General features: G+C 64.4%; 104 protein-coding genes, 2 tRNA genes and 2 pseudogenes (2 of these 108 running past the window's edge). 52 read left to right on the top strand and 56 right to left on the bottom strand.

From position 1 onward, the window contains the following. Both AA0Z93_RS05720 and AA0Z93_RS05725 read left to right on the top strand, forming a co-directional pair. A protein-coding gene (locus tag AA0Z93_RS05720; RefSeq protein ID WP_413046003.1) for a thioesterase family protein crosses the window boundary here: on the top strand, nt 1-243 show its 3' portion. 228 nt of this gene lie to the left of the window's left edge; only the last 243 of its 471 coding nucleotides appear in the window; the start codon falls outside the window, past its left edge; the stop codon is at nt 241-243. Between the two features lie 318 nt (nt 244-561). After that, entirely contained in the window at nt 562-822 is a 261-nt protein-coding gene (locus AA0Z93_RS05725; RefSeq protein WP_314493353.1) for a hypothetical protein, read from the top strand. A 55-nt stretch (nt 823-877) separates the two neighbouring features. Here the strand turns inward: AA0Z93_RS05725 and AA0Z93_RS05730 are convergent, their stop codons facing one another. Both AA0Z93_RS05730 and AA0Z93_RS05735 read right to left on the bottom strand, forming a co-directional pair. Next, a complete protein-coding gene (locus AA0Z93_RS05730; RefSeq protein ID WP_313739629.1) occupies nt 878-1984 on the bottom strand; it encodes a GlxA family transcriptional regulator in 1107 nt (368 codons plus the stop codon). 388 nt (nt 1985-2372) lie between these two features. Then, entirely contained in the window at nt 2373-3749 is a 1377-nt protein-coding gene (locus AA0Z93_RS05735) for an L-serine ammonia-lyase (RefSeq protein ID WP_413046002.1), read from the bottom strand. 450 nt (nt 3750-4199) lie between these two features. On the opposite strand from AA0Z93_RS05735, the gene AA0Z93_RS05740 reads away from it, so the two are divergent. The 3 genes from AA0Z93_RS05740 to choV all read left to right on the top strand — a co-directional run bounded on the left by AA0Z93_RS05740 (nt 4200) and on the right by choV (nt 7276). Then, the gene (locus tag AA0Z93_RS05740; protein ID WP_413046001.1) at nt 4200-5147 is read left to right on the top strand and encodes a choline ABC transporter substrate-binding protein; all 948 of its coding nucleotides are present in this window, start codon (nt 4200-4202) and stop codon (nt 5145-5147) included. Nucleotides 5148-5252: 105 nt separating this feature from the next. Next, entirely contained in the window at nt 5253-6101 is an 849-nt protein-coding gene (gene choW / locus AA0Z93_RS05745) for a choline ABC transporter permease subunit (protein WP_413048342.1), read from the top strand. After that, complete coding sequence (choV, locus tag AA0Z93_RS05750; protein ID WP_413046000.1) at nt 6098-7276, top strand: choline ABC transporter ATP-binding protein; 1179 nt, start codon at nt 6098-6100, stop codon at nt 7274-7276. The genes choW and choV overlap by 4 nt, the downstream gene beginning before the upstream one ends. 240 nt (nt 7277-7516) lie before the next feature. Here choV and hisF read toward each other — a convergent pair whose 3' ends face one another. The 6 genes from hisF to AA0Z93_RS05780 all read right to left on the bottom strand — a co-directional run bounded on the left by hisF (nt 7517) and on the right by AA0Z93_RS05780 (nt 12726). Next, on the bottom strand, nt 7517-8287 hold the full coding sequence (gene hisF / locus AA0Z93_RS05755) for an imidazole glycerol phosphate synthase subunit HisF (RefSeq protein WP_413045999.1): 771 nt from the start codon (nt 8285-8287) through the stop codon (nt 7517-7519). Between the two features lie 10 nt (nt 8288-8297). Continuing rightward, nucleotides 8298-9035 carry a 1-(5-phosphoribosyl)-5-[(5-phosphoribosylamino)methylideneamino]imidazole-4-carboxamide isomerase gene (hisA, locus tag AA0Z93_RS05760; protein ID WP_413045998.1) on the bottom strand — a complete coding sequence of 246 codons (738 nt, stop codon included), beginning with the start codon at nt 9033-9035 and terminating at the stop codon, nt 8298-8300. A 213-nt stretch (nt 9036-9248) separates the two neighbouring features. Continuing rightward, nucleotides 9249-9509 carry a DUF2164 domain-containing protein gene (locus tag AA0Z93_RS05765; RefSeq protein WP_413045997.1) on the bottom strand — a complete coding sequence of 87 codons (261 nt, stop codon included), beginning with the start codon at nt 9507-9509 and terminating at the stop codon, nt 9249-9251. Continuing rightward, nucleotides 9510-10148, bottom strand: a complete 639-nt coding sequence (gene hisH / locus AA0Z93_RS05770; protein WP_413045996.1) for an imidazole glycerol phosphate synthase subunit HisH — start codon at nt 10146-10148, stop codon at nt 9510-9512. Beyond that, complete coding sequence (hisB, locus tag AA0Z93_RS05775; RefSeq protein WP_296266449.1) at nt 10148-10741, bottom strand: imidazoleglycerol-phosphate dehydratase HisB; 594 nt, start codon at nt 10739-10741, stop codon at nt 10148-10150. The genes hisH and hisB overlap by 1 nt, the downstream gene beginning before the upstream one ends. Nucleotides 10742-11064: 323 nt before the next feature. After that, nucleotides 11065-12726, bottom strand: coding sequence for an OFA family MFS transporter (locus tag AA0Z93_RS05780; protein ID WP_413045995.1), 1662 nt, complete (start codon nt 12724-12726; stop codon nt 11065-11067). Nucleotides 12727-13089: 363 nt separating this feature from the next. Here AA0Z93_RS05780 and AA0Z93_RS05785 point away from each other — a divergent pair, with 363 nt between their 5' ends. The 6 genes from AA0Z93_RS05785 to AA0Z93_RS05810 all read left to right on the top strand — a co-directional run bounded on the left by AA0Z93_RS05785 (nt 13090) and on the right by AA0Z93_RS05810 (nt 18458). After that, nucleotides 13090-15327 (top strand): AsmA family protein, encoded by a 2238-nt coding sequence (locus AA0Z93_RS05785; protein ID WP_413045994.1) that lies wholly within the window; start codon nt 13090-13092, stop codon nt 15325-15327. After that, on the top strand, nt 15324-16391 hold the full coding sequence (mutY, locus tag AA0Z93_RS05790; protein WP_413045993.1) for an A/G-specific adenine glycosylase: 1068 nt from the start codon (nt 15324-15326) through the stop codon (nt 16389-16391). Before AA0Z93_RS05785 ends, mutY begins: the two co-directional genes overlap by 4 nt. Then, nucleotides 16388-16660, top strand: a complete 273-nt coding sequence (locus tag AA0Z93_RS05795; protein ID WP_413045992.1) for an oxidative damage protection protein — start codon at nt 16388-16390, stop codon at nt 16658-16660. The genes mutY and AA0Z93_RS05795 overlap by 4 nt, the downstream gene beginning before the upstream one ends. A gap of 89 nt (nt 16661-16749) precedes the next feature. After that, a tRNA-Phe gene (locus AA0Z93_RS05800) sits at nt 16750-16825 on the top strand. 158 nt (nt 16826-16983) lie between these two features. Further along, complete coding sequence (gene ppk2, locus AA0Z93_RS05805) at nt 16984-17952, top strand: polyphosphate kinase 2 (protein ID WP_413045991.1); 969 nt, start codon at nt 16984-16986, stop codon at nt 17950-17952. Nucleotides 17953-18014: 62 nt separating this feature from the next. Continuing rightward, nucleotides 18015-18458 carry a hypothetical protein gene (locus tag AA0Z93_RS05810; RefSeq protein WP_413045990.1) on the top strand — a complete coding sequence of 148 codons (444 nt, stop codon included), beginning with the start codon at nt 18015-18017 and terminating at the stop codon, nt 18456-18458. Nucleotides 18459-18543: 85 nt separating this feature from the next. Here AA0Z93_RS05810 and gabP read toward each other — a convergent pair whose 3' ends face one another. Further along, complete coding sequence (gabP, locus tag AA0Z93_RS05815) at nt 18544-19932, bottom strand: GABA permease (protein WP_313739617.1); 1389 nt, start codon at nt 19930-19932, stop codon at nt 18544-18546. A gap of 742 nt (nt 19933-20674) precedes the next feature. On the opposite strand from gabP, the gene AA0Z93_RS05820 reads away from it, so the two are divergent. The 7 genes from AA0Z93_RS05820 (at nt 20675) to AA0Z93_RS05850 (ending at nt 26013) form a co-directional block, all read left to right on the top strand. Beyond that, nucleotides 20675-21448: an ABC transporter ATP-binding protein gene (locus AA0Z93_RS05820; protein WP_296266462.1), complete on the top strand. Its 774-nt coding sequence runs from the start codon at nt 20675-20677 to the stop codon at nt 21446-21448. A gap of 11 nt (nt 21449-21459) precedes the next feature. Beyond that, nucleotides 21460-22215: an ABC transporter substrate-binding protein gene (locus AA0Z93_RS05825; RefSeq protein WP_413045989.1), complete on the top strand. Its 756-nt coding sequence runs from the start codon at nt 21460-21462 to the stop codon at nt 22213-22215. Nucleotides 22216-22269: 54 nt separating this feature from the next. Next, the gene (locus AA0Z93_RS05830) at nt 22270-22965 is read left to right on the top strand and encodes an ABC transporter permease (protein WP_413045988.1); all 696 of its coding nucleotides are present in this window, start codon (nt 22270-22272) and stop codon (nt 22963-22965) included. 91 nt (nt 22966-23056) lie between these two features. Further along, nucleotides 23057-23746: an ABC transporter permease gene (locus tag AA0Z93_RS05835; protein WP_296266467.1), complete on the top strand. Its 690-nt coding sequence runs from the start codon at nt 23057-23059 to the stop codon at nt 23744-23746. A 272-nt stretch (nt 23747-24018) separates the two neighbouring features. Then, entirely contained in the window at nt 24019-25233 is a 1215-nt protein-coding gene (locus AA0Z93_RS05840) for a methyltransferase (protein WP_413045987.1), read from the top strand. Nucleotides 25234-25593: 360 nt separating this feature from the next. After that, nucleotides 25594-25839 (top strand): hypothetical protein, encoded by a 246-nt coding sequence (locus tag AA0Z93_RS05845; protein ID WP_413045986.1) that lies wholly within the window; start codon nt 25594-25596, stop codon nt 25837-25839. Between the two features lie 98 nt (nt 25840-25937). After that, a tRNA-Thr gene (locus tag AA0Z93_RS05850) sits at nt 25938-26013 on the top strand. A 699-nt stretch (nt 26014-26712) separates the two neighbouring features. Here the strand turns inward: AA0Z93_RS05850 and AA0Z93_RS05855 are convergent. Both AA0Z93_RS05855 and AA0Z93_RS05860 read right to left on the bottom strand, forming a co-directional pair. After that, nucleotides 26713-27234, bottom strand: coding sequence for a hypothetical protein (locus tag AA0Z93_RS05855; RefSeq protein WP_413045985.1), 522 nt, complete (start codon nt 27232-27234; stop codon nt 26713-26715). Between the two features lie 232 nt (nt 27235-27466). Further along, nucleotides 27467-27805 (bottom strand): helix-turn-helix domain-containing protein, encoded by a 339-nt coding sequence (locus tag AA0Z93_RS05860; protein WP_413045984.1) that lies wholly within the window; start codon nt 27803-27805, stop codon nt 27467-27469. 305 nt (nt 27806-28110) lie between these two features. On the opposite strand from AA0Z93_RS05860, the gene AA0Z93_RS05865 reads away from it, so the two are divergent. Then, nucleotides 28111-28965: an IS5 family transposase gene (locus tag AA0Z93_RS05865; RefSeq protein WP_413045983.1), complete on the top strand. Its 855-nt coding sequence runs from the start codon at nt 28111-28113 to the stop codon at nt 28963-28965. A 179-nt stretch (nt 28966-29144) separates the two neighbouring features. Further along, nucleotides 29145-29465 (top strand): hypothetical protein, encoded by a 321-nt coding sequence (locus AA0Z93_RS05870; RefSeq protein WP_413045982.1) that lies wholly within the window; start codon nt 29145-29147, stop codon nt 29463-29465. Nucleotides 29466-29785: 320 nt separating this feature from the next. Here AA0Z93_RS05870 and AA0Z93_RS05875 read toward each other — a convergent pair whose 3' ends face one another. The 7 genes from AA0Z93_RS05875 to AA0Z93_RS05905 all read right to left on the bottom strand — a co-directional run bounded on the left by AA0Z93_RS05875 (nt 29786) and on the right by AA0Z93_RS05905 (nt 36895). Next, on the bottom strand, nt 29786-32206 hold the full coding sequence (locus AA0Z93_RS05875; RefSeq protein ID WP_413045981.1) for a TonB-dependent siderophore receptor: 2421 nt from the start codon (nt 32204-32206) through the stop codon (nt 29786-29788). Nucleotides 32207-32318: 112 nt separating this feature from the next. After that, nucleotides 32319-33275: a FecR family protein gene (locus AA0Z93_RS05880; RefSeq protein ID WP_413045980.1), complete on the bottom strand. Its 957-nt coding sequence runs from the start codon at nt 33273-33275 to the stop codon at nt 32319-32321. 88 nt (nt 33276-33363) lie between these two features. Then, nucleotides 33364-33861 carry an RNA polymerase sigma factor gene (locus AA0Z93_RS05885; RefSeq protein WP_413045979.1) on the bottom strand — a complete coding sequence of 166 codons (498 nt, stop codon included), beginning with the start codon at nt 33859-33861 and terminating at the stop codon, nt 33364-33366. Between the two features lie 113 nt (nt 33862-33974). Then, nucleotides 33975-34814: an alpha/beta hydrolase gene (locus AA0Z93_RS05890; RefSeq protein ID WP_413045978.1), complete on the bottom strand. Its 840-nt coding sequence runs from the start codon at nt 34812-34814 to the stop codon at nt 33975-33977. Nucleotides 34815-35042: 228 nt separating this feature from the next. Beyond that, entirely contained in the window at nt 35043-35378 is a 336-nt protein-coding gene (locus tag AA0Z93_RS05895; RefSeq protein ID WP_413045977.1) for a hypothetical protein, read from the bottom strand. A gap of 69 nt (nt 35379-35447) precedes the next feature. Further along, a complete protein-coding gene (locus AA0Z93_RS05900; RefSeq protein WP_413045976.1) occupies nt 35448-35852 on the bottom strand; it encodes a hypothetical protein in 405 nt (134 codons plus the stop codon). Between the two features lie 53 nt (nt 35853-35905). Further along, a complete protein-coding gene (locus AA0Z93_RS05905) occupies nt 35906-36895 on the bottom strand; it encodes a type IV pilus twitching motility protein PilT (protein ID WP_413045975.1) in 990 nt (329 codons plus the stop codon). A 64-nt stretch (nt 36896-36959) separates the two neighbouring features. Between AA0Z93_RS05905 and AA0Z93_RS05910 the strand changes: the two genes are divergently transcribed. From AA0Z93_RS05910 to AA0Z93_RS05955, 10 genes are all read left to right on the top strand, one after another. After that, a complete protein-coding gene (locus tag AA0Z93_RS05910; RefSeq protein WP_413045974.1) occupies nt 36960-37646 on the top strand; it encodes a YggS family pyridoxal phosphate-dependent enzyme in 687 nt (228 codons plus the stop codon). Between the two features lie 38 nt (nt 37647-37684). Then, entirely contained in the window at nt 37685-38503 is an 819-nt protein-coding gene (gene proC, locus AA0Z93_RS05915; RefSeq protein WP_413045973.1) for a pyrroline-5-carboxylate reductase, read from the top strand. A gap of 10 nt (nt 38504-38513) precedes the next feature. Beyond that, entirely contained in the window at nt 38514-39104 is a 591-nt protein-coding gene (locus tag AA0Z93_RS05920; protein ID WP_296266501.1) for a YggT family protein, read from the top strand. 78 nt (nt 39105-39182) lie between these two features. Further along, nucleotides 39183-40322: a homoserine O-succinyltransferase MetX gene (metX, locus tag AA0Z93_RS05925; protein WP_413045972.1), complete on the top strand. Its 1140-nt coding sequence runs from the start codon at nt 39183-39185 to the stop codon at nt 40320-40322. Nucleotides 40323-40329: 7 nt separating this feature from the next. Then, nucleotides 40330-40950 carry a methionine biosynthesis protein MetW gene (gene metW / locus AA0Z93_RS05930; RefSeq protein WP_296266505.1) on the top strand — a complete coding sequence of 207 codons (621 nt, stop codon included), beginning with the start codon at nt 40330-40332 and terminating at the stop codon, nt 40948-40950. A 56-nt stretch (nt 40951-41006) separates the two neighbouring features. Next, nucleotides 41007-41441, top strand: coding sequence for a DUF4426 domain-containing protein (locus AA0Z93_RS05935; protein WP_413045971.1), 435 nt, complete (start codon nt 41007-41009; stop codon nt 41439-41441). Then, nucleotides 41438-42034, top strand: a complete 597-nt coding sequence (gene rdgB / locus AA0Z93_RS05940) for an RdgB/HAM1 family non-canonical purine NTP pyrophosphatase (RefSeq protein WP_413045970.1) — start codon at nt 41438-41440, stop codon at nt 42032-42034. Before AA0Z93_RS05935 ends, rdgB begins: the two co-directional genes overlap by 4 nt. Next, nucleotides 42031-43224, top strand: coding sequence for a radical SAM family heme chaperone HemW (gene hemW, locus AA0Z93_RS05945; protein ID WP_413045969.1), 1194 nt, complete (start codon nt 42031-42033; stop codon nt 43222-43224). The genes rdgB and hemW overlap by 4 nt, the downstream gene beginning before the upstream one ends. A gap of 9 nt (nt 43225-43233) precedes the next feature. Then, nucleotides 43234-43560 (top strand): DUF3392 domain-containing protein, encoded by a 327-nt coding sequence (locus AA0Z93_RS05950; RefSeq protein ID WP_413045968.1) that lies wholly within the window; start codon nt 43234-43236, stop codon nt 43558-43560. 339 nt (nt 43561-43899) lie between these two features. Beyond that, the gene (locus AA0Z93_RS05955) at nt 43900-44829 is read left to right on the top strand and encodes an IS110 family transposase (protein WP_413045967.1); all 930 of its coding nucleotides are present in this window, start codon (nt 43900-43902) and stop codon (nt 44827-44829) included. Between the two features lie 276 nt (nt 44830-45105). Here the strand turns inward: AA0Z93_RS05955 and trmB are convergent, their stop codons facing one another. From trmB to AA0Z93_RS05975, 4 genes are all read right to left on the bottom strand, one after another. Further along, nucleotides 45106-45828, bottom strand: coding sequence for a tRNA (guanosine(46)-N7)-methyltransferase TrmB (gene trmB, locus AA0Z93_RS05960; RefSeq protein WP_413045966.1), 723 nt, complete (start codon nt 45826-45828; stop codon nt 45106-45108). A gap of 9 nt (nt 45829-45837) precedes the next feature. Beyond that, nucleotides 45838-46632, bottom strand: a complete 795-nt coding sequence (locus AA0Z93_RS05965; RefSeq protein ID WP_413045965.1) for a thiazole synthase — start codon at nt 46630-46632, stop codon at nt 45838-45840. Nucleotides 46633-46685: 53 nt separating this feature from the next. Beyond that, entirely contained in the window at nt 46686-46886 is a 201-nt protein-coding gene (gene thiS / locus AA0Z93_RS05970) for a sulfur carrier protein ThiS (RefSeq protein WP_413045964.1), read from the bottom strand. Nucleotides 46887-46988: 102 nt separating this feature from the next. Then, nucleotides 46989-47360, bottom strand: coding sequence for a DUF423 domain-containing protein (locus AA0Z93_RS05975; RefSeq protein ID WP_413045963.1), 372 nt, complete (start codon nt 47358-47360; stop codon nt 46989-46991). A 64-nt stretch (nt 47361-47424) separates the two neighbouring features. On the opposite strand from AA0Z93_RS05975, the gene mtgA reads away from it, so the two are divergent. Further along, nucleotides 47425-48135, top strand: a complete 711-nt coding sequence (gene mtgA / locus AA0Z93_RS05980) for a monofunctional biosynthetic peptidoglycan transglycosylase (protein WP_413045962.1) — start codon at nt 47425-47427, stop codon at nt 48133-48135. Between the two features lie 220 nt (nt 48136-48355). Here mtgA and rpoH read toward each other — a convergent pair whose 3' ends face one another. The 4 genes from rpoH to ftsY all read right to left on the bottom strand — a co-directional run bounded on the left by rpoH (nt 48356) and on the right by ftsY (nt 52563). Further along, nucleotides 48356-49210 (bottom strand): RNA polymerase sigma factor RpoH, encoded by an 855-nt coding sequence (gene rpoH / locus AA0Z93_RS05985; RefSeq protein WP_296266521.1) that lies wholly within the window; start codon nt 49208-49210, stop codon nt 48356-48358. Between the two features lie 124 nt (nt 49211-49334). Next, nucleotides 49335-50357 (bottom strand): permease-like cell division protein FtsX, encoded by a 1023-nt coding sequence (gene ftsX, locus AA0Z93_RS05990; RefSeq protein WP_413045961.1) that lies wholly within the window; start codon nt 50355-50357, stop codon nt 49335-49337. Next, on the bottom strand, nt 50354-51025 hold the full coding sequence (gene ftsE, locus AA0Z93_RS05995; RefSeq protein ID WP_296266523.1) for a cell division ATP-binding protein FtsE: 672 nt from the start codon (nt 51023-51025) through the stop codon (nt 50354-50356). The genes ftsX and ftsE overlap by 4 nt, the downstream gene beginning before the upstream one ends. Then, nucleotides 51022-52563 (bottom strand): signal recognition particle-docking protein FtsY, encoded by a 1542-nt coding sequence (gene ftsY, locus AA0Z93_RS06000; RefSeq protein WP_413045960.1) that lies wholly within the window; start codon nt 52561-52563, stop codon nt 51022-51024. The genes ftsE and ftsY overlap by 4 nt, the downstream gene beginning before the upstream one ends. Before the next feature lie 231 nt (nt 52564-52794). Between ftsY and AA0Z93_RS06005 the strand changes: the two genes are divergently transcribed. From AA0Z93_RS06005 to AA0Z93_RS06025, 5 genes are all read left to right on the top strand, one after another. Beyond that, entirely contained in the window at nt 52795-54150 is a 1356-nt protein-coding gene (locus AA0Z93_RS06005) for a M16 family metallopeptidase (RefSeq protein WP_413045959.1), read from the top strand. Further along, nucleotides 54143-55621, top strand: coding sequence for a M16 family metallopeptidase (locus tag AA0Z93_RS06010; RefSeq protein WP_413045958.1), 1479 nt, complete (start codon nt 54143-54145; stop codon nt 55619-55621). The genes AA0Z93_RS06005 and AA0Z93_RS06010 overlap by 8 nt, the downstream gene beginning before the upstream one ends. Beyond that, the gene (rsmD, locus tag AA0Z93_RS06015; RefSeq protein ID WP_413045957.1) at nt 55621-56220 is read left to right on the top strand and encodes a 16S rRNA (guanine(966)-N(2))-methyltransferase RsmD; all 600 of its coding nucleotides are present in this window, start codon (nt 55621-55623) and stop codon (nt 56218-56220) included. Before AA0Z93_RS06010 ends, rsmD begins: the two co-directional genes overlap by 1 nt. A 20-nt stretch (nt 56221-56240) precedes the next feature. Then, nucleotides 56241-56459, top strand: coding sequence for a hypothetical protein (locus AA0Z93_RS06020; RefSeq protein WP_413045956.1), 219 nt, complete (start codon nt 56241-56243; stop codon nt 56457-56459). A 94-nt stretch (nt 56460-56553) separates the two neighbouring features. Continuing rightward, nucleotides 56554-57561 carry a hydrolase gene (locus AA0Z93_RS06025; protein ID WP_413045955.1) on the top strand — a complete coding sequence of 336 codons (1008 nt, stop codon included), beginning with the start codon at nt 56554-56556 and terminating at the stop codon, nt 57559-57561. A gap of 9 nt (nt 57562-57570) precedes the next feature. Here the strand turns inward: AA0Z93_RS06025 and AA0Z93_RS06030 are convergent, their stop codons facing one another. After that, a complete protein-coding gene (locus tag AA0Z93_RS06030; RefSeq protein ID WP_413045954.1) occupies nt 57571-58425 on the bottom strand; it encodes a sulfurtransferase in 855 nt (284 codons plus the stop codon). A gap of 256 nt (nt 58426-58681) precedes the next feature. Here AA0Z93_RS06030 and coaD point away from each other — a divergent pair, with 256 nt between their 5' ends. Further along, nucleotides 58682-59161, top strand: coding sequence for a pantetheine-phosphate adenylyltransferase (gene coaD / locus AA0Z93_RS06035; protein ID WP_296266534.1), 480 nt, complete (start codon nt 58682-58684; stop codon nt 59159-59161). Between the two features lie 112 nt (nt 59162-59273). Continuing rightward, complete coding sequence (locus tag AA0Z93_RS06040) at nt 59274-59525, top strand: YfhL family 4Fe-4S dicluster ferredoxin (RefSeq protein ID WP_020295838.1); 252 nt, start codon at nt 59274-59276, stop codon at nt 59523-59525. A gap of 18 nt (nt 59526-59543) precedes the next feature. On the opposite strand, the gene mutM is transcribed toward AA0Z93_RS06040, so the two are convergent. Then, nucleotides 59544-60356 carry a bifunctional DNA-formamidopyrimidine glycosylase/DNA-(apurinic or apyrimidinic site) lyase gene (mutM, locus tag AA0Z93_RS06045; RefSeq protein WP_413045953.1) on the bottom strand — a complete coding sequence of 271 codons (813 nt, stop codon included), beginning with the start codon at nt 60354-60356 and terminating at the stop codon, nt 59544-59546. 3 nt (nt 60357-60359) lie between these two features. After that, complete coding sequence (locus AA0Z93_RS06050; protein ID WP_413048341.1) at nt 60360-61178, bottom strand: HDOD domain-containing protein; 819 nt, start codon at nt 61176-61178, stop codon at nt 60360-60362. 212 nt (nt 61179-61390) lie between these two features. Between AA0Z93_RS06050 and AA0Z93_RS06055 the strand changes: the two genes are divergently transcribed. After that, complete coding sequence (locus tag AA0Z93_RS06055; protein ID WP_413045952.1) at nt 61391-62587, top strand: class I SAM-dependent rRNA methyltransferase; 1197 nt, start codon at nt 61391-61393, stop codon at nt 62585-62587. 78 nt (nt 62588-62665) lie between these two features. Here AA0Z93_RS06055 and mgtE read toward each other — a convergent pair whose 3' ends face one another. Then, nucleotides 62666-63721, bottom strand: a complete 1056-nt coding sequence (mgtE, locus tag AA0Z93_RS06060; protein ID WP_413045951.1) for a magnesium transporter — start codon at nt 63719-63721, stop codon at nt 62666-62668. Between the two features lie 509 nt (nt 63722-64230). On the opposite strand from mgtE, the gene ilvD reads away from it, so the two are divergent. After that, nucleotides 64231-66072, top strand: a complete 1842-nt coding sequence (ilvD, locus tag AA0Z93_RS06065) for a dihydroxy-acid dehydratase (RefSeq protein WP_413045950.1) — start codon at nt 64231-64233, stop codon at nt 66070-66072. 56 nt (nt 66073-66128) lie between these two features. On the opposite strand, the gene AA0Z93_RS06070 is transcribed toward ilvD, so the two are convergent. After that, the gene (locus AA0Z93_RS06070; protein ID WP_413045949.1) at nt 66129-67217 is read right to left on the bottom strand and encodes a macro domain-containing protein; all 1089 of its coding nucleotides are present in this window, start codon (nt 67215-67217) and stop codon (nt 66129-66131) included. Further along, nucleotides 67217-67858: a DUF4433 domain-containing protein gene (locus AA0Z93_RS06075; protein WP_413045948.1), complete on the bottom strand. Its 642-nt coding sequence runs from the start codon at nt 67856-67858 to the stop codon at nt 67217-67219. Before AA0Z93_RS06075 ends, AA0Z93_RS06070 begins: the two co-directional genes overlap by 1 nt. Nucleotides 67859-68157: 299 nt before the next feature. Between AA0Z93_RS06075 and AA0Z93_RS06080 the strand changes: the two are divergent. After that, nucleotides 68158-68457, top strand: a pseudogene (locus tag AA0Z93_RS06080) (dihydroxy-acid dehydratase); the annotation flags it as partial. 77 nt (nt 68458-68534) lie between these two features. Here AA0Z93_RS06080 and AA0Z93_RS06085 read toward each other — a convergent pair. After that, nucleotides 68535-69590 carry a haloacid dehalogenase-like hydrolase gene (locus AA0Z93_RS06085; RefSeq protein ID WP_413045947.1) on the bottom strand — a complete coding sequence of 352 codons (1056 nt, stop codon included), beginning with the start codon at nt 69588-69590 and terminating at the stop codon, nt 68535-68537. Between the two features lie 226 nt (nt 69591-69816). Here AA0Z93_RS06085 and AA0Z93_RS06090 point away from each other — a divergent pair, with 226 nt between their 5' ends. Beyond that, nucleotides 69817-71208: an L-cystine transporter gene (locus tag AA0Z93_RS06090; protein ID WP_413045946.1), complete on the top strand. Its 1392-nt coding sequence runs from the start codon at nt 69817-69819 to the stop codon at nt 71206-71208. Nucleotides 71209-71226: 18 nt separating this feature from the next. Here the strand turns inward: AA0Z93_RS06090 and AA0Z93_RS06095 are convergent, their stop codons facing one another. Further along, entirely contained in the window at nt 71227-72123 is an 897-nt protein-coding gene (locus tag AA0Z93_RS06095) for a LysR substrate-binding domain-containing protein (protein ID WP_413045945.1), read from the bottom strand. A 127-nt stretch (nt 72124-72250) separates the two neighbouring features. Between AA0Z93_RS06095 and AA0Z93_RS06100 the strand changes: the two genes are divergently transcribed. Next, nucleotides 72251-73501 (top strand): MFS transporter, encoded by a 1251-nt coding sequence (locus AA0Z93_RS06100; protein WP_413045944.1) that lies wholly within the window; start codon nt 72251-72253, stop codon nt 73499-73501. Between the two features lie 3 nt (nt 73502-73504). Here the strand turns inward: AA0Z93_RS06100 and AA0Z93_RS06105 are convergent, their stop codons facing one another. The 11 genes from AA0Z93_RS06105 to pilM all read right to left on the bottom strand — a co-directional run bounded on the left by AA0Z93_RS06105 (nt 73505) and on the right by pilM (nt 89195). Beyond that, nucleotides 73505-74026 (bottom strand): cytochrome b, encoded by a 522-nt coding sequence (locus AA0Z93_RS06105; protein WP_413045943.1) that lies wholly within the window; start codon nt 74024-74026, stop codon nt 73505-73507. A 215-nt stretch (nt 74027-74241) separates the two neighbouring features. Next, a complete protein-coding gene (hemE, locus tag AA0Z93_RS06110; RefSeq protein WP_413045942.1) occupies nt 74242-75306 on the bottom strand; it encodes a uroporphyrinogen decarboxylase in 1065 nt (354 codons plus the stop codon). Between the two features lie 584 nt (nt 75307-75890). Then, nucleotides 75891-77309 (bottom strand): FAD-dependent oxidoreductase, encoded by a 1419-nt coding sequence (locus AA0Z93_RS06115; RefSeq protein WP_413045941.1) that lies wholly within the window; start codon nt 77307-77309, stop codon nt 75891-75893. Nucleotides 77310-77430: 121 nt separating this feature from the next. Continuing rightward, the gene (gene gltB, locus AA0Z93_RS06120; protein ID WP_413045940.1) at nt 77431-81876 is read right to left on the bottom strand and encodes a glutamate synthase large subunit; all 4446 of its coding nucleotides are present in this window, start codon (nt 81874-81876) and stop codon (nt 77431-77433) included. A 369-nt stretch (nt 81877-82245) separates the two neighbouring features. Further along, the gene (locus AA0Z93_RS06125; RefSeq protein ID WP_413045939.1) at nt 82246-83844 is read right to left on the bottom strand and encodes an AAA family ATPase; all 1599 of its coding nucleotides are present in this window, start codon (nt 83842-83844) and stop codon (nt 82246-82248) included. 15 nt (nt 83845-83859) lie between these two features. After that, entirely contained in the window at nt 83860-84957 is a 1098-nt protein-coding gene (aroB, locus tag AA0Z93_RS06130; RefSeq protein WP_413045938.1) for a 3-dehydroquinate synthase, read from the bottom strand. Between the two features lie 95 nt (nt 84958-85052). Further along, nucleotides 85053-85571 carry a shikimate kinase AroK gene (gene aroK / locus AA0Z93_RS06135; RefSeq protein WP_413045937.1) on the bottom strand — a complete coding sequence of 173 codons (519 nt, stop codon included), beginning with the start codon at nt 85569-85571 and terminating at the stop codon, nt 85053-85055. Nucleotides 85572-85575: 4 nt separating this feature from the next. After that, the gene (locus AA0Z93_RS06140) at nt 85576-86844 is read right to left on the bottom strand and encodes a type IV pilus secretin PilQ (protein WP_413045936.1); all 1269 of its coding nucleotides are present in this window, start codon (nt 86842-86844) and stop codon (nt 85576-85578) included. Beyond that, on the bottom strand, nt 86792-87772 hold the full coding sequence (locus AA0Z93_RS06145) for a pilus assembly protein PilP (protein WP_413045935.1): 981 nt from the start codon (nt 87770-87772) through the stop codon (nt 86792-86794). Before AA0Z93_RS06145 ends, AA0Z93_RS06140 begins: the two co-directional genes overlap by 53 nt. Nucleotides 87773-87774: 2 nt before the next feature. Then, complete coding sequence (locus AA0Z93_RS06150) at nt 87775-88308, bottom strand: PilN domain-containing protein (protein ID WP_413045934.1); 534 nt, start codon at nt 88306-88308, stop codon at nt 87775-87777. A gap of 2 nt (nt 88309-88310) precedes the next feature. Continuing rightward, nucleotides 88311-89195, bottom strand: coding sequence for a type IV pilus biogenesis protein PilM (gene pilM / locus AA0Z93_RS06155; protein WP_413045933.1), 885 nt, complete (start codon nt 89193-89195; stop codon nt 88311-88313). 182 nt (nt 89196-89377) lie between these two features. On the opposite strand from pilM, the gene AA0Z93_RS06160 reads away from it, so the two are divergent. Further along, nucleotides 89378-91840 carry a penicillin-binding protein 1A gene (locus AA0Z93_RS06160; RefSeq protein WP_413045932.1) on the top strand — a complete coding sequence of 821 codons (2463 nt, stop codon included), beginning with the start codon at nt 89378-89380 and terminating at the stop codon, nt 91838-91840. An 89-nt stretch (nt 91841-91929) separates the two neighbouring features. On the opposite strand, the gene AA0Z93_RS06165 is transcribed toward AA0Z93_RS06160, so the two are convergent. The 3 genes from AA0Z93_RS06165 to rpmE all read right to left on the bottom strand — a co-directional run bounded on the left by AA0Z93_RS06165 (nt 91930) and on the right by rpmE (nt 94416). Continuing rightward, entirely contained in the window at nt 91930-93198 is a 1269-nt protein-coding gene (locus tag AA0Z93_RS06165) for a malic enzyme-like NAD(P)-binding protein (RefSeq protein ID WP_413045931.1), read from the bottom strand. Nucleotides 93199-93376: 178 nt separating this feature from the next. Beyond that, nucleotides 93377-94198, bottom strand: a complete 822-nt coding sequence (locus tag AA0Z93_RS06170) for a thermonuclease family protein (protein ID WP_413048340.1) — start codon at nt 94196-94198, stop codon at nt 93377-93379. 2 nt (nt 94199-94200) lie between these two features. Then, nucleotides 94201-94416, bottom strand: coding sequence for a 50S ribosomal protein L31 (gene rpmE, locus AA0Z93_RS06175; protein WP_413045930.1), 216 nt, complete (start codon nt 94414-94416; stop codon nt 94201-94203). A 170-nt stretch (nt 94417-94586) separates the two neighbouring features. Here rpmE and AA0Z93_RS06180 point away from each other — a divergent pair, with 170 nt between their 5' ends. From AA0Z93_RS06180 to AA0Z93_RS06190, 3 genes are all read left to right on the top strand, one after another. Continuing rightward, nucleotides 94587-96806: a primosomal protein N' gene (locus AA0Z93_RS06180; RefSeq protein ID WP_413045929.1), complete on the top strand. Its 2220-nt coding sequence runs from the start codon at nt 94587-94589 to the stop codon at nt 96804-96806. A 117-nt stretch (nt 96807-96923) separates the two neighbouring features. Further along, nucleotides 96924-98660 carry an arginine--tRNA ligase gene (gene argS, locus AA0Z93_RS06185; RefSeq protein WP_413045928.1) on the top strand — a complete coding sequence of 579 codons (1737 nt, stop codon included), beginning with the start codon at nt 96924-96926 and terminating at the stop codon, nt 98658-98660. 1 nt (nt 98661) lies between these two features. Beyond that, complete coding sequence (locus AA0Z93_RS06190; RefSeq protein WP_413045927.1) at nt 98662-99357, top strand: SPOR domain-containing protein; 696 nt, start codon at nt 98662-98664, stop codon at nt 99355-99357. Between the two features lie 52 nt (nt 99358-99409). On the opposite strand, the gene AA0Z93_RS06195 is transcribed toward AA0Z93_RS06190, so the two are convergent. Beyond that, entirely contained in the window at nt 99410-99829 is a 420-nt protein-coding gene (locus AA0Z93_RS06195) for an NINE protein (protein WP_413045926.1), read from the bottom strand. Nucleotides 99830-99998: 169 nt separating this feature from the next. Between AA0Z93_RS06195 and AA0Z93_RS06200 the strand changes: the two genes are divergently transcribed. After that, nucleotides 99999-100643 (top strand): C40 family peptidase, encoded by a 645-nt coding sequence (locus AA0Z93_RS06200; RefSeq protein WP_413045925.1) that lies wholly within the window; start codon nt 99999-100001, stop codon nt 100641-100643. 51 nt (nt 100644-100694) lie between these two features. Here AA0Z93_RS06200 and AA0Z93_RS06205 read toward each other — a convergent pair whose 3' ends face one another. Further along, nucleotides 100695-102989 carry a TonB-dependent siderophore receptor gene (locus AA0Z93_RS06205; RefSeq protein ID WP_413045924.1) on the bottom strand — a complete coding sequence of 765 codons (2295 nt, stop codon included), beginning with the start codon at nt 102987-102989 and terminating at the stop codon, nt 100695-100697. Nucleotides 102990-103131: 142 nt separating this feature from the next. Here AA0Z93_RS06205 and AA0Z93_RS06210 point away from each other — a divergent pair, with 142 nt between their 5' ends. The 4 genes and pseudogenes from AA0Z93_RS06210 (at nt 103132) to AA0Z93_RS06225 (ending at nt 107330) form a co-directional block, all read left to right on the top strand. Next, nucleotides 103132-103851, top strand: coding sequence for a response regulator (locus AA0Z93_RS06210; protein ID WP_413045923.1), 720 nt, complete (start codon nt 103132-103134; stop codon nt 103849-103851). A gap of 58 nt (nt 103852-103909) precedes the next feature. Beyond that, the gene (locus tag AA0Z93_RS06215) at nt 103910-105223 is read left to right on the top strand and encodes an ATP-binding protein (RefSeq protein ID WP_413048339.1); all 1314 of its coding nucleotides are present in this window, start codon (nt 103910-103912) and stop codon (nt 105221-105223) included. Nucleotides 105224-105545: 322 nt separating this feature from the next. Then, nucleotides 105546-106214 (top strand): annotated as a pseudogene (locus AA0Z93_RS06220) (cache domain-containing protein); the annotation flags it as partial. Between the two features lie 417 nt (nt 106215-106631). After that, nucleotides 106632-107330 (top strand): methyl-accepting chemotaxis protein, encoded by a 699-nt coding sequence (locus AA0Z93_RS06225; protein WP_413398582.1) that lies wholly within the window; start codon nt 106632-106634, stop codon nt 107328-107330. 6 nt (nt 107331-107336) lie between these two features. Here the strand turns inward: AA0Z93_RS06225 and AA0Z93_RS06230 are convergent, their stop codons facing one another. From AA0Z93_RS06230 to AA0Z93_RS06255, 6 genes are all read right to left on the bottom strand, one after another. Further along, on the bottom strand, nt 107337-107756 hold the full coding sequence (locus AA0Z93_RS06230; protein ID WP_413045922.1) for a hypothetical protein: 420 nt from the start codon (nt 107754-107756) through the stop codon (nt 107337-107339). Beyond that, nucleotides 107753-108586 (bottom strand): NAD synthetase, encoded by an 834-nt coding sequence (locus AA0Z93_RS06235; RefSeq protein WP_413048337.1) that lies wholly within the window; start codon nt 108584-108586, stop codon nt 107753-107755. The genes AA0Z93_RS06230 and AA0Z93_RS06235 overlap by 4 nt, the downstream gene beginning before the upstream one ends. A gap of 192 nt (nt 108587-108778) precedes the next feature. After that, on the bottom strand, nt 108779-109669 hold the full coding sequence (gene tagQ, locus AA0Z93_RS06240) for a type VI secretion system-associated lipoprotein TagQ (protein WP_413045921.1): 891 nt from the start codon (nt 109667-109669) through the stop codon (nt 108779-108781). A gap of 82 nt (nt 109670-109751) precedes the next feature. Next, complete coding sequence (locus AA0Z93_RS06245; protein ID WP_413045920.1) at nt 109752-111554, bottom strand: formylglycine-generating enzyme family protein; 1803 nt, start codon at nt 111552-111554, stop codon at nt 109752-109754. Then, nucleotides 111547-112752: an FtsX-like permease family protein gene (locus tag AA0Z93_RS06250; protein ID WP_413045919.1), complete on the bottom strand. Its 1206-nt coding sequence runs from the start codon at nt 112750-112752 to the stop codon at nt 111547-111549. The genes AA0Z93_RS06245 and AA0Z93_RS06250 overlap by 8 nt, the downstream gene beginning before the upstream one ends. Then, nucleotides 112749-113216 carry the 3' portion of an ABC transporter ATP-binding protein gene (locus AA0Z93_RS06255; protein WP_413045918.1) on the bottom strand. It continues 249 nt past the right edge of the window, so only the last 468 of its 717 coding nucleotides appear in the window; the start codon falls outside the window, past its right edge; it ends in the stop codon at nt 112749-112751. Before AA0Z93_RS06255 ends, AA0Z93_RS06250 begins: the two co-directional genes overlap by 4 nt.

The following is a 113216-nucleotide window of genomic DNA, read 5'->3' on the forward strand; positions in this document are numbered from 1 at the left end:
GTGCAAACCCACATCGTCGAGTTCGACCACAAGCGCTTGCTGGTCCTCCACACGCTGCACCGCGAGGGTTTCGATGACGTGCTGGCCGCCAGTGAGCAGATGCTGCTGCACGTGAGCCTGGCCGGGCCGAAGTCGGCCCCGTTCGGGGAGCGTAGCCTTCAGGCTTTGCACGCGCTGACTGCCCCGCAGCCCGAACGAGCCGCCCTGCAATGGCGTGCCCGAGCGCTGAGCCTTTCGCGCTGAGGGTCGCCGCGAGCAGGCAAGGCGGCCGCGCAGGGCGGGCCGGTCGTACGCAGCATTGGCCATCCCAGTGCCGCAAAAAAAACCCCGGAAAGCCGTGAGCATCCGGGGCCAAGCGCGAGCATCCACTGTGTGTGAGGGCGGGTGACCAAACCTGCCGAGGACCGTGAATGGATTCAGTGTGGCCGATTTGCAGGGCGCATGATTTAGCCGGAAACGACCTGCTCTTAGCCAAAGCGGCCATGCTCCGGCGCGCCCCTTGCGAGCCTGTCGCAGGCGACACAGAATCGGTCGCAAACCTCATAACAAGGAACCACGACCATGATGCATGCGGACTTGATCGATCAGGACGACCTGGCAGGCTTCCTCCGGGCACGCGGCTTCGACGTGCCGGCCGGCGCCAGCGCCGAGCAGGCCTGCAACGCCGCCGTGCGTGGGCTGAACGCACCCAATGCCAGGTCGCTCAAGAGCATGGTCGAGGAGATGTACACCGGCAGTGCGACCATCCTGCCGGCCGTGCGCCAGGCCATCGACAAGCAACTGTTGCCTGCGCTGGCGCAGTTCAAGCCGCAACAGGCTTGAACGACGACGCTTGGCCCGGCGCCCGCAGCGAGCGCCGCGGCCGGGCCTTCAGAGTCTACAGACGAACGCTGGCGAAGGTCGATTCGTTGCGCGCCTGGCTCAGGGCCGCCATCGGGCCGCTGTGCGGCGACAGCACCATGGCCTGCGGGATCGGCATCATCGCCACCTGCTGGGTGGTGTTGGAGCCGACACGCTCGTCGCGCGGCGGAATGCCGAAGTACTCGCGGTAGCACTTGGAGAAATGCGGCGTGGAGACGAAACCGCACACCGATGCCACCTCGATGATCGACATCGGCGTCTGCTTGAGCAGTTGCCGCGCGCGGATCAGGCGCAGCTTGAGGTAGTAGCGCGACGGCGAGCAGTGCAGGTATTTCTGGAACAGGCGTTCGAGCTGACGGCGCGAGACGGCGACGTATACGGCCAGTTCGTCGAGGTCGATCGGCTCTTCCAGGTTGGCTTCCATCAGCGCGACGATTTCCTGCAACTTCGGCTGGTTGGTGCCGAGCATGTGCTTGAGCGGCACGCGCTGGTGGTCCTGTTCGTTACGAATGCGCTCGTAGACGAACATTTCCGAGATCGCCGCCGACAGTTCGCGGCCGTGGTCGCGACTGATCAGGTGCAGCATCATGTCCAGCGGTGCAGTGCCGCCGGAGCTGGTGAAGCGGTTGCGGTCGAGGGTGAACAGGCGTGTGCTCATGTTGACCCGCGGGAAGGCTTCCTGCATCGAGGCCAGACATTCCCAGTGCACGCTGCAATCGAAGCCGTCGAGCAGGCCGGCGCAGGCCAGCGCCCAACTGCCGGTGCACACCGCGCCCAGACGGCGCGATTGACGGGCCTGGGTCTGTAGCCAGGTCACGTGTTCGCGGGTCACGGTGCGCTGGATGCCCACCCCGCCGCAGACGATCACGGTGTCCATGGTCGGCGCGGCGTGCATGGCCGCGTCGGGGGTGATCTGCAATCCGTCGCTGGCCCACACCTGCCCGCCGTCGAGGGTCAGGGTGTGCCAGCGATACAGTTCGCGCCCGGACAGCTGGTTGGCCATGCGCAGCGGTTCGACCGCCGAGGCCAGGGAAATGAGGGTGAAGTTGTCCAACAGGAGGAACCCGATGGATTGGGGCGTTGTGCGGTTCTGGGATTGGGACCCGGAGGTGGACGATGTCATCGTGATTTCTCCTCACACAAATGCAGGGTGTGCCTCAGGCGAGCACTGGTTCTTGTAATGGCCCCGATTCGTTGGCGGAGCTTTTGCCAATTACAACGCAATTGGCATGCCTGAATTGGTCGAGCGTTCAACAAAGTCGAAAAACGACCTCTAAGTCAGTGGATTAGGCGCTTTCTGAAAGGCTTGTAAGAAATCGGAAAGCGCCGAGTTAGCGCGTTTGCTTATAGGCACTGAGCATTTCGGTATCACTCCTGGGAAACGTGTCCAGAAACGACATCTGGACTGTCACCGACACGTGCGCCGACGGCGGTAGCAAGTACCGGTCGGCGCGTGGCAAAGGTGTTCCAAAAAGGGGCAGTTCACAGAGGGGCGGACCCGATAACGGGCATCAGCACTCGATGGCGCTGACGGCCAGGCCGCCGCGGGAGGTTTCTTTGTACTTGTCGTGCATGTCGGCGCCAGTGTCGCGCATGGTGCGGATCACCTGGTCGAGAGAGATGAAGTGCTCGCCGTCGCCGCGCAGGGCCATCTGCACGGCGTTGATCGCCTTGACCGCTGCGATGGCGTTGCGCTCGATGCACGGCACCTGGACCAGGCCACCGACCGGGTCGCAGGTCAGGCCGAGGTTGTGTTCCAGGGCGATTTCCGCGGCGTTCTCCACCTGCGCCGGCGTGCCGCCGAGGATGTCGGCCAGTCCTGCGGCGGCCATGGCGCAGGCCGAGCCGACCTCGCCCTGGCAACCCACTTCGGCACCGGAGATCGAGGCGTTCTTCTTGCACAGGATGCCCACCGCCGCGGCGGCCAGTAGGTAGTCGACGACGTTGCTTTCGTCGACCACATCGGAAAAGCGCACGTAGTAGTGCAGCACCGCCGGAATGATGCCAGCCGCGCCATTGGTCGGCGCGGTGACCATGCGCCCGCCGGCGGCGTTCTCTTCGTTGACCGCCAGGGCGAACAGGTTGACCCACTCCATGGCGCTCATGGTCGAGCCGATCACGTTGGGCTTGCCGATTTCCTGCAGGTTGCGGTGCAGCTTGGCGGCACGGCGACGCACGTTTAGACCGCCAGGCAGCGTACCTTCGTATTTCAGACCGTTGCTCACGCATTCCTGCATGGCGTGCCAGAGTTTCAGCAGACCGGCGCGGATGTCGGCTTCGCTGCGCCAGGTCAGCTCGTTGGCCATCATCAATTGCGACACGCGCATGTCGTTTTGCTTGCACAGCGCCAGCAGCTCGGCGGCGCTGTTGAAGTCGTAGGGCAGCACGGTCTGGTCGGCGTCGAGCACACCGCTGGCGGCCTGGGCGGCGTCGACCACGAAGCCGCCGCCGACCGAGTAGTAGGTGTCCTGGTGCAGCTCGCCCTGGTCGTCGTAGGCGACCAGGGTCATGGCGTTGGGGTGGTATGGCAGGTTCTCGTCGAGCAGCAGCATGTCGCGCGCCCAGACGAAGCCGATCGGCAAGCGGCCGTCGAGCTGCAAGGTGTCGGTTTCGCGCAGCGCGGCGATGCGCGGGCCGATCTGCGTGGGGTCGATCTGGTCGGGCCACTCGCCCATCAGGCCCATCACCGTGGCGTTGTCGGTGCCGTGCCCCACACCTGTGGCCGACAGCGAACCGTACAGACGCACTTCGATGCGCCGTACCCGTTCCAACGCGTGCCGCTCGCGCAGCCCCTGCACGAACAGGGCGCCGGCGCGCATGGGGCCGACGGTGTGGGAGCTGGAAGGCCCGACACCGATCTTGAACAGGTCGAACACGCTGATGGCCATTGTCGGATCACCTCTTGATGGGCTTGTCTGTGCGCGTCATGCGCGGCGCGGCGCACCCGTCAGGCTCGGCGGGGGCCACTGGAGAGGCGTGCATCATCAAGCTTTTACCCGCCCGCTCGCCGTCTGCAACGGACGTAGTCTTGTCCGCCAGCGCCTTCACCAATGCCCCCTGCACACGCCTGCGATGGCCGCTTTCAGGGCGTCCGACGGCGCAAAACAACCACCGCAAGGGTGGAAAAATCCCTAAGCGACATTGCGCGTACTGGATGCGACCTATGCTGCACTGGTTGCGACCCTGGCAGTAGGCGAATGCCCAGCGCTGGTGGATTATCGAAACCGACTCGTATTGCACGGCCCCGCAACCTGCACCCGGCAGGCCCGGACGACCGGCGCCCATCAGAAGGCGCGGCGATCCACGCGAACCCGAAGAAAAACTACAGGAGTCCACCCATGAAAGCCTCACCCTCGCTGTTGCTGGCCGCTGTGCTATGCGCACCGCTGCTGGCCCAGGCCGCCGAACCCGAGCAGTGCCACACGGTGCGCTTCTCGGACGTCGGATGGACCGACATCACCGTGACCACCGCACTCACCAGTGCCGTGCTCGAAGCCCTCGGCTACCAGACCAAGACCACCCTGATCTCCGTGCCCATCACCTACAAGTCGCTCGCCAAGGGCAAGGACCTGGACGTCTTCCTCGGCAACTGGATGCCGACCATGGAGAACGACATCAAGCCCTACCGCGAAGCCGGCACCGTCGACACCGTGCGCGCCAACCTGGAAAACGCCAAGTACACCCTCGCCGTGCCCCAGGCACTGTACGACAAGGGCCTGAAGGATTTCGCCGACATCGCCAGGTTCAAGAAGGATCTGGGCGGCAAGATCTACGGGATCGAACCGGGCAACGACGGCAATCGCACCATCCAGAGCATGATCGACAAGAACGCCTTCGGCCTTAAGGGCGCCGGCTTCAAGGTCGTGCAATCGAGCGAGGCGGCCATGCTCGCGGCCGTCGACCGTGCCGGCAAACGCGGCGAGGATGTGGTGTTCCTCGGCTGGGAACCGCATCCGATGAACAACCGCTTCAAGATGCAGTACCTCACCGGCGGCGACGAATTCTTCGGCCCCGACTACGGCAAGGCGACCGTCTACACCAACACGCGCAAGGGTTACGTAGAGGAATGCAGCAACGTTGGCCAGTTGCTGAAGAACCTGGCGTTCACCCTGCCGATGGAAAGCACCCTGATGGGCAATGTCCTGGACGACAAGATGAAAGCCGACGCGGCCGCCAAGGCCTGGCTGAAGAACAATCCGGATGTGCTCGACACCTGGCTGGCCGGGGTGACGACCGTCGATGGCAAACCGGGGCTGGAGGCGGCCAAGGCCAAGCTCACGCAATAACGACCCACGCAATAGCAGGCGGCCGCCCTGGCCGCCAGGCACTACCGCGGGGTGGGACCGTGCCCGCCCCGGACTGATTTCAATCTTTGCAGGTGGAAGCTCGCTATCATGCTCATCGATCAGAAAATACCGCTAGGCCAGTACATGGCATCGTTCGTCGAGTGGCTGACGCAAATCGGCGCCAACTACTTCGACGCCATCGCCAAGGGCCTGGAGTTCATGATTTTCGGGGTCACCAATGCCCTGACCTGGTTCAACCCGCTGGTGCTCATCGCCCTGTTCGCAGCGCTGGCGCACCTGATCCAGCGCCGCATCGGCCTGACCCTCTTCGTCGCCCTGTCGTTTCTGCTGATCCTCAACCTTGGGTACTGGCAGGAAACCATGGAAACCCTCGCCCAAGTCACCTTCGCCACAGTGGTGTGCGTGGCCATCGGCGTGCCACTGGGCATCCTCGCCGCGCACAAGCCGATGTTCTACACCGCCATGCGTCCGGTGCTGGACCTGATGCAGACCGTCCCCACCTTCGTCTACCTGATTCCGACCCTGACCCTGTTCGGCCTCGGCGTGGTGCCGGGCCTGATCTCGACGGTGGTGTTCGCCATCGCCGCGCCCATTCGCCTGACCTACCTGGGCATCTGCGACGTGCCGCAAGAGCTGATGGACGCCGGCAAGGCTTTCGGCTGCTCGCGCCGCCAACTGCTGACCCGCATCGAACTGCCGCACGCCATGCCGAGCATCGCCGCCGGCGTCACGCAATGCATCATGCTGTCGCTGTCGATGGTGGTGATCGCCGCCCTGGTCGGCGCCGACGGTCTGGGCAAACCAGTGGTCAACGCCTTGAACACCGCCGATATTTCCCTGGGCTTCGAAGCGGGCCTGGCGATCGTCCTGCTGGCGATCATGCTCGACCGTATCTGCAAGCAACCCGAGCTGCCGGCAAGGAGTGAAGCATGAGCATCATCCGATTCGAAGACGTCGACGTCATCTTCACCAACAAGCCGCGCGAAGCCTTGAGCCTGCTCGACGAAGGCAAGACCCGCGAACAGATCCTCAAGCAGACCGGCTTGGTAGTCGGTGTGGAAAAGGCCAACCTGGACATCAACAAGGGCGAAATCTGCGTGCTGATGGGCCTGTCCGGCTCGGGCAAGTCGAGCCTCTTGCGCTGCATCAACGGCCTCAACACCGTGAGCCGCGGCAAGTTGTTCGTCGAGCACGAAGGCAACCACATCGACATCGCCCATTGCTCGGCGGCCGAATTGAAGATGATGCGTACCAAACGCATCGCCATGGTGTTCCAGAAGTTCGCCCTGATGCCCTGGCTGACAGTGCGCGAAAACATCAGCTTCGGCCTGGAAATGCAGGGTCGGCCCGAGAAGGAGCGGCGCAAGCTGGTGGACGAGAAGCTCGAACTGGTGGGCCTGGCGCAGTGGCGCAACAAGCGTCCCGATGAGCTGTCGGGCGGCATGCAACAGCGGGTGGGCCTGGCCCGGGCGCTGGCCATGGACGCCGACATCCTGTTGATGGACGAACCCTTCTCGGCGCTCGACCCGCTGATCCGCCAGGGGCTGCAAGACGAGCTGCTGGAACTGCAACGCAAGCTGAGCAAGACCATCGTGTTCGTCAGCCACGACCTGGACGAAGCGCTCAAGCTCGGTTCGCGCATCGCCATCATGAAAGACGGACGGATCATCCAGTACAGCAAACCCGAAGAGATCGTGCTGAACCCTGCCGACGAATACGTGCGCACCTTCGTCGCCCATACCAACCCGCTCAACGTGCTGTGCGGGCGCAGCCTGATGCGCACCCTCGACCAGTGCAAGCGCATCAACGGTTCGGTGTGCCTGGACCCAGGCGACGATGCCTGGCTGGACTTGGGCGAAAGCGGTTCGCTGCAGCGTGCACGCCAGGGCCAGAACGGTCTGGACATGCAGCACTGGGCGCCGGGGCAAGCGGTCGAAGCGCTGGGCCGCCGGCCGACCCTGGTGCACGCCGACATCGGCATGCGCGAGGCGCTGCAGATCCGTTACCACACCGGCAACAAGCTGGTGTTGCAAGAGAACGACCGGGTGGTGGGAATCCTGGGCGATACCGAGCTGTACCACGCCCTGCTCGGCAAGAACCACGGGTAAGGCTCGCTTGAGGGCCGCATTGCGGCCCATCGCGGCCCATCGCGGCTAAAAGCCGCTCCCACAGGGTGCGACGATGCTGCGCGCGGTCGTGTAGGAGCGGCTTTAGCCGCGATGGGCGGCAAAGCCGCCCTAATGGCCCCAGTGCCGACCCACTAGGGATTGCGCGGCGCCTGAACTAGGGCCGCGCTGCGGCCCATCGCGGCTGAACCGGTGCGCCGGCTGGCCGCTCCTACAGAGGGTTCAGCGTATGACGATACCGCGTGCAGCCATGTAGGCCTTGGCTTCCGGCACGGTGTATTCGCCGAAGTGGAATATGCTCGCCGCCAGCACTGCGCTGGCGTGGCCTTCGGTGATGCCGTCGGCCAGGTGCTGCAGGTTGCCGACGCCGCCCGAGGCGATCACCGGGATACCCAGCGCGTCGCTGATGGCGCGGGTCACGCCCAGGTCGAAGCCATTCTTCATACCGTCCTGGTCCATGCTGGTCAACAGGATCTCCCCCGCCCCCAACGCTTCCATCTTCTTCGCCCACTCCACGGCGTCCAGCCCAGTCGGCTTGCGCCCGCCATGGGTGAAGATTTCCCAGCGCGGCGTCTCGCCCGGCGCGGAGACCTTCTTCGCGTCGATGGCCACCACGATGCACTGCGAACCGAAGCGCTCGGCGGCCTCGCCGACGAACTCCGGATTGAACACCGCGGCGGTGTTGATCGAGACCTTGTCGGCGCCGGCGTTGAGCAGGTTGCGGATGTCCTGCACGCTGCGCACGCCGCCGCCTACGGTCAGCGGGATGAACACCTGGCTGGCCATGCGTTCGACGGTGTGCAGCGTGGTGTCACGGCCATCGACGCTGGCGGTGATGTCGAGGAAGGTGATTTCGTCGGCGCCCTGCTCGTTGTAGCGACGGGCGATTTCCACAGGGTCGCCGGCATCGCGGATGTTCTCGAACTTGACGCCCTTGACCACCCGGCCGTTGTCCACGTCCAGGCAAGGGATGATGCGCTTGGCCAGTGCCATGGTTCGCTCCTCAGCCTTGGTAGGTGTCGCAGAAGGCCTGGGCCTCGGCGACGTCCAGGGTGCCTTCGTAGATCGCCCGGCCGGTGATGGCGCCGACGATGCCAGGCGTTTTGGCCTCCAGCAAGGCTTTGATGTCGCCCAGGTTGTGGATGCCGCCCGAGGCGATCACCGGAATGCGCGTGGCTTCGGCCAAGGCTTTGGTGAAGGGCACGTTGCAGCCTTGCATCATGCCGTCCTTGGCGATGTCGGTGTAGACGATCGCCGACACGCCATCGGCCTCGAAGCGCTTGGCCAGGTCGATCACCTGCACGCTGCTGACCTCGGCCCAGCCGTCGGTGGCGACGAAGCCGTCCTTGGCGTCCAGGCCGACGATGACCTTGCCCGGGAAGGCCTTGCACGCTTCGGTGACGAACTCGGGCTGCTTGACCGCCTTGGTACCGATGATCACATAGCTGACGCCGGCCTTGACGTAGTGCTCGATGGTTTCCAGCGAGCGGATGCCGCCGCCGATCTGGATCGGCAGGTGCGGGTAGCGCTTGGCGATGGCGGTGACCACTTCACCGTTGACCGGCTGGCCTTCGAACGCGCCGTTGAGGTCGACCAGGTGCAGGCGCCGGCAACCGCCGTCGACCCACTTGGCGGCCATGCTCACCGGGTCGTCGGAAAATACCGTGGAATCTTCCATACGGCCTTGGCGCAGGCGCACGCAGGCACCGTCTTTCAAATCGATAGCAGGGATGATCAGCATTGCAGGTTCCTTTTTAGCGGCGAGCTGCCAGCGACAAGCTGCAAGCAGTGCGCGTCATAATCGGTTCAAGCGGGTTCGGCTCGTCGCTTGAAGCTCACTCTTTTTCCAAGGCCCGGGTTGCGGCCCCCCTTCTTGGCGGCAGGCTGCTAGCGACAAGCTGCAAGCAATGCGCGTAGTAACCGGTTCAGACGGGTTTGGCTTGCCGTGTGAAGTTCACCCTTTTTCCAGCGCCCACAGATCGCTTTCGATGCTTTCGAAGCGTTCCTTGAGGTGCAGTTGGATATCGGCGACAGCCCGGTTGTAGTAATGCGGTGCGATGTCCTTGGCGAACACCTCGAGCACCTCGGCCACCTCGAACGAACCCAGCTCCAACTCGAAGCGGTCTTCGAGAAAACGCTTGAGGGTATCGAGCGCCTCGCGTTCCTGTTCGGGCGCGAGGGTCAGGACGGGTGCCTTGGTACGCGAGGCCGCCATCTACCAGCGTCCGTCCCAGGCGACGAAGTTCTGCAGCAGTTGCAGGCCATGGGTGTGGCTCTTCTCGGGATGGAACTGCACGGCGAAGCGCGAGCCCTCGGCCAGGGCGGCGGCGAAGTCGACGCCATAGTGGCCGCGACCGACCACTTGCCCAGGCTTGCCAGCCTCGATGTAGTAGCTGTGCACGAAATAGAAGCGGGCACGCTCGGGAATGTCGTGCCACAGCGGGTGGGCATTGGCCTGGCTGACTTCGTTCCAGCCCATGTGCGGCACCTTCAGGTGCTCGCCCTGCTCTTCCAGGCCCTTGCCGAAGAAGCGCACCTGGCCGGGGAACAGGCCGATGCAGTCCACGCCCTGGTTTTCTTCGCTGCGGTCGAGCAAGGCCTGCATGCCGACGCAGATGCCGAGGAAAGGACGGTCCTGGCTGACTTCGCGCACCAGGCTGTCGAAGCCCAGACGGCGGATTTCGGCCATGCAGTCGCGGATCGCGCCGACACCCGGAAAGACCACGCGGTCGGCTTCACGGATCACGTTGGCGTCGCTGGTGACCAGCACCTTGCCGGCGCCGACATGCTCCAGGGCCTTGGCCACCGAGTGCAGGTTGCCCATGCCGTAGTCGATTACCGCTACCGTCTGCATTACAGGCACCCTTTGGTCGACGGCATCTGCCCGGCCATGCGCTCGTCCTGCTCCACGGCCATGCGCAGCGCGCGGCCAAAAGCCTTGAACACGGTTTCGATCTGGTGGTGGGTGTTGTGCCCGCGCAGGTTGTCGATGTGCAGGGTCACCTGGGCGTGGTTGACGAAGCCCTGGAAGAATTCCTGGAACAGGTCGACGTCGAAGCCGCCCACGCTGGCGCGGGTGTAGGGGATGTGCATCTGCAGGCCCGGACGGCCGGAGAAGTCGATGACCACGCGCGACAGCGCTTCGTCGAGCGGCACGTAGGCATGGCCGTAGCGGCGGATGCCTTTCTTGTCGCCGACGGCCTTGGCGAAGGCCTGGCCGAGGGTGATGCCGACGTCTTCGACGGTATGGTGGTCGTCGATGTGCAGGTCGCCCTTGCACGCGATGTCCAGGTCGATCAGCCCGTGTCGGGCGATCTGGTCGAGCATGTGCTCGAGGAAAGGCACGCCGATATCGAATCGGGCCGTACCCGTGCCATCCAGGTTGATCGAGGCCTTGACCTGGGTCTCCAGGGTGTTGCGCTCGACGGACGCCATACGTTCAACCATCACCAGCTCCGCAGAATCATTGGGCGAAAAGGCCAGCATTATAGGCGTAGATGACGTTGGCTTGATATGCGCGTGACAGGTGGCGTGTGGAAAAGGGCCATTGCAAATCGATCGTGGATCGGGGCCGCGTCGCGGCCCATCGCGGCTAAAGCCGCTCCCACAGGTAAATTTCCATGTAGGAGCGGCTTTAGCCGCGATGGGCGGCAAAGCCGCCCCGGTTCAGGCCCTGCGCACTCTGCAGATAAGCATTTGCCGCATAGGCCCTGCCGTTCCGGTCAGCCCGAGCAAGCCTGACCGGCCGTAGGCTGAACCGCCCCTATCCTTTAGTGGAACAGCACGGCGGTTTTCTGCAAGGTGATCCACACCCCCCAAGCCAGCGGAATCACCACCACGGCCCAGGCCAGCGCCACCAGCGGCGCGCTGCCCGGCGCGGCGCGCCATTCCAGCGACTGTGCGCCGTCGGCGCCCTTGTCGTGGCTCAGGGCGCGTTCGGCGGCCAGCTCTGCGTCGGTCATGAAGTACTTCTCGTTGACCGGACGGATCAGCGCGTTGCAGACGAAGCCCAGCACCAGCAGGCCGGCGAGGATGTACAGGGTCATGTCGTAGGCGGCCGCACGCTCGACGCCCGCCGCCAGCTGCGACTCGCGCAGGTAGGTGATCAGCACCGGCCCCAGCACCCCGGCGGCTGCCCAGGCGGTCAGCAGGCGACCGTGGATGGCGCCGACCATCTGCGTGCCGAACAGGTCGGCCAGGTACGCCGGTACCGTGGAGAAACCGCCGCCGTACATCGACAGGATGATGCAGAACGCCGCCACGAACAGCGCCACGTTGCCCAGGTGGCCCATGTTCGGCACCAGGCTGTAGAGCGCCACGCCCAAGGCGAAGAAGGCGAAGTAGGTGTTCTTGCGCCCGATGTAGTCGGAGAACGACGCCCAGAAGAAGCGCCCACCGATGTTGAACAGGCTCAGCAACCCGGTGAAGCCCGCAGCGATGGCGGCGATCTGCGCCAGTTGCGCGGCGTTCAGCTCGCTGAAGCTCAAGCCGTTGCCCAGCAGCTTGCCGGCGAACACTTCCTGCAACAGGGGCGAGGCCATGCCGAGGATGCCGATACCGGCCGACACGTTCAGGCACAGCACCAGCCAGACCAGGACGAACTGCGGCGTTTTCCAAGCCACGCTGACGTGCACGTGGCGGTCGGTGACCATGCCGTTACCGGCCTTCTTGGCCGGCGCCACCCAGCCTTCGGGTTTCCAGCCGGTCGGCGGCACGCGGTAGGTCAGCGCGCCGGCGGTCATGAACACGAAGTAGATCGCCGCCATGACCATGAAGCTCTGCCACACGCCCACCTCTTGCGCATTGCCGAAGTGGCCCATCAGCGCCGTGGCCAGGGGAGCACCGACCATCGCGCCGCCGCCGAAGCCCATGATCGCCATGCCGGTGGCCATGCCGCGCTTGTCCGGGAACCACTTGATCAGGGTCGAGACCGGAGAAATGTAGCCCAGGCCCAGACCGATACCGCCGATCACGCCCGAACCCAGCCACATCAGCCACAGCTGGTGGGTTTTCACGCCGATCGCCGAGATCAGCATGCCGCCGCACCAGCACAGCGCCGAGACCAGACCGGCTTTACGCGGCCCCGCGTGTTCCAGCCAGCCGCCGAGCACGGCCGCCGAGCAGCCGAGGAAGACGAAGAACAGGGTGTAGATCCAGCTCAGCATCGAGATCGGCCAATCGCACTCGTTGGTGAACAGCTTGGCGATGAAGCCCATGTCTGGCGAGCAGGCGATCGGCGCGGTGATCCCCAGCGACTGCGACAACGGCAGCCAGAACACCGAGAAGCCGTAGGCCATGCCGATGCACAGGTGGATGGCCAGCGCGGCCGGTGGAACCAGCCAGCGGTTGAAACCGGGCCGGGCGATGATCCGCTCCTTGGACAGGAAGCTCGGCGCGTGCGCCGGAGCTCCTGCAGTGGTGCTGCGAGACATAGGTCGTTCCTTTCGTAAGTGGGCTGCGTTCGCCAATTGAATGCCCGGCTCTGGGTGCTTGCATGCAAGGCGGCACCGGCCTTTGGGGGCAACGTCTGCGACATCTCGCCGCATTCGCTGCGAACGCGTGGCAAGGGTAGCAGTTAACCTGCTCCGTGAAATCACCTTGCCATCGTCCTTTACCTTTCCAGCAGACGAACGCGCATCCCTTCGTCAGGCCTGCATTGCGAAAAACCGCACGGCGGTCGTGTCGCCGCTGTCCATCGAACGGGCCGCAGCCGTACCCGATGCCCAGAGAGGCTGGCCACGGCGCTATACTCTGCCGCTTCACTTTTTCACACACTGAACTACAAGGACTTGCCCATGAAAGCGTTCGGCAAAATCCTGGGATTGGGCCTGCTCGGGTTGCTGCTGATCATCGTGGCGCTGGGTTTCGCCCTGACCCACCTTTTCGATCCCAACGACTATAAAGACGAAATCCGCCAACTGGCCCGGGACAAGGCGCACGTGGAGCTGACGCTCAACGGCGACATCGGCTGGAGCCTGTTCCCCTGGCTGGGCCTGGAACTGCACGACGCCAGCATCGCCACCCTGAACGCCCCCACCACGCCCTTCGCCGACTTGCAGATGCTCGGCCTGTCGGTGCGCGTGCTGCCACTGCTGACCAAAGAAGTGCAAATGAGCGACGTGCGCGTCGAGGGCCTGAACCTGACCCTGAGCCGCGACGCCGACGGCCACGGCAACTGGGAAGACATCGGCAAGCCGCTACCCACGGCAGGCAGCGACAGCGCCCCGGCGTCCACCCCGGCCTCGACCGAATCCGGCGAGCCGAGCAACGAACGCCAGGTCAAACTCGACATCGACAGCCTCACGGTGAACAACGCGCGCGTGCAGTACACCGATGCCAAGAGTGGGCAGACCGTGAGCGCCGAGAGCATCCAACTGAGTACCGGCGCAGTGCACCAGGGCGCGACCATTCCGCTCAAGGCCAGCGGGTTCTTCAGCATCGGCCAGCCCAACCTCAAGGTGCGCAGCGAGCTGACCGGCGATTTGCGTTTCGACCGCCAGGCCAAGCGCTACAACCTCGACGACCTGCGCCTGTCGGGCGAGACTTCGGGCGAGCCGCTGTCGGGCAAAACCCTTTCCTTCGTCGCCCAAGGCCAGATCATGGTCGATCTGGCGGCCAACGTCGCCGAATGGAGCGGCTTGAAAGTATCGGCCAACCAACTGCGTGCCCTCGGCGAATTGAGCGCCCGCGACTTGAACACTACGCCGCACGTCAACGGCGGCCTGTCCATCGCCCAGTTCGACCTGCGCACCTTCCTCGACGGCATCGGCCATCCGCTGCCCCCCAGCACCGACCCCAGCGCGTTCGGCAGGCTGGAGGTGGTCACCCGTGTGCAGGGCAGCCCGACCAGCCTGACGCTGAGCGACTTGAACGTGAAGCTGGACGACAGCACCTTCAGCGGCCAGGTGGCCGTGGAAGACTTCGCCCGCCAGGCCCTGCGCGTGACCCTCAAGGCCGACCGCTTCGACGCCGACCGCTATCTGCCGGCCAAGAGCGATGGGGCCAAGGGCGCCAAGGCCGCACGCGACGCCCAGGTGCAACAGCAGGAAGCCGGCGCCGTTGCCGGCGCTGGCACCACGCCGTTGCCCGACGCGCCGACCCAGGTGGCCTGGAGCACCGACAAGCTGCTGCCGGTCGATCGTCTGCGTGCCCTCGACCTGCAAGCCGACCTCGCCTTCGACGCCTTGACCCTGAACACGCTGCCGATCAAGCAGGCGCAGCTCAAGGCCAGCGGCCAGGGCGGGCTGCTGAGCGTGCAGAACCTGAGCGGCAACCTCTACAACGGCACGTTCCTGGCCCATGGCAATGTCGATGTGCGTCCGGCCGTACCGCAGATCGGCTTCGATACGCAGATCACCCGCGTGCCGGTCGAGCACTTCATCAAGGCCCAGCACCCGGACAAGACGCCGCCGCTCAGGGGCCTGCTGACCCTGTCGAGCGACCTCACCGCCAGCGGCAACAGCCAGAAGGCGCTGGTCGACACCCTCAACGGCAACACCCGCTTCAACATCGACAACGGTGTGCTGATCGACGCCAACATCGAGCAGCAGCTCTGCCAAGGCATCGCCACCCTCAACCGCAAGCAACTGAGCGGTGAGCCACGCGGCAAGGACACCCCGTTCAACACCCTGCGCGGCAGCCTGGTGATGCGCAACGGCGTGGCCAGCAACCCCGACCTGAAAGTCGCCGTGCCCGGCCTCACCCTGAACGGCCATGGCGACGTCGACCTGCGCGTGCTGGGCATGGACTACCGCGTCGGCGTGATCGTCGAAGGCGACCAGCGCGCCATGCCCGACCCGGCCTGCCAGGTGAACGAGCGTTACGTGGGCGTGGAACTGCCGCTGCGCTGCCGCGGCCCGCTGGAGCTCGGCGCCAAGGCCTGCCGCCTGGACCAGGAAGGCCTGGGCAAGGTGGCCGCGCAACTGGCCGGCAACCGCCTCAAGGACAAACTGGATGAAAAACTCGATGAAAAACTCGGAGACAAAGTGAGCCCTGAACTCAAAGACGCGCTCAAGGGGCTGTTCAAGCGATGACCCCTGCGCAGTTCTCCAGCGCCGTGCTGGACTGGTTCGACCGCCACGGTCGGCACCACCTGCCCTGGCAACAGGGCATCAACCCCTATCGGGTGTGGGTGTCGGAAATCATGTTGCAGCAGACCCAGGTCAGCACCGTACTCAACTACTTCGACCGCTTCATGCAGGCCCTGCCCACCGTGCAGGCGCTGGCCGAAGCGCCGGAAGACGAAGTGCTGCACCTGTGGACGGGGCTGGGCTACTACACCCGCGCGCGCAACTTGCAGAAGGCGGCGAAGATCGTCATGGCCGAGCATGGCGGCGAGTTTCCGCGCAGCGTCGAACAGCTGACCGAACTGCCGGGCATCGGCCGTTCCACGGCGGGCGCCATCGCCAGCATCAGCATGAACATTCGCGCGCCGATCCTCGACGGTAACGTCAAGCGCGTGCTGGCCCGCTATACCGCGCAGGGCGGCTACCCCGGCGAACCCAAAGTGGCCAACGCGTTGTGGGCCGCCGCCGAGCGCTTCACGCCGATGACCCGGGTCAACCACTACACCCAGGCGATGATGGACCTGGGCGCCACGCTGTGCACCCGCAGCCGCCCCAGCTGCCTGATCTGCCCGTTGCAACAGGGCTGCGAAGCGCACCTGCTGGGCCTGGAAACCCACTACCCCGAACCCAAACCGCGCAAGGCGCTGCCACAGCGCCGTACGCTGATGCCGCTGCTGGCCAACGCCGAGGGCGCCATCCTGCTCTACCGTCGCCCACCCACCGGGCTGTGGGGCGGGCTATGGAGCCTGCCGGAACTGGACGACCTGGCGCAGCTCGACGATCTCGCCTACCAGCACGGCCTGGACCTGCGCCAACGCCATGCCCTGCCCGGCCTGACCCACACCTTCAGCCATTTCCAGCTGGCCATCGAGCCCTGGCTGATCGAGACGGAGCAGGCCGTGGGCCACGTGGCCGAGGCCGACTGGCTCTGGTATAACCTCGCCACCCCGCCGCGCCTGGGCCTCGCCGCCCCGGTCAAGACTTTGCTCAAACGCGCAGCCGACCGACTGGCTGCAGGAGACGCCCCATGACTCGCACCGTGACGTGCCGCAAGCTCAAGCAGGACCTGCCCGGCCTGGATCGCCCACCTTTCCCGGGCGCCAAGGGTCAGGACATCTTCGAAAACATTTCTCGGCAGGCTTGGGAAGACTGGCAGAAGCATCAGACCATGCTGATCAACGAGAAGCGCCTGAACATGATGAACGGCGACGATCGCAAATTCCTTCAGACGGAAATGGACAAGTTCTTCGCCGGCGAAGAATACGCCCAGGCTGAAGGCTACGTACCGCCGAGCGAGTGAGCGAAAAACCGTAAGCGACGGAATTAATTTAAAAAATTTTCAAAAAGTCGTTGACGCCTCCTCTGAAAACCTTTTTAATTCGCCCCGTCGCCCAGATAGCTCAGTCGGTAGAGCAGAGGATTGAAAATCCTCGTGTCGGCGGTTCGACTCCGTCTCTGGGCACCACCTTCAGCTTCTGGTGGTTCCAACGTCACTCGAAGCGACACAAGAAACCCGCCCAGTGCGGGTTTTTTGTTGTCTCGATTTTCTTGATCGATGTCATATGGCCATCAATCGCACGTCCCTAGACTGTCAGGTTCACCCTGCCTGTACGAGGACCCCACATGAGCGATGAAGCCACCCCCAGCCAATCTCCCCTTGCTGCTAAACCACGCACGCGCCGCCCACGCCAGCGCACACCCGACGCCACCATCACCCAGGTCAGCCAGCAGCCCACCGCTCTGGAGGTCGCCACGGCACGCAAGGGCAGCAACGAAGACAGCAGCTCCGCACGCCTGCCCGCCAACTACCCCTACCGCACGCGCCTGCGCCGCGCCGAGTACGAAAAGGCCAAGCACGCCTTGCAGATCGAACTGCTCAAGGTGCAGAACTGGGTCAAGGAAACCGGGCAGCGGGTGGTGATCCTCTTCGAGGGCCGTGACGCGGCCGGCAAAGGCGGCACCATCAAGCGCTTCATGGAGCACCTCAACCCCCGTGGCGCACGGATCGTGGCGCTGGAAAAGCCTTCCGGCCAGGAAAAGGGCCAGTGGTACTTCCAGCGCTACATCCAGCACCTGCCCACGGCCGGGGAAATGGTGTTCTTCGACCGCTCCTGGTACAACCGCGCCGGCGTCGAACGGGTGATGGACTTCTGCACGCCGCCGCAGTACCTGGAGTTCATGCGCCAGGCGCCGGAGCTCGAACGCATGCTGTGCAACAGCGGCGTGCTGCTGTTCAAGTACTGGTTTTCGGTGAACCGCGAAGAACAGCTGCGCCGCTTCATCTCGCGCCGCGACGACCCACTCAAGCATTGGAAGCTCTCGCCCATCGACATCAAGTCGCTGGACAAGTGGGACGACTACACCGCCGCCAAGCAGGCCATGTTCTTCCACACCGACACCGCCGATGCGCCATGGACGGTGGTCAAGTCCGACGACAAGAAGCGCGCGCGCATCAACTGCATCCGCCACTTCCTGCATTCGCTGGACTATCCCGACAAAGACCTCAGCGTGGCCCATGCGCCCGATCCCCTGCTGGTCGGCCGCGCCTCGCGGGGCTTCGAAGAGGACGAAGCGCCGACGACGGCAGGTTGAATCCGCGCAGGCGCTGCGCTTCAATACGCGCCCTCACGCCCGCCCCCTTAAGGATTCGCCCGATGGCCACCTCCAGCAAACAACAGAAACGCGCCAAGCGCGCCGCCAGCAAGGCCAAGCAGAACCGCATGGTGCGCAGCGGCCAGGCGGTCAAGGCCAGCAGCGGCGACAGCGCCAGCGTCGAGCAGGTGTACACCAAGGCCATGGATTCGGGCAGCTACGACGCGCTGTTCGAGAAGATGAAGACCGCCCAGCAGGACGGCCTGGTGCCGATGATCTCGGTGTTCCTGGTCGACCCATTGCTGGCGCTGGTGCTCAAGGGCCACAAGGAAGAGCACGCCACCGACTACATCGTCATGGTCTTCACCGCCTACCGCGACTGGCTGGACGGCACCGATGCCGACACCACCATGGCCTGGCTGGAGAGCGACGAGTTCCAGGCCGCTTATGTGGAGGCCTCGGAAGGGGTGGCGCGCTTGCAGCAACAGCAGAAGCAGTTCGGTTAAGGCCGCCAGGGCCGCCCAACGAAAAAGGCCGCGCCCCTCACAGGACGCGGCCTTTGCATTTTCTACACCCTCACGTGCTGGCGCCTCAGCGCTCCATCGCCACCTTGCCCGCCACCCCACGCTTGCGGTGCAGCAGCAAACCCGTCGCCACTACGCCAATGCTCAGCAATGCCGTGGCGATGATCTCGGCGCGGTGGTCCTCACGCAGCGCCATCACCACCAGCACCGCAACGATGAACGCGATGGTCAGCCAGGTCAGGCCCGGGAACAGCCACATCTTGAACTCGATCCGCTCGCCACGCGCTTCGCGCTGGCTGCGCATGCGCAGTTGCGACACGGCGATCACCAGGTACACCAGCAAGGCGATGGCCCCGGAGCTGGCCAGCAGGAACTCGAACACCTGCGCCGGCGCGACGAAGTTGGCGAATACGGTCAGGAAGGCCGCGGCAGTGGACAACAGTACGGCCCAGTGCGGCGTACCGGCACGGGTGGTGCGTTGCGCGACGGCCGGAGCGTCACCGCGCTTGCTCAGCGAGAAGAGCATGCGCGAGGAGGTGTACAGCGCCGAGTTCAGGCAGCTGGTCACGGCGATCAGCACCACGATGTCGACGATCAGCTTGGCGTTCGGCACACCGATGCGGCTGAGCACGGTCTGGTAGGAACCGGTCTCGGCCAGCGCCGGGTCGTTCCACGGCACCAGGGCCACGACCAGGAAGATCGACACCAGGTAGAACAGGCAGATCCGCCAGATCACCGAGTTGGTGGCGCGGGTGATCTGCTTGGCAGGGTCTTTCGATTCGGCCGCCGCGATGGTGACGATCTCGGTGCCCATGAACGAGAACATGGTGGTCAGCATGGCCGCGAGCACTGCGCCCAGTCCGTTGGGCATGAAGCCTTGGGTGTCGAACAGGTGGCTGACGCCGCTGACCTGGCTGTCCGGCACCAGGCCGAACATCGCCACGCAGCCGACGACGATGAAAGCGATGATCGCCAGCACCTTGAGCAGGGCGAACCAGAACTCGAACTCGCCGTAGTTCTTCACGCTGAACAGGTTGGTGCCGGTCAGGGCCAAGGTGATCAGCAGCGAGAACATCCACAGCTCGACGGCCGGGAACCAGGCATGCAGGATCGCCGCCGCGGCGTTGGCTTCCAAGGGAATCACCAGCACCCAGAACCACCAGTACAGCCAGCCGATGGTGAAGCCGGCCCAGCGGCCGATGGAGCGGTCGGCGTAGGTCGAGAACGACCCGGTGTCGGGCGAAGCGATGGCCATCTCGCCGAGCATGCGCATGACCAGAATCACCAGCGTACCGGCCGCCGCGTAGGACAGCAGCACGGCAGGGCCGGCCGCTGCGATGGCATGGCCGGAGCCGACGAACAGACCGGCGCCGATCACGCCGGCGATCGACAGCATGGTCACATGCCGTTGTTTGAGCCCCTGAGCGAGGTCGTTGGAATTGTGCTTACCGCTCATAAAACTACCTTTGTAAGGAGTGGATCTGTACGAACCTGGATGCCCTGATCAGCGCCGGCTCCTGTAGGAGCGGCTTCAGCCGCGATGGCCGGCATCGCCGGCCCAATGGCGACCCTGCCGCCTGACAGGCGGATCCGCAGCGCCTCAGTTAGGGCTGCTGCGCAGCCCATCACGGCTGAACCGCTACGCCGGCCGCTCCTACACAGCCAGCAGCAGGTTCGGTTAACTCGGTATGGCAATAAGCGGGCCAAGGCCGTTGAACGCTTGACTGCAACATCCTGAAACCTCCAGCCAGCGCGCCCTACAGGACTCTGGCCACATCATGACCGAAGCGTCACCAAATCCCGCCATTTCGTCCGGATTACAGAAATACCCACTTACAACTGCACCAAAGGTGCCCCTTGGTAACACCGTTGCACCCAAACGCAGCAAAAGGGAGCAACCGAAAGTTGCAACCCGTATGGGCCCACGGTCACGAGCAGGTGCCACCCTGCCTCAAACCGCTTCCCAGGCCCGATCAAAACTGGCACCATCGCGCCTTTTTTCGTCGAGGCCGAGCCGTCGGCCGCACCGTGGCGGTCATCCTCGCGACAGTCCGCTGCAACGATGCGACACACTGCCGCGCCGACGCGCTTCGTCCCCTGCACCCTGGTTGGCTGTCACAGCGCCACATGCTAGCGTTGCGCAGGCCCGGAAGGCCGCCAAACAGCTGGGACTGCACCCGAACACATGAGGACCGCACATGGCTCAGGCCACGCCCGCGCTGGAAATCCGCAACCTGCACAAACGCTACGGCGACCAGGAGATTCTCAAGGGCATCTCCTTGACCGCCCGCGACGGCGACGTCATCTCGATTCTCGGCTCGTCCGGCTCCGGCAAATCGACGCTGCTGCGTTGCATCAACCTGCTGGAACACCCGCACCAGGGTGAAATCCTCCTGGCCGGCGAATCGCTCAAGCTCAAGGCCGCCAAGAACGGCGACCTGATCGCCGCCGACAATCGCCAGATCAACCGCCTGCGCAGCGAGATCGGCTTCGTCTTCCAGAACTTCAATCTGTGGCCGCACATGTCGGTGCTCGACAACATCACCGAGGCCCCGCGTCGCGTGCTCGGCCAGAGCAAGGCCGAGGCGGTGGAAGCGGCCGAAGCCCTGTTGAACAAGGTCGGCATCTACGACAAGCGCCACAGCTACCCCGCGCAGCTCTCCGGCGGCCAGCAGCAACGCGCCGCGATCGCCCGCACCCTGGCTATGAAGCCCAAGGTCATCCTGTTCGACGAGCCGACTTCGGCGCTCGACCCGGAGATGGTCCAGGAAGTGCTTAGTGTCATTCGCGCATTGGCCGACGAAGGCCGCACCATGCTGCTGGTGACCCACGAAATGAATTTTGCCCGCCAGGTGTCCAGTGAAGTCGTCTTCCTGCACCACGGCCTGGTAGAAGAGCAAGGATCGCCGCAGCAGGTCTTCGAAAACCCGACCTCGGCGCGTTGCAAGCAATTCATGTCCAGCCACCGCTAACGGAGCAACACATGCAGACCTACAAGAAATTCCTCCTGGCCGCTGCCGCCACGCTGGTCTTCTCCGCCAACGCCATGGCCGCAGAAAAACTGCGCATGGGTATCGAAGCGGCCTACCCGCCGTTCAACAACAAGGACGCCAGCGGCAACGTGGTGGGCTTCGACAAGGACATCGGCGACGCCCTGTGCGCCAAGATGAAAGTCGAGTGCTCGGTCGTCACCTCCGACTGGGACGGCATCATCCCGGCCCTGAACGCCAAGAAGTTCGACTTCCTGGTGTCGTCGCTGTCGATCACCGACGAGCGCAAGCAGGCCGTCGACTTCACCGACCCCTACTACTCCAACAAGCTGCAGTTCATCGCCCCCAAAGGCGCCGACTTCAAGACCGACAAGGCCTCGCTCAAGGGCAAGGTGATCGGCACCCAGCGCGCCACCCTGGCCGGCACCTGGCTGGAAGACCACTACGGCAGCGATGTCGAGGTGAAACTCTACGACACCCAGGAAAACGCCTACCTCGACCTGGTCGCCGGGCGCATCGACGGCATCCTGGCCGACAAGTACGTGCAGTACGAATGGCTCAAGGGCAAGGAAGGCCAAGGCTTCGAGTTCAAGGGCGAGCCGGTGGAAGAAAGCGACAAGATCGGCATCGCCGTGCGCAAGGGTGACGACCGCCTGCGCAATGACCTGAACGCCGCGCTGAAGGAAATCAAAGCCGACGGCACCTACAAGAAGATCAACGACAAGTACTTCCCGTTCAGCATCGAATGATCCTCCCCGACCTGCGCGCCTGAGGGCGCGCGGGTATCTGGAAAGCACCTGCCCATGAATATCGACTTGCACGGATTCGGCCCGGCCCTGCTGGCTGGCATGCTGATGACCGTAAAACTCGCGCTTTGCGCGCTGCTGCTGGGCCTGGTGCTCGGCCTGCTCGGCGCCCTGGCCAAGACTTCCCCCGCCAAGCCCCTGCAATGGCTGGGCGGCGCCTACTCGACCCTGGTCCGCGGCGTACCCGAACTGCTCTGGGTACTGCTGATCTACTTCGGCACCGTCAACCTGGTCAGCAGCCTGGGCGAGGCTTTGAACATGCCCGGCCTAGAGCTGAGCGCCTTCGCCGCCGGCGTGATCGCCCTGGGGCTGTGCTTCGGCGCCTATGCCACCGAAGTGTTCCGCGGCGCCATCCTGGCCATCCCCAAAGGCCACCGCGAAGCGGGCCTGGCGCTGGGCCTGTCGCGCGGACGCATCCTCTCGCGCATCATCCTGCCGCAGATGTGGCGCATCGCCCTGCCGGGCCTGGGCAACCTGTTCATGATCCTGATGAAGGACACCGCGCTGGTCTCGGTGATCGGCCTGGAAGAGATCATGCGCCACGCGCAGATCGGCGTGACGGTGACCAAGGAGCCGTTCACCTTCTACATGGTCGCCGCCTGCATGTACCTGGCGCTGACGGTGGTGGCCATGACCGGCATGCACTTCCTGGAAAAACGCGCCGCTCGCGGCTTCATGAGGGCCGGGCAATGAGTCGGGATGTGATTGGCAAGTATCTGCCGCAGTTGGTCTCTACCTGGGCCGTCATGCAACCCGCCGTTCACGGCTTCATGGAGGCCGGCCAATGAACTGGGACGTGATCATCAAGTACCTGCCGCGCCTGGCCGACGGCGCGCTGTTGACCCTCGAGCTGGTGGCCATCGCCGTGGTCGCCGGGTTGATCCTGGCGATCCCCATGGGCATCGCCCGCGCCTCGCACAAGCCCTGGCTGCGCGCCCTGCCCTACGGCTACATCTTCTTCTTCCGCGGCACGCCCTTGTTGGTGCAGCTGTTCCTGGTCTATTACGGCCTGGCGCAGTTCGACGCCGTGCGCCATAGCGCCTTGTGGCCTTACCTGCGCGATCCGTTCTGGTGCACCGTGCTGACCATGACCCTGCACACGGCGGCCTACATCGCCGAGATCCTGCGCGGAGCCTTGCAGGCCATCCCGCGTGGCGAAGTGGAAGCGGCACGGGCGCTGGGCATGTCCAAGGCCAAGGCCATGTACTACATCCTGCTGCCACGCGCGGCGCGGATCGGCCTGCCGGCGTACAGCAACGAAGTGATCCTGATGCTCAAGGCCAGTGCGCTGGCCAGCACGGTGACGCTGCTGGAACTGACCGGCATGGCGCGCACGATCATCGCGCGGACGTACCTGCCGGTAGAGATCTTCTTTGCGGCGGGGGTGTTCTACCTGGTGATCTCGTTCGTGCTGGTGCAGGGGTTCAAGGTGCTGGAGCGGTGGTTGCGGGTGGATGCGTGCCAGGGGCGGTGAGCTGATCCGCGCCTGATCCGTACCCTGCGTGAGTCCCGTCTCAAGCTTCCCGGCAAGCGACCCACAGCCCCTACAAGGTACGCCTCAATCGCTGGACACCCTCCACTTCTGGAGCCCGACACAAGCCTCCTGTAGGAGCGGCTTCAGCCGCGATGGGCCGCAAAGCGGCCCCAATCCCGCTGACACCTTCCACCCCCGCCCACTGCAACCGCACTACGGCCCATCGCAGTCAAACCAGCATCCTGCCGCCTAGCCCTTTCTCCAGACACCCCATGACCAACCCCCAAACGCTCCAAGGCCCCCAACTCCTCACCCGCTTCCAAGCCCTGGACCGCTTCCTGGTACGCCACCAATCCCTATGGCGCCCTCGCCCCTTCCACCACCTGCAACTCCCCTGGGAAGCCGACCACCCGGAACTGGCCGATTACCTACGCCACTGCACCCTGACACAGGCCGAAGCCGCCGAGGCTGATCCAAATGCCTCACAACCACCCACCCCATTTCCCCAATGGGCCAACGAAGCCCACGAGCTCTCGCAAACCTCCGACCTCCCCGACATCGGCCTACCGCCCGCCATTCCCCGCCTCGACGTCAACGTCCCCGGCCGCAAATGGCAGCAGATCGAAGCCTTCGGCCGCCGCCTCGACTACCGCACCACGCCCACCCACTGGATCGACTGGTGCGCCGGCAAAGGCCATCTCGGCCGCCGCCTCTTGCAACCCGGCCAACGCCTGACCTGCCTGGAATACGACCCCGCCCTGGTAGAAGCCGGCCATGCGCTGAGCCACCACCACCAGTTGCCGGCCAAGCATCGCCACCAGGACGTCATGGCGCCCGACTGCGCAGCACAACTCCCCGACCAAGCCAGCGTAGTCGCCCTGCACGCCTGCGGTGACCTGCACATACGCCTGCTACACCTGGCCAACGAACGCGGCTGCCCACAGATCGCCATCGCGCCGTGCTGCTACAACCGCATCGCCGGCCAGCGCTACCAGCCGATCTCCGCGCCCGCCCAGGCCAGCCCCCTGACGCTGAGCCTCGACGACCTCGCCTTGCCCCTGAGCGAAGCCGTCACCGCCAGCGCGCGCGTACGCCGGCAGCGGGATGCGTCCATGAGCCGGCGTTTGGCGTTCGACCTGTTGCAGCGCACGCAGCGTGGCGTCGACGAGTACCTGCCAACGCCTTCGTTGCCGGTCGAATGGCTGCACAAACCCTTTGCCGACTATTGCCAGGATTTGGCCGCGCTCAAGGGTGTGGCGCTCACGGGCAGGATCGATTGGTCGACCTTGGAAGCCAACGGCTGGCAGCGCCTGGCCCAAGTGCGCAATCTGGAACGGGTCCGCAACCTGTTCCGGCGGCCGCTGGAGCTGTGGTTGGTACTGGATCGGGCGTTGTTCCTGGAGCAGAACCACTATCGCGTGCGGGTAGGGAATTTCTGTGAATACGGTCTGACTCCACGAAACCTGATGGTGATTGCGGAGCGGTGAATGCAACCAAGCCTGTGGATAAGTCTGTGCAAAAGCTTGTGATGAAAAATGGCAGGACTGTTACGTGTGCCATTTCGCACAAAGGTCTTCGAGTCGATATTCTGTCTTTGGCTCAACGAAATCAGTGACTTGAGCAAAGCACCGCCCTTGCGACCAACGGCACTCCATGTGCGTAACTTTGGCACACCCCTTGTGAATAACAGGCCCAGCCGATACGCCGAAAAGGCCTAAAGGTTGCTTGAAACAATCTAAATTCAAAAGAAACAATTACGCCTTCAAACTGTCATGAAGCCCTGCAAAACCCGGGCAAAACACCGTAAAATTGGCGCCATTCCCGTTATCGTCCGAAGAATCGCCACCGTGACTACCCTCAAAGTCCTCGCCCTTCCCCTGTTCGCCCTTCTGCTCACCGCCTGTGCTGCCCCAGCGCCTCACAACCCCGGCACCTCGGCTGACTGGCCCGTGCCCACCATGCAGCTAGGCGACAAACGCGGCCTACCGCAAGACTTCGAACCCTGCCGCAAGCGCGGTTGCGACAACGACAAGCTCTTCTTCAACCCCGCCCAACCCGAGCCAAGCCCCACCACGCTGCACCGCGGCTGGTAGGAAAATTCTCCTTTTCTAACGCGGGGTTAGGTTAATTTCGCCGGAATGCGAGGAAGTGGTTTACACCCGCCCCGCGATGGCTATAATGACGCCCCATTGCCGGTATAGCTCAGCTGGTAGAGCAACTGACTTGTAATCAGTAGGTCCCGGGTTCGATTCCTGGTGCCGGCACCATATAAGGTTTCAGAGAAGGCCTTCAAAATCTCTGGAAACCCCGAAAAACCCGCCTTCTGGCGGGTTTTTTCGTTTTGGCGTTCTGCTGGATTCACAGGGCAGCCAGGATTAACAAGGGTGGTTTCAAGGATGAAGATCCGTTTCGATGTTGGAGACTACTCTTATGACCCGCACCATTGCCCCGCTTACCGACGCCGCCTGTCGCATGGCAAAGCCCAGGGAACGCTGGTACAAGCCCTTCGACGGCAACGGTCGGCATCAGTTGTCTGCTTGAAATGTGGGCTTCATGGAGCGGATACGAAGGAAACGTCGGTGGCGGCGGGCAACTCGACGATACCGAAGCGCATCAAGCGCGTGTATGACAGTTAAAGAGGCCACGCGGAAGACGGCTGATCGAGAATGGAAGAAGCTCCAAGAGATGAAATTCTGATCGAAAGAAACCCAGTATAGTGCCGGGTTTCCACTACAGAGCCTTACTCAGTTGATCGCAGAACTACCTCCATTATCATGATCACATCCTTCCGCCGCTGCTCGTCAAAACCGCGCAGCAGGTCGAGAAACAGATGTTGCAGCTGGGAAGGTTTGCACTACAGGCCGCATACTGATGAGAGGCGCCATGCCATCAGCGAGACACAATGCAGACGCCAGGTAACCAAACTCTAAGCTACGTATACTCTTAAAACCCCTGCCGAACTTAACTCAATCAGGCAATTGTCCCGGCCGTGCTCTAGCAGACAACACCTGATTTTGCTCGGGGTCGAAATCACATTCATAAATGTGCTTCTGGAATGCACCGAAGCCATTCTGAAACTCAATCTTGTCACCTATATACGTGATCGTTCCAGCATCCTTATCCAGCCATTTAAGTCGGCTCAACTTGCTTTCAAACGTGCCATCAGTCCACCGGGAACTGTATTTCCCTAATTTTGCTATCGGATCTTTGCAATAAACAGCAGCAGAAATAGAAAATTTTTCGCCCCAACATTTCAAATTTTTCTTACACGCTGCGTCATCCAGAACGGGAGCGACGGCATCTTTGGGCTCTTCGTCACTCCCACCAGAGCACATCTTGACGCCAAAAAAAATTATTCCGGCCAAGAAAATAAATCCAATCAGATAATGACCTGCCGTCACCCCAGGATTTGCAACGCCACAGTTCGGACAAACGTTCGCGCTTGAATCAACCTTGTGTTTACACGACTTGCAGGGTGTCAATGCCATTTACAACATCCTTTGACTTGTCCAATGTAACACCTCCCCACTATGGGTCGGCTTACTGAATCCTGTCGGATGGTTTGGCTGTGGTCTGTACGAAATTCTTGAGATGCTGGCCAGGAAAGGCCGATGGTGACCCCGCGAAAACAGGTGGGGGCGCCCAGCCAGTGCTGGGGCGCCCCCGACTGCTTTCAACGCAGCTTGGTCAAGTATCAAGGCTTTTCATACAGAGCCTAAGTTACTTATACCGAGTCCCAGCGAACGCTTGTGCTGTCCTGCTGAGAATTGCTCGATCGCTCTGATCCATGGAGCGCAGTAGTGTTACGAACTCGGCCTCTTCGATGGTGATGCTCTCGAAAGCTTGGGGTGACCGCAAACCCGTCACTACGTAAGCCACATCTACGCCATGAAGCGCAGCGGCTGCTAGGTAGTTAGCGTCCGGACTCCGACCACCTTTTTCGTAGTTGCACTGAGTATTCCTTGAAGCCCCTGCCAGAGCGGCAAAGTCAGTCTGGTTGAGACCCAAGCGCTCGCGCTCCTCTTTCAGGCGGTCGCCGATGCCTACAAATGTCTTCATAATGGTTGAATTCCTCTCAATCGCTGAAAATAATCACCGCGCTTTCACACGAATCGAGACTATGCCCAACCTTTGCCCCCTCTGAGCAAGCGTGTCAGGCGGCGCACGCTCTGATCTCGTATCAAGGCATTTCAAGCGAAGAGGAGGCCGTCCAGCACGGTCTCGGCTCATCCACGGTTTACCGTCCTCAATGGGCAAAAAAATTTGCCCTAGGCTCTGTACGAAATTCGTAGAAACCCAGTTATTGCCCCTCGCCCCCGAGGATTTTATACATTCCCCGGCCATCAACGGAAAGGAATCCTGTGATGGCAAAGCGGTACGAAATCTCGGATGAGGCCTGGGATGTGGTCTCCGATCTTTTCATCGAAACCCGTAGGCGTAGTCGGCCTCGAGTAAGTGACCGGCTGATGCTCGATGGCGTGCTTTGGGTACTTTGTTCCGGTGCTGCCTGGCGTGACATGCCGGAGCGTTTCGGCCCCTGGTCGACCGTGTATCAACGGTTTCGGGACTGGCGAAACAACGGGGCATTCGATCGGATGCTCAAGCGCTTGCACCTGAAGCTGAACGAGCAAGGTTTGATTGATCTGCAGACCTGGATGATCGACTCGACCGCAGTGCGTGCCACTCGGGTCTCCTCAGGTGCTCGAAAAAAGGAATCTGACGAGCCTGCCGATCACGCTCTAGGCCGCAGTCGAAGTGGCCTGACGACCAAGATCCACATGCTCTGCGACGCCAACGGGGTACCGTTGCACTTCCTCCTTTCTGGCGGTCAAGCCAGTGATATCAGCTATGCACAGCCGCTGCTCGATGGTGTCAGCATACCTTCCGCCCAGCGCGGGCGACCTCGTAAACGCTGCAAGTGGCTGCTCGCCGACAAAGGCTATGATGCAGAGGCACTGCGCCAATACTGCGACCGCTGCCGCATACAGACTGTCATTCCGATGCGCTCGATGAAGCGCAAGCCTAAGCCAGGCTTGTCCAGGTTGTTCGACCGGCCCAAGTATCGACAACGAAATGTCATCGAGCGCATGTTCGGCTGGCTGAAAGAAAATCGCCGGCTCGTAACGCGCTTCGACAAACTCGCAAAAAGTTATGCAGCGATGGTCTCGCTGACTTGCGCCATGCGGGGTCTACAGCGCCTCATTTCGTACAGTGCCTAAGAAAGTGCGATAGGTCAATTTGCGATTTCGTACGGAGATCGGTTTATTAGACCACATTGGTGAAATCAAGACCTGCCTGGTAGCAGGCCCCTATCGGCTCGCACACAAAAAACTTAGACTCACGACAGAAAAGAGGCAATTCGCCAAACGGCCGCAACCGCCAAATCAACGGAATCACGATGAGACTTTCAAAAAACATACTTGTGCTTCTGACACTTTCCGCCCTGGCCGGCTGCGGGGAGCAATTGGTTGAGTCTTGCCCTGATGCGGGAAGAGCATTCATAGAAGACTCGGTGCGCACATACTTTGCGAATACGTACCCACCGATTGACGGAGCGTCGCTCGATATCGCTTCAGACGAATATTACGAACCGGCGGCAAAGATATGGTCGGTATCTGCCAACACACCAGATAAAGATTACTTCGCCTTGGTTTCCTGCAATGGCTGCGTAGAGCTGTCAGGAAAAACGCTGCGGGCATTACAGGCGCCGAAGTCCTGATCGTTTTGGGGGGCGGGATTGGATACAGAGCTCTGGCAGCTTGATGTTCATTAGTTGGGCAATTGGGGCCGCTTTGCGGCCCATCGCGGCTGAAGCCGCTCCTACAGGGTGAAACTCATTTTGTTGGAGCGGCCGGTTCGGCGTTTCGATTAGCCGCGATGGGCTGCGAAGCAGCCCTAGGTGACATTGCTTCGGCTTGATTGACTGGCATTCCCCTGACAGCCCCGCCTTTTCAAATCTCCAGCGGCCGGGGCTGCTGCCTATGCAGCCGCGGTCTGCGGTCTCAGCTCGCGGCAACCGTCCTCAACCCAGCAACGACCTCAATACTTCCAACTCACCGTCGCCATCAAATTCCGCGGCGCCCCATAGTTGGTCGACCCCGCCGACTGATACAACGAAAGCAGATACTTCCGATCCGTCACATTGTTCACGTTCAACCCCAACGTCCAATGCTCGTCCACCTCATAACTCGCCATCACATCCACCAACGCATACGCCTCCTGGCTCACCCGGCTGTTGGTATCCAGTTCCGTCCCACTCTGCCACTGCACCCGCGTCCCCACCTTGGCCTTGGGTAGCATCGGCAACCGGTACGTCAGGCTGCCGCGCAGCGAATGGGTCGGGATGTACTTGCGCGCATGATCGCCATCGTCGTTCTCGATATCGACATAGGTATACCCGCCCGACAGGTCCAACCCCGTCAGTACTTCACCCGACGCCCCCAACTCCACGCCACGGCTCTTGAAGTTGGTGCCGCGGTACAGGTACTGCCCACCGACGATCTCGCCGGTCAGCTCCGCCACGTTGTCCTGCTCGGTCTTGAACGCCGCGGCCGTCAGTGTCAGGCGCTCGTCCAGCAGCAGGCCCTTCACCCCCACTTCCAGGCTCTTGCCATCCAGCGGCTCGACCACGCCGCCGCTCGTGCTGCGCACGTACTGCGGTTTGAAGATCTTGGTCCAGCTGGTGTACAGGCTCCACTGCGGGGTCAGGTCGTAGACCAGGCCAGTGTAGGGCGTGACCTTGCCATGCACGCGGGTGTCGTGGGGCGAGCCGTAGCCTGCCCCGTCGCCGTCGGCACTGAGCATGCGCGCGCCGGCGATCCAGTGCAGGTCGTCGGCCAGGCTGAAGCGGGCGCCGGCGAACAGGCTCTTTTGCCGGTCGGTGAAGAGCTGGGTGTTGATGTCGTCGGTGTAGGTGAAGGGCGGCTGCACAACGTTGCCGGCCAAGACGTCGGCGAGGCTGGCGGAGATGGAGCCGGCCTGGCTGAAGTAATGGCCGCGCTCGTCGTGGCGGGTGCGGCCGTAGTTGGCGCCGACGGTCAATTCGTGCTCACGCCCGAGCAACGCGAACGGCCCGGACAGCTTGGCTTCGCCGGTCACTTGGTGTTCCTTGCTGGTGGTGCGGTTGACGTAGGCGTAGACGCTGTCGGCGGTCGCCGGGATGGCGTACAGCATCTTGGTGTCGGAGTCCTGCTTCATGCCGGTCAGGGTCAGCGTGCCGTTCCAGCCGTTGTCGAACGCGTGGGTCAGCTCGGCGAAGGCCCGCTGGGTGTGCACGTCCCAGTAGGTCCAGGGCTGGCCGACGCTGGAACTGCGGCTGCTGTAGTGGATGCGATTGCCGGCGTAGTCGGCGATCGGCAAGGCGCCCCAGGTGCTGCCGTTGGAGTAGCTGTTCTGCTGGGTGAAGCCCACCGTCAGGGTATCGGCGTCGGTCAGGTCGAAGGCCAGCAGGCCGGCGGCGACGTTCACTTCGTGGCCGTACTGGTCGAGGTAGGAGTTGCCCTTGTCGTGGGAGGTGACGAAGCGGCCGCGCACGTTGCCGCTGTCGGTCAGCGGGCCGGACAGGTCCAGCGCCAGGCGGCGGTTGTCCCACGAGCCGATGCTCGAATCGACGCGGGCCTGGAAAGTATCGGTGGGCCGTTTGCGCACCAGATTGACGGTGGCCGAGGGGTCGCCGGTGCCGCTCATCAGGCCGTTGGCGCCGTGCAGCACGTCGACCTGTTCGAATTCGGTCAGGTCCTGGTCGCCGACCAGCACGCCGCCGGAGAACGGCAGGCTCATGCCATCGAACTCGAAGTTCTCGATCTTGAAGCCGCGCGAGGTGAAGGCCGTGCGGTCGGTCTCGAACTGCTCGACAGTGACCGAGGGCGCGTTGCGCAGCGCGTCCTTGACGCTGTTGAGCTGGAAGTCGTCGATCTGCTCGCGGGTCACCACGGTGATGGCCTGTGGGGTTTGCTTGTCGGTCAGGCCCAGGCGCGTGGTGCTGGAGGCGGCTTCGCCGCGGTAGCTGCGTGCGGGGACGATGCTGCCGCTCAGTTGCTGCTGGATTTGCGTGGGCGCCAACATGACTTCGTTGCTTGCGCCCGCAGTCTGCGCCGGCACCAGGTACAGGGTGACCGCGTCGGTGCGCGAGAAGTTGTAGCCGCTGCCGCGCAGCAACTGGCTCAGGGCTTCTTCGGCCGAGTACTGGCCCACCACCCGCAGGCTGCGCAGGGTGGCGTCGAGGTCGCCGTCGAGCATGACGTTCTGCCCCGACTGCTGGCTGAACTGCAACAGCGCCTGGCGCAGCGGTTGCGCCGGGATGTTCAGCGCAAGCTTCTGCGCGGAGGTGGCGGCGGCCGGTGGCGTGGCGCCCTGCGCCTGCAACGTACCTATGAGCAGGCTGCACGCCAGTGCGGTGCTCAGGGCGCTGCGCTGCCAGCGACCATCGGTTCTGGAGACGGGGGTGTGTTGCAGGGCCATTGCGGGTGTTCCTCGAAGAAGGCGCGGGATGCGAATACCAATCAGTCAGGCGAAGACGCACGAGTGCGCGCGATTTCTGGAGGCGTGGCGAATTATTTCTGCGCAGGCGCGATCAGGCGGGGTGGATCAGGGTGACGAGGTCGGTATAGCGCTGGGCGCGGATCGACAGCGCCGAGGTCATGGCGTCGAGCATGCGCTCGGGTTGGTCGAGGTTGAGGATCAGGCTCACGCGGCGCGCGGCGAGCCGTTCGTCCATGACGAAGATGCGGCCCGGGCGCCAGCGTTGCAGCTGCTCGACCACGCTGGCCAAGGGCTTGTCGAAGAACACCAGGCGTCCGCTGCGCCAGGCCAGCACCTGCTCCAGCTCGGCGTGCTGGATGGGGCCGGCGTGGTGGCGGGTGAAACGCAAAGACAGCCCTTCGTCCAGATCGGTGCGTTGATTGGCGGTGACTACGCTGGCCGTCTTGCGGCTGACCGCCAGCAGCGCCGACGCGCTGTCGCACGCCAGGCAGAACTCGCCGTCGGCCGCCAGCACGCGCCCAAACGGTGTGCTGACCGCGAACTCGCCGCCGGCGCTTGGCTGCACATTGAAATAAGCCTCGCCTTGCAGCAGTTCCACCGAACGCTTGCCGGACGAGAAGTCCAGGTTCAGTGCGGTGTTGCCGGCCAGCTCCACCGTCGAGCCGTCGGGCAGTGCGACGCTGCGCCGTTCGCCTATGCCGCTGCGCACGTCGGCGAACGGCGAGCCCATACCGCTGAACCACCAGGCCGAGGTGGAAGCGGTGACCGCCACAGCGCTGGCGGCGATGCCCAGGCCGACGAAGCGGCGACGTGACAGCGGCGCGGCGGCCTTGGGCACAGCCGGGTGCAACTGCGCGGTCGCTGCCCATAACTGTTCGAGTCGGGTGTAGGCGGCGCGATGCCTGGGATCGGCATCGAGCCAGGCGGCCAGCCGCGCGCGCTCGGCATGGGTAGGCTCGCCGGCCTGGATCAGGGCGAACCAACGGCTCGCCTGATGGCTGACGTCATCGGCGTGCGGCGGTGGGGCCTGGGGCGGTTCGGCGCTCATAGGGCTGGCGATGGGCTGCAGTGGTCTCGGGCGGCAGAGTGTAATGCAGCGCGGCCGTGTGCGCCTGTCGGTTGGGTAGATGCCGCGCTCATTCGGCCATGCCGTGCTTGAGCAGATCCAGCGCACGAACCATGCGGCTGTAGGCGGTTTGCGTGGGGATGCCCAAGCGTTGGCTGATTTCGGCGTAGGTCAGGCCTTCCACACGCACCAGCAGGAACACCTCGCGGCACGGGGGCGGCATGTTTTCGATCACCGCGTTCAGCGCGGCCAGTTGCTGTTGGGCGATGGCGGCCTGTTCGAGGGTCGGAGTGGCCGGTTCGAAGGTGGCTGCCGTGTGCTCGTCCATCGGCTTGCCCTTGCGGTGTGCCTGGCGCCGGGTGTGGTCGATGAACAGGTTGCGCGCGGCGGAGAACAGGTAGGCGCGGAAATTGGCAATTGGGGTGTGGGTCATCTGCTCGGACAGGCGGATGAAGGTGTCTTGGGTCAGGTCGGCGGCGGTTTCCTTGCAGCGCAGGCGGCGGTCCAGGTAATCCTGAATTTCGCTGCGATGGGCGAGGTACAACGCCTTGAGATCTGAGCCAGACATGAAAGCGACCTTGGGAGGCAGGGAAGCAGGCGCAGGAAAATAGCACAAAAGAGAATCATTTGCGCTTGTGTTCGAGGGGTGCAGCCGTTCTCTTCCGACAGGCGACGAATCGCTCAGTAGCGCCGGTTGCCCATCAACTCGCCGAGCACTTGATTGGGGATGCGAAACGGCACGGAAGCGTGATCTTCACCGGCTTCGATGCGAAAGCCCGTACGCAGGCCCGTGCCGGACAACGCCTGCAAACGCGTGGACAAGGCACGGGCATCCTCGACCATCTGCAGCGAATCGCGCTCGCCCATGACGAGGCTCAGGCTGGTGTTGGTCAGCATGAGTTGCCCGGCCAATGCGCGTTGGGTGAAGGCCCGCTCGGGCGCCAGCAGGTGCTGATCGCGCCACCACAGGCTGGGGCTCACCGCGACCACGTGCTGGAACAGCGTGGGGCGGGTGAACAGCGCGTAGATACCGAGCATGCCGCCGAACGAATGCCCGACCAGGCTGCGCTGGTCCGGGTCGACCTTGAAGCGTTCGGCCACTTTGGGCATGAGCCGCTGTTCGATGAAGTCGAGGAACAGGTCCTGGCCGCCCTGGGGTGGCGTGTTGCGCTCGGGTGGCGCGGGCGGCGTCAGGTCGAAGGCCCTGCGGGTGAAGTCCAGCGGCGTGTCGCTCGGGTAGCCGATGGCCACCAGGATGGCGCCGCGCAATTTCGGCTGTGCGCGTTTGGCGGCGTGGAAGGCGGGGAAGTAGGCGTTGCCGTCGAGCAGGTAGATCACCGGGTAGCCGCCGGTGTAGGGCACATCACCTTCGGGCAGGCTGACCATGATGCGGTAGTCGCGGCCAGCGGCGCTTTGCATCTGCCATTGCTCGGTGCCGTCGAGGGTGACGGGGGTGGCGTGGCAAAGCGTGGTGGCGGCGAGCAGGTAGGTGCCTAGCAGTGCGAAGAGTTGGCGGATCATGGGTTCAGGTTCTATTCAGATCAGGGGGACGCCCGAATGCCCATGGGCTGGACATGGATTGCTCGAGCACTGATAAGACGCATCGGAAGGCAAGTTTTCTGAAGGGCTCGCGTAGCGGCCACGCGGATGGCCACTGTCACCTTCTCAGCTACGCAAAGGCCTTTAGGGCTGCCGTGCAGCCCATTGCGAGCGAAGGGAGCGAGGCGTGGGCCGCGCGTGCTCACCCTATCACTCACCGAGAAATGTGTCGTTGTCCATGTAGAAATTCAGCGCACGCACATGGTCGCCGTGTTCAGCTGCCGGTTTCTGCGCCATCAGCACCATGACTACATCGGCGAACTGCTGCCCGGAATACAGATAATTCAAACCCGCCACCCGGACTGACTCGGGATACACCTCCTGATCATCGACCACGTCGGGGTAGTCGGCGATCAGATAGACGCCGTGCAGGTCGAGTTCGTCTTGGTCTTCTCCGTAAAGGCAGAAATCGTCGCCCAGATCCGGGTCTTGTTTGACGCTCTCGATGATTTCGCCAAGTGTGTGCCGGTGGTTCGTCTTTAGCATGTGTCCCGCTCCTGTCGCTCGCTGTATATCCTTTCCATGGCCGAACGCCAAGCGTCGACCCCTTCCCACTCAGACCCGCGCTCGATCGACGCTCGGCAGTACCGCACTGCCCTCGAAAATCACCTCAAGCGCTCGTCTGATAACGGCCAGGTGCGTCGCTACCGTCTCGGCGTCGCCGGCTATGTCCGCCTCGATCGCCGAAGCGCCGAAGTGGACCACAAACGCCTCCTTCACCTGCACTTGCAAGCGGTTTCCCACAAGCTTCACGGCGCTGATCGCATGAGCCGCTTCGTAGTCCGACTCGCTGGTTTGCAACCCAATGCCGTCGTCGACCGTGGCATGCTCGTCTTCGTCCAGCCGGGCGATGATCAGAAACCGTTCAGGCGCTGCCGGGTCGTCCCCCAGTGCCAGCACCTTCACCTCATCTTCTTCGTAGTGCTTCACGGTGGTTGCACGAAACGCTGTGGTGGCCATCGGTTTGCACCGCTCCTCTGAGATTGGAATGTCGAGCCTCGACAACGATCACCTCATATCTCGCCCCGCTCGCGCAACCGCGCCATCGCCCCCTCCATCGTCACCATCCCCACCCCCGCCCCCATCTGCATCGCCGACTGCACCTGCGCCAGCCGCCCTTCGCGAATCAGATTGCGCACCGCCGGCGTACCGATGAGTACCTCGCGTGCCGCCGCCCGTCCGCCGCCCTTGCGCTTGACCAACACCTGCGCGACCACCACGCGCAGCGAATCGACCAGCATGGCGCGCACCAGCGCCTTTTCCTCCGCCGCGAACACCTCCACCAAACGTTCGATACTGCTCACCGCCGAGCGTGTATGCACGGTGGCCAGTACCAGGTGCCCGGTTTCGGCGGCGCGCAGGGCCAGGCGGATGGAGTCGAGGTCTCGCAGCTCGCCGAGCATGATCACGTCCGGGTCCTGGCGCAGGGCGCTGCGCAGCGCCTGGCTGAAGCCGGCGCTGTGGCGGCCGACTTCGCGCTGGTTGATCAGGCTGCGCTGGCTGGTGTGAAGGATTTCGATGGGGTCTTCGAGGGTGAGGATGTGCAGCGGCCGTTCGCGATTGAGCTGGTCGATCAGTGCGGCGAGGGTGCTGGATTTGCCGCTACCGGTCGGGCCGCCGACAATCACCAGGCCGTCGTTCAGCGTGGACACGGCCTGATACACCGCATGCAGGTCGAGCTGTTCGAGGCTGGGGATGGTATTGGCGATCAGGCGCAGGCTGGCGGCAGGGCCGTGGGCCTGGCGGAACAGATTGAGGCGGGCGCGGTGGCCGTTCGGTAGGTCCAGCGCCAGATCGAGTTCGTCGCCCTCGCGCCATTGGCGTCGCTGCGCTTCGCCGAGCCAAGGGTCGATGCTTTGATACAAATCGTTGCTGCCCAGCGGGGGCAGGTCGAGGCGTTGCAGCTCGCCGTCGATACGCAGCAGCGGGGGTTGGCCCGCCGCCAGGTGCAGGTCGGAGGCGCCCGCGCGGGCGGCCTCGGCCAAGTGTGCAGTCACGTCCATGAGACTCCCCAATGGCAACAGAGCAGGTAGAATGCGCCGACCCTCGAGCCGCCGGCGTTGAACCATGTCCACCCTAGCAGACAACCTGAATGCCCTCGAAGCGCGCATCCGCGACGCCGCCCAAGCGGCCGGGCGCGCCCCTGCCAGCGTGAAACTGCTGGCGGTGAGCAAGACCAAACCGGCCAGCGCCATTCGCGAGCTGCACGCTGCCGGTGCTCGCGACATCGGCGAGAACTATTTGCAGGAGGCGCTCGGCAAACAGGCCGAATTGGCCGACCTGCCCTTGACCTGGCACTTCATCGGCCCCATCCAATCGAACAAGACCCGCGCCATCGCGGAACATTTCGATTGGGTACACGCCGTGGACCGCTTGAAGATCGCCCAGCGCCTGTCGGAACAACGCCCCGCCGGCCGCGAGCCGCTGAACATCTGCCTGCAGGTCAACATCAGTGGCGAAGCCAGCAAGTCCGGTTGCAGCCCGCACGAGCTGCCGGCGCTGGCCGAAGCGGTGAAGGCGCTGCCCGGTGTGCGCTTGCGCGGCCTGATGGCGATTCCCGAACCCACCGACGAGCGTGCCGCCCAGGAGCAGGCCTTCGCCCAGTTGCGCGAACTGCTCGAACGGCTCGACCCGGCGCTGGACACGCTGTCCATGGGCATGAGCCACGATCTGGAAGCGGCCATCGCCCAGGGAGCGACCTGGGTCCGCATCGGTACCGCCCTGTTCGGCGCCCGCGACTATGGGCCCGTCTGAATCCATGTTTCACTCACCCTTTCCCGCAAGGACCTGACATGAGCAAGACACGTATCGCCTTCATCGGCGCCGGCAACATGGCCGCCAGCCTCATCGGCGGTCTGCGCGCCCAAGGCCTGGACGCCGCGCAGATCCGCGCCAGCGATCCCGGCGCCGACACCCGTACCCGCCTCCAGGCCGAGCACGGTATCGAGGTCTTCGAAGACAATGCCCAGGCCGTGGCCGACGCCGACGTGATCGTGCTGGCGGTCAAACCACAGGTCATGAAGGCCGTGTGCCAGGCCCTGGCCCCGGCGCTGGGCAAGCACCAGCTGGTCGTCTCCATCGCCGCCGGCATCACCTGCGCCAGCCTGCAAGCCTGGCTGGGCGATGTGCCGGTGGTGCGTTGCATGCCCAACACGCCGTCGCTGCTGCGCAAGGGCGCCAGCGGCCTGTACGCCACGGCAGAGGTGTCGGCCGAGCAACGCGAACAGGCCGAAACCCTGCTGTCGGCCGTCGGCACAGTGCTGTGGGTGGAGCAGGAACGGCAGATCGATGCCGTGACGGCGGTGTCCGGCAGCGGCCCGGCGTATTTCTTCCTGATGATCGAAGCCATGACCGCCGCCGGCGAAAAGCTCGGGCTGAGCCGTGAAGCGGCCTCGCAGCTGACCCTGCAGACCGCCCTGGGCGCCGCGCATATGGCCGCGGCCAGCGAGCACGACGCCGCCGAGCTGCGCCGCCGCGTCACCTCCCCGGGCGGCACCACGGCGGCGGCAGTCGACGCCTTCCAGAACAATGGTTTCCAAGCGTTGGTCGACAAAGCCCTGGAGGCTGCGGCGCAGCGCTCTGCGGAACTGGCCGAACAACTGGGCAAATGAGGAGCTGTCGATGAATGCACTGTCCGGCGCCGCGATCTTCGTGGTGCAAACCCTGGTCAGCCTATACCTGGTGATCGTCCTGCTGCGTTTCGTGCTGCAACTGGTCAAGGCCAACTTCTACAACCCCCTGAGCCAGTTCGCGGTGCGCGCCACCCAGCCGCTGCTCAAGCCCATCCGCCGCATCATCCCCAGCATCGGCGGCCTCGACACTTCGTCGCTGCTGCTGGCGGTGGTGTTGCAGGCGCTGTTGATGGCCTTCGTGCTGATGGTCACCTACGGCACCTTCGGCAACGTCCTGCAGCTGTTCCTGTGGGCCCTGCTGGGTGTGGCTTCGCTGTTCCTGAAGATCTTCTGGGTGGCGATGATCGTCATGGTGATCGTCTCGTGGATCGCGCCGAACAGCCACAACCCGGCGGCCGAACTGGCCTACCAGATCGCCGAACCGGTGCTGGCGCCCTTCCGACGCATCGTGCCCAACCTCGGCGGCCTGGACATCTCGCCGATCTTCGCCTTCCTGGCGATCCAGGTGCTCCAGTCGTTCGTGCTGCCGCCGCTGGCCGCGCAGATCGGCATGCCGCAGGAACTGTTCCGCATGATCTGACCCTCGCAGCCCCCGGCGGCTTGCCGCTGGGGGTGGCGCTCTTTAGACTTACGCCTCATTCACGCGTGAGCAGGGTCGATGTCCATTGCCTTTCCCGAAGACTCCGTCGGTCTGGTAACCCCGCAGGTTGCCCGCTTCGACGAGCCGTTGCCGCTGGCCTGTGGCCGCTCCCTGGCTACGTACGAACTGATCTACGAAACCTACGGCACCCTCAACGCCCGCGCGAGCAATGCGGTGCTGATCTGCCATGCCCTGTCCGGCCATCACCACGCCGCGGGCTACCACAGCGCCGACGACCGCAAGCCGGGTTGGTGGGACAGCTGCATCGGCCCTGGCAAGCCGATCGACACCGACCGTTTCTTCGTGGTCAGCCTGAACAATCTCGGCGGCTGCAACGGCAGCACCGGCCCCAGCAGCCTCAACCCGCTCACCGGCAAGCCCTATGGCGCCGATTTTCCGGTGCTCACGGTGCAGGACTGGGTGCACAGCCAGGCGCGCCTGGCCGACCGCCTGGGCATCGCGCAATGGGCGGCGGTGGTCGGTGGCAGTCTGGGCGGCATGCAGGCGCTGCAATGGACCATCACCTACCCCGAGCGCATCCGCCACTGCGTCGACATCGCCTCGGCGCCCAAGCTCTCGGCGCAGAACATCGCCTTCAACGAAGTGGCGCGCCAGGCGATCCTCACCGACCCGGAATTCCATGGCGGCTCGTTCCAGGACCAGGGCGTGATCCCCAAACGTGGGCTGATGCTGGCGCGCATGGTCGGCCACATCACCTATCTGTCGGACGATTCGATGGGCGAGAAATTCGGCCGCGAACTCAAGAGCGACAAGCTCAACTACGACTTCCACAGCGTCGAGTTCCAGGTGGAAAGCTACCTGCGCTACCAGGGCGAGGAGTTCTCCGGCCGCTTCGACGCCAACACCTACCTGCTGATGACCAAGGCCCTGGACTACTTCGACCCGGCCGCCGACCACCGCGGCGACCTGGCCGCGACCCTGGCCGGGGTCGAGGCCGAGTTCTGCATCATGTCGTTCACCACCGACTGGCGCTTCTCCCCGGCCCGCTCGCGGGAAATGGTCGATGCGCTAATGGCCGCGCGCAAGAACGTCTGCTACCTGGAAATCGACTCGCCCTATGGCCACGATGCCTTCCTCATCCCCACACCGCGCTACATGCAGGGGTTTGCCAACTACATGAACCGCATCGTCATCTGAGGACCGCATGAGAGCCGACCTGGAAATCATCCACGACTGGATCCCCGCCGGCAGCCGCGTGCTCGACCTGGGCTGCGGCAACGGCGAACTGCTGGCCTCGCTGCGCGACCGCAAGCAGGTGCACGGCTACGGCCTGGAGATCGACGCCGACAACATCGCCGCGTGCGTGGCCAAGGGCGTCAACGTCATCGAGCAGGACCTGGACAAAGGCCTGGGCAACTTCGCCAGCAACAGTTTCGACGTGGTGGTCATGACCCAGGCCTTGCAGGCCGTGGAGTACCCCGACCGCATCCTCGAAGAGATGCTGCGTGTGGGCCGCCAGTGCATCATCACCTTCCCCAACTTCGGCCACTGGCGCTGCCGCTGGTACCTGGCCACCAAGGGCCGCATGCCGGTGTCGGACTTCATGCCCTACACCTGGTACAACACGCCCAACATCCACTTCTGCACCTTCGCCGACTTCGAGGCGCTGTGTTTGGAGCGCGACGCCAAGGTTATCGACCGTCTGGCGGTCGACCGGCTGCATCGCAACGGCTTGGGGGGTAGGATCTGGCCTAACCTGCTGGGGGAAATCGGTATCTACCGTGTCAGCGGCCCCGGCCTGGACGCCCATCGGGTCGCCGTCTGATCGAGGCGCGGTGGCGGTTTCCCCCTCACCGCGCTTCCCACTGGAGTGACTGACCCATGCGTCGTCTAGCCGTATTCCTGTTCAGCCTGTGCCTGGCCGTACCCCTGTTCGCCGCCGATGCCGCCCGTCCCGAACGCAAGCAGGCGTTCGGCGACGTGACGGTGTTCTACAACGCCTTTCCTTCGAGCATGCTGCAAGCGCAGGTGGCCGCCGACACGGGCCTGACCCGCAGCAAGCAACTCGGCGTGCTGACCGTGGCCGTGCTCAAGGCCGACAAACCCGGCATGGCGGTGGTCAGCGGCACGGTGAAAGACCTCACCGGGCGCAGCAGCCCGCTGTCGTTCCGCCAGACCAGCAGCCAGGGCGCGATCTCCTACGTGGCCCAGTTCAAGGTCGAGCAGGCGCAGCGCATGGTCTTCGACCTCGACATCGAGACCGGCGGCGTCAGCCACTCTCTCAGTTTCAACCAGGACATTTTCCCAGGCGAATGATGAATCTTCAGCAGCTCGTATTGGCCAGCCACAACGCCGGCAAACTCAAAGAACTCCAGGCCATGCTCGGCGAATCGGTGCGACTGCGCTCGATCGGTGAGTTCAGCCAGGTCGAACCCGAGGAAACCGGGCTGTCGTTCGTCGAGAACGCCATTCTCAAGGCGCGCAATGCGGCGCGTATCTCCGGCCTGCCAGCGCTGGCCGACGACTCGGGGCTGGCCGTGGACTTCCTCGGTGGCGCCCCTGGCATCTACTCGGCGCGTTACGCCGACGGCCAGGGCGATGCGGCGAACAACGCCAAACTGCTCGATGCTTTGAAAGACGTACCGGCCGAACAGCGCGGCGCGCAGTTCGTCTGTGTGCTGGCATTGGTGCGGCACGCCGACGACCCGCTGCCGATCCTCTGCGAAGGCTTGTGGCACGGGCGCATTCTCACCGCCGCCAGTGGCGAGCACGGCTTCGGCTACGACCCGCTGTTCTGGGTGCCCGAACGCAACTGCTCCAGCGCCGAGCTGGCGCCTTTGGAAAAGAACCAGTTGAGCCACCGCGCCCGCGCCATGGTTCTGCTGCGTCAGCGTCTGGGCCTGGCATGACCGAGCAGCCTTCCGCGCCCTTGCTCTACCCCGCAGCGACGCGCATCGCACTGCCCGAACTCCCGCCGCTGGCGCTGTACATCCACATTCCGTGGTGCGTGCGCAAATGCCCGTATTGCGATTTCAACTCGCACCAGGCCGGGCCCGACCTCCCGGAAGCGGCTTACGTCGACGCGCTGCTGGCCGACCTCGACCAGGAACTGCCCGCCGTACAAGGCCGGGCGATCGGCTCGATCTTCTTCGGCGGCGGTACGCCGAGCCTGTTCAGCGCAGCCGCCTTGGGGCGCCTGCTGCGCGGCGTGGAACGACGCATCCCCTTCGCCAGCGACATCGAGATCACCCTGGAAGCCAACCCCGGCACCTTCGAGCAGGACAAGTTCAAGGCCTACCGGCAACAGGGGATCAATCGTCTGTCCATCGGCGTGCAGAGCTTCCAGCCGGAAAAACTCGAGCGCCTGGGGCGCATCCACAATGGCGACGAAGCGGTGCGCGCGGCGGGCATGGCGCGGGCGGCGGGTTTCGACAACTTCAACCTCGACCTCATGCACGGCCTGCCCGAGCAATCGCTGGACGACGCCTTGGGCGACCTGCGTCAGGCCATCGACCTGGGACCGACGCACCTGTCGTGGTACCAGCTCACCGTCGAGCCCAATACGGTGTTCTGGAACCAGCCGCCCGAGCTACCCGAAGACGACATCCTCTGGGACATCCAGGAAGCCGGCCAGGCACTGCTCGCCAGCCAGGGCTTCGCCCAGTACGAGGTGTCGGCCTATGCCCAGCCCGGCAAACCGGCGCGGCACAACCTCAATTACTGGCGCTTCGGCGATTTCATCGGCATCGGCGCCGGTGCCCACGGCAAGCTGTCGCTGGCCGACGGGCGCATCGTACGCACCTGGAAGACCCGCCTGCCGAAGGACTACCTCAACCCCGACAAGCCCTACAAGGCTGGGGAAAAGGCCTTGCCCATCGATGAGCTACCGTTCGAGTTCCTCATCAATGCCCTGCGCCTGACCCAGGGCGTGGAGGCCGACCTGTTCACCCGCCGCACCGGACAACCCCTGGCGCAACTGGCCGACGCCCGCCGCAACGCCGAACAAAAGGGCCTTTTACGGGTCGAACCGGATCGACTGGCCGCCACGGCGCGCGGCCAACTGTTCCTCAACGACCTGCTGCAATACTTCCTGACCTGAGGATGATCCATGGACATGGTACTTGACCTGCTCGCGACCGTTTCCCGCTGGAGCCGCGGCCATCTCTCCGAGATTTCGCTGGCGTTCGTCGGTTGCCTGCTGGTGCTGTTCGGCACCGACATCAAGGCCTGGGCCGAACAGCGCCTGGGCAGCGTGGCGGGCGCCCTGCGGGTGCCGGCCATGGCCCTGCTGGTGATGATCGGCAGCGGTGCCGCGCTGATCTACGCGACGCCCTGGGTGATGAAGGGGTTGAGCCAGTTCAACAACTACGCGTTGGCGCCAGTGTTGTTGGTGGTGTTGGCGTTGGTGGGGATCGTGGCGGATCGGCGGGGTTGAGGGGCTTGGGTTGACACTCTGATATACCTGTAGGGCTGCGAAGCGCTCTTTGCACAACTACCGAGCAGTATTTTCAGCATGCGGCTGCGGACATGGGCAGGCTTGGCCGGCCATCGCGGCTGAAGCCGCTTGTGTCTTCAAAGCAGCTAAATTCGAAGGTGAGAGGAGTGAGCGGCAGCTGTAACGCCGGGGTGCCCTGGAGCACGTGTAGGAGCCAAGCTGTCGCCCACTCTTCTCACTCTGGCCTTAAGCTCGAACAGTTGACTGAGTCCGACCTCGAACAACAAGCGGGAGCTAAGCCAGAGTGATCTCTCACTTCTGAGCCTAGAGAATTTATTCATGTCTGCCTATGCCGGAATCGATGTTTCTAAAGCGACGTTGCAGATTGCCCTGCATCCCCAAGCCGATGATCTCTCTGTAGCCAACACGCCTGAAGGGCTGGCGAGTGCCATGGATTACTTCAAAGCGCACGACGTCCATCGCGTGCTTGTGGAAGCCACAGGCGGTTATGAGAAGTTGGCGGTGAGGTTGCTGGCGGGTGCTGGCTTCAAAGTTCAGCGCGTCAATCCTGTACGTGCCCGCTCGTATGCGCTTTCAATGAACAAGCGCGCCAAGACTGACAAAATCGATGCTCGTATCCTGGCACGGTTCGCTGCCAACCTTGACGAAGAGCCCTGCTGCCAGCCCGACGCAGACCGCGAGGAGTTGACCCAGCTGGTCAATCAGCGCGAAAGCCTGGTCCAGCAACGCGACGACAATCGACGCCGGATCAAACAGGCCGACTCGGCGTTCGTGCAGCAGACCTACAAGACGCTTGAGGTGCAGCTGCAGATGCTGATCAAGTCCTGCAATAAACAGATCGCTCAGCAGACGCAAAAGATAAATGCTCAACTGCTGGAGCAATTGAAAGTGATCAAAGGGATAGGTCCCGTCACGATTGCCAGCCTGTTCTGTTACTTGCCCGAATTAGGCGATCTGAACCGCAAACAGGTAGGTGCCTTGGTCGGAGTTGCGCCTTACAACAACGACAGTGGCACCAAGAGTGGTAAGCGCAGCATTTACGGCGGCAGGGCGAAATTACGACGGGCAGCGTACATGAGCGTACTGGTGATGGTGCGCCATAACCCGGACTTCAAAGCGCGCTATGAACGACTGTGTAACCGTGGCAAAGCAAAGAAGGTAGCGTTGGTGGCGTGCATGAGAGTCTTGTTGGTGAGGCTCAACGCAATGGTCAGGGATGGTACGCCGTGGCGAGATCAGCCTGTGTGACGGCGCCTGTTCAGGGCGTTTTCAAGATGAAAACGCCTGGAACATGACCGCTGATCGGTGGCAGGTGAAAGACAGTTGGCTCCTACAGTGTAAGCAGGCGCAACTGCAATTGCTGCAAGAGCAGTTTTAGCCGCAGCCGCACTGCGGGAGCAGTCTTAGCCGCGAACTGTGGAAGCGGCTTTAGCCGCAATTGAACTGTAGGAGCGGCCGGTTCGGCGCTCCGATCAGCCGCGATGGGGCGCGAAGCGGCCCCGGATCGGCCACCTCGCAATCACATCAGGCCAGCTTCTCGAACTTCAAATCCCACACCCCATGCCCCAACCGCTCGCCGCGGCGTTCGAACTTGGTGATCGGGCGTTCTTCCGGGCGCGGCACGTAGGCACCGTCGGTCGCCTGGTTGCGATAGCCGGGCGCGGCGCTCATCACTTCGAGCATGTACTCGGCGTAGGGCTGCCAGTCGGTGGCCATGTGGAACACACCACCGGGCTTCAACTTGCTGCGCACCAGTTCGGCGAATTCCAGCTGCACGATGCGGCGCTTGTGGTGGCGCGCTTTGTGCCATGGATCGGGGAAAAACAGCATCAGACGGTCGAGGCTGTCGTCGGCCACGCAGCGGTTGAGCACTTCGATGGCGTCGCAGTCGTAGACCCGCAGGTTTTTCAGGCCTTCGGTGAGCACGCCGTTGAGCAGCGCGCCCACGCCCGGACGGTGCACTTCGACGCCGATGAAGTCCTGCTCCGGCGCGGCGGCGGCCATCTCCAACAAGGAGTGGCCCATGCCGAAACCGATCTCCAGGGTGCGCGGCGCGCTGCGGCCGAACACCTGGTCGTAGTCCACCGGCGCATCGGCCAGCGGCAGGATGAACTGCGGGCCGCCGATGTCGAGGCCGCGTTGCTGGCCTTCGGTCATGCGCCCGGCGCGCATCACGAAACTCTTGATGCGGCGGTGCGGGCGTTGTTCGCCGTCGGCGGGGATCGGCGTTTCTTGCGATTCAGTCATCAGGGGCTCTTACTTGATCAGACCATCCAGCGGCGACGAGGCGCTGGCATAGAGTTTTTTCGGCATGCGCCCGGCGAGGTAGGCCAGACGCCCGGCGACGATGGCGTGCTTCATGGCTTCGGCCATCACCACCGGCTGTTGCGCGTGGGCGATGGCCGAGTTCATCAGCACCGCTTCGCAGCCCATTTCCATGGCGATGGTGGCGTCCGAGGCGGTGCCCACACCGGCGTCGACCAGTACGGGCACTTTGGATTCTTCGAGGATGATCTGCAGGTTGTAGGGGTTGCAGATACCCAGGCCGGTACCGATCAGACCGGCCAGCGGCATGACGGCGATGCAGCCGGCTTCGGCCAGCTGGCGGGCGATGATCGGGTCATCGCTGGTGTAGACCATCACGTCGAAACCGTCCTTGACCAGCACTTCGGCGGCTTTGAGGGTTTCGATCACGTTGGGGAACAGGGTCTTCTGGTCGGCCAGCACTTCGAGCTTGACCAGGTTGTGGCCGTCGAGCAGCTCGCGGGCCAGGCGGCAAGTGCGCACGGCCTCGACCGCGTCATAGCAACCGGCGGTGTTCGGCAGGATGGTGTAGCGATCCGGCGGCAGCACGTCGAGCAGATTCGGCTCGCCAGGGTTCTGACCGATGTTGGTGCGGCGCACGGCAACGGTGACGATCTCGGCGCCCGAGGCTTCGATGGCCTGGCGGGTTTCGTCCAGGTCGCGGTATTTGCCGGTGCCCACCAGCAGGCGCGAGGCGAAGGTACGGCCAGCCAGGGTGAAGGGCTTGTCAGTGCGAACGTTGCTCATCGGGACTCCTCGGGTAAAGGTTGCGGGACGTGCGAAGGCGGCGCAGGTTGCGGTTAGCCGCCGCCGATGGCGTGGACCACCTCGACCTGATCGCCTTCGACGAGCAGCGTGCCATCGTGCTGGCTGCGCGGCACGATGTCCTGGTTCAGCTCCACCGCGACGCGGCGCCCGGCCAGCTCGAGCCGGGCCAGCAAGGCCGCCACGCTTTCGCCACTGGGCAATTCGTAAGGTTCACCGTTCAGTTGAATGCGCATGCGCACGGCCACCGTTGTGCTTTGGGGGCCCGCATTCTAGCCCCTGACGGGGTTTTTACCCAAGCCTGATGGGTCGCATTCGGCCCAATGGCGAGCGCTCGGTCAGCCCAGGCGCCAGGCTGCCAGGCCCAGGCACAGCCAACCGGCCAGCAAGCATGCGCCGCCGATGGGGGTGACGATCCCCAGCTTGCCGATGCCGCTCAGGGTCAGCGCGTAGAGGCTGCCGGAGAACAGCACGATGCCCAGCGCGAACAACCCACCGGCCCAGCCTACAAGGCGGCCGGGCAGATGCACGGCGAGCGCGGCCAGGGCGAGCAAGGCCAGGGCATGCACCAACTGGTAGGTGACCCCGGTGTGGAAGATGGCCAGGTACTCGGCGCTCAAGCGATTCTTCAGACCATGGGCGGCGAAGGCGCCCAAGGCGACGCCGGTGAAGCCGAAGAAGGCGGCGAGCATGAGGAAGCTGCGAAGCATGGGACGACTCCTGCGAAGGGGCCTGTATAATGGCCGCTTCCCTCGGTCGGGCCAAGCCATCCTCATGTTGTCATCGTTCCTCCGCCGCTTCGCGCGGGTCCTGCTGTGGTGTGCCGTCGGCAGCGTATTGCTGGTACTGGTGTTTCGCTGGGTGCCGCCACCGGGCACGGCGCTGATGGTCGAGCGCAAGGTGCAGTCGTGGTTCGGTGGCGAGGCCATCGACCTGCAGCGCGACTGGCAGCCCTGGGATGCGATTTCGGACAACCTGAAAGTGGCGGTCATCGCCGGCGAAGACCAGAAGTTCGCCAGCCACTGGGGTTTCGACGTATCGGCCATCCAGGCCGCCATCAGCCACAACGAGCGCGGCGGCAGCGTGCGCGGCGCCAGTACCCTGACTCAGCAGGTGGCCAAGAACCTGTTCCTCTGGCCGGGCCGTAGCTGGCTGCGCAAGGGCCTGGAGGCTTGGTTCACCGGCTGGATGGAGCTGTTGTGGTCCAAGGAGCGCATCCTCGAGGTGTATCTCAACAGCGCCGAATGGGGGCCAGGCGTGTTCGGCGCCCAGGCGGCGGCGCGTTACCATTTCGGCGTCGATGCCAGCCGCTTGACCCGTCAACAGGCGGCACAGCTGGCGGCGGTGTTGCCCAGCCCGATCCGCTGGAGCGCCGGCCGCCCCAGCGCCTATGTGGCGGGCCGTGCCAGTTGGATCAATCGGCAGATGAGCCAATTGGGCGGTGACGAGTACCTCAAGCGTCTGGAGTCGGGCGAGCGCTTCTAGGCATTGCCCGAAGAGCGCCGATGCAAAGCCCAGGCTGATCGAAAACGGGCGAGGCAAATGCCCGCTGGCTTCGTGCACCGCATGGACGAGCATCAGGATCTTTCAGACCAGTGCCTGGTCATTGCTTTGGAGACCAAGCGCCCAGGCCCTGGAACCACCCATACACGAAAAAGCCGCGGCCCTTGCGGGCAGCGGCTTTTTTGCGAGCGTGGAGCGTAGATCAGGCGGCGATCAAAGCCTTGACCTTGTTCATCGCGTTCTTTTCCAACTGGCGGATACGCTCTGCCGAGACGCTGTACTTGTCGGCCAACTCGTGCAGCGTGGCCTTTTCCTCGGCCAGCCAACGCTGGTAGAGGATGTCGCGGCTACGGTCGTCCAGGCCGCTGAGCGCCTGGTGCAGGTTGCTCGACGCGTTGTCGCTCCAGTCGGCGTCTTCCATCTGACGGGCCGGGTCGTAGCGGTGGTCTTCCAGGTAATGCGCGGGCGACTGGAAGGCGCTGTCGTCGTCGGCCTCGGCGGCCGGATCGAAGGCCATGTCGTGACCGCTCAGACGGCTTTCCATCTCGCGCACTTCGCGCGGTTCCACGCCCAGGCTTTCGGCGACGCGGTGCACCTCGTCGTTGTTCAGCCACGCCAAGCGCTTCTTCTGGCTGCGCAGGTTGAAGAACAACTTGCGCTGCGCCTTGGTGGTCGCCACTTTGACGATGCGCCAGTTGCGCAGGATGAACTCGTGGATCTCGGCCTTGATCCAGTGCACGGCGAACGAGACCAGACGCACACCCATTTCCGGGTTGAAACGCTTGACCGCCTTCATCAGGCCGACGTTGCCTTCCTGGATGAGGTCGGCCTGGGCCAAGCCGTAACCGGCATAGCTGCGGGCGATATGGACAACGAAACGCAGGTGGGCCATCACCATCTGGCGGGCGGCCTCGACATCCTGTTGGTAATAGAGACGCTCGCCCAGATCACGCTCCTGCTCGACCGTCAGCAGCGGGATGCTGTTGACCGTGTGCACATAGGCTTCCAGGTTTGCACCCGGTACCAAGGCATACGCAGGTTGCAACGATGTGGTCATTCAAGAACCTCCAGCTTTCGAAATTGTGCCTCGTGAGCACTGCCAACATTGACCCTGAAACCCAGGGTCGAGTTCCAAGATGAACAAAATGCAACGTTGGCGATTGTTACTACGATGATGGCGACTAACGTGGCGCCAGCTCGTTCAAATGGCGAGCCACGGCGATCCACGCACCGATATACCCCAACAGTACAGCACCGATCAAGAGCGAGAGTCCATCCGACCCTGGCACACCTGCGAGGCCGAAATCGCTGCCATACAAGCCGGACAGCCCTACCACGGCCTCGTTGAGCCAATTCAGGCCGAACGCCAGGATGCCCCATGCCAGCAGGCCGGCACTCAGGCCGTACAGCGCGCCCATGTACAGGAAGGGCCGGCGCACGTAGCTGTCGGTACCGCCCACCAGCTTGATCACCTCGATCTCGGTGCGGCGGTTCTCGATATGTAGACGAATAGTGTTACCAATTACTAACAACAAAGCCGAAATCAGCATGACCGCCATGCCGAACACGAAGCGGTCGCCCAGCTTGAGGATGGCTGCCAGACGCTCCACCCAAAGCAGGTCGAGCTGCGCCACCTCGACCCGTGGCAGCTCCGCGAGGCGCTGGCGCAAGGCTTCTAGGGTCGGCTTGTCGACCTCCTCCGGGGTCACCACCACCACGCCGGGCAAGGGGTTTTCCGGCAGTTCGCGGATCGCCTCGCCCAGGCCCGACTGGTGTTTGAATTCTTCCAGCGCCTGGTCGCGGCTGACGTACTGTGCCTGGGCCACGCCCGGCATGTCGGCGATCTGCTCGCGCAGGGCCTCGCCATCCGCGCTGCTGGCATCCATTTTCAGGTACAGGGAAATCTGCGCCGCGCGCTGCCAGGAACCGCCGAGCACTTCGACGTTCTTGAGCAACAGCGACAGGCCCATGGGCATGCTCAACGCCACCGCCATCACCAGGCAGGTGAAGAAACTGCCGATCGGCTGCTTGGCCAGGCGGCGCAAGCTGTCGGCCAGGCTCGCACGGTGGCTTTCGCCCCAGGCGCGCATGAGGGTGCGCAGGTCCGGGCCGTCGTCGTCGTGCTGACCGGGTTTCTTCTTCGGCGGCTCGGCACCCTTGGGCGCGACGCGTTCGGACACTTTACGCGTGGATGTGCTGCTCATTGGCCGGCCTCCCCGTCGCCGATCAGTCGGCCGCGTTGCAGGGTCAGCATGCGGTGGCGCATGCGTGCGATCAGGGCCAGGTCGTGACTGGCGATCAGCACCGTAGTACCGAGGCGATTGATGTCTTCGAACACGCCCATGATCTCCGCCGCCAAACGCGGGTCGAGGTTACCGGTGGGTTCGTCGGCCAGCAGCAGCGCGGGCTGGTGCACGATGGCGCGGGCAATGCCGACACGTTGCTGCTGACCGGTGGACAGGTCGGCCGGAAACAGCTCGCCCTTGTCGGACAACGACACGCGTTCCAGCGCCGAGTCGACGCGCTTGGCGATCTCCGGCTTGGACAGGCCGAGGATCTGCAGCGGCAAGGCGATGTTGTTGAACACGGTACGGTCGAACAGCAGCTGGTGGTTCTGGAACACCACGCCGATCTGCCGACGCAGGAACGGAATCTGAGCGTTGCTGATCTGCCCCAGGTCCTGTCCGGCCAGCAGCAGCTTGCCGCTGGTGGGCCGCTCCATCGCCAGCAACAGGCGCAGCAAGGTGCTCTTGCCGGCGCCGGAGTGGCCGGTGACGAACAGGAATTCGCCCCGGCGCGCCCGGAAACTCAACTCGTGCAGGCCGATGTGGCCGTTGGGGTAGCGCTTGGCGACCTGTTCGAAGCGAATCATGGAACGTCCCGTTCGGCGAACAGCGCCTTGACGAAGGGTTCGGCCTCGAAGGTGCGCAGATCGTCGATGCCTTCGCCGACACCGATGAAGCGGATCGGCAGGTTGAATTGCTTGGCCAGCGCGAAGATCACCCCGCCTTTGGCGGTGCCATCGAGCTTGGTCAGGGCCAGGCCGGTCAGCTCCACGCTCTGGTGGAAGTACTTGGCTTGGCTGATGGCGTTCTGCCCGGTACCGGCGTCGAGCACCAGCAGCACCTCATGGGGCGCGTCGGCGTCGAGCTTGCCGATGACCCGACGGACCTTCTTCAGCTCTTCCATCAGGTTGTCTTTGGTGTGCAGCCGGCCGGCGGTGTCGGCGATCAACACGTCGGCGCCGCGGGCCTTGGCCGCCTGCACGGCGTCGAAGATCACCGACGCGGAGTCTGCGCCGGTGTGCTGGGCGATCACCGGGATGTGGTTGCGTTCGCCCCATACCTGCAACTGCTCGACCGCAGCGGCGCGGAAGGTGTCGCCGGCCGCCAGCATGACCTTCTTGCCTTCGAGCTGCAGCTTCTTGGCCAGCTTGCCGATGGTGGTGGTCTTGCCAGCGCCGTTCACGCCGACCACCAGAATCACATAGGGCTTGCTTTGCGAGGTCACGGTCAGCGGTTGCTCGACCGGGCGCAGCATGGCGGCCAGTTCCTCTTGCAGCGACTTGTACAGGGCGTCGGCGTCGGTCAGCTGCTTGCGGGCGACCTTCTGCGTGAGGTTGCGCACGATCACCGAGGTGGCTTCGACCCCGACGTCGGCGGTGAGCAGACGGGTTTCGATCTCTTCGAGCAGGTCGTCGTCGATGACCTTCTTGCCCAGGAACAGGCTGGCCATGCCTTCGCCGATGCTGGCGCTGGTCTTGGTCAGGCCTTGCTTGAGGCGGGCGAAGAAGCCGGGTTTGGCGGGCTCGGCGGCAGGGGTTTGCGACGCCTGAACGGGCGGCTCGACCGGGAGCGCGGCTTCGGAGGGCGCAGGCGTCGGAGCGGGAGTTGTCGCAGGCACTGGAGTTGGAGCCGGTGCAGGCGTCGGCGCAGGCGCTGGGGTAGGTGCCGGTGCTGGCGTCGGCGCAGGCGCTGGGGTCGGTGCCGGTGCTGGCGTCGGCGCAGGCGCTGGGGTCGGTGCCGGTGCTGGCGTCGGCGCAGGCGCTGGGGTCGGTGCCGGTGCTGGCGTCGGCGCAGGCGCTGGCGTCGGTGCGAGTGAAGGCGTTTCTTCACGCTCCGGAATCGCAGGCGGCGGAGCAGGCTGCAAGTCCGGCACCAGGGCCACCGGCTCTTCGGCCACCGGCAGCACCAGGTGGTTGGCAGGCGCCTCGACGCCTGGGGCGACCGCCGGCTCCGGCACGACCGGCGCCTGCTCGGCCTCGACCGCTACCGCTTCGGCGGCTGGCGGCTCGACGACACTGGGTTCGTCGGCGGCAGGTGCCTGCGGCTTCTTGCGAAACCAGCTGAACAGGCCTTTCTTCTGACCAGCCTCGGCCGGCGCTTTCTTGTCGTCGTTGGAACCAAACATGGAGACGGCTATCTCAAGGCAGCGATGCGCCAGCAGTGGCGCATCAGGAATTCAATAGACGCAGAACAGACTATCTTCGATCCGACTGGTTCATGCGCAACGTTTTGTCTTAAGGGCCCGCAGGCCAGAACGGCGACAGGCATGGTCGCCAGGCGACCGGATCAGTATCCTAGCACCTCCAGGCCCGCCGACGCTAAACCCAAGCGGGCCGCCGAACAGGTTGAACCCCCTATGAATGCTCTAGCCCGCCGCGCTGCCGGCCTGCTGCTCGGCACCCTTTGCCTGCCGCTCGCCGCCGTGGCCGCCGACACCCAGGCCACCCACGAATTCACCCTCGACAACGGCCTGAAAGTGGTCGTGCGTGAAGACCACCGCGCGCCCGTGGTGGTCTCGCAGATCTGGTACAAGGTCGGCTCCAGTTACGAGACCCCAGGCCAGACCGGCCTGTCCCACGCCCTCGAGCACATGATGTTCAAGGGCAGCGCCAAGGTCGGCCCTGGCGAAGGTTCGCGCATCCTGCGCGACCTCGGCGCCGAAGAGAACGCTTTCACCAGCGACGATTACACCGCGTATTACCAGGTTCTGGCCCGCGACCGCCTGCCGGTGGCGTTCGAGCTCGAAGCCGACCGCATGTCCAGCCTGCGCCTGCCGGCCAACGAGTTCGCCAAGGAAATCGAAGTCATCAAGGAAGAGCGTCGCCTGCGCACCGACGACAAGCCCAACGCCAAGGCCTTCGAGCTGTTCAGTGCCATGGCCTACCCCGCCAGCGGCTACCACACCCCGACCATCGGCTGGATGGCAGACCTGGAACGCATGAAGGTCGAAGAGCTGCGCCACTGGTACGAATCCTGGTACGCGCCGAACAACGCCACCCTGGTGGTGGTCGGCGACGTCACCGTCGATGAGGTCAAGACCCTGTCGCAGAAATACTTCGGCGCCATTCCCAAGCGCGTCGTGCCGCCGGCCAAGCTGCCGCTGGAACTGGCCGCACCCGGCCAACGCCAACTCACCGTGCATGTCGCCACGCAACTGCCGAGCCTGATCTACGGTTTCAACGTGCCGGGCCTGGCCACCGCCGAAGACGCCCGCAGCGTGCACGCCCTGCGCCTGATCTCGGCCTTGCTCGACGGCGGTTACAGCGCACGCCTGCCGTCGCGTCTGGAGCGCGGCCAGGAACTGGTGGCCGGCGCGTCGACCGGCTACGACGCCTTCACCCGCGGCGACAGCCTGTTCCTCATCTCGGCCACGCCCAACGTGCAGAAGCACAAGACCCTCGCCGACGTCGAAAAGGGCCTGTGGGCACAGCTCGACGACCTCAAGAACAACCCGCCCAGCGCCAAGGAACTCGAGCGCGTGCGCGCCCAGGTGATCGCCAGCCTGGTCTACGACCGCGACTCGATCAGCAGCCAGGCCACCACCATCGGCCAGCTGGAAACGGTCGGCCTGTCCTGGAAACTCATCGACAGCGAACTCCAAGCCCTCGAGCGCGTGACGCCCAAGGACATCCAGGACGCCGCCCGCACCTATTTCACCCGCGAACGCCTGAGCGTTGCCCATGTACTGCCCGAGGAGTCCGCTCATGAGTGATCGTCGCGCACCGCGCCAGACCTCGATCGGCGCCGGCCTGATGGCCCTGGCCTTGACGCTGTCCGCCGTGCTGGCCAATCCGGCCCAGGCCGCCGACAGCGCCCAGCCCGCCCAACCCACGCTGCAATCGCTCGCCGAGCTCGACGGCAAGGCGCCCAGCGGCCGCAAACTGAACGTGCAGGACTGGAAAACCGCCGAAGGCGCGCGCGTGCTGTTCGTCGAAGCCCGCGAGCTGCCGATGTTCGACCTGCGCGTGACCTTCGCCGCCGGCAGCAGCCAGGACGCCGGTACTCAGGGCCTGGCGGCGCTGACCAACGCCATGCTCAACGAAGGCGTGAAAGGCAAGGACGTCACCGCCATCGCCGAAGGCTTCGAAGACCTCGGCGCCGACTTCAGCGGCGGTTCGTACCGCGACATGGCCGTAGCCAGCCTGCGCAGCCTGAGCGCCAGCGACAAGCGCACCCCGGCCCTGGCGCTGTTCGCCGACGTGGTAGGCAAGCCGACCTTCCCGGAAGAATCGCTCAAGCGGGTCAAGAACCAGCTCCTGGCCAGCTTCGAGTACGAAAAGCAGAACCCTGCCCGCATCGCCGGCAAGGCCCTGTCCAGCAAGCTCTACGGCAGCCACCCCTACGGCACGCCCAGCGAAGGCACGGCCGAAAGCATCCCCGGCATCACCCAGGCGCAGTTGCGTGAATTCCACGCCAAGGCCTACGCCGCAGGCAATGCCGTGATCGCCCTGGTCGGCGACCTCAGCCGCAGCGAGGCCGAAGCCATCGCCGCCCAGGTCTCGGCCAACCTGCCCAAAGGCCCGGCGCTGCCGGCCCCGGCCCAGCCTAGCGAGCCGAAGGCGAGCGTGCAGCACATCGATTTCCCGTCCAAGCAGACCCACCTGATGCTCGCCGAGCTGGGCATCGACCGTAAGGACCCGGATTGGGCCGCACTGTCGATGGGCAACCAGATCTTCGGCGGCGGCGCCTTCGGCACCCGCCTGATGAGCGAAGTGCGGGAGAAACGCGGCCTGACCTACGGCGTGTATTCCTCCTTCACTCCAATGCAGGTGCGCGGCCCGTTCACCATCGACCTGCAGACCCGCGCCGAACTCAGCGAAGGCACGCTCAAGCTGGTGCAGGACCTGCTCGGCGACTACCTCAAGACCGGCCCGACACAGAAAGAGCTCGACGACGCCAAGCGTGAACTGGCCGGCAGCTTCCCGCTGTCCACCGCCAGCAACGCCAGCATCGTCGGCCAATTGGGCGCGATCGGCTTTTACAACCTGCCCCTCACCTGGCTGGAAGACTTCATGCAGCAGTCCCAGGCCCTCACCGTCGAGCAGGTCAAGGCGGCCATGAACAAGCACTTGTCGGCCGACAAGCTGGTGATCGTCACCATCGGGCCGAAAGTGCCGCAGAAACCCCTGCCCCCGCCCACCGAGAAACCTGCCGACCAGCCACTGGGCGTACCGGAGCATTGATGGCACGAAACACTCCCCCCTCCAGACAGGCCAGCGCCAGCAAAGGCTCGGGTCAGCTACGCATCATCGCCGGCGAGTGGCGTAGCCGGCGCCTCGCCGTGCCCGACGGCGAGGGCCTGCGCCCTACTCCCGACCGGGTGCGCGAGACCTTGTTCAACTGGTTGGCGCCGCATATCGAAGGCGCCCGCGTGCTGGACGCCTTCACCGGCAGCGGTGCGCTGGTGCTCGAAGCGCTGTCGCGCGGCGCCGAAGACGCGGTGGCTCTGGACAGCAACCCCGCCGCCATCGCCAACCTCAAGGACAACCTCGAACTGCTGCGCTGCCCACGTGGGCAGATCCTGCAAACCGATGCCCTGCGCTACCTGCAAGGCCCGGCCAAGCAACAGTTCGACGTGGTGTTCCTCGACCCGCCGTTCCATCAGGACCTGCTGGCCAATACCTGCGAACTGCTGGAAAGCCAGCAGTGGTTGCGCGCACAAGCCTGGATCTACACCGAGAGCGAGGCCGCGCCATCCACCCTGCAGATGCCGGCCAGCTGGCGCCTGCACCGCGAGAAGAAGACCGGCCAGGTGCACTACGCGCTTTGGCAACGCGGCTAAGCCCTGCGGAGCTGGAGCGCGTGCTCAACCTGCGCGCCGTACCGCTACTGCTCCAGGCAGCACGCAACGACCAGCGTGCGGCCTGGCTGGTCGAGCATGGCCAGTTGGGCTTACCTGCCGATCACCTGGCCGAGCACCTCAAGCGGCTGGCCGCCGTAACGCCGCAACAGGTCGCACCCGCGCTACGGCGCTGGATCGACACCCGAAGCATGATTTTTTCAGCTTCGGCCCGCAGGTAGCGCAACAGCGACTGCCGTACCCTGACGACGCATAGCAGCACGCAAGGGCGGTGTTTCGTGGCAAGCTGCGCAGGCTTATCCGGAGCCTTTCGACATGCCCACCTGCACCGCCCCCTTTCGCCCTGCCACCGGCCTGACCAACCCGCACCTGCAAACCCTCTGGGGCCCGCTGTGGCGCAAGCTCGCGCCGCTCCCGCGGGAGCGCGAGCGGCTGTGGCTGGCCGATGGCGACTTCATCGATCTCGATTGGCATGGCCCGCACCAGGCCGAAGCGCCGCTGGTGCTAGTGCTGCACGGCCTGACCGGCTCGTCCGACTCGCCTTATGTCAAAGGGCTGCAACTGGCGCTCAGCGGTCAGGGCTGGGCCAGCGTGGCGGTGAACTGGCGCGGTTGCTCGGGCGAGCCGAACCTGCTGTCGCGCAGCTACCACTCCGGCGCCAGCGAAGACCTGGCCGAAATCATCGCCCTGCTGCGCGCCAAGCGCCCGCTGGCGCCGCTGTATGCGGTCGGGTATTCGCTGGGTGGCAACGTGCTGCTCAAGTACCTGGGCGAAAGCGGTACGGCCAGCCAGTTGCAGGCCGCCGTGGCGGTGTCGGTGCCGTTTCGCCTCGACCAGTGCGCCGACCGCATGGGCCAGGGATTTTCCAAGGTGTACCAAGCGCACTTCATGCGCGAGATGCTCGCCTATGTGCAGAACAAGCAGCGCCACCTGCGCGCCAGTGGCCACCACGAAGCGGTACAGACCCTCGACGGCTTGGGTTCGCTGCGCAACCTCAAGACCTTCTGGGAGTTCGACGGCAAGGTCACCGCGCCGCTCAACGGCTTTCGCGACGTACACGACTATTACCGCCGCGCTTCAAGCGGCTTCTATCTCGCGGAAAACCGCACACCGACCTTGATCATCCAGTCCAGCGACGACCCTTTCGTGTTCACCCACAGCCTGCCCGATGTCCAAACGCTGCCGCCGCTGACGCAGTTCGAACTGCATCGGCGCGGCGGGCATGTGGGCTTCGTCGAGGGCAGTGTGCGCAAGCCCGGCTACTACCTGGAGCGGCGTATTCCGCAATGGCTGCTGGAAACGTTCGAGCACCCGCCCCGGTAAGCCCTCGGGTCAATCGCCCGTGGCGATGGCGCGCTGCGGATCGGTGATCCATTCGCTCCAGGAACCGGGGTATAAGCGCCCCAGCGGATAGCCGGCCAGGGCCAGGGCGAACAGGTTGTGACAGGCCGACACCCCGGAGCCGCAATAGGCCACCAACTGCTCAGCCGGACGCTGTCCCAGGGCGCTCGCGAAGCGTGCCCGCAGCTGCTCCACAGGCAGGAAGCGCCCCTCGGCGTCGAGGTTGTCGTTGAAGGCCTGGCACTGGGCGCCGGGAATGTGCCCGGCGACCGGGTCGATGGGCTCGACCTCGCCGCGGAAGCGCGGCAACGCACGGGCGTCGATCAGGGTCAGGTCAGAGCTGTGCAGGCGTTTGAGCAGGTGCCTGGCATCGATCACCAGACCAGGGTCGGCGTCGCCAACGAACGTACCCTCGCGTTTGACCGGCGGGTCGAGGCTCAGCGGCAGGTGCGCGGCATGCCAGGCCTTCAGGCCGCCATCGAGCAGCGCCACGCCGTCGCGCTTGCCCAGCCAGGCCAGCAACCACCAGGCCCGCGCCGCGAACAGCCCTGGCCCGTCGTCGTACAGCACCACTTCGCTGTCGGCGTCGATGCCCCACTCCCTCAGCCGGGCCGACAACCGCGCCGGATCGGGCAGCGGATGGCGCCCGGTACGGCCCTTGCTCACCGGCCCGCTCAAGTCGCGCTCGAGGTCGGCGAACTGCGCGCCGGCGATATGCCCTTCGGCGTAGCTGCGCTGCCCGTAGTCGGCATCGTCCAAGGCAAAACGGCAGTCGAGGATCACCACCTCCGGCGTCTCCAGACGCTCGGCCAACTGCTGCGGGGTGATCAATTGCGCAAGCGGCATGACTAACTCCTTATCGATGACGGGATGGACGTGGGCCGTTGTCATCTTACGGTCATCCGACGGGCCCTGGGTATCCGCGCGCAGCCCCGATGCGCATCTGTCCGACCTGCGCGCGCGAGCGCGATCCGGCCGGCCGACGCGCTGGCAGGCGATGACGGCATGGTCGAGGGTGACCACGTTGGTCCACGCGACTTGGCCGGGCGCAGTCGCTGCGCTACCATCCGACTCCCTAACGCACTCCTGCCAGGATCAAGCGATGAACCGAGTGTTGTACCCGGGTACTTTCGACCCGATTACCAAGGGCCATGGCGATCTGGTCGAGCGCGCTTCACGGCTGTTCGATCACGTGATCATTGCCGTGGCGGCCAGTCCGAAGAAAAACCCGCTGTTCCCGCTGGAGCAACGCGTGGCGCTGGCCCAGGAGGTGACCGGCCACTTGCCCAACGTCACCGTGCTCGGTTTCTCCACGTTGCTGGCGGCGTTCGCCAAGGAACAGGGCGCCAACGTGCTGCTGCGCGGGCTGCGCGCCGTGTCGGACTTCGAGTACGAATTCCAGCTGGCGAACATGAACCGGCAACTGGCCCCGGACGTGGAAAGCCTGTTTCTCACGCCCTCCGAGCGCTATTCGTTCATCTCCTCGACGCTGGTTCGGGAGATCGCCGCGCTGGGCGGCGACATCACCAAGTTCGTGCACCCGGCGGTGGCCGACGCGCTGACCGAGCGCTTCAAGCGCTGACCGGCCGCGCCGCTCGACGCGCCCGCGTGCACTGCGGGCGCGAATACGGCACAATTGCGCCCTTGCTCAGTTAGCTACAGGTCCGGGCGCGCTGCCCCCGGTCGGAGTCCCCATGTCCCTGATCATCACCGACGATTGCATCAACTGCGACGTCTGCGAACCCGAGTGCCCGAACGCGGCGATCTCCCAAGGCGAAGAGATCTACGTGATCGATCCCAACCTGTGCACCCAGTGCGTGGGCCATTACGACGAGCCACAGTGCCAGCAGGTCTGCCCGGTCGACTGCATCCCTTTGGATGAAGCCCACCCGGAAACCGAAGAACAGCTGATGGCCAAGTACCGCCAGATCACCGGCAAGGCCTAGGCCGCGCCGGCACCGAGCTCAGCGCTGGCAGCGCAGGCAGTACACGCTCGCACGCTGCCCCAGCTTGACCTCGCGCAGGGTCGTACCGCAGACCTTGCACAATTGGCCGCCGCGTCCGTAGACGAACAGCTCCTGCTGGAAGTATCCCGGCTGGCCGTCGCCGCCGATGAAATCGCGCAAGGTGGTGCCGCCGCGCTCGATGGCGGCAGCCAGGATACGCTTGATCTCTTCCGACAGCCTCAAGTAGCGCGCCCGGGAAATCCCGCCTGCTTCGCGCCGCGGGTCGATGCCCGCCGCGAACAGCGCCTCGCTCGCATAGATGTTGCCAACCCCCACTACCACCGCGTTGTCCATGATGAACGGCTTGACCGCCATCGAACGGCCGCGCGAGAGCTGGAACAGCCGCTCGCCATCGAAGAGGTCGGTCAACGGCTCCGGTCCCAGGCGCAGCAGCAGCTCGTGGTTGTGCGGGTCGAGGCTCCAGAGCATGGCGCCGAAACGGCGCGGGTCGGTGTAGCGCAGGATCAGTCCCGACTCCAACTCGATGTCGACATGCTCGTGCTTACCCACCGGCGAGCCGCCCTCGACCAACCGCAGGTTGCCCGACATGCCCAGATGGCTGATCAGGGTGCCGACCTCGGCGTTGATCAACAGGTATTTGGCGCGCCGCTGTACGGTGACGATGCGCTGCCCGGACAACCGTGTGTCCAGGTCTTCGGGAATCGGCCAACGCAGGCGGCGGTCGCGCACCACCACTCGGCTGACGCGCTGGCCTTCGAGAAATGGCGCTATCCCGCGCCGGGTGGTTTCGACTTCTGGCAGTTCCGGCATGAATCAGTGCCCGCTCGACTCTCGGAGATTCTGTTTGAGGCTGTCGAAGTCGTACTCCGACAGCCCGATGTAGTCCAGCACCAGCGGCGCGATGGCGTTCCATTCATGGTCGACGGTCTGGTTGCCCAGCACGCGATACGAAGCGCAGATGTGTTCGGCCATCTTGAGCACCGCCAGCAGATTCTTCAACTGCGGCTGCGCATTGTGCGACGACTCGTCGCTGAACACCGCCAGGGCATTGTGGTGGTTGGCGATGGCCATGCTCAGGTGCTCAGGCAGACGCCAGGAACGTGCAGTGTAGTAGCCGACCACCGAATGGTTGGTGTTGAGCGCACGGTTTTCCGTATCGACTACGCGCCACCCCTCGTTGGCCTCGGCATAGGCCTCGACCAGCACGTCCATGTAGTTGGGGAAGCGCTTGAGCATCAGCGGCACGCCGCAGTCGTGGAACAGCCCCAGGGCATAGGCTTCGTCCACCGCCTGGATGCCGGTGCGCTTGGCCAGGGTCAGGCAGGTATTGGCCACGTCCTGGGCGGTGTCCCAGAAACGGTTGAGGATGACGATGGTTTCGTCACTCATCTCGCCCTTGATCGACTGCGCGTTGATCAGGTTGATGATCGAACGGCTGCCGAGCAGGTTCACCGCTTTCTGGATCGAGCCGATCTTGTTGCTCAAGCCGAATTGCGTGGAGTTGACCAGTTTGAGCAAGGCCCCGGAAAGCCCCGGATCCTGAGCGATCAGACGAGCGATGGTGCCCAGGTCCGGGTCCGGCATGTATTGCTCGAACTGCAGGTCGACCAGAATCTGCGGCTGCGGGGGAATGCTGATGCCTTGCAAGGCTTGCTGGATCTGCTCTGGAGTGAGTTCAGGAGGCATGTGGATGTACTCGGAAGGATCCGTCGATTCTACCTGTAGGCAAAGCAATCGTTGAGTGCAACTTCACTGGATTAACCATTTGTCACGGCCCGGCCTCGGGGCAGCACCTCGCCCGGCCGACAGGCTATACTCCCGCTCTTTTTTCCCGGAGCGACGTCATGTCCCTGCCCAGCCTTCGCCTCAAAGCCAACGCCGACCGCCGCCTGCGCGCCGGCCACCTGTGGGTCTACAGCAACGAGATCGACGTTGCCGCCACCCCGCTGCAAGGCCTGAGCGCCGGCCAGCAGGCCATTCTCGAAACGGCCAGCGGCAAGCCTCTGGGCGTGGTCGCGGTAAGCCCCAACAACCTCATCTGCGCCCGCCTGCTGTCGCGCGACGCCAAGCTGGCGCTGGACAAATCGCTGCTGGTGCACCGCCTCAACGTGGCGCTGTCGTTGCGCGAGCGGCTGTTCGACAAGCCCTGCTACCGCTTGGTGTATGGCGATTCCGACTTGCTCCCAGGCCTGGTGGTGGATCGCTTCTTCGACATCCTCGTGGTGCAACTGGCCTCGGCGACCATGGAAGCGCACAAGGACGACGTGATCGCCGCACTGGTACAAGTGCTCAAGCCCAGCGGCATCCTGTTCAAGAACGACTCGGCCGCACGCGACGCCGAAGGCCTGCAGCGCTACGTCGAGACCGTCTACGGCGAAGTGCCGGACTGGGTCGCCCTGGAAGAGAACGGCGTCAAGTTCGAAGCCCCGGTACGTGAAGGGCAGAAGACCGGCTGGTTCTACGACCACCGCATGAACCGCGCGCGCCTGGCGCCCTACGTCGCCGGCAAGCGCGTGCTCGACCTGTTCAGCTACATCGGCGGCTGGGGCGTGCAGGCCGGCGTATTCGGCGCCAGCGAAGTGTTCTGCGTCGATGCTTCGGGCTTCGCCCTGGACGGTGTGGAGCGCAACGCGGCTCTGAACGGCATCGGCGAGAAGCTGACCTGCATCGAAGGCGACGTGTTCGAAGCCCTCAAGGAACTGAAGGCTGCCGAAGAGCGCTTCGACGTGATCGTCGCCGACCCGCCCGCCTTCATCAAACGCAAGAAAGACCTGAAAAACGGTGAAGGCGCCTACCGCCGCCTGAACGAGCAGGCCATGCGCTTGCTGAACAAGGACGGCATCCTGGTCAGCGCCTCGTGCTCGATGCACCTGCCCGAAGACGACCTCAACGGCATCCTGCTGACCAGCGCCCGCCACCTGGACCGCAACCTGCAACTGCTCGAGCGTGGCGGCCAAGGGCCGGACCATCCGGTGCACCCGGCGATTCCGGAGACGCGTTACATCAAGAGCATCACTTGCCGGTTGTTGCCCAACGGCTAAGCGGCGCCAGTTGCAGGCTCACCCACGGCCTGACGCCGCTTGCGGTCCCCGAACAGTGGTCGCAAGCGGCCGGCTGTTTCAGATCTCCAGAACCTGCGACGCAATACCGAAATACACCAAGACCCCCACCGCATCGGCGATCGACGTGACCAGCGGGCCACTCGCGGTGGCAGGGTCGAGCTTGAGCCGGCTGAGCAGGAACGGCAGGCTCATGCCGATCAGGCTGCCCATCAATACGATCACCAACATGCTGCTGGCGACGATCACTGCGATGTCCGCGCCGCCGCGCAGTATGCCGAGCCCGGCGACCGCTACGGCCATGGTGCCGCCCAAGGCCAAGGCGACGCCACACTCACGCTTGAGCAAGTTCAGCCAGTCGCGCAACACCACTTCACCCGTCGCCAGAGCACGGACCATCAAGGTAGCGGACTGCGCCCCCGCGTTGCCGCCGCTGTCGACCAGCAGCGGCAGGAAGAACACCAGCGCAATGTGCGCTGCGATGGTGTCTTCGAAGGCCGCGATTCCGGCGCCGGAAAACAGGTTGCCGAAGACCAGCAGAACCAGCCACAGCACGCGCTTGCGATAGAGCAGGCCGAGGGTGGCGTCCTTCAGGTTGCCGATGTGGGTGGTGATCGACGCGCCCTTGTGGAAGTCTTCGGTAGCGGCATCGACCACCACGTCCATCGCCTCGTCGCAAGTGATGATGCCTACCAGGCGCCCGGCTTCGTCGATGACCGGCACGGCCAGCAGATCGTGCGTGCGAATCAATCGCGCCACCTCCTCCTGCGCCGTGGACACGCACACGCTGAGTACCTTGCGCGTCATGATCCGTTCCACAGGGCAGTTCGGCGCAGCCAGGATCAACTCGCGTAGGGACACGGTGCCGAGCAGGTTGCGTCCGCTGTCCAGAACATAGGATTGATAGATGGTTTCGGCATCGGCGGCCTCGCGGCGCAACATATCGATGGCCTGGCTGGCATGCAGGCCATGGTCGAGGCTCGAATACTGGCTGGTCATGAGGGCGCCGGCCGTGCCTTCGCGATAGCGACCGAGTTGCAGGAATTGGTCGCGACGGGCCTGGGCGGCCTGACGCAGATGGTCCGGGGAAGTGCTGGTGTGAAGATCGTTTTGCATGAGAGTCTCCAGGCGCCGTCCAGGCACCTGCGGACCTCACCCTGACGGGCTCAAGCCTGAGGTAGCCCTGGCGACGGCGCGCTCAGTGCCAGATGACAGATTCCGGGGGAACTGAAACTGGGAAGGTCCATTGGGGTGTTTCTCGTGGAGCCGCACATGCGGCGCGGCAATCATAGGGAGGGGCATACACGAAGTCAGCCCCGAGCTCGCCAATCCGGATATTTTCGGAAGCGTCCTACATAGCCTTCGAATCGTGACCGGCGCAGCACCTCGCCAAGCCACAGCGTCCGGACGTCCAACTCGCCATGCCTTCCCTGCCCTGGCGGTGTAGAATCGGGCCTATTCATCGCCAGTCATCCCCGGCGGGTTTATGAGCTCTGGTCGAGCACGCGGCGATCCCGTGCTGTCGTCGACTTCATCCGTGCCAACGGCAACCGACTTTCGGCGCAATGGACAAGAGAAGCTCACTTCCCCTTCACGTGACCTGATCAAGCCGCCAGGAGTGCTTCATGCCTGATTATCGTTCCAAGACTTCCACCCACGGCCGCAACATGGCCGGCGCCCGTGCCCTGTGGCGCGCCACCGGCATGAAAGACGACGACTTCAAGAAACCGATCATCGCCATCGCCAACTCCTTCACCCAGTTCGTTCCGGGGCATGTGCATCTCAAAGACATGGGTCAGTTGGTCGCCCGCGAAATCGAGCGCGCCGGTGGCGTGGCCAAGGAATTCAACACCATCGCGGTCGACGATGGCATCGCCATGGGCCACGACGGCATGCTCTATTCGCTGCCCAGCCGCGAGATCATCGCCGATGCAGTGGAATACATGGTCAACGCGCACTGCGCCGACGCCATCGTCTGCATCTCCAACTGCGACAAGATCACCCCCGGCATGCTCATGGCCGCACTGCGCCTGAACATCCCGGTGATCTTCGTTTCCGGTGGCCCGATGGAAGCCGGCAAGACCAAGCTGGCCAGCCATGGCCTGGACCTGGTCGACGCCATGGTCATCGCCGCCGACTCCACCGCGTCCGACGAAAAGGTCGCCGAGTACGAGCGTAGCGCCTGCCCGACCTGCGGTTCCTGCTCGGGCATGTTCACCGCCAACTCGATGAACTGCCTGACCGAAGCCCTGGGCCTGGCCCTGCCCGGCAACGGCTCGACCCTGGCGACCCACTCCGACCGCGAGCAGCTGTTCCTCACCGCCGGGCGCACCATCGTGCAACTGTGCAAGCGCTACTACGGCGAGAACGACGAGTCGGTCCTGCCGCGCAGCATCGCCAACTTCAAGGCGTTCGAGAACGCCATGATGCTCGACATCGCCATGGGCGGCTCGACCAACACCATCCTGCACCTGCTGGCCGCGGCCCAGGAAGGCGAAGTCGAGTTCGACCTGCGCGACATCGATCGTCTGTCGCGCAAGGTGCCGCAGCTGTGCAAGGTGGCGCCGAACATCCAGAAGTACCACATGGAGGACGTGCACCGTGCCGGCGGCATCTTCAGCATCCTCGGCTCGCTGGCCCGTGGCGGCCTGCTGCACACCGACCTGCCGACCGTGCATAGCCTGAGCATGGCCGACGCCATCGCCCAATGGGACATCACCCAGACCGACGACGAGGCCGTGCATACCTTCTTCAGGGCAGGCCCGGCGGGCATCCCGACGCAAACCGCGTTCAGCCAGTCGACCCGTTGGGACACGCTGGACGACGACCGCCAGAACGGTTGCATCCGCAGCTTCGAGCACGCCTATTCCCAGGAAGGCGGTCTGGCCGTGCTGTACGGCAACATCGCTCAGGACGGCTGTGTGGTGAAGACCGCCGGTGTCGACGAATCGATCCACGTGTTCGAAGGCAACGCGAAGATCTTCGAGAGCCAGGACAGCGCCGTGCGCGGCATCCTCAACGACGAAGTGCAGGCCGGTGACATCGTCATCATCCGCTACGAAGGCCCGAAAGGCGGCCCGGGCATGCAGGAAATGCTCTACCCGACCTCGTACCTGAAGTCCAAAGGCCTGGGCAAAGCCTGTGCCCTGCTCACCGACGGCCGCTTCTCGGGCGGCACCTCGGGCCTGTCCATCGGCCATGCTTCGCCGGAAGCGGCAGCGGGTGGTGCGATCGGCCTGGTGCGCGATGGCGACAAGGTGCTGATCGACATCCCCAACCGCTCGATCAACCTGTTGGTCAGCGACGAAGAGCTGTCGCACCGCCGCATCGAACAGGACAAGAAAGGCTGGAAGCCGGTGGAAGTGCGGCCGCGTAAAGTGACCACGGCGCTCAAGGCCTACGCCCTGCTGGCGACCAGCGCCGACAAGGGCGCGGTGCGCAACAAGGCGATGCTCGACGGGCTGTGAGGCTTGGCGGGCATGCAAGAAAACCGGCGCCAAGTGCGCCGGTTTTTTTGGTTTGGCTATTGGAGTGAGATAGAAGGGTTCGACGTAAGCGCTACAAGCTTATGCAAGGCAATCTCGATCGACTCGTCATCGAACAGCTGACTCTTGCGAGATGCGGTAGCGGCAGATCCTGACCAGTGCTCAAGTCGCTTCCGTATTGCTGAGACCGTAGGCTCGATCGCTTCTTGAGAGAGCAGCCAGTCAACCGTTGCCAGTAACTCCATGCCGAACGGTGACTCGAAGCCGTCGATCAAATCAGCAGTGAATTCCAGAGCGGGAAGATAGGCTTTCGCCTCCCCATTCAAATAGGCGTGTATAAAGCTTTTGCGCCCTTCGTCAAACCAGATCACATCGTAGGGCCCGGCATCGCTGATGCGTTTGCCGCAGTGCAGGTAACTGCCGTCAAGGTGGTTCAGCAAGTGCTCGAGCCGGTTGGCGTAGGGGCCATATTTATGCGCGACGAATTTGAGCTGCAATGGATTATCGCCTGGGGTAAATCGCTCGATGGATCGCTCAAGAAACCACGCCAGCTTCTGGATTTCGAGCAGACTGCATTCCATCCCCAATACCCAGTAGCGACGCACTAACTCTGCAATCAGTGCACGCGCGGGTGTTAATTGTTCCACGCCACTACGTTTGGAGACATTCTGATAGTTCGCGGTTGGCTCGAAAACCAGAATATCCGCCTGTAGATCACTGAGTACATGTTCTATCTGGTCGCGTACCGCTGGCCAAGGCAAACCGCCATTGCCTGCCCCAAGTGGCGGTATGGCGATCGAGCTCAACTGATGCTCAATGATGAAGCTGCGAAGATCCCGCAAGCCCTCTGTAATCCAGTCAATGTGCGACGGCGAACGCCAATGCCGCTTAGTAGGGAAGTTCACGATCCACTTTGGCCCGCCTAGCTCGTTCGCTGGCGTTACGAACATTTTGCCAATAACCACTTCTTGAGCCTGACAGGCTGCGCGATACAAGCGATAGTTCTCGGCGAAGCGCTCTTTGAACATGAGTGCAATACCTTTGCCCATCACGCCAACGGTATTGACCGTATTGACCAACGCTTCAGCGTCAGCCTCAAGAAGATTACCCTGCACAAAACGTATCATCAGAAATACCACTTGGGTCGAGCATAGACAGGAATATTCAGCTGACGCTGTCGAACTTCTCTATCGACACGACTGCTCAGCAGTTCGTCATAGCAAACAATGCCTAGCAACGCTTCTACTGGAACATGCTTGTGAAGAAGCGCCTCAGCCTGGTAGCGCTCCATTTTTCTCGGGTCATCCGCATCCCGCTTGAAATCCCTACGCTGTAGAATGTTCCAGTCGACTCTATCCAACTGCTGAAGATCGTCGTAATAGCCAGTCCAATGCGGATAGGCATGAGCGTCGGTAAAGACGAAGCGCAGGCCGAGCGACTGTGCACGGTATAGGCTGGAGACTAGAATCACGATTTCCTCGTTGCGCCTTTGCTGCACACTCCATCCTGAGTGGATGTTCTTCATCATGACCGAGAAGGGCGTGAAGTAGAAAGGCACATAGTCAGCAAGCGTGCCCCCAGGTTCGAGAGGCACGCATCGCTGAGCTCGTTTGCTGATCAGATCCGGATTGCCGATTTCTACGTAACTGTTGAACACCTCTCCCGACGAAACCGCAGGCAAACCGTGATCGAGAATCCACGGCAGGTTGTCACGATGCACGATTCGCCAGATGAGCGCTTTTGAAGGTTTTAGATTGGTGTAGATCATCTGGCAGGAAACACATTTGGATTCGAGTCGACCCACAGATTCGTAAGGCTTTTCGCCTTTGCTTCGCTCAACACAATCTGTCGAATGCTTTCAGTGGGCGTTAAAATTTTCGCAAAATTTGCTACCGCTACCTCGCCTGGGGCTAAGCGCTCAGCCATGCAAACATGCCTGGGCGCCGAATAGAGGTACTCTCGTCAGCCCATGGTATCCCAGTGTATCTGGTTAAATCCTGTGTCGTAGTAAAGCAATTCGCCAACCCCGCCTGCCAGCGGGAGGTTAGCGATCAGCCTTCACTTATCACAGGCGGCACCTTGGGCCTGTCCATCGGCCATGCTTCGCCGGAAGCGGCAGCGGGTGGTGCGATCGGCCTGGTGCGCGATGGCGACAAGGTGCTGATCGACATCCCCAACCGCTCGATCAACCTGTTGGTCAGCGACGAAGAGCTGTCGCACCGCCGCATCGAACAGGACAAGAAAGGCTGGAAGCCGGTGGAAGTGCGGCCGCGTAAAGTGACCACGGCGCTCAAGGCCTACGCCCTGCTGGCGACCAGCGCCGACAAGGGCGCGGTGCGCAACAAGGCGATGCTCGACGGGCTGTAGGGCTCGGCAGGCATGCGAAAAACCGGCGCCTGGTACGCCGGTTTTTTATGCCTTGGAAAACAGTCTGCGCCAGGCACCTACTGAATCTCCTCCGGCGTCACCACCACCCAATTCTTGTCGGCCGTCACCGGCAATCCCTCCTTGGCCTGGGCCGCAGCGTTGCTGGCGATCATGCCGTTGAGCTGCTCCAGGTACTTGGCCTTGCGGTTTATCCACAGGTGCACGCCGCCTTTGTTCACATCCACCCCGTGGAACTGCATGTAGCCATCGCTCGATGGTGTGTCGCCGCCGACCAGTACGGGGCGCTTCCACTGGTCGATGTAGGTGAGGATGGCGGCCTGTTTGCCGGCCATCCAGGTGGCTGGTGTCCACAGGTACGGGGTCAGTTCCAGATCCTGGTTGGCCTTGGCGTCGTAGTGGCCGGCGGCGATCTGTTTGCGCGCGGTGGTCAGGCTGCCGGTGGCACGGTCCTTGAGCAGCAGGCTGACGCCGATGACGTTCTGCGGTTTGACGTTGTAGCCGTACTGCGGGTCGGAGGCGACCATACGCACCAGCTCTTCGCTGGCGGCGCTGACCACGTAGACGTCGATACCGTTCTCCATCAACTTGTTGTACAGCTCGGTCTGCCCGACAAAGACCTTGGGCGGCTGTACCTCCATCGATTTGACCTGGTCGCCTTCGAAATACGTGGTCGGTATCGGCTTGCCCGAGGCCATCAACTCGTCGACCTGCACCTTCAGCTCCTTGAGGGTGAAGCCGGAGAACACCTGCGCGACCCAGGGATAGCAGACCATGTCATCGATCTCGCACAGCCGGTAGTAGTAGCTGAACAGGCTCTCCTTGTGCTCGGCGCTGTCCTTGAAGGCGATCGGCTTGAGCGAAGGGTCGAGCTTGTCGCGGGTCAGCAGGCCTTTGTTCTCCATGAACGGCAGCAGTGCCTCTTCGAGGTCGTAGCGGTAGCTGGTGTTGTCCATGTCGAAGACCGCGTAGTTACCTTTGTTGGCGTTGGCGGCGATCATCGCGTCCAGTTGCTTGGCGGCCTCGACGGGCCAATGTGCGAGTTCGGTCGCCGCCCAGGTGCTGGCGCTGAGCAGCAAGGCAAGACCACCGATCAGGTATTTCGAAGCAGGCATCGTGAGGCGCTCCAGAGGCATGGGCGCCAAAGACTAGACCGCCTGTGTGACGGGTGAGCGATCGTATCGACGCAGTTGTCGCGAATGGACCAGACCCGTCGTTATTTCCAAACCGACTATGGAAATAACTTTTGGGTATAAATTCCTGTGTTTTCAGCCTGTTAGCATTCGCGATTGCCTTCGCTCATGTCAGCGTCGGCCACGTCTCGCTCGAACGGGTGCCTCAATGAATCTTCCGCTGTCTCTTAACCTGCTGGCGTTCCTCGCGCTGCTGCTGGGCCTCGCGCAGACCCGCCGCACCGACTGGAGCCTGGCGAAAAAAGTGTTGTTGGGCCTGGTGCTCGGCGTGCTGTTCGGGCTGGTGCTGCATACCCTGTATGGCGCCGGCCATCCCGTGCTCAAAGCCACCATCGGCTGGCTCGACCTGGTCGGCAACGGCTATGTGGGCCTGTTGCAGATGATCGTCATGCCACTGATCTTCGCCTCGATCCTCAGCGCCGTGGCGCGCCTGCACAATGCCTCGTCCCTGGGCCGGATCAGCGTGCTGAGCATCGGCACGCTGCTGATCACCACGGCCATCGCCGCCCTGATCGGCATCGTGCTGACCAACCTGTCCGGCCTCACCGCCGACGGCCTGATCGCCGGGGTGCAGGAAAGCGCGCGGCTGCAAGCCATCCACAGCGACTATGCCGGCAAGGTCGCCGATCTCAACATCCCACAGCTGCTGCTTTCGTTCATCCCCAGCAACCCGGTGGGCGACCTGGCGCGGGCCAAACCGACTTCGATCATCAGCGTGGTGATCTTCGCCGTGTTCGTCGGCATGGCCGCCTTGCAGCTGATTCGCGACGACGCCGAGAAAGGCGGCCGCGCGCTGTCGGCCATCGACACCCTGCAAGCCTGGGTGATGCGCCTGGTACGCCTGGTCATGAAGCTCACGCCCTACGGTGTGCTGGCGTTGATGGCCAAGGTGGTGGCCAGCTCCAACCTGGAGGACATCCTCAAACTGGGCAGCTTCGTGCTGGTGTCGTACCTGGGCCTGGGGCTGATGTTCGTGGTGCACGGCCTGATCCTCGCCGCCACCGGCGTCAGCCCGCTGCGTTTCCTGCGCAAGGTCTGGCCGGTGCTGACCTTCGCCTTCACCAGCCGCTCCAGCGCCGCCAGCATTCCGCTGAACATCGAAGCGCAAACCCTGCGCCTCGGTGTGCCACAGTCGATCGCCAGCTTCAGTGCTTCGTTCGGCGCCACGCTGGGCCAGAACGGGTGCGCTGGGCTGTACCCGGCCATGCTGGCGGTGATGGTCGCACCCACCGTAGGCATCGACCCGTTCGACCCGCTGTGGATCGCGACCCTGGTGGCCATTGTCACCCTGAGCTCGGTCGGCGTGGCCGGTGTGGGCGGCGGTGCGACCTTCGCCGCGCTGATCGTGCTGCCAGCCATGGGCCTGCCGGTGGAACTGGTGGCGCTGCTGATCTCGGTGGAGCCATTGATCGACATGGGCCGTACGGCGCTCAACGTCAACGGTTCGATGACCGCGGGCATGGTCACCAGCCAGTTGCTCAAGCAGACCGACACACAGGTGCTGGCCAGCGAAGAGCGGGCTCAGCTCAGCCACGTCTGACCCTGTCCGGGCGCGCCGTCACGGCGCGCCCAACCCCTCCTGCAGCAGCTCGGCGAACGCCTTGGCCATTGCCGAGCCGCCCCGCTCGCGCTGCACCAGCAACACCGCAGTGACCGCCGCTTCGTCCAACAGGGTGCGATACACCACGCCTTCGATGCGCATGCGCTGGAACGACGCTGGCAGCACCGACACCCCCAACCCCGCCGACACCAGGCCGATGATGGTCATCGCCTCCCCGGCTTCCTGGGCGAAATGCGGGCTGAAGCCTGCACTGCGCGCCAAGCTGAGCAACTGTGCATGCAGGCCGCTGCCGTAACTGCGCGGAAAGAACACGAACGGTTCGTCGGCCAGTTGCGCCATGTACAACCCTGCCTCGCTGCCGGAGGCCAGGGGATGGGAGGCATTGATCACTGCCACCAGGGGTTCGCGCAACAGTTCGGTGGCGACCAGCCCCTCGGGCAACGGCATCGGCCGCATCAGGCCCACCTCGATGGATTCGTCGAACACCCCCGCCGCGATATCACGGCTGCTCAATTCTTTGAGGTCGAGGTGCACGGCGGGAAAGCGCTGGCGAAAGGCATGCAGCGCCTTGGGTATCTTCGACGTGAACGGCGCCGAGGAAGTGAAGCCGATCTTCATCTCGCCCAGCTCGCCCAACTGCGCGCGGCGGGCGACATCGGCCGCCTTTTCCACCTGGGCCAGCACCTGTCGAGCCTCCTCGAGAAACAGCCGCCCGGCTTCGCTCAGCTCGACGCGGCGGTTGGTGCGCTCGAACAGGCGCGCGCCCAGTTCCTGCTCCAATGCCTGGATCTGTTGGCTGAGCGGCGGCTGGGAAATGCCCAGTTGCTGGGCGGCGCGACCGAAGTGCAGCTCTTCGGCCACGGCGATGAAGTAACGCAGGTGACGCAGTTCCATACCCACCTCCGAATAGGTCGTGAAAGCTCTTAAATAGGTCGAACAATATATTGGAAGTAATAATTAGGCAGCTATATGCTTTTTTCCTACTGCATTGGCCACCATCGCCACTCGAGGTCCCCGTTTCGTGAAATCCGCTGTCGCGCCCCTACCCTCCCGCCCTACCGCTGCCCAGGCCGAGCTACCCCCTGCGCTGTGGATCGAAAAAGGTACGCCCGCGTTCATGCGTACCGTCCTGGCGCTGTTCAGCGGCGGTTTCGCCACCTTCGCGCTGCTGTATTGCGTGCAGCCGATGATGCCGTTGCTGTCGCACGAGTTCGCCATCAACGCGGCGCAGAGCAGCTTGGTGCTGTCGATTTCCACGGCGATGTTGGCCATCGGCCTGCTGATCACCGGCCCCATTTCCGACCGCATCGGGCGCAAGCCGGTGATGGTCTTCGCCTTGCTGTGCGCGGCGCTGGCGACCTTGGCCAGCGCCGTCATGCCGACCTGGGAGACGGTGCTGGCCACCCGCGCCTTGGTGGGCCTGTCGCTCAGCGGGCTGGCGGCCGTGGCGATGACCTACCTCAGCGAAGAAATCGCGCCGCAGCACATCGGCTTGGCCATGGGGCTGTACATCGGTGGCAACGCCATCGGTGGCATGAGCGGCCGGCTGATCACTGGGGTGTTGATCGATTTCGTCAGCTGGCACACCGCCTTGCTGGTGATGGGTGGCCTGGCCTTGGTAGCGGCACTGGTGTTCTGGCGGGTGCTGCCCGAATCGCGCAACTTCCGCGCCCAGTCGCTCAAGCCGCGCAACCTGCTCGACGGCTTCGTGCTGCACTTCAAGGACGCCGGCCTGCCTTGGCTGTTCCTCGAAGCCTTCCTGCTGATGGGCGCTTTCGTCACGCTGTTCAATTACATCGGCTACCGCCTGTTGGCAGAGCCGTATCACATGAATCAGGCGCTGGTGGGCTTGCTCTCGGTGGTGTACCTGTCGGGCATCTACAGCTCCGCGCAGGTCGGCGCGCTGGCCGACAAGCTGGGCCGGCGCAAGGTGTTCTGGGCCAGCATCCTGGTGATGGCGGCGGGCATGGCGTTGACCATGGCGACGCCACTGACGCTGATCGTGGTCGGCATGCTGGTCTTCACCTTCGGCTTCTTCGGCGCGCATTCGGTGGCCAGCAGCTGGATCGGGCGACGGGCGCTACGGGCCAAAGGGCAGGCGTCGTCGCTGTATCTGTTTAGCTATTACGCCGGCTCCAGCGTGGCGGGTACGGTGGGTGGGGTGTTCTGGCACCACTACGGCTGGCACGGCATCGGCGCGTTCATCGGCTGCCTGCTGGCGATCGCGCTGGGCATTGCCGTCCACCTGAGCCGCCTGCCGCCCAAGAGTTGAGCGTCACAGCCACATGCGGCGCAAGATGGCGTGTCCACGTGACTGGTGCAAGACCACGGCGGCGAGGTGCAGCGCCACCACGGCCGCAAGCGCGAAGCAACTGGCGATGTGCACCGTGAACCAGCGTGCTTGCCAAGCGGCGTCGGTTACCGGGGCTGGAATGTGCCACCAGCCAAAGACGTCGATAGCGCCTTTCATCATCAGTACGCCCGACAGGAGTACCAACGCCGTCAGCCAGTAAAGCGCCTGGTGCGCGATGTGCGCCGCCAAACGGCTCCTTGGATTCCGGTCGAGGCTGGCGGGAACGGATTTGAGCATGCGCACCACACAGCGCAGTACGAAGATCGGGATAAAGAGTGTGGTGGTCGAGACATTGACCCAGCCCACCCACGCGTGGGTAGCGTCGTCGACCTTGGCATAGGCCACATAGAACCCGCTGCTCAATGTCCAAAGGATGACGACTGCCGAGATCCAATGCAGCAGCACCTGCTCCCAGCTGTACCGTTCTACTTTGCTCGCATTCATGACACTTTCTCCTAAACGAAGCGCACGCTGCAGGCTTGGGCGCTGAACGTCGCCGGCGCAGCCCAGAAAGCGTGGGTTGATAGCGCGGCAGCTTAGGGAGAGCGGTGGATGCGAACCGTAAGGGAAGGTGGCTTTGCGGGAAGGATTGTTCGGCAATCGGTGGAAGGCTCTTGCCAGCCCATTGCAGGCTGGCAAGGCGCATGCAGTCGCGGGTTTCAGCCGTGGTACTGGGCCGACAGCTCGTGTACCGCTTCGATGAACACGCCGGCATGGGCTGGGTCGACTTCCGGCGTGATGCCATGGCCGAGGTTGAACACGTGGCCGCTGCCCTGCCCATAGCTGGCCAGGATGCGCGCCACTTCCTTGCGGATCGCGGCAGGATTGGCGTACAGCACGGTCGGATCCATGTTGCCTTGCAGGGCCACCTGGCCACCGACCCGGCGACGGGCTTCGCCGATGTCGCAGGTCCAGTCCAGGCCCAGGGCATCGGCCCCGGCCTCGGCGATGCTTTCCAGCCACAGGCCGCCGTTCTTGGTGAACAGGATCACCGGCACCTTGCGCCCGTCATGCTCGCGGATCAGGCCGCTGACGATCTTGCGCATATAGGCCAGGGAAAACTCCTGGTAGGCCGCCGACGACAGGTTGCCGCCCCAGGTATCGAAGATCTGCACGGCTTGCGCGCCGGCCAGGATCTGCCCGTTGAGGTACGCGGTGACCGACTGCGCGAGCTTGTCGAGCAGCAGGTGCAGGGCCTCGGGGGTGTCGTAGGCCATGGCCTTGATCTTGCGGAAGTCTTTCGACGAGCCGCCTTCGACCATGTAGGTGGCCAGCGTCCAGGGGCTGCCGGAGAAACCGATCAGCGGCACGCGGCCGTTGAGCTCACGACGGATGGTGCTGACCGCGTCCATTACATAGCCCAGGTCTTTCTGCGCGTCGGGCACCGGCAACGCTTCGATGTCGGCCAGGGTGCGCACGACGTTCTTGAAGCGCGGACCTTCGCCGGTTTCGAAGTACAGGCCCAGGCCCATGGCGTCGGGGATGGTGAGGATGTCGGAGAAGAGGATCGCAGCGTCGAGCGGGTAGCGCTCCAGCGGCTGCAGGGTGACTTCGCAGGCGAACTGCGGGTTCATGCACAGGCTCATGAAATCGCCGGCCTTGGCGCGGCTGGCACGGTATTCGGGCAGGTAGCGACCGGCTTGGCGCATCATCCAGACAGGGGTGACGTCCACGGGTTGCTTGAGCAGGGCGCGCAGGAAACGATCGTTCTTCAGGGGAGTCATGTCGGCATCCGAAAACAGAATGCAGGCATCTTGTCAGACGCCAACGCAAAAGGCACGGATGGGACGGGGTGATTCGTTCATTGGGTGCCATGGGTCAAGCTGGGAATGGGGGCCTGTTCTGTTAGGCGTCTTTGAGGCGGCCTCGAAGCCTGTGCAAGGACCTTGGGTTATGGCAGGTCGGAATGCTTTGTCTGGATTGGGCCGGTTTCGCCGGCCATCGCGGCTGAAGCCGCTCCTACAGGGTCGTAGTTTTCTGAAAGACTTGGCTACGATCAAAGAATCCTCTGCAGGAACTCTTGTAGGAGCGGCCGGTTCGGCGCTCCGATTAGCCGCGATGGGCGGCGGAGCCGCCCCACCTCGGGCATCGTTCAAGCACCCGACGAAAACCGATTGTAGCCACCGGTCTGCCAGGCCGGCCAGCATGACCAAGCAGAGCGCCGAATCTGCCGATCGCACGAGCCCGTGGCCAGCCCTGCTCCGGCACAACCGGAGTCGAAAGTCGCTGCAATGCGGGAGAAGCGCAGGCACGTTCGCTCAAGATCCGCTGAAGCCCCGACTGGCCGTCGAGGCTTCAGCAAGCCGCATCAGACTTCCAGGTAATCCAGAATCCCTTCGGCGGCGGTGCGGCCTTCGAAGATGGCCGTGACCACCAGGTCCGAACCGCGCACCATGTCGCCACCGGCGAAGATCTTCGGGTTGCTGGTCTGGTGCTTGAAGCGGCTCTGCTCGGGCGCTACCACACGACCCTGGCTGTCGGTCCGGATGTCGAACTGCTCGAACCAGGATGCCGGGCTCGGGCGGAAACCGAAGGCGATGACCACGGCGTCGGCCGGCAGGATCTGCTCGGAACCGGGAATCGGCTCGGGGCTGCGTCGGCCACGGGCATCGGGTTCGCCCAGACGGGTCTCGACCACCTTGACGCCTTCGACCTTGTCTTCGCCGACGATGGCGATCGGCTGGCGGTTGTAGAGGAACTTCACCCCTTCTTCCTTGGCGTTCTTCACCTCTTTGCGCGAGCCGGGCATGTTCGCCTCGTCGCGGCGATAGGCGCAAGTGACGCTGCTCGCGCCCTGGCGGATCGAGGTGCGGTTGCAGTCCATCGCCGTGTCGCCACCGCCGAGCACGACCACGGTCTTGCCCTGCATGTCGACGAAATCTTCCGGCGACTTCTCGAAGCCGAGGTTGCGGTTGACGTTGGCGATGAGGAAATCCAGCGCGTCGTGCACGCCCGGCAGGTCTTCACCGGGGAAGCCGCCCTTCATGTAGGTGTAGGTGCCCATGCCCATGAACACCGCATCGTATTCGGCCAGCAGCTGCTCGAGGGTGACGTCGCGGCCCACCTCGGTATTGAGGCGGAACTCGATACCCATGCCGGTGAACACTTCGCGGCGGTTGCTCAGCACACTCTTTTCCAACTTGAACTCCGGAATGCCGAAGGTCAGCAGGCCGCCGATTTCCGGGTTCTTGTCGAACACCACGGGTGTTACGCCCGCACGCACCAGCACGTCGGCGCAGCCCAGGCCGGCCGGGCCGGCACCGATGATGGCCACGCGTTTGCCGGTCGGTTTGACCTGGGACATGTCCGGGCGCCAGCCCATGGCGAAGGCGGTGTCGGTGATGTATTTCTCGACCGAACCGATGGTCACTGCGCCGAAGCCGTCGTTCAGGGTGCAGGCCCCTTCGCACAGACGGTCTTGCGGGCACACGCGACCACAGACTTCGGGCAGCGTGTTGGTTTGGTGCGACAGCTCGGCGGCCGCGAGGATGTTGCCCTCCGACACCAACTTCAGCCAGTTGGGAATGAAGTTGTGCACCGGGCATTTCCACTCGCAGTACGGGTTGCCGCAGCCCAGGCAGCGGTGGGCCTGTTCGACCGACTGCTGGGGCTTGAACGGCTCGTAGATCTCCACGAACTCTTTCTTGCGCTGGCGCAGCAGCTTCTTCTTCGGATCCTTGCGCCCTACTTCGATGAACTGGAAGTCGTTACTCAGACGTTCAGCCATTTTTCAAAACCTCTTCACGGCAGTTGCGCGCTACACGCTGCAAGCTGCAAGACGATCACGTAAGCCGGGCGCACCCCGTGCGGCTTCTGTTTGCAGCCGGGGGCGCCACGTGCAGCTGCTCTTACTGCGGGTTGGCGCGGGTGCTGGACAGCAGTTGCTTGAGGTTGGCCGCCTTGGGCTTGACCAACCAGAAGCGTCGCACGTAGTCGTCCAGGTTCTCGGAGAGCTCGCGCCCCCACTCGCTACCGGTTTCTTCCACGTATTCGGCAAGGACCCGCGCCAGGTGGGTGCGGTAGGCCTCCATCGCTTCGCCACTGATGCGCTGGATTTCCACCAGTTCGTGGTTCAGCTTGTCGACGAACGCATTGTCCATGTCGAGCACGTAGGCGAAACCGCCCGTCATGCCGGATCCGAAGTTGTAACCGGTCTTGCCCAGCACGCAGACGAAACCGCCGGTCATGTATTCGCAGCAATGATCGCCCGTGCCCTCGACCACGGTGTGGGCACCGGAGTTGCGCACCGCGAAACGCTCGCCCGCGGTGCCGGCGGCGAACAGCTTGCCGCCGGTGGCGCCGTACAGGCAGGTGTTGCCGACGATGGCGCTGTGTTGCGTCTCGAACGGGCTGCCCGCAGGCGGCACGATGGTCAGCTTGCCGCCGGTCATGCCCTTGCCCACGTAGTCGTTGGCATCGCCTTCCAGACGCATGTGCAGGCCGCCGGCGTTCCACACGCCGAAACTCTGCCCCGCCGTGCCTTTGAAGCGGAAGGTCACAGGCTTGGCCGCCATGCCCTGGTTGCCGTAGAGCTTGGCGATCTCGCCCGAGATACGGGCGCCGATGGAGCGGTCGCAGTTGCAGATGTCGAGGTCGAATTCGCCGCCGGCCTGGTCGCGGATGGCCGGCAGGGCCATTTCGACCATGCGCTCGGCCAGCTCGCCCTTGTCGAACGGCGGGTTGCGGTCGACTTCGCAGAATTGCGGCTTGTCGGCCGGAATGTGCGAACTGCCCAGCAGCGGCGTGAGGTCCAGGTACTGCTGGCGCTCGGTGTCGCCCGGCAGCACGTCGAGCAGGTCGGTGCGGCCGATCAGCTCGCCCAGGCTGCGCACGCCCAGCTTGGCCAGCCATTCGCGGGTTTCTTCGGCGACGAAGGTGAAGAAGTTGACCACCATGTCGACGGTGCCGATGTAGTGGTCCTTACGCAGCTTCTCGTTCTGCGTGGCCACGCCCGTGGCGCAGTTGTTCAGGTGGCAGATGCGCAGGTATTTGCAGCCCAGGGCAATCATCGGTGCGGTGCCGAAGCCGAAGCTTTCGGCGCCGAGGATGGCCGCTTTGATCACGTCCAGGCCGGTCTTCAGGCCGCCGTCGGTCTGTACCCGCACCTTGCCGCGCAGGTCGTTGCCGCGCAGGGTCTGGTGGGTTTCGGCCAGGCCCAGTTCCCACGGTGCGCCGGCGTATTTGATCGAGGTCAGGGGCGATGCGCCAGTGCCGCCGTCGTAACCGGAGATGGTGATCAGGTCGGCATAGGCTTTGGCCACACCGGCGGCGATGGTGCCCACGCCGGCTTCGGCGACCAGCTTGACCGACACCAGCGCCTGCGGGTTGACCTGCTTGAGGTCGTAGATCAGCTGCGACAGGTCTTCGATCGAATAGATGTCGTGGTGCGGCGGCGGCGAGATCAACGTCACGCCAGGCACGGCGTAGCGCAATTTGGCGATCAGGCCGTTGACCTTGCCGCCCGGCAACTGCCCGCCCTCGCCCGGCTTGGCGCCCTGCGCCACCTTGATCTGCAGCACTTCGGCATTGACCAGGTATTCGGGGGTGACGCCGAAGCGGCCGGTGGCGACCTGTTTGATCTTCGAGCTGCGCACGGTGCCGTAGCGCGACGGGTCTTCGCCGCCCTCACCGGAGTTGGAGCGCGCGCCCAGGCGGTTCATGGCCTCGGCCAGGGCTTCGTGGGCTTCGGGCGACAGCGCACCGAGCGAGATGCCTGCCGAGTCGAAGCGTTTGAGGATGGCCTCCAGCGGTTCGACCTCGGCCAGGTCCAGCGCCTGTTCGGCGACCTTGACCTTGAGCAGGTCACGGATCATCGATACCGGGCGCTTGTCGACCAGTGCGGTGTATTCCTTGAAGCGGGCGAAGTCGCCCTGCTGCACGGCCGCTTGCAGGGTGTTGACCACATCGGGGTTGTAGGCGTGGTATTCGCCGCCGTGGACGAACTTGAGCAGACCGCCCTGCTGGATCGCCTTGCGTGCGCTCCAGGCTTCGGCGGCCAGCAGTTTCTGGTCGTTTTCCAGGTCGACGAAGCGTGCGCCCTGGATGCGGCTCGGTACGCCCTTGAAGCTCAGGTCAACGACTTCGCTCGACAGGCCGATCGCTTCGAACAGTTGGGCGCCGCGGTAGGAACCGACGGTGGAGATGCCCATTTTCGACAGGATCTTCAGCAGGCCTTTGGAAATGCCCTTGCGGTAGTACTTGAACACTTCGTCCAGATCGCCCAGCACTTCGCCGGTGCGGATCAGGTCGGCGAGCACTTCATAGGCCAGGTACGGGTACACGGCCGAAGCGCCGAAGCCCAGCAACACGGCGAAGTGGTGCGGATCGCGGGCGGTGGCGGTTTCCACGAGGATGTTGCTGTCGCAGCGCAGGCCCTTTTCGGTCAGGCGGTGATGCACCGCGCCGACGGCCAGGGAGGCATGCACCGGCAGACGGCCCTGGGCGATCAGACGGTCGCTCAGCACCAGTTGGGTCTTGCCGCCGCGCACCGCTTCCTCGGCCTGGTCGGCGATGTTGCGCACGGCTGCTTCCAGGCCGAGGCTGGCGTCATAGTTGAGGTCGATGTGCTGGCGCTCGAAGCCTTCGCGCTCGAGCGTCATCAGCGTGCGCCATTTGCCAGGCGAGATGACCGGCGAGCTGAGGATCACCCGCGAAGCGTGCTCGGGAGATTCCTGGAAGATGTTACGCTCGGCGCCCAGGCAGATTTCCAGGGACATGACGATCGCTTCGCGCAGCGGGTCGATCGGCGGGTTGGTGACCTGGGCGAACTGCTGGCGGAAGAAGTCGTAGGGCGAACGCACCCGCTGCGACAGCACGGCCATGGGCGTGTCGTCGCCCATCGAGCCGACCGCTTCCTGGCCCTGCTCACCAAGCGGGCGCAGCACCTGGTCGCGCTCCTCGAAGGTGACCTGGAACATCTTCATGTACTGCTTGAGCTGGTCGGCGTCGTAGCTGGCCACGCCTTCATCGCCTTCCAGGGTGCCCTGGATGCGCGTGGCGTGCTGGCGCAGCCAGCGCTTGTAGGGGTGGCGCGACTTCAAACGGTTGTCGATGGCGTCGGTGTCGAGGATCTGCCCGGTTTCGGTGTCGACGGCAAAGATCTGCCCTGGGCCTACACGGCCTTTGGCGATGACGTCTTCGGGCTGGTAGCCCCACACACCGATTTCCGAAGCGATGGTGATGTAGCCATTCTTGGTGGTCACCCAGCGTGCCGGGCGCAGGCCGTTGCGGTCGAGCAGGCACACCGCGTGGCGGCCTTCGGTCATGACGATGCCGGCCGGGCCGTCCCACGGCTCCATGTGCATGGAGTTGTATTCGTAGAAGGCGCGCAGGTCGGCGTCCATGGTTTCGACGTTCTGCCAGGCCGGTGGTACCAGCATGCGCACGCCACGGAACAGGTCGATACCACCGGTGACCATCAGTTCGAGCATGTTGTCCATGCTCGATGAGTCCGAACCCACGCGGTTGACCAGCGGGCCGAGCTCTTCGAGGTCGGGGATCAGGTCGTTGGCGAACTTGGTGCGCCGGGCCATGGCCCAGTTGCGGTTGCCGGTGATGGTATTGATCTCGCCGTTGTGGGCGAGGAAGCGGAACGGCTGGGCCAGCGGCCATTTCGGCAGGGTGTTGGTGGAGAAGCGCTGGTGGAACACGCAGATGGCGGTTTGCAGGCGCTCGTCACCCAGGTCTGGATAGAAGGCCGCGAGGTCGCGCGGCATCATCAGGCCTTTGTAGATGATGGTCTTGTGCGAGAAGCTGCAGATGTAGTGGTCGCTGTCGTGGGCGTTGGCCACCGACGAACGGCGGCGGGCGCTGAACAGCTTGATGGCGAAATCCTGATCGCTCAGCCCTTCGCCACCGATGAATACCTGCTCGATCTGCGGCAGGCGCTCCAGGGCCAGGCGGCCCAATACGCTGGTGTCGATGGGCACTTTGCGCCAGCCGACCAGCTTCAGACCCGCCGCCAGGATCTCGCGGTCCATGTTGGCGCGCGCAGCTTCGGCTTTGCTCGGGTCCTGGTTGAAGAACACCATGCCCACGGCGTATTGCTTGGGTAGCTCGACGGCGAAATGCTGCTGAGCCATGGCCCGCAGGAACTGATCGGGCTTCTGCATCAGCAGGCCGCAACCGTCGCCGGTCTTGCCGTCGGCATTGATGCCGCCGCGGTGGGTCATGCAGGTCAGGGCCTGCATGGCGGTTTGCAGCAGGTGGTGACTGGGCTCGCCCGTCATATGGGCGATCAGGCCAAAACCACAGTTGTCCTTGAATTCTTCGGGGCGGTACAGACCTGTTTTCATAGACACTTTCTCACCAGGTTCGCCTCTCGACGAAGGCTAAACTCTTTTTAGAACAATCACTTGGCCGCCACTCTGGTCGATTGCCAGCTTTTTTCGTGGGGTCATTGAAATCCATTGTTGCACAGCGACAGTAACGCCCACAAATTTTCATGACTCCTAATCGAAAATTTATGTCGCTAATTTGAATGTTTTTTGCGCGGATAGCCCAGGTCGGGCACGGCAAGGCCTGAAACGCTTCAGTCGCGGCTGCGTGAGGGCTTGTGGCCGGCAGTCTGAGACGCAGAAGCCTGCCGCATGTGCATGCAGCAGGCTTGGAGATTCAGGAGTCGCTCAGCAACTGGGCGGCGGGGGTGGAGCCGCCCGGAAGGATCAGCGGGCCGAGGCCAGCTCTTGTTGGACGCTGGCGACGGAACGAGGCCAAGGTTTACCAGCCTGGACCTTGTCTGGCAAGTTCTTGATGGCGGCGACGGCGGCATCGCGGTTGGCGAAGTTGCCGTAGGTGACCACGTACAGCGGCTTGCCCTGCAAGGTCTTCTTGAAATAGCGGTACTCGCCGCCCTGGGCCTTGACGAAGGCTTGGGCCGAGGCTTCGGAGCTGGTGCCCAGAATCTGCACGACGTAGTTGCCGGCCTTCTGACCGCTGTACCAGCTGCTGTTGCCGTTACCCCCGGTGGCAGCGGCGGGTTTCTCAGCGGGTTTGGCGGCAGGCGCGGCCTTGGCCACTTGCACCGGTGCCGACGGCTGCGCGGGTTTGGCGGCTGGGGTGGCAGGCTTGGCGGCCTGGGCCGGCTGGACGGGCTGAGTGACGACCGGCTTGGGCGCAGGCGCGGTGGTCACGGGTTGGGCTGGCGTTGGCGCCGGCCCGGCAGCCATGCCTTGGGGTGGCGCTGTGGTGGTGACCGTCGGTGGGTTGGACGGCTGCAGCGTGGTGTCGCTGGCAGGCCCACCCTCTTCGCCGTCGCCCATGCCGGCGGCTTCGGCCAATGGCTCGCGCATGACCGGTTGCTGGCCGCCCAACGGCAGCGGCTTGGTGGTGCCGGAAAATTCGATGGATGGGTTGCCCGCTGCATCTTGCTGCTGGCTCTGAGCGACCGGTTCTTCGCTCGGCTTGTCGCCCTTCTTCGGCATCAGGACTGCGGCGGCGACCGCAACCACGACGACGGCGGACAACGCCAGGACATGTTTCTTCGGCATAGTGAACCCCATGGTTGGTCGCTTCACCGCGGTGCGGCTGGCGATCATGGCTTCGATCAAGGTATCGCGGGCGACCTGGTTGATAGCGCCAGGCCAGCCGTCCGAGTTTTCATGGATATCGGTCAACTGCTCACGGGTGAACACGTCGATACCTCGGCCTGCGCCTTCCAGGCGCTGCTCCAGGTATTCGCGGGTCTCGTCTTCGCTGTACGGCTCCAGTTCGATGACGTGGAAGCGTTCTTCCTCGGCACTGAACTCGTCAAGGCGCGCGATCAGCGACGGCTCGGCGAACAGGAACACGTGCGGACGACCTTGCGAGACACCGGCGGCCAACTCCAGCAACGCTTGGAGTGCCGACTCGTCGAGTTGTTCCGCATCGTCCACCAGCAGATAGACTTCCTGGCCGGTCTGCGCCAACTGCACGACCTTGGACAGAATGGCCTGGACTTCGGCCTTGGCCACATTGAGCGATTGCGCCACCTGCCCCAATACGCTGGCGGCATCCGCCGCACCGCGGGCGGAGACCACCACGCTCTGCACCGACTGCTTGTTGGTGCTGGCGACCAGCGCCTGGCGCAGCAGGGTCTTGCCGCTGCCCAGGGGGCCTGTGACCACCAGCAGCAGGTGGCTGTAACGGGCCAGGTGGTGCAGTTGGCCCAGCACCGGCTTGCGCTGGGCAGGGAAGAACTTGAAGCCTGGGACCCGCGGTGCGAAGGGATCGTGGCTCAACTGGTAATGGTCGAGGAAGGCCTCGTCGGCATGCAAACTGGTCATTGCGCTGTCACAACCTCAAAGCTGGGACACGATGGCGCGGTAATCCGCCGCCAGGGTGGCCTGGAGAATCTCTGTCGAATAGTCGTCGGTCACTACGGCTTCGCCCATGCGGCGCAGCAGTACCAAGCGCAGACGTCCATCCAGCACCTTTTTGTCGACCGCCATGTGTTGCATGAAATCGGCAGGGGTCATTGCCGTGGGTGGCACCACCGGCAGCCCGGCGGCCTGCATCAGACGAATGCCGCGGTCGCGCTCGGCGCGTTCGATCCAGCCCAGGCGCATGGACATCTCCAGCGCCATCACCGTCCCGGCCGCCACGGCTTCGCCGTGCAACCACACACCGTAGCCCATATGGGTTTCGATGGCGTGGCCGAAGGTGTGGCCGAGGTTGAGGGTGGCGCGCACGCCCGACTCGCGCTCGTCGGCACCCACCACCGCAGCCTTGGCCGCGCAGGAGCGGCCGATGGCTTCGGTCAGGGCAAGCGGGTCGAGTTCGCGCAGGGCCGACATGTGCTGTTCGAGCCAGGTCAGGAAAGGCTCGTCGCAAATCAGGCCGTACTTGATGACCTCGGCCAGGCCGGCGGAGAGTTCGCGCGCGGGCAGGGTCTTGAGGCTGGTGGTGTCGATCAGCACGGCGTTGGGCTGGTAGAACGCGCCCACCATGTTCTTGCCCAGCGGATGGTTGATGCCGGTCTTGCCGCCGACCGATGAGTCGACCTGGGACAGCAAGGTCGTGGGCACCTGGATGAAGTCGACGCCGCGCTGATAGCACGCCGCTGCGAAGCCGGCCATGTCACCGATCACGCCGCCGCCCAGGGCCACGACCGTGGTGCGACGGTCGTGCCGCGCGGTGAGCAGCGCATCGAAGATCAGTTGCAGGGTTTCCCAATTCTTGTGCGCTTCGCCGTCGGGAAGCACCACCGGCAAGACCTTGTAGGCGCCCAGGGTCTGGGTGAGGCGTTGCAGATACAGCGGCGCGACGGTGTCGTTGGAGACGATCGCCACTTGCCGTCCGGCGATGTGCGGCGCGAGCAGTTCGGGCTGGTCCAGCAGACCTTCGCCAATATAGATCGGGTAGCTACGCTCGCCCAGGTCGACCTTCAATGTCTGCATGTGTCCCCACAAGTTGTAATGCGCGGCATCGCTCGGGCGACTCGCGCGATAGCGTTTGACCCATTTTGGCGGTGGCCGCCGAGCATAGACCCGGCTTACCGGGGCGGCAACTTTTCAAGGCGCTCGAGGATGTCGAGCACAACCATGCGCGGCGGCCGCTCGTCGGTTTCCACCACCAGGTCGGCGATCTCGCGGTACAGCGGATCGCGCAGCGCCAGCAAGCTGCGCAGGGTGGCTTCGGGGTTGCTGGTGCGCAATAGCGGCCGGTTGCGGTCGCGGGCGGTACGCCCGACCTGCTGTTCGACCGAGGCATGCAGATAGATGACCCGTCCGCCCTGGCGCAGCGCGGCGCGGTTGGCATCGCGCAAGACCACGCCCCCGCCGGTTGCCAGAACCACGCCCTCGAGCTCGCAGAGTTCGCAGATCATGGCCTGCTCGCGATCGCGAAAACCCGGCTCGCCTTCCTTGTCGAAGATCCACGGAATATTGGCACCTGTGCGCAATTCGATTTCCTTATCGGAATCCTTGAACAACAGGCGCAATTCTTTGGCCAACAAGCGTCCGATGGTGCTCTTTCCAGCGCCCATGGGCCCCACAAGTATCATATTTCGCACAGAATCAACGACTCACAGCAATCGCCTGGTCTCCCATGATACGCGGAGTCAGAAAGACCAGCAGCTCGGATTTTTTCTCTTGTAATGCATCGCGTCGAAACAGCCGCCCAACATACGGCAGATCGCCGATAAATGGCACCTTGTCGACCGTTTTGTTTTGCGAGGTCGAATATACACCGCCAATCACCACCGTATCGCCATCGGCCACACGAACTTTGGCATTGACTTCGTTCTTGCGGATCGGCGGTACGTTGTTCAAGGCGTTGACGAAGTCCGGTTCGTCCTTGGTCACCCGAACCGTCATGATGACGCTGCCGTCGGGCGTGATCTGCGGCGTGACTTCCAGCGACAGCGAAGCCTCGCGAAACGAAGTGGATGTCGCACCGCTCTTGCTGGTCTCCTGATAGGGCACTTCGGTGCCTTTGAGGATGCGCGCCGTTTCCTTGTCGGCGGTGAACACCTTGGGCTGCGAGATGATCTCGGCAGTGCCGTTCTTCTCCATCGCGCTCAGCTCCAGATCGAGCAGGATGTCGCTGCGCAGCAAACCCACGCCCAATACCGCCGCCGGCCGCTGCACACCCAGGTCAACGAACAGCTCTTTGCCAGGCCGCACATCGGCCTTGTACAAGCCGCCACCCCAGCGCACGCCGAGCCCCTGCTCGTGATCCACGCTGACCTCCACGATACGCGCCTCGATCATGACCTGCCGCACCGGCACGTCGAGTCGTTCGACCAGCGAGCGCAGCGCCTCCATGCGCTCGGCAGGCTGATGGAGGATCAGCGTGTTGGTGCGCACATCGACGTTCAGGCTGCCAGCGCTGGCCTCGGGCTCGCTCGCCAATGTCGTCAGCAGCAGGTCGGCCAGGTCTGCGGCATTGGCGTGGCGAATCGGCAACAGTTCGCGCTGCATGGGTTGCGTCTGCGCCTCCAGCACTTGTCCCAGGCGCGCCTCCTTGGTCTGCTCGATCAGTTCCGCAGTAGGCGCCACCAACAGCACATTGCCCTCCTGGCGCCGGCCCAAGCCCTTGCTGCGCAGCACCAGGTCCAGCGCCTGATCCCAATGCACCTGCTCCAGGCGCAGGGTGACGCGCCCCTGCACGCTATCGCTGGCCACCAGGTTGACGCCGGCGTGCTCGGCCAGCACCTGCAGCACCGAACGCACTTCGATGTCCTGGAAATTCAGCGTCAGTCGCTCGTCTTCGGCTCTGACCACCTGCACACTACCGATCGCCAACAGCCAGACCAGCGCCCACCCCATCCTTGTCTTCGACATCGCCCCTCCCTTGTGCTGCAACGTTACGAAGCGACAGCGTCCTGCTGCGCTCCTGCCAGGCGTCACCGACATATAGCCGCTTACGCACTTGCACATGCCGCTCCTCCAGCGCCACTACCCTGCCCTCGTGCCGGCCCAGGCGGTCGCCGAGGCCTACCCGGTACAGCCGCCCCGCCGAGGCCAGCAGCGCGTGGCGTCGCCCGCCCTGCAGCAGGCTACCGACCATTTCGATTTGCTCCAGCGGCACCTGGGCGAGACCGAGGCCAAGCTGCTGCTCAGACCACGGCGCGAACAGGTCGCGCGCGACCGCCTGCGTGACGCCGCGCGCCGGCTCATGGGCCAACGAGCGGGGCACGGGGATGTCTTCACCTGGATCGAACAGCTCCACCTCGAACTGCGCCTCGACGTGTCGACCGGCCGGCACCGCCGGGGCCAATACCAGCGTGCGCACGCGCAGCACGCGCCTCTGCGCCAACCATTCCTCCAACCACGTGCGTAGCGCGGGATAGGCGCCGCGCACGCGTAACTGCAGCAAGGCACGGCGATATTCGTCGGCGGGCGCCTGGGGCGTGACGCCGATCTGCTCGAACAGCAACCCATGCTCGTGCGCTGCCAGGGTCAGTCGTTCGACCAGATCGCCGACCTCCTCGCCGGCCGCCAGTCGCCAGCGTATGTCCTGCAAGCGCACCTGGGCCTGTTCCAGGTGTCGCCGCTCCTCGGCCAAGCGCTGCATGCGGATGCCGACCTGTGCCTGGCGTTGGCCCAGTTCATTTGCTTCGAGATGCGCCTGGTCGATGTCGGCTTGCAAGCCGTACAGGCGCGCCCAATAGCCGCCTAGGGCGATCGACAGCACCAGCCCGATCGCAAGCCCGGCCCGCAGCGCTCCGTGCAGGGTCGCCAGCGCGGACCAATCCAATGGCAATGCCATTTTCATGATCCTTGCAACGGCAGCCTGGCCACCAGCTCGAAACGATCGCCCTCGGCACTGCTGCGAATGTGCCTGACTTCGACATCACGCAACACCGCCAGCGGCTGCATGTCGCGCACCAGACGCGCGACCAGCGCCGCATTGGCCGCCAGCCCGGTCAAGGTCAGCTGGCCCTCCTGTACGCGCAGCCCGCTCACCTGCAAGCCGTCTGGCGCCGTCTGCTCCAGTGCCGCCAGCACACTGGGCACCGCCCGCTGACCTGCCCTGAGCCGAACCAGCGCGGCATGCCGCCGCTCGACCTGCGCACGTGCCTCGAGCACCTCGTCGAGTTGGCGCAACGGCTGCTCGGCGGCCTCCACCTGTGCACGCAGGGCGAGATTGGCCGACAGCTGTTCGCGCAGGCGTGCCTGGGCCAGTTGATCGACCACCAGCACCAACGCCAACGCCGCCACGGCGCTGCCCAGCAACGACGCCTGGAAACGCCGCACCGCCGCCACGCGCCGGCGCTCGCGCCACGGCATGAGATTCAATCGCACCCTCACTGCAGACCTCCCAGTGCCAAGCCATAAGGCAATGCCATGCACCCTGCCTGGGTCTCGTCCATGTCTGTGCCCAGGTCGAGGCCTTGCAAGGGCGCGAGCGGTTCGCACGGCATCGCCAGCTCACCCGCCAGTCGCTCGGCAAGATCAGCCGAGGCCAGCGCGCCGGTCAGGCACAGGCGCTGTGCATCGCCACCCAGCACGGACCCCAGATGTGCGCTCCAGCCCATGTCGTCCAAATCGAACGGCGACTGGACCAGGCACCGATGCACGGGCGCCGCGGCCTCCGGCCAGCGGTGCAGAACGATGTCGTCCCTTTCCAGCACCAGGAGCGCCCTGCCCTGCGCGGGCATCAGGCGGCGCAGGGCCAGGCTGTCGATTTCCATGGCCACCATCTGCAGGCCAGCCGACGCGCATAGCTGCTCGAACGGGTCCAGCACACTTTGCCGGCAGGCTGCGACCAGCACGTCCAGCTCGCCAGGCGTAGTGGCCGGCCCGAGCACCTGGAAGTCCAGCGCCAGATCGTCCAGCGGTACGGGAAACAATTGCTCGGCCTGGGCCAGCAGCTGCCGCTCGAGGGCGTCGTCTCGCAGGCCGGCGGGCAGCACGCAGCGTTTGCACATCACCTGACCCGCCGACAGCGCCATCGCCACTTGACGCTGACGGCTGGCGCAGCGGTTCACCGCTCGTCGTAGCGGTGCTTCAAGGGCTGCGAGGCATTGCTCGGCACCCACGGCCAGAGCGGGTCGCTCCAAGGGTTCGAGCGCCCAGGCACTGACCCTGGGCCGGCCGCGATGGCGGCTCAGCTGCAGGATTCGAATGGAATCGTGGGCGATTTGTACTGCCAAGGGTGAACTGGCATCCCTGCCTATGCGTCCAAGCATTGCTGTTTCCTTCTATGAGTCGGTGCGGCGCCCATCCACTGGGGCCGATGACACGGGCCGGCTTGACCCGCAGACCGCCCAGGCGGTCCCCCGGTCAAGCGAAAAATGCTTATAATGCGCGGCGTTTTTTTCCTGTCCGCCGGTGCGCGCAACCCATCCCTCAACCTGGACACCCCAAAGCCTTGATACGCCTGTTGAAGTTCTGCTGGTGGTCTTTCGTTGCAGTGACCTGTTCGCTCGTGCTCGGTCTGAGCGGCGCGTTTCTGTATCTTAGTCCCAACCTCCCGTCGGTCGAATCGCTGAGAAGCATCCAGTTGCAGATACCCCTGAGGGTGTACAGCAGCGACGACAAGCTGATCGCCGAATTCGGCGAAATGCGGCGCTCTCCGATCCGTTTTGCGGAAATTCCCCCACAGTTCATCCAGGCGCTTCTGTCAGCCGAGGACGATAATTTCCTCAACCACTATGGCGTCGACCCGGCCAGCCTCATGCGCGCCGCCACGCAACTGCTCAAATCCGGGCACATCCAGACCGGTGGCAGCACCATCACCATGCAGGTGGCGAAGAACTTCTTCCTTACCAGCGAGCGCAGCTTCTCGCGCAAGACCAACGAGATCCTCCTGGCCCTGCAGATCGAGCGTGAACTGACCAAGGACGAGATCCTGGAGCTGTACGTCAACAAGATCTACCTGGGCAACCGTGCCTACGGCATCGACGCCGCCGCGCAGGTCTACTACGGCAAATCGATCCGCGACGTCAGCCTGGCGCAGATGGCCATGATCGCTGGCCTGCCAAAGGCGCCGTCGCGCTTCAACCCGCTGGCCAACCCGGTGCGCGCCAAAGAGCGCCGCGACTGGATCCTGGGGCGCATGTACCGCCTGGGCAAGATCGACCAGACCAGCTACCAGAACGCCCTGGCCGAGCCGCTCAATGCCAGCTACCACGTGCCGACGCCGGAGGTGTACGCGCCGTACATCGCCGAGATGGCCCGCGCCGAAATGGTCGGCCGCTATGGCAGTGACGCCTACACCGAAGGTTTCCGCGTCACCACCAGCGTGTCCAGCGACATGCAGGACATGGCCAGCCGCGCCGTGCTCGACGGCTTGTCCGAATACGACGAGCGCCACGGCTACCGCGGCCCGGCCGCCCGCTTCCCGGGCAAGAGCCGCAGCGAGTGGCTGACCGAGCTGGGCAAGCAGCGCACCCTGGGCGGCCTGGAGCCGGCCATCGTCACCCAGGTCGAGAAGACCGGCCTGAGCGTCATGACCCGCGCCGGCCGTGACGAACACATCGCCTGGGACACGCTGAAATGGGCGCGCCCTTACATCAATACCAACGCCCAGGGCCGCGCACCGCAGTCGCCGGCCGACGTCGCCCAAGTCGGCGACCTGGTGCGCGTGCAGCGCCTGACCGATGGCAGCTTGAAATTCAGCCAGGTGCCCGTGGCGCAGAGCGCACTGGTATCGCTCGACCCGACCAGCGGTGCCATCCGCGCGCTGGTCGGCGGCTTCTCCTTCGAGCAGAGCAACTACAACCGCGCCACCCAGGCCAAGCGCCAGCCCGGCTCGAGCTTCAAGCCCTTCGTCTACAGTGCGGCGCTGGACAGCGGCTACACCGCGGCCAGCCTGGTCAACGACGCGCCGATCGTGTTCGTCGACGAATCGGTCGACAAAGTCTGGCGGCCAAAGAACGACACCAACACCTTCCTCGGCCCGATCCGTATGCGCGAAGCGCTGTACAAGTCGCGCAACCTAGTGTCTATCCGCCTGCTGCAAGCCATGGGCGTGGACCGCACCATCGACTACATCGCCCGCTTCGGCTTCAACAAGCAGGACTTGCCACGTAATCTGTCGCTGGCCCTGGGCACCGCCACACTGACGCCGCTGGAAATCGCCACCGGCTGGAGCACCTTCGCCAACGGCGGTTACAAGATCAGCCCGTACCTGATCGAGCGCATCGACAGCCGCAGCGGCGAGACGCTGTTCACCGCCAACCCACCGCGGGTGCCGCAAGGCGCCGAAGACCAGGCCGGCATCGCCGCGCCGGAGCAGCCGATCGACACCACCGGCCTGCCAGGCGAAGCGCCCGCCGCCACGGGCGAAGGCGCAGCCGCCATCGCCGCGCCCGGCGCGCCGGCCGTTGCCGAGCGCATCATCGATGGCCGCACCACCTACATCCTCACCAGCATGCTGCAGGACGTCATCAAGCGCGGTACCGGCCGCCGCGCGCTGGCGCTGGGCCGCACGGACCTGGCGGGCAAGACCGGCACCACCAACGAGTCCAAGGACGCCTGGTTCTCCGGCTACAACGCCGACTACATGACCACCGTCTGGGTCGGCTTCGACCAGCCCGAAAGCCTGGGCCGCCGCGAATACGGCGGTACGGCGGCGCTGCCGATCTGGATGAAGTTCATGGGCGCCGCGCTCAAGGACAAGCCCAGCCATGCCCCGGCCGAGCCGCCTGGCATCATGAGCCTGCGCGTCGACCCGGTCAGCGGCCGCGCCGCCTCGGCCAGCACGCCCAACGCCTACTACGAGCTGTTCAAGGCCGAAGACTCGCCGCCCAACGGCGACGAACTGGGCAACGGCGCCGCGCCCGGCAGCCCGCTGCCAGCGGACGAAGCGACACCGATGGACCTGTTCTAACGGCAGACAGCGGACGGCGCCCGTTCCAGGGCGCTTTTCCAGACACAAAAAAACCGGCCCATGGGAGCCGGTTTTTTCTGGCCGCAAGATCAGCCGTTGAACACGTCGTCCACGCTCTTGAGCGGGTAGTGCTTCGGATACGGCAGGGTCGCAACGCCCGATTCGATGGCGGCCTTGGCCACGGCATCGGACACCAGGGTGATCAGGCGTGGGTCCATCGGCTTGGGAATGATGTACTCACGACCGAACTCCAGCGCATCGACGCCATAGGCATCGCACACTTCCTTCGGCACGGGCTGCTTGGCCAGGTCCTTGAGGGCGATGGCGGCGGCGATCTTCATTTCTTCGTTGATGCGCTTGGCGCGAACGTCCAGGGCACCACGGAAGATGAAGGGGAAGCCCAGGACGTTGTTGACCTGGTTCGGGTAGTCGGAACGACCGGTGGCCATGATCACGTCGCTGCGGGTTTCGTGGGCCAGCTCCGGCTTGATTTCCGGATCGGGGTTCGAGCAGGCGAAGACGATCGGATTGGCCGCCATCGACTTCAGACCTTCGGGGCTCAGCAGGTTCGGGCCGGACAGGCCGACGAACACGTCGGCGCCTTGCAGGGCGTCGGCCAGGGTGCGCTTGTCGGTCGGGTGGGCGAACTGCGCCTTGTACTGGTTCAGGTCGTCACGGCCGGCATGGATAACGCCGCTACGGTCGATCATGAAGATGTTCTCGACCTTGGCGCCCATGCTGATCAGCAGCTTCATGCAGGAGATGGCGGCAGCGCCGGCACCCAGGCAGACGATCTGCGCGGTTTCGAGGGTTTTACCCGCGATCTCCAGGGCGTTGATCATGCCGGCCGCAGTGACGATGGCGGTGCCGTGCTGGTCGTCGTGGAAGACCGGAATGTCGCACTGCTCGATCAGGGTTTTCTCGATCTCGAAGCACTCGGGCGCTTTGATGTCTTCGAGGTTGATGCCGCCAAAGGTGATGGAGATGCGGCGGACGGTGTCGATGAAGGCCTGCGGGCTTTCCGACTCGACTTCGATGTCGAACACGTCGATCCCGGCGAAACGTTTGAACAGAACACCCTTGCCTTCCATGACCGGCTTGGACGCCAGCGGGCCGAGGTCGCCCAGGCCGAGGATGGCGGTACCATCGGAGATCACGGCAACCAGATTGCCCTTGCCGGTGTACTTGTAGGCAAGCTCCGGGTCACGGCCGATTTCGCGTACCGGTTCAGCCACGCCTGGGCTGTAGGCCAGCGCCAAGTCACGGGCGGTGGCGGTGGGCTTGGTGAGCTCGACGCTCAGTTTTCCCGGACGAGGCTGGGCATGGTATTCGAGAGCGGCGGTTTTAAGATCTGACATTGTAGGCATTCCGCTGTTAACTGTTCTGACGGGCCGCCGAGGATACGCAATGTGCCTGGGAGCGACAAGACTGCCCAGTCACGACTGTCAAGGCCCTTGGTCTACGACTTTGCGCTAGGCCCCACGGTGGACGAGCTGAAGAGTGTGTACAATTGACGGCTTTAGTGTCTACAAATTTCTAGTTCGGACTGCGATCAAGCATGCTTGGATCGCTCACGACGACCTGCCAGCGCACCTTGCCTGAACCGATGGCCGCTGAGCGACGCGCGCGGGTGATCCAGCCACGCACTTCCAAGGTTCGGCCATCGAGATTATCGACAAATCCGCGCGGTGCTGCGCGCAACAGACGGGCAGGAAGGCGCACGCGCAACGCATCGTCGAGCAGCAGCGAAACCGCACCGTTGCTGCGCCGCACCTGCGTCACCCGGCCCTTGATCAGGGCGAAGCCCGAGCGGCGCAGCGACCGCGCCGGCAGTACCGGGCTGCCCTGCCACAGGCCGAGGCGAGCGCGGCGTGCGGCCTGTTCGGCCTGTGCCAGGCAGGTGGCGAAACGGCCATTGGGCGCGATGGCCGTGTGGTAGCCCAAGCCCTCGCGCAGCAACCGCGCTTGCAGATTGTCGCCATTGCGCCCGTAGGCATACGCCAACATACGACCGTGACGATCACGGGCTTCGACTCCGCGTACCAGCCCTACCGCCCCACCATTGGCCTCGACCAGCGCCGCCAGGCGACGCCTGGCAGCTTCGGCATGGGGTTCGCTGGCGCGTCCGGCACGACCCAGCTCCGGGGCGTTGATGCCGATCAAACGCACACTGCGGCCATTGCCCAGGCGCAAGGTGTCGCCATCGACGACCTGCGCGACCTGGTACGTGGCAGCCGCATCACGGCTCGGGCAGAGCGCCAGCGCCGCACACTGCCAAAACGCGCCCACAAAAAAGGCGCCCACCAGGGACGCCTTTTTCTGCCACGACGCGAACCCCGGAGGCTTCGCCATACGCAGTCTTACTTCTTGGCACCGAACATGCCGAAGCGATCTGCGAACTTCTGTACGCGACCACCGGTGTCCAGCACTTTCTGCTTACCGGTGTAGAACGGGTGGCACTGCGAGCAAACGTCGATCGACAGAGGCTTGGCCAGAGTCGAACGGGTTTCGAAGGTAGCACCGCAGCTGCAAGTGACTGCAACTGCTTCGTAATTCGGATGGATATTGTCTTTCATCGTCATTTCCTCGAGCTGCGTGCCGCCACCCAACACCATTGTTGAATACCGCACGTAATTAGGCGGGGAATAATACCAGAGCGGCGGATGAGCGCAAGTTGTCGCTTGCACCGGCGGTCGTCTGATAGGCTCGCTGCATTCTGTTACACCCCCTCCCAGAGACCTCCCGCGTGTCCGACGTCATCCTGCGCATCGCCTTGCCCTCGCCGCTGCGCCGCCTGTTCGACTACCAGGCGCCGCCGCGCCTGGCCAAGCAGCACCTCGCCCCCGGCATGCGCGTGCGCGTGCCGTTCGGGCGGCGCGAGATGATCGGCGTGCTGGTCGAGGTCACCGACCGCACCGAGGTGCCGGCCGACAAGCTCAAACCGGCCAGCGCCCTGCTCGACGAGGTCTCGCCGCTGCCGCCGGCGTTCTTCCGCCTGTGCCTATGGACCGCCCAGTACTACCAGCACAGCCTGGGCGACACCTTCAACTGGGCCTTGCCCAACCTGCTGCGCCAGGGCGAAGCCGCACAGGCCCGCCAGGAGCGCTTCTGGCATGCCGCGCCCGGTGCCAGCCTCGACGACCCACGCATCGCCCGTGCGCCGCGCCAGCGCGAGGCGCTGCAAACCCTTGCCCAGCACCCCCACGGCGTGGCGCACGGCCTGCTGAGCAAGCTCAAGCTGAACAAGGACAGCCTCGACCTGCTGCTGGCCAAGGCCCTGGTCGAGGTGGAAGTGCGCCGTCAAGGCCCGGCCGCGCGCCACGAGCACTGGCTGGCGCAACCGGAACTGGCGCTCAACCCCGAGCAACAGGCCGCGTTCGATGCCGTGCGCTCGGGCTTCGGCGCCTTCCATGCGTTTCTCCTGGCCGGGGTGACCGGCAGCGGCAAGACCGAGGTCTATCTGCAACTGATCCGCGAAACCCTGGAGGCCGGCAAGCAGGCGCTGGTGCTGATCCCGGAGATCAACCTGGGGCCGCAGACCCTGGCGCGTTTCGAACAGCGTTTCAACGCACGCATCGCCCTGCTGCACTCGGCAGTCAACGACCGCGAGCGGCTCGACGCCTGGCTGGCGGCGCGCGACGGCGAGGCCGACATCATCATCGGCACGCGTTCGGCGCTGTTCACGCCGATGAAGAACCCCGGCCTGATCATCATCGACGAAGAGCACGACGGCTCCTATAAACAGCAGGAAGGCCTGCGCTACCACGCCCGCGACCTGGCGGTGGTGCGCGCCCATCAGGAACAGGTGCCGATCCTGCTCGGCTCGGCCACCCCGTCGCTGGAGAGCTTGCACAACGCCCACACCGGGCGCTACGGCCTGTTGCGCATGCAGCAGCGCGCCGGTGGCGCCAAACAGCCACGCCTGCTGCGCCTGGACGTGCGCAGTCTGCCGCTGGACAGCGGCATCAGCGGGCCGCTGCAACAGGCCATCCGGCAAACGCTGGAAGCCGGCCAGCAGGTGCTGGTATTCCTCAACCGCCGCGGCTTCGCGCCGACCCTGCTGTGCCACGACTGCGGCTGGCTGTCGGGCTGTCCGCGCTGCGACGCGCGCATGACCGTGCACCAGCGCTCGGCCATGCTGCGCTGCCACCACTGCGGCCATGAAGAGCGTCTGCCGCACCAGTGCCCGCAGTGCGACCATGTCGACCTGCGCCCCATCGGCGCCGGCACCGAGCGCGCCGAGGAGCGCCTGAAAGTGCTGTTTCCCGACTTCCCGGTGCTGCGCGTCGACCGCGACAGCACCGCTCGCAAGGACGCCATGCAGGCGCTGTTCACTACCATCGGCCGCGGCCAGCCGAGCATCCTGGTCGGCACCCAGATGCTGGCCAAGGGGCATCACTTTCCGCGCGTTACCCTGGTGGCCGTGCTCAACGCCGATGGCGGGCTGTTCTCCGGCGATTTCCGCGCCAGCGAACACATGGCGCAGCTGATCCTGCAAGTGGCCGGCCGCGCCGGGCGCGCCGAAGAGCCGGGCAAGGTGATCATCCAGACCCACTTGGCCGAACACCCGCTGCTGGTGCAGCTCACCGAACAGGGCTATTTCGCCTTCGCCGAGCAGGCCATGAGCGAGCGTCGCGCTGCGGGCCTGCCGCCCTTCTCGCACCTGGCGCTGCTGCGCGCCGAAGCGCACAAGCCCGGCCAGGCCGAGGGTTTCCTCGACCAGGCCTGCAGCGCCGCCGAGGCCTGGCTGGCACAGTACCCGCAAGCGGGCCTGGAACTGCTCGGTCCGGTGCCGGCGCCGATGGAGCGTCGGGCCGGGCGCTTCCGTGCGCAGTTGCTGGTGCAGGCCGCGAGCCGCGCGGCTTTGCATCGCCTGCTCAGCGCCTGGCTGGGGCAGATCGAACAGCTGCCGAGCGGCCGCCAGGTGCGCTGGTCGCTGGACGTCGACCCGGTCGACCTGTACTGACGCCGCCGAGCGGTTGTCCCAGAGGTTGGCAACCCGCACCTAGCCACGGATAATGCGCAGTTTTTCCACCCGCGCCTCCAAGCGCCCCGCCGCGCTTGCGGTCGAAAAGAGATCCCGATGAAAGACACCATTCGCCAGCTGCTCCAGCAAGCCCTCACCCAACTCGTCGCCGACGGTGTGCTGCCTGAAGGGTTGTCGCCGGCGATCCAGGTGGAAAACGCCCGCGACAAGACCCACGGCGACTTCGCCAGCAACATCGCCATGATGCTGGCCAAGCCTGCGGGCCTGAAGCCGCGCGACCTGGCGGAAAAGCTGATCCAGGCGCTGCCGGCCAGCGACGACGTCAGCAAGGTCGAAATCGCCGGCCCCGGCTTTCTCAACTTCTTCCAGAACACCGCCGCCCTGGCCAACCGCCTGGACGCTGCGCTGGCCGACGCGCACCTGGGCGTGCGCAAGAGCGGTCCTGCGGAAAAAGTGGTGGTCGACCTGTCGGCACCGAACCTGGCCAAAGAAATGCACGTCGGCCACCTGCGCTCGACCATCATCGGCGACAGCGTGGCGCGCATTCTCGAGTTTCTCGGCGACCAGGTGATCCGTCAGAACCACGTGGGCGACTGGGGCACGCAGTTCGGCATGCTGCTGGCCTACCTGGAAGAAAATCCGATCACCAGCGACGAGCTGTCGGACCTGGAAAACTTCTACCGCGCGGCGAAGAAACGCTTCGACGAATCGGAAGCGTTCGCCACCCGCGCGCGCAGCCTGGTGGTCAAGCTGCAAGCCGGCGACGCCGACTGCCTGGCGCTGTGGACGCGCTTCAAGGACATTTCCCTGTCGCACTGCCAAAAGACCTACGAACTGCTCAACGTCAAACTGAGCATGGCCGACGTCATGGGCGAAAGCGCCTATAACGACGACCTCGCCAACGTGGTCGCCGACCTCAAGCACAGTGGCCTGCTGGTCGAAAACCAGGGCGCGCAGTGCGTGTTCCTCGACGAGTTCAAGAACGCCGAAGGCGACCCGCTGCCGGTGATCGTGCAGAAAGCCGACGGCGGCTATCTGTACGCCACCACCGATCTGGCCGCCGTGCGCTACCGCAGCAACGTGCTCAAGGCCGATCGCGCACTGTATTTCGTCGACCAGCGCCAGGCGCTGCACTTCAACCAGGTGTTCGAAGTGGCACGCCGCGCAGGCTTCGTCGGCCACCCGATGCGCATGGAGCACATGGGCTTCGGCACCATGAACGGCGCCGACGGCCGCCCGTTCAAGACCCGCGACGGCGGCACGGTCAAGCTCATCGACCTGCTCAACGAAGCCAAGGAACGCGCCTACGCGTTGGTCAAGGACAAGAATCCGACGCTGCCCGAAGACGAACTGCGTCGCATCGGCGAGGTGGTGGGCATCGGCGCGGTGAAATACGCCGACCTGTCCAAGCACCGCACCAGCGACTACAGCTTCAACTTCGAGCTGATGCTCAACTTCGACGGCAACACCGCGCCTTACCTGCTCTATGCCTATACCCGCGTGGCCAGCGTGTTCCGCAAGCTGGGCAAGGGCTTCGAAGAGGCCACCGGCACGATCGTCCTGCAGGCACCCCACGAGCAGGAGCTGGCCGCGCGCCTGGCGCAGTTCGGCGAGGTGCTCAACAGCGTGGCCGACAAAGGCACGCCGCACGTGCTGTGCAGCTACCTCTACGACATCGCCGGGCTGTTCTCCAGCTTCTACGAGAACTGCCCGATCCTTGCGGCCGACACCGCCGAGCAACAGCAAAGCCGCCTGCGCCTGGCCGCCCTGACCGGTCGCACCCTCAAACAGGGCCTCGAACTGCTTGGCCTGGAAACCCTGGAGCGCATGTAACTTGGCTGCCAAGAAGAAACCCGCCCCCAAGCGCGGCGCCAGCCGCCAGCAAGCCCCGAGCAAGAAGCCGATCCCCGGTTGGATCTGGCTCGCGGTCGGCCTGTCGATCGGCGCCTTCGTGGTGTTCCTGATGAAGCTCGAGCCGGGCTCGGGCGACATCCAGCGTGCCAAGCCCGAGCAGCAGAAGCCGAGCAAGACCGCCGAGGCCAACCAGACCGCGCCGTCGCCGCAGCAGCCGGTCAAGCCCAAGTACGACTTCTATACCCTGCTGCCCGAATCGGAAGTGATCGTGCCGCCCGAAGCGGTGCCGGAGAAGACTCCACCGGTGCCGGCGCAACCGGTCACCCCGGTGACGCCGACGGAAGCGGCGAAGATCGACACCGCCCGTGCCCAGGCCGCACTGGCCGGGCAGACGCCACCGCCCGCCCCGCCCGTGCTCAAGCCGGCCGCGACCACCCAGTACTTCCTGCAAGCCGGCTCGTTCCGCAAGCAGGCCGATGCCGACAAGGTACGCGCGCAGATCATCCTGCTCGGCCAGGCGGTGAAGGTGGAGTCGGGCACGGTCAAGGAAGAGACCTGGTACCGCGTGCTGGTCGGCCCGTTCAGCAACCGCGAACAATTGACCGTGGCGCAGAAGCAGTTGGGCGGCGCCGGCTTCAGCAACTTGCTGTTGCAGCAAAGGCAGATCCGCCAGTGACGAAAAAGGCCTTGCCCGTATACGGACAAGGCCTTTTTTCTGCCTCGCTGCTTTAGCGGCGGCCGGCGTTGAGTTCGGAAACCTGCCGGTTGAGCGTCCAGAAGTCGTACAGCACGCCGAGCAGGAACACGCCGCCGGTGAAGAAGTAGATGACCGCGCTGATCCACTTGCCCTGATACAAACGGTGCACGCCGAAAATGCCCAGGAAGGTCAGCAGAATCCAGGCGAGGTTGTAGTCCACGCGACCTGGCTGGAAGCGTGCGTCGGCCTCGCGATCCATCGCCGGAATCAGAAACAGGTCGATGATCCAGCCGATACCCAGCAAGCCCAATGTGAAAAACCAGATCGTGCCGGTTACAGGTTTGCCGTAGTAGAAGCGATGCGCGCCCAGAAAACCGAAGATCCACAACAGGTACCCCAGCACTTTGCTGTGGGTATCGTGGGCGGGCTGCCCATTTCCATAACCATTCATTTGTAAAACCTCGCTGCTTATGCAGAAAATTTTCTAAAAAAAGTTGTGACTTTTTTCAGGATGACCGACGGGCGGTAGTGCCCGATTCGACCAACGGGGTCAGATTGGAGGAAAAAGCTGTTATAAAGTTGCGCGCCAATCAACACAACTTTTTATAAGAGCTTCATCTATGCCAACTTTTTTCAAGACATGGCTGACCCTCTGTCTGTTATTACCCCTGGCCGCCCACGCCACCAACCGTGAGCAACGTCTTCCCAACGGCTTCACCGGTCAGACCGTGCACAGCGCAAGCGCTGCGGTCAAACGCCCTCAGGTCAAGCACGTCACCGCCTACCGCGCCCGTTCGGTCAGCGGCAAGGCACAAGGCCTGACCACCGCCGCCGTCGCACCCAAGCAAAGCAGCGCCGTGCTCAGCCGCGCCGTCAACGCCCTCGGTACGCCCTACCGCTGGGGCGGTAGCAGCCCGAAGAAAGGCTTCGATTGCAGCGGCCTGGTGCAATACGCTTTCAACGATGTGGCCAACGTCGACCTGCCGCGTACTTCCAGCGCCATGGCCCAAGGGCATGGTGTGAAAGTGGCCAAGAGCGACCTCAAGCCCGGTGACCTGATCTTCTTCAACATCAAGAGCCGTCGCGTCAACCATGTGGCCATCTACCTGGGCAACGACCGCTTCATCCACGCGCCACGGCGTGGCAAGAAGGTGAGCATCGATACCTTGAAGAAGCCCTACTGGCAGCAGCATTACGTGGTCGCCAAGCGCGTACTGCCCAAGGAACCGCTCAACAGCCAGGACCTGCGGGTCGCCAAGCGCTGAGTGTACGCAAGCAAGAAGATGGCCCGCTTATGCGGGCCATTTTCGTTTGTGTCAGAACGCGGTGTTCACCGTCAGCGACAGGCTGCGCGGTTCGCCGTAGATGGCGCCGGCATAGAAGCCGTAACGGCTGTAGTAGTGCTTGTCGAACAGGTTGTTGGCGTTGAGGCTGACGCTGGTGTCGTCGGTGACCTGGTACTTGGCCAGCGCGTTCCAGATCGCATAGCCCGACCAGTTCACGTCCGTGCTGCCACGGCTGACGCCATTGGTCGGCTGCCCCGCCGGTGAGGACAGCGCGCGGATGTTGCTCTGCGCGGTGACGCCGGCGCCCAGGGTCAGACGCTGCAACGGGCCAGGCAAGCGGTAGGTGGTCGAGGCCTTGAACAGGTGCGACGGGTCTTGCCGGCCGTCGCTGTCGACCCGGCGGAAATGCAGATAGGTATAGCCGGCATAGACGTTCCAGTCCGGCGTCAGCGAGCCTGCCAGCTCCAGGTCGATGCCGTCGGTTTCCTGGCCGGTGCCGGCCTTGTAGGCCTGCGCGTTGGTCGGTGTGGTCAGGTCGCCGTCCATCACCGCCTTGTTTTCCTGTTTGGTGAGGAAATAGGCGGCGGACGCATTCAGACGCCCATCGAACCACGCCCCTTTGACACCGGTTTCGTAGCTCTGCCCACGGATCGGCTCGACCCTGCCGCCACTGGCGGTTTCCTGGGTCTGCGGGGTGAAGATGTCGGTGTAGCTGGCGTACAGCGAATAGGTGTCGTCCAGGTCGTAGACCGCGCCCAGGTAAGGGGTGACCACGCCGCTGTTGTGCTGGCTGCTGCGCCCGCCGTTGACGTCGCGGGTGATCGCCGAATAGTCGCTGGTGCGCGCGCCGACGATCACCGACAGCGGCTCGGTGATGCTCAGGCGCGTGGCGGCGTAGAGGCCTTGCAGGCGCGTGGTGGTCTTGCTGTGCAAGCCGGTTCTGGACACCAACAGGGCGAAGTCGTCGTCCACGCCGTCATGCCAGTTGCCGATCGCCGGGCCGTTGTTCGCGCGGTACATGCAGCCGGCGGTGGTCGGGCCGACTCCGGCGGCGCTGAGCAGGTTGCAGTTGTACTGCGGCGTCCAGGCCACGGTACGGCTGTCGCTGTAGCCGAACATGGCTTGATGGCTGCGGCCCAGCAACTGGAACGGCCCGGACAGGTCGAACTGCGCGCTCTGCTGAGTGGTGTCGGTCGAGCTGTACAAGCCGTTGAGCACCGCGCCGCTGCCATCCTGGTTCCAGTAGCCGCCGTACACGCCGCGACCGGTCGAGTTGACCTTGGCCAGGCCACGCTGCCCCACTGCGTCGATGGTGCTCTGCGAACCCTTGAGGTCGAGGGTCCAGTCGTTGTCGAAGCGATGCTGCAATGAGGCGAAGGCGGTACGCGTATCGACTTCGCCATAGCTCCAGCTGGGCACCAGGTTGGTGCTGCGCGGCAAGTCGGTCTTGCTGCCGTCGCCGTACCAGATCGGAATGTTGGCGCCCCAGCCACTGCCCACCGTCTTGCTGTACTCGTACTGGAAGCCCGCGCCCAAGGTGGTGGCGTCGTCGAGGTCGAAGGCGAAGTTGGCCAGCGCCGCACGGGAGCGCTCGGCCTGGTTGTCGCGGAACGAGTTGGCTTCTTGCTGGGTGACCACGAAACGCGAGCGCAGCCGACCGTCTTCGGACAGCGGCAGGTTGAGGTCGGCGCCCAGGCGGCGGCGATCCCAGCTGCCATAGGTGGCATAGGCGCTGCCGCCGAAGGTGCGGCTCGGGGCCTTGCGGATCAGGTCGACCGTGGCCGAGGGGTCGCCGGTGCCGCCCAGCAGGCCGTTGGCACCGCGCACGATGTCGATGCGTTCGTACAGGTCGGTGTTCAATGCCGCGCCACCGCCGCTGAAGTCGGTGCCGCCGGGAAACTGCAGGCCGTCGACCTTCCAGTTGGTGACGCCGTAACCGCGCGCACGAAACTCGGTGCGCCCGCCCACTTCCATCTTGCTGATGCTGACCCCCGGCGTGGTCTCCAGGGCCTGCTCGATGCTATGGATGTCGCGGTCCTGCATCTGCTGCCGGGTGATGGTGGTGACCGATTGCGGCGTCTGTCGGGGGGTCAACGCGAAGCCGGTGGCGCTACGGGTGCTCTCGACGGTGTACCCTAGCTGGCCGCTGGGATCGGCACCGAGGGCGCTGTCTTCGATATTGGTGGCATCCAGCTCGAGGACGCCCTGGTCGGCGGCCGTGGCATGAGCGGAAATACCCAGGGCGATGGCCAGGGCAAGGGGCGCGAGGCGTTTGTCGCTTGGGCGCAGGCAGGGGATTTGAGTCATGATGCTCTTGGATATCATTTGTGAAAGCGTCTTATTCGCAGATAATTTTTGCCTGCGATTCTAGGGCGCTCCCCCCTGTACTCCAGCGCAGCTTTGTACGCGCATGTAATCGGACGTAACGAGCGACGCAGGCGCTCCTTTCATACAGGTAACCGGCTTGATGGCTACGACATTGCTGGTCGTCGACGATGACGACGAGATTCGCGAACTGCTGTGCGACTACCTGAGCGACGCGGGTTACCAGGTGCTTGCCGCCGCCAATGGTGAGCAAATGCGCCAGCACCTGGCCGCCCAGCCCGTGCGCCTAGTGGTGCTCGACCTGATGCTGCCCGGCGAAGACGGTCTGAGCCTGTGCCGGCAGCTGCAGGCGCAACCGGAACTGGCGGTGATCATGCTGTCTGCCAAGGGCAGCACCTTCGATCGCATCATCGGCCTGGAGGTGGGCGCCGACGACTACTTGAGCAAACCGTTCGAGCCACGCGAGCTGATCGCGCGGATCAAGGCCGTGCTGCGCCGTCAGCAGCGCCCGGAGCTACGCCATTCGACGGTCCCGCACCAGCCCCGACACTTCGCCGGCTTTCACCTCGACCCCATCAAGCGCGTGCTGACCTGCCCCGACGGCGAGGCGCTGAGCCTGCCGCGCTCCGACTACCGGGTGCTGTGCGAACTGCTCGAGGCGAACAACCGCGTGGTCTCGCGCGACCACCTGACGCGCAGCGCCTTCGGCCGCGACCATTTGCCCGACGACCGTTCGGTGGACATGTGCGTCAGCCGACTGCGCCAGTACCTGCGCAAGGCGCCGGACGCAGCGGCGCAGATCCTCACCATCCGCAACGAAGGCTATCTGCTCAGCCTCGAGCGTAGCGGCGCGGGCGCCTGAGGTGCACCGGCTGCGCCGCCTGTGGCCGGGCACGCTGTTCGGCCAGCTGCTGCTGATCATGGTCAGCGGCACGCTGCTGGTGCAGTTGATGTCCAGCAGCATCTGGTTCGACGTGCGCTTCGCCCAGGTCCTGGAAGCGCCGGTCCGTCTGATGGCGGCGCGCAGCGCGCCGCTGATCGCCCAGGCGCAGTGCCATGCCGAGCCGCTCCAGGTGCCACGCGGCTATCGCCTGCACTGTACCGAAGCGCCGCCCGAGGTGCCGGTGGACGAGCGCCGTGGGCGACGGCGCATCGAACTGCTGCTGCATCAGGCCCTGCGTGTCGAACTGGGCCACAGCCAGCATGCGCGCCTGCTCAAGGTGCAGCTGACCGACGAGCTGGGCCAGCCGCTGGTGTGGCGCAGCCTGTTCGGCCTGCGCACCGCGCAGGCGCATCTGCAGTTCGCCGTGCCGCTGGCCGACGGACACTGGCTGACCATCGACGGCCAGGAGATGCAGGGTTGGAGCGGTGAGTCGGCCTGGGTGCTGATCAGCGACTATGTGCTGCGGGTGTATGCCCTGCGCATCGTCGCGGTGCTGTTGGTGTGCCTGGTGGCGGTGCGCCTGTGCTTGCGCCCGCTGCGCCGCCTGGCCGAGGCCGCACGCGGGCTGGGCGACGACCTGGAGCAGGCGCCGCTGCCGCTGGACGGGCCGCAGGAGGTGCGTCAGGCCGCGCACGCCTTCAACGTCATGCAGCAACGGCTGATCGCCCTGGTCAACGACAAGGCCTACTTCCTCGCCGCCGTCTCCCACGACCTGCGTACCCCGCTGACGCGCATGCGCCTGCGCCTGGAGCGCCTGCCCGAAGGCACCGACAAGGCGCGCTTGCAGCACAACATCGCGCAGATGGACGACATGATCCAGCAGGTGCTCGACTACCTGCACGCAGGCGAGCAGTTGCAGTGGCAAAACGTGGACCTGGACCGCCTGGTCGCGCGGCAGTGCGCGGAGCTGGCCAGCGACGCAGAACCTCTCCCCGTCCAAGGCCAGGCCGGCCTGGTGCGGGCCGACGTGCTGATGCTGCAACGCTGCCTGCAGAACCTGCTGGGCAATGCCTTGCGCTATGCCCGTCAGGTGTCGGTGCGGCTCGAACGCGATGCCGAAGCGGTGTACATCCATGTCGAGGACCGCGGGCCAGGCATCGCGCCCGAGTTGCTGGCGACCATCGCCGACCCCTTCGTGCGCGGCGAAGCGTCGCGCAGCCAGGCCCTGGGCGGTTACGGGCTGGGGCTGAGCATCGTGCAGCGGATGGCGGGTAGCCATGGTGGGGGGTTGCGGGTGGAGAACCGCGTGGACGGGGGGTTGCGGGTCAGTGTGTGGCTGCCGGTGGGTTGACAGCCGACGACATGCGCGACTGCAACGTTCCAAACGCGACACCCCTGTTCAAGTCTCTCCAGGCCCCGCCGATAGTCCCTTAGCCAACCGCCATTTTCGGGGCCTCGCAATGACCTTGATTCCTGTCCGTATCTCGCAGCGCATGACGTTGGCCATCCTGGCCTTGCTGGCCCTCACTGCGGTCGCGATCTTCAGCGTGATCACCCTGGGCGGCAAACCCCGCTTGCTGGCGGCCGGAACCGAAGCGGCCGAGCAGTCGGCCAAGGCCCTGACCAACGAGTTGGCGCTGCCGCTGAGTCGCATCGAAGGCACTGCCTCGGCCATGGCACTACTGGCCCAGACCCTGCCCCACGACGCAGCCCTCTTCCAGAGCAACCTGCCAGGCATCATCGACAGCCAAGGCAACGCGGCCATCGCAGGCGGCGGCATCTGGCCGGAGCCCAACGCCTTCGAGGCGGGTACCGAGCGACGCAGCTTCTTCTGGGCGCGCAACGCCGGCAACGAGCTGATCTTTTCCGACGAGTACAACAAGGCCGGTACGCCGCCCTATCAGGCGGAGTCCTGGTACACCGGGGTCAAATCCACGGCGCCCGGTCGTTGTGTCTGGTCCGATGCCTACCAGGATTCGGTGAGCGGCGTGGCGATGACCACCTGCAGCGTGCCCTATCGCAACGGCGCCGCCTTCGCAGGCGTCGCCACCATCGACCTGAAGCTCGATGGCCTGGCGACCTTCCTCAAGGAAAAAGGCGGCATCACCGACGGCTATGCGTTCGCGGTGGACGCCTCGAGCAACGTGCTGTTCTTCCCCGATGCCAAAGCCGGCAAGGGGCTGCTGACCGTCGCCGCCTTGAGCCAGGAGCACGCCTGGCTCAAGCCCGTGGCCGAGCGCCTGGCTGGCCAGTTGCCTGCGGTCTCGACCTTCAAGCTCGACTACGATGCGCGGCTGGAAACACCGGCCTACGTCACCCTGGCGACGATGGACGGCACGGGCTGGAGAATCGGCCTGGTGACGCCCGAAGCCCGCGTCGTGGGCTTGGCCAACCATCTGACTGCGCAGATCCTGCTGTTCCTGTTGCCGCTGATGGGCATCCTCCTCGGCCTCGCCTGGCTGGCCGGCAAACGGCTGCTGGTACAACTCGAAGAAACCACTCGGCAGATCGACACCTTGGGCCAAGGCGGCCAGGCCGGGGCACGCCTGGACATCCTGCGCGCCGACGAAATCGGGGCACTGCGCGGCTCGGTCAACCGTTACGCCGGCTCGCTGCGCGACATGCTGCACCGTATCGCCGAAGAATCGGTCTCTCTGGAGCGCCAGGCCGACGACTTGGCGCAGCTGTCGCACGGCCTGGCCGAGCGCGCGGAAGCGCAACGGCAGGACAACACCCTGCTGGCGGCAGCCATCACCGAAATGTCGGCCAGTGCCAACGAAGTCGCGCACAACACCTCCGACTGTTCCGACACGGCCCAGCGCTCGTTGGGCGAGGCGCAGCACAGCCAGAACCAGGTCAACGCCAACAGCGAGTTCATCGGCGGCCTGGCCACCGACATCTCCGGGGCGGCCGACGCCATCACGCAACTGGGCGCGGACATCGAGCGGGTCGGCAGTGTGCTGGAAGTCATCAAGTCCATCTCGCAGCAAACCAACCTGCTGGCCCTCAACGCGGCCATCGAAGCGGCGCGCGCCGGCGAGCAGGGGCGCGGTTTCGCCGTCGTGGCCGACGAAGTCAGAACCCTGGCCGGCCGCACGCAAACCTCTGCCAACGAGATCCAGGAGATGATCGCCCAGCTGCGTCAGGCGTCCAGCTCGGCGGTGGCGACGATGCAGAACGGTGCCGAACGCACGCGCTCGTCGGTGCAGCAGGCGGTCGGCGTCGCGTCCACCTTGGGTACGACGGTCAAAAGCTTCGACGACATCGTCCAGCGCGCACAGCAAATCGCCGTGGCGGCCCAGGAGCAGAGCCATGTGACCCATGAGATCAACGAGCTTGCCGTGCGCATCCATGCGTCCAGCGAGCAGGGGGCCCGGGATGCCAATGCGTTGCGCGAGCTGGGCAAGGGTATGCAGTCGATTTCGGGACGGTTGGGTGAGTTGAGTCGTGGGGGCTGACTCCTCTCAAGCGCGGCGGCGCTCGATGCCTATCTCGATCAGGCGGGCACGCATTTCGCGGTGGCGATGGCTGTTGAAGATCAGCAGCGAAATCAGCTGTAACACCAAGCCGACGCCCAACAACACGAAGAACTGGCCTGAGCCCAGCACGATCAGGCCTAACAGCAGACTTAAACCCACGGCCGCCCAGTTCACCCACATACCCCAACTGTAGCCGCGCACCATCACGAAATGGCCTAGGCACCAGATCAATGCCCAGACTGCGCCCAGAATCACATCGTATTGGTCAGTACTGGGTACGCTACGCCGGTACACACTCCCCCATAGCGCCGTGACGATGGCCATTCCGAATAGCGCAGAGAAATAACCTGCCAGAAACGTAGGAAAGTAACGCGTCATGAATGTGGAAAGCTCGGCAATCTTCATTCCATTTCCTCATAAAGCCCTACTGCCACACTCTGTATTTGACTATTACCGACAAACCCGAACAACGCGCTTACCGAATCTTTGATCATCGTTTGAGTGGCATGGCTGACTTGCGTGGGGGTATAGCGCTTGGTCAAAGTGCCAGCGGCTTGCGCCAGCTTCAATTGCTTGGCAGTAAGTTCAGGGTACTTTAGGGATAACAGCTCGTCGGTGAGCGCTTTACGTTGCTGCCGGCTCAAGGTCTTGCCCAGTTCATACCAACTACGACCCGTTTGAGCCTTCAACAACCTTAAATACTTGATGGTCGTTAACGTCGAAGCACCAACGCCAAGTAACGACACGCCATCGAGCACCAGCGACGCCGACTGGTACCATGCCTCGCTGTCCAATCTGTCGTTGGCGGCAGGATCGGTGACCTCACGCACGGTGCGCACACCACCGACAATACATTGCACAGTACTGGCGGCGGCTGCAGCGGTACCAATATAGGTAAGTACCAGGCTGGCACCTGCGGAAAAGGGCGCGGCGATGCTACCGCTGACCACGACAATCCAGCCCAATACTGCCCCAGCACAGGCCAGTGAGGTGTTCACCGCTTCTTTGATGACCTTCGACTCCCGAGCGTTGTTCTGTAATTGCTCGGTGTACTGATCCGGTGTTTGGTACTTATTGATCTCACGCAGAACCACCCGTTTGGGACGAATGCTGCAGATGGGTCGGAATTCGCGCAGCGTGACGATGTTGTACTTGGCATCGATATATACGACGCCTGCCCCGACAATGGCGGGATCCGCATCGATGGCAGCAAATAGCTTTGGCAGATCGATCATCGACTCGACACGCTGGCGTGCGCCGAATCGCGTAAAGGTGTTCAGCGAATCAGGTAACAGACTGTTCACAGAGGCTGTCCTTGCAAGGGTTCCGGCCAGCGCCATGCGCCGACCCTAGGCCCGGTGGGGACGGACCGATCCGCCCTCACCGCAGGATGTGCGCCGCCAGAAAGCGGCGCGACACGTCTGCCCTTACACGTTCGGGCAAGGCACCGGTGCCCAGTCGCCGACATCGGCGCTGCGGCACATGCCTTCGACCTTGCTCTGGCCGGCCTTGGCCACGGCGGTGGCCTGGGCTTTCTTGGTGCTGGCCTGCTGCAGGGTCTTCTCGGTGTTCACCGCTTCTTTCGGCACGGCCTTGGCCTTGGCCGTGGTGGCCTTGTTGGTCTTGGCGACCTGGGCCACGTCGGTGCGCTGCACGCCGACCTGCTTGAGGTCCTGCTCGTAGGCTTGGGTGTAGTTGTTCAGGTCTTCGCCGACCCGGCCATTGACGGCCGCCAGCAGGTTGTTCGACTCCTGCAGGCCCGAGACGATCTCGGCCAGGCGCTTGCGGCCTTCGGCGGCGTCGATGCGGTTGGCCTTGCGGCCCTGGATCAGGTTGGTGAATTCGCGCTGGTAGCAGGTTTGCGAAGCCTGGGCGTAGGCGCTGGTGCGGTCCAGATCGGCGCTGCTCTTGTCGATGTCCGTTGCGTACGAAGCGATGCGCTGCTTGTCGTCGCTGATCTGCTTCTGACGCTCGGTGTAGTAACCCGCCGCACCACCGGCCAACGCGCCACCGGCAGCGCCGATGGCGGCATTGCGGCCACGGTTGTCCTTGTCGGTCAACGCGCCGGCCAGGGCACCGCCGACGGCACCGAGCATGGCGCCGGTGGCGACCGACTTGGTCATGTCGCCATCGGTGGAGCGCAGGTGCTGCACCGGCTCGTAGCAGCTGGGGTAGTACTCGACCTTGGTGGTGGCGCCGACCTTGTCGGCGGCCGAGGTGGCGCAGCCCGACAACAACACGGTGCTGAAGCCAGCGGCCAGCAGCAGCGCGCTGCGGGCGTGAGTGACGTTGAACAGCGGGTTACGGGTGAAAAGCATGGTCAGTTCTCTCTTGGGTTTTCAGATGCCCGGCCAGCCTCATGCCGACCGGTGTTCCTTTCAATGACACGGTCCTTGCACGTCAGCGCGTGGCCGACGCCAACAGCTCCTTGAGCACCGTCGCCGGGTCCGCGCGACGGTTCTGCCGGTACTCGCCCACGTGCTTGACGAACAGCGTCGCGCGCGCGGTCAGGCTCTTGCCCAGCACCGGGTTGCGGGCCAACTCCGCCTTGACCCGCTGGAACTGGGCCTGGATCACGGCATCGGTGTAGCGCGTGCCGCTGGCCAGGTTGTCGATGTAGATCGCCACGGCGCCGTTGAGTGCCGTCTGCCCGTTGTTCATGGCCAAGCCGAACATGCGCGCGGTAGGCTGGTCGCCGGCGGCCCGGGCGTCGGCCTGGCTCTTGCGCATGTTGCTCAGGCGGATGTTGTAGTTGTTGATGGTTTCGGCCACCAACGCGGCCGACTGGATCAGATTGCCGGCGGCGTCCTCGCGCTGGCGGGCGATCAGCGACACGGTGCGCTTGAGCTCTTCGTTGACCACGCCCAGCTCGGCCTGCAAGCGCGGGTCGGTGGTGGCGGCGATGATGCTGTCCAGGCGCTGGGTGGGATCGTCGGCGGCCTGGATGTCGTCGGTCAGGTTGGCCAGCCGGCCCTCCTTCTGCCACTGCTCGAACAGTTCCGGGTAACGCGAGCGCGGCGCCGACAGCGCGCCGAGGGCGACGCGGAAACCGGTAGTGGCGTTGTGCTGCTCGCTGCCGTCGGCGGCGAACAGCGGGTACTCACGGCGCATGCCGGTGAACAGCGTGCCCTCGCCTTCGAGGTAGTTGCCGCCCTTGACCACGAAACCGCCATAGGCGCCTTGGCGACGCCCGGCATGCACCAACTGGAACGACTCCTGCACCATCTCGGCGGCGTTGCCGATGACGTCGAACAGCCCCAGCGGATTGGGCTGGCGCGTGCCGATCGGCATCAGCCGCGCGGCCTGGCCGCTACCGCCGGCCACCTGGTTGAACACTGCCCAGTCGGCCAGCGGGCCGTCGCTGTCGCTGCCTTCGAGCCTGCGCGGGAACAGCCGCCCTTCCAGGTCCTGACGGCTGACCGCCGAACCGCCGCGGGCGGCGAACTCCCACTCCACTTCGGTGGGCAGGCGGACGAAGCCGATGCCGCCCTCCTCGGCATTCTGTCCGCGCCCGCTAACCGGCAGCAGGTCGCGGTGATGCTTGAGCAGCCAGGCGCTGTACACCGCCGAGAAACGCTCGGCCTCGAAGCGCGACAAGTCGACTTTGGGCAGGCGCCCGGCCATGCCGCCGTCGGCCTCGCAGGCCGGGGCCGGCGCGCCGCTGGCCAGCGACTGCGCCTGGCTCATGACCTGAGCGTATTGGCGAGCGGTCACTTCGTACTTGCCGATGAAGTACATCATCGGCTTGAGCGGGCTGCCGGCTTCCAGGCTCGGCAGGCTGGCGCCGATGCGCTTGCGCCACTGCGGCGCCAGGTCGTCGAGGCTGAACTGGCCGTTGATGAAGTCGCGTCGGTAGCCGGAAATGAACGACTGCTTGTAGCCCGGCTCGCCTTCGCTGAACGGGTAGCCCAGGTTGACCTCGCGGTCGTCCAGGGTGCCCTCGGCCAATACGTAGACGTGACGGAACACCATCTGCCCGCCACAGGGCAGCGGCAGGCTGATGTCATCGGGCAAGGGCTTGGGGTTGTCGAGCTTTTCGCCGTCCACGGCCGGCGCCGCGGCGCCCGGCGTTGTCGCCGAGGCCGATGACGTGGCGGCCGCGGTCTTGACCTTCGGCGCTTGGGCCTCGTCGCCCGGCGAGCAGGCGCTCAAGCCCAAGGCGGTGAGCAGCAGGGCCATGGCCCGCATACGGCATTCAGACATCTCGGATTCCTTGCGAAGGGTCGATACGCGCCACGCGCCAGCCGCCCAGGGCCGCAGCGCAGGCGCTGGCGCCGAGCACGGCGGCCAGGGCGATGGCGTAATGCACAGGCAGCAGACGGCTGGCGTACTCGCCCGGCGCCTGCACGAACAGGTGGTTCAAGCCGCGCTCGGCCAGCGCGTAGAGCAGCGCCGCCACGCCTGCCGCCAACAGGCCGCTGTACAGCGCTTGCGCCACCACGAACAGCAGCAGCGCCGCGGTGCCCAGCCCCAGCAGGCGCAGCACCGCCAGCTCGCGGCGCTTGCGCTGCACCGCCGCCACCGCGCCGGCCGCCACCGCCGCCACGGCACCGGCTACGGCCAAGGCGGCCACCAGCCAGAACACCAGGTCGAGGTTACGGCTGAGCGACTGCACCTGGGCGATCTGCGCGGCCTGGGTCGAGACCAGCAGCTGGCGGGCGGCGAACCATTGGCGCAGCGGCTCGACGTCGTCGAGCTGGCGCGCATACAGACGAAACGCCGGATACACCCGTGGCGCATCGGCGTCCTGGTCCTGCCCCAGCCAACCCAAGGCCGGCACGGCGCGCCCGTCGCGGTAGTCTTCGACCGCTTCGAGCAGCGCCAGGGGTGCGAACAGCGCGTCGCGCTCGAACGCGCTCAAGGGCAGCACCGCCTGCACCTGCAAGGTCAGCCCCTGCCACTGCACCTCGCCGTTGCGCTGGCGGCCGAAGCTGGCACGCAGCGCGGTGCCGGCCTGGGCACCCAGGGTTTGCGCGGCGGTAAAGCTGAGCACCACCTGATGCAGCTCGGTCGGCGCGGCCAAGCCCTGCAACAGCGGATCGCCCTCGGCGGTGGGCAGCATTTCGGCGGTCACCCCGCGCTTGGCCCCAGGCACCAGCAAATCGGCGGTGGCGGCGATCTGCCGGGTGCGCGCGATGGCGAAAGCCACCTCGCGGCGCTCGGCGAGCCGGGCGATGAAATCGGCATCGAAGCGGCCACCGCCCAAGGGAATGATTTCGCGCACCGAGGGCTCGCGCTGCAACCGTTCGGTGAGGCTGCCGACCAGCCCGAACTTGAGCCCGAACAGCACCAGCAGCGGCGCGACCACCGCCACCAGGGCCAGTACCTGACAGGCCGACAGCCGCGCTTCGCGGCGGTAGTCCTGCCAGGCCAGACCAGCGATCAGCCGCAAGCGCCTCATGGCACCGGCTCCAGGCGCGCGGTGACGCCGCCGTCGGCATCGCGCTGGCAGCCGATGCGCACCACCGTCAGCCCCGCTTCGCGCATCAAGGCTTCGTCGTGGCTGGCGACCACGCAGGCGATGCCCTGCGCACGCACCTGGCGCAGCAACAGGTGCATGACGCGCTGGGCATTGACCGGGTCCAGCGCTGCGGTCGGCTCGTCGGCCAGCAGCAGCTGTGGCCCGTGGGCCAAGGCACGGGCGCAGCCGACGCGCTGGCGCTGCCCGACCGACAGCGTGTCGGGATAGCGCCCCAGCAGTTCGTGGATGTCCAGGTCCTGGGCCAGCCGCTCGACGCCACCCTCGGCGGGCAACCCCGACAGGCGCCGGGGCAGTGCGATGTTGCCGCGCACATCGAGAAAACCGAGCAGCCCGCCCGCTTGCAGCACGTAGCCGATGTGGCGGCTGCGCAATTGCGTCAGCCG

Source organism: Pseudomonas phoenicis, from assembly GCF_047302395.1.
In the GTDB taxonomy this organism is placed as follows: Bacteria; Pseudomonadota; Gammaproteobacteria; order Pseudomonadales; family Pseudomonadaceae; genus Aquipseudomonas.

Bases quoted from the DNA above. Each gene is read 5' to 3' on its own strand.
- gltB (WP_413045940.1), bottom strand. From the start codon at position 81,876: ATGAAAACAGGTCTGTACCGCCCCGAAGAATTCAAGGACAACTGTGGT.
- AA0Z93_RS06070 (WP_413045949.1), bottom strand. From the start codon at position 67,217: ATGATACGTTTTGTGCAGGGTAATCTTCTTGAGGCTGACGCTGAAGCG.
- hisA (WP_413045998.1), bottom strand. From the start codon at position 9,035: ATGCTGATCATCCCTGCTATCGATTTGAAAGACGGTGCCTGCGTGCGC.
- mgtE (WP_413045951.1), bottom strand. From the start codon at position 63,721: ATGCAAAACGATCTTCACACCAGCACTTCCCCGGACCATCTGCGTCAG.
- AA0Z93_RS05910 (WP_413045974.1), top strand. From the start codon at position 36,960: ATGTCCACCCTAGCAGACAACCTGAATGCCCTCGAAGCGCGCATCCGC.
- trmB (WP_413045966.1), bottom strand. From the start codon at position 45,828: ATGACTGAATCGCAAGAAACGCCGATCCCCGCCGACGGCGAACAACGC.
- AA0Z93_RS05950 (WP_413045968.1), top strand. From the start codon at position 43,234: ATGGACATGGTACTTGACCTGCTCGCGACCGTTTCCCGCTGGAGCCGC.
- ftsY (WP_413045960.1), bottom strand. From the start codon at position 52,563: ATGTTTGGTTCCAACGACGACAAGAAAGCGCCGGCCGAGGCTGGTCAG.
- AA0Z93_RS05900 (WP_413045976.1), bottom strand. From the start codon at position 35,852: ATGGCCACCACAGCGTTTCGTGCAACCACCGTGAAGCACTACGAAGAA.
- argS (WP_413045928.1), top strand. From the start codon at position 96,924: ATGAAAGACACCATTCGCCAGCTGCTCCAGCAAGCCCTCACCCAACTC.
- AA0Z93_RS06010 (WP_413045958.1), top strand. From the start codon at position 54,143: ATGAGTGATCGTCGCGCACCGCGCCAGACCTCGATCGGCGCCGGCCTG.
- AA0Z93_RS05875 (WP_413045981.1), bottom strand. From the start codon at position 32,206: ATGGCCCTGCAACACACCCCCGTCTCCAGAACCGATGGTCGCTGGCAG.
- mutY (WP_413045993.1), top strand. From the start codon at position 15,324: ATGACCCCTGCGCAGTTCTCCAGCGCCGTGCTGGACTGGTTCGACCGC.
- AA0Z93_RS05735 (WP_413046002.1), bottom strand. From the start codon at position 3,749: ATGGCCATCAGCGTGTTCGACCTGTTCAAGATCGGTGTCGGGCCTTCC.
- metW (WP_296266505.1), top strand. From the start codon at position 40,330: ATGAGAGCCGACCTGGAAATCATCCACGACTGGATCCCCGCCGGCAGC.
- AA0Z93_RS06075 (WP_413045948.1), bottom strand. From the start codon at position 67,858: ATGATCTACACCAATCTAAAACCTTCAAAAGCGCTCATCTGGCGAATC.
- pilM (WP_413045933.1), bottom strand. From the start codon at position 89,195: ATGCTTGGACGCATAGGCAGGGATGCCAGTTCACCCTTGGCAGTACAA.
- AA0Z93_RS05870 (WP_413045982.1), top strand. From the start codon at position 29,145: ATGAGACTTTCAAAAAACATACTTGTGCTTCTGACACTTTCCGCCCTG.
- AA0Z93_RS05865 (WP_413045983.1), top strand. From the start codon at position 28,111: ATGGCAAAGCGGTACGAAATCTCGGATGAGGCCTGGGATGTGGTCTCC.
- AA0Z93_RS06055 (WP_413045952.1), top strand. From the start codon at position 61,391: ATGTCCCTGCCCAGCCTTCGCCTCAAAGCCAACGCCGACCGCCGCCTG.
- ftsE (WP_296266523.1), bottom strand. From the start codon at position 51,025: ATGATTCGCTTCGAACAGGTCGCCAAGCGCTACCCCAACGGCCACATC.
- AA0Z93_RS05860 (WP_413045984.1), bottom strand. From the start codon at position 27,805: ATGAAGACATTTGTAGGCATCGGCGACCGCCTGAAAGAGGAGCGCGAG.
- metX (WP_413045972.1), top strand. From the start codon at position 39,183: ATGTCCATTGCCTTTCCCGAAGACTCCGTCGGTCTGGTAACCCCGCAG.
- AA0Z93_RS05955 (WP_413045967.1), top strand. From the start codon at position 43,900: ATGTCTGCCTATGCCGGAATCGATGTTTCTAAAGCGACGTTGCAGATT.
- thiS (WP_413045964.1), bottom strand. From the start codon at position 46,886: ATGCGCATTCAACTGAACGGTGAACCTTACGAATTGCCCAGTGGCGAA.
- rpmE (WP_413045930.1), bottom strand. From the start codon at position 94,416: ATGAAAGACAATATCCATCCGAATTACGAAGCAGTTGCAGTCACTTGC.
- AA0Z93_RS05920 (WP_296266501.1), top strand. From the start codon at position 38,514: ATGAATGCACTGTCCGGCGCCGCGATCTTCGTGGTGCAAACCCTGGTC.
- tagQ (WP_413045921.1), bottom strand. From the start codon at position 109,669: ATGCTTTTCACCCGTAACCCGCTGTTCAACGTCACTCACGCCCGCAGC.
- mutM (WP_413045953.1), bottom strand. From the start codon at position 60,356: ATGCCGGAACTGCCAGAAGTCGAAACCACCCGGCGCGGGATAGCGCCA.
- rpoH (WP_296266521.1), bottom strand. From the start codon at position 49,210: ATGACCACATCGTTGCAACCTGCGTATGCCTTGGTACCGGGTGCAAAC.
- AA0Z93_RS05855 (WP_413045985.1), bottom strand. From the start codon at position 27,234: ATGGCATTGACACCCTGCAAGTCGTGTAAACACAAGGTTGATTCAAGC.
- AA0Z93_RS06125 (WP_413045939.1), bottom strand. From the start codon at position 83,844: ATGACCAGTTTGCATGCCGACGAGGCCTTCCTCGACCATTACCAGTTG.
- AA0Z93_RS05975 (WP_413045963.1), bottom strand. From the start codon at position 47,360: ATGCTTCGCAGCTTCCTCATGCTCGCCGCCTTCTTCGGCTTCACCGGC.
- AA0Z93_RS05885 (WP_413045979.1), bottom strand. From the start codon at position 33,861: ATGTCTGGCTCAGATCTCAAGGCGTTGTACCTCGCCCATCGCAGCGAA.
- mtgA (WP_413045962.1), top strand. From the start codon at position 47,425: ATGTTGTCATCGTTCCTCCGCCGCTTCGCGCGGGTCCTGCTGTGGTGT.
- AA0Z93_RS06105 (WP_413045943.1), bottom strand. From the start codon at position 74,026: ATGAATGCGAGCAAAGTAGAACGGTACAGCTGGGAGCAGGTGCTGCTG.
- AA0Z93_RS06145 (WP_413045935.1), bottom strand. From the start codon at position 87,772: ATGGCATTGCCATTGGATTGGTCCGCGCTGGCGACCCTGCACGGAGCG.
- AA0Z93_RS06225 (WP_413398582.1), top strand. From the start codon at position 106,632: ATGTCGGCCAGTGCCAACGAAGTCGCGCACAACACCTCCGACTGTTCC.
- AA0Z93_RS06205 (WP_413045924.1), bottom strand. From the start codon at position 102,989: ATGATATCCAAGAGCATCATGACTCAAATCCCCTGCCTGCGCCCAAGC.
- AA0Z93_RS05765 (WP_413045997.1), bottom strand. From the start codon at position 9,509: ATGGCGGCCTCGCGTACCAAGGCACCCGTCCTGACCCTCGCGCCCGAA.
- AA0Z93_RS05730 (WP_313739629.1), bottom strand. From the start codon at position 1,984: ATGACATCGTCCACCTCCGGGTCCCAATCCCAGAACCGCACAACGCCC.
- AA0Z93_RS05795 (WP_413045992.1), top strand. From the start codon at position 16,388: ATGACTCGCACCGTGACGTGCCGCAAGCTCAAGCAGGACCTGCCCGGC.
- rdgB (WP_413045970.1), top strand. From the start codon at position 41,438: ATGATGAATCTTCAGCAGCTCGTATTGGCCAGCCACAACGCCGGCAAA.
- AA0Z93_RS05840 (WP_413045987.1), top strand. From the start codon at position 24,019: ATGACCAACCCCCAAACGCTCCAAGGCCCCCAACTCCTCACCCGCTTC.
- AA0Z93_RS06210 (WP_413045923.1), top strand. From the start codon at position 103,132: ATGGCTACGACATTGCTGGTCGTCGACGATGACGACGAGATTCGCGAA.
- AA0Z93_RS06250 (WP_413045919.1), bottom strand. From the start codon at position 112,752: ATGAGGCGCTTGCGGCTGATCGCTGGTCTGGCCTGGCAGGACTACCGC.
- choV (WP_413046000.1), top strand. From the start codon at position 6,098: ATGAGCATCATCCGATTCGAAGACGTCGACGTCATCTTCACCAACAAG.
- coaD (WP_296266534.1), top strand. From the start codon at position 58,682: ATGAACCGAGTGTTGTACCCGGGTACTTTCGACCCGATTACCAAGGGC.
- AA0Z93_RS05820 (WP_296266462.1), top strand. From the start codon at position 20,675: ATGGCTCAGGCCACGCCCGCGCTGGAAATCCGCAACCTGCACAAACGC.
- AA0Z93_RS05965 (WP_413045965.1), bottom strand. From the start codon at position 46,632: ATGAGCAACGTTCGCACTGACAAGCCCTTCACCCTGGCTGGCCGTACC.
- AA0Z93_RS06030 (WP_413045954.1), bottom strand. From the start codon at position 58,425: ATGCCGCTTGCGCAATTGATCACCCCGCAGCAGTTGGCCGAGCGTCTG.
- AA0Z93_RS06115 (WP_413045941.1), bottom strand. From the start codon at position 77,309: ATGGCTGAACGTCTGAGTAACGACTTCCAGTTCATCGAAGTAGGGCGC.
- AA0Z93_RS05830 (WP_413045988.1), top strand. From the start codon at position 22,270: ATGAATATCGACTTGCACGGATTCGGCCCGGCCCTGCTGGCTGGCATG.
- hisF (WP_413045999.1), bottom strand. From the start codon at position 8,287: ATGGCACTGGCCAAGCGCATCATCCCTTGCCTGGACGTGGACAACGGC.
- AA0Z93_RS05890 (WP_413045978.1), bottom strand. From the start codon at position 34,814: ATGATCCGCCAACTCTTCGCACTGCTAGGCACCTACCTGCTCGCCGCC.
- AA0Z93_RS06200 (WP_413045925.1), top strand. From the start codon at position 99,999: ATGCCAACTTTTTTCAAGACATGGCTGACCCTCTGTCTGTTATTACCC.
- AA0Z93_RS06235 (WP_413048337.1), bottom strand. From the start codon at position 108,586: ATGATCGATCTGCCAAAGCTATTTGCTGCCATCGATGCGGATCCCGCC.
- hisH (WP_413045996.1), bottom strand. From the start codon at position 10,148: ATGCAGACGGTAGCGGTAATCGACTACGGCATGGGCAACCTGCACTCG.
- AA0Z93_RS05825 (WP_413045989.1), top strand. From the start codon at position 21,460: ATGCAGACCTACAAGAAATTCCTCCTGGCCGCTGCCGCCACGCTGGTC.
- AA0Z93_RS05725 (WP_314493353.1), top strand. From the start codon at position 562: ATGATGCATGCGGACTTGATCGATCAGGACGACCTGGCAGGCTTCCTC.
- AA0Z93_RS05740 (WP_413046001.1), top strand. From the start codon at position 4,200: ATGAAAGCCTCACCCTCGCTGTTGCTGGCCGCTGTGCTATGCGCACCG.
- ilvD (WP_413045950.1), top strand. From the start codon at position 64,231: ATGCCTGATTATCGTTCCAAGACTTCCACCCACGGCCGCAACATGGCC.
- gabP (WP_313739617.1), bottom strand. From the start codon at position 19,932: ATGAGCGGTAAGCACAATTCCAACGACCTCGCTCAGGGGCTCAAACAA.
- AA0Z93_RS06215 (WP_413048339.1), top strand. From the start codon at position 103,910: ATGGTCAGCGGCACGCTGCTGGTGCAGTTGATGTCCAGCAGCATCTGG.
- AA0Z93_RS05895 (WP_413045977.1), bottom strand. From the start codon at position 35,378: ATGCTAAAGACGAACCACCGGCACACACTTGGCGAAATCATCGAGAGC.
- AA0Z93_RS06140 (WP_413045936.1), bottom strand. From the start codon at position 86,844: ATGTCGAAGACAAGGATGGGGTGGGCGCTGGTCTGGCTGTTGGCGATC.
- ftsX (WP_413045961.1), bottom strand. From the start codon at position 50,357: ATGAGCAGCACATCCACGCGTAAAGTGTCCGAACGCGTCGCGCCCAAG.
- hisB (WP_296266449.1), bottom strand. From the start codon at position 10,741: ATGGTTGAACGTATGGCGTCCGTCGAGCGCAACACCCTGGAGACCCAG.
- AA0Z93_RS05810 (WP_413045990.1), top strand. From the start codon at position 18,015: ATGGCCACCTCCAGCAAACAACAGAAACGCGCCAAGCGCGCCGCCAGC.
- AA0Z93_RS06025 (WP_413045955.1), top strand. From the start codon at position 56,554: ATGCCCACCTGCACCGCCCCCTTTCGCCCTGCCACCGGCCTGACCAAC.
- aroB (WP_413045938.1), bottom strand. From the start codon at position 84,957: ATGCAGACATTGAAGGTCGACCTGGGCGAGCGTAGCTACCCGATCTAT.
- AA0Z93_RS06195 (WP_413045926.1), bottom strand. From the start codon at position 99,829: ATGAATGGTTATGGAAATGGGCAGCCCGCCCACGATACCCACAGCAAA.
- AA0Z93_RS06040 (WP_020295838.1), top strand. From the start codon at position 59,274: ATGTCCCTGATCATCACCGACGATTGCATCAACTGCGACGTCTGCGAA.
- AA0Z93_RS05880 (WP_413045980.1), bottom strand. From the start codon at position 33,275: ATGAGCGCCGAACCGCCCCAGGCCCCACCGCCGCACGCCGATGACGTC.
- proC (WP_413045973.1), top strand. From the start codon at position 37,685: ATGAGCAAGACACGTATCGCCTTCATCGGCGCCGGCAACATGGCCGCC.
- AA0Z93_RS06095 (WP_413045945.1), bottom strand. From the start codon at position 72,123: ATGGAACTGCGTCACCTGCGTTACTTCATCGCCGTGGCCGAAGAGCTG.
- AA0Z93_RS05785 (WP_413045994.1), top strand. From the start codon at position 13,090: ATGAAAGCGTTCGGCAAAATCCTGGGATTGGGCCTGCTCGGGTTGCTG.
- hemW (WP_413045969.1), top strand. From the start codon at position 42,031: ATGACCGAGCAGCCTTCCGCGCCCTTGCTCTACCCCGCAGCGACGCGC.
- AA0Z93_RS05835 (WP_296266467.1), top strand. From the start codon at position 23,057: ATGAACTGGGACGTGATCATCAAGTACCTGCCGCGCCTGGCCGACGGC.
- AA0Z93_RS06090 (WP_413045946.1), top strand. From the start codon at position 69,817: ATGAATCTTCCGCTGTCTCTTAACCTGCTGGCGTTCCTCGCGCTGCTG.
- hemE (WP_413045942.1), bottom strand. From the start codon at position 75,306: ATGACTCCCCTGAAGAACGATCGTTTCCTGCGCGCCCTGCTCAAGCAA.
- rsmD (WP_413045957.1), top strand. From the start codon at position 55,621: ATGGCACGAAACACTCCCCCCTCCAGACAGGCCAGCGCCAGCAAAGGC.
- AA0Z93_RS05905 (WP_413045975.1), bottom strand. From the start codon at position 36,895: ATGGACGTGACTGCACACTTGGCCGAGGCCGCCCGCGCGGGCGCCTCC.
- AA0Z93_RS06165 (WP_413045931.1), bottom strand. From the start codon at position 93,198: ATGTCAGATCTTAAAACCGCCGCTCTCGAATACCATGCCCAGCCTCGT.
- ppk2 (WP_413045991.1), top strand. From the start codon at position 16,984: ATGAGCGATGAAGCCACCCCCAGCCAATCTCCCCTTGCTGCTAAACCA.
- AA0Z93_RS05935 (WP_413045971.1), top strand. From the start codon at position 41,007: ATGCGTCGTCTAGCCGTATTCCTGTTCAGCCTGTGCCTGGCCGTACCC.
- AA0Z93_RS06245 (WP_413045920.1), bottom strand. From the start codon at position 111,554: ATGTCTGAATGCCGTATGCGGGCCATGGCCCTGCTGCTCACCGCCTTG.
- AA0Z93_RS06085 (WP_413045947.1), bottom strand. From the start codon at position 69,590: ATGCCTGCTTCGAAATACCTGATCGGTGGTCTTGCCTTGCTGCTCAGC.
- AA0Z93_RS06230 (WP_413045922.1), bottom strand. From the start codon at position 107,756: ATGAAGATTGCCGAGCTTTCCACATTCATGACGCGTTACTTTCCTACG.
- AA0Z93_RS05780 (WP_413045995.1), bottom strand. From the start codon at position 12,726: ATGTCTCGCAGCACCACTGCAGGAGCTCCGGCGCACGCGCCGAGCTTC.
- AA0Z93_RS06005 (WP_413045959.1), top strand. From the start codon at position 52,795: ATGAATGCTCTAGCCCGCCGCGCTGCCGGCCTGCTGCTCGGCACCCTT.